94 protein-coding genes and 3 pseudogenes are annotated in these 82,772 nt (G+C 47.8%); 69 read left to right on the top strand and 28 right to left on the bottom strand.

All coding sequences use genetic code 11. From position 1 onward, the window contains the following. Positions 1-1,561, top strand: a pseudogene (locus AACX38_RS01945) (hypothetical protein); the annotation flags it as partial. Between the two features lie 96 nt (positions 1,562-1,657). After that, on the top strand, positions 1,658-2,170 hold the full coding sequence (locus AACX38_RS01940; protein WP_228863460.1) for a tail fiber assembly protein: 513 nt from the start codon (positions 1,658-1,660) through the stop codon (positions 2,168-2,170). Positions 2,171-2,236: 66 nt separating this feature from the next. Here AACX38_RS01940 and AACX38_RS01935 read toward each other — a convergent pair whose 3' ends face one another. Next, entirely contained in the window at positions 2,237-2,482 is a 246-nt protein-coding gene (locus AACX38_RS01935; RefSeq protein ID WP_228863459.1) for a hypothetical protein, read from the bottom strand. Between the two features lie 42 nt (positions 2,483-2,524). Between AACX38_RS01935 and AACX38_RS01930 the strand changes: the two genes are divergently transcribed. The 9 genes from AACX38_RS01930 to AACX38_RS01890 all read left to right on the top strand — a co-directional run bounded on the left by AACX38_RS01930 (position 2,525) and on the right by AACX38_RS01890 (position 9,449). After that, positions 2,525-2,743, top strand: coding sequence for a hypothetical protein (locus AACX38_RS01930; RefSeq protein ID WP_228863458.1), 219 nt, complete (start codon positions 2,525-2,527; stop codon positions 2,741-2,743). A 680-nt stretch (positions 2,744-3,423) separates the two neighbouring features. Further along, positions 3,424-3,729: a holin gene (locus AACX38_RS01925; protein WP_228863457.1), complete on the top strand. Its 306-nt coding sequence runs from the start codon at positions 3,424-3,426 to the stop codon at positions 3,727-3,729. Further along, the gene (locus AACX38_RS01920; RefSeq protein WP_228863456.1) at positions 3,726-4,166 is read left to right on the top strand and encodes a lysis protein; all 441 of its coding nucleotides are present in this window, start codon (positions 3,726-3,728) and stop codon (positions 4,164-4,166) included. Before AACX38_RS01925 ends, AACX38_RS01920 begins: the two co-directional genes overlap by 4 nt. Beyond that, on the top strand, positions 4,157-4,789 hold the full coding sequence (locus AACX38_RS01915) for a defense against restriction DarA-related protein (protein ID WP_228863455.1): 633 nt from the start codon (positions 4,157-4,159) through the stop codon (positions 4,787-4,789). The genes AACX38_RS01920 and AACX38_RS01915 overlap by 10 nt, the downstream gene beginning before the upstream one ends. Then, the gene (gene darA, locus AACX38_RS01910; protein WP_228863454.1) at positions 4,786-5,943 is read left to right on the top strand and encodes an antirestriction phage head protein DarA; all 1,158 of its coding nucleotides are present in this window, start codon (positions 4,786-4,788) and stop codon (positions 5,941-5,943) included. The genes AACX38_RS01915 and darA overlap by 4 nt, the downstream gene beginning before the upstream one ends. 1 nt (position 5,944) lies before the next feature. Beyond that, positions 5,945-6,328, top strand: a complete 384-nt coding sequence (locus AACX38_RS01905; protein WP_228863453.1) for a hypothetical protein — start codon at positions 5,945-5,947, stop codon at positions 6,326-6,328. Positions 6,329-6,381: 53 nt separating this feature from the next. Further along, entirely contained in the window at positions 6,382-8,505 is a 2,124-nt protein-coding gene (locus tag AACX38_RS01900; protein ID WP_228863452.1) for a hypothetical protein, read from the top strand. After that, entirely contained in the window at positions 8,492-8,815 is a 324-nt protein-coding gene (locus AACX38_RS01895) for a hypothetical protein (RefSeq protein ID WP_228863451.1), read from the top strand. The genes AACX38_RS01900 and AACX38_RS01895 overlap by 14 nt, the downstream gene beginning before the upstream one ends. A gap of 130 nt (positions 8,816-8,945) precedes the next feature. Then, on the top strand, positions 8,946-9,449 hold the full coding sequence (locus AACX38_RS01890) for a TIGR02594 family protein (protein WP_228863450.1): 504 nt from the start codon (positions 8,946-8,948) through the stop codon (positions 9,447-9,449). A 683-nt stretch (positions 9,450-10,132) separates the two neighbouring features. Here the strand turns inward: AACX38_RS01890 and AACX38_RS01885 are convergent. Genes AACX38_RS01885 through AACX38_RS01870 form a run of 4 tightly spaced genes read right to left on the bottom strand, consistent with a single transcriptional unit; the run spans position 10,133 to position 12,742 of the window. Then, positions 10,133-11,167, bottom strand: coding sequence for a plasmid replication protein (locus AACX38_RS01885; protein WP_228863449.1), 1,035 nt, complete (start codon positions 11,165-11,167; stop codon positions 10,133-10,135). Positions 11,168-11,214: 47 nt separating this feature from the next. Further along, complete coding sequence (locus AACX38_RS01880) at positions 11,215-11,502, bottom strand: type II toxin-antitoxin system RelE family toxin (protein ID WP_228863448.1); 288 nt, start codon at positions 11,500-11,502, stop codon at positions 11,215-11,217. Then, a complete protein-coding gene (locus AACX38_RS01875; RefSeq protein WP_228863447.1) occupies positions 11,499-11,750 on the bottom strand; it encodes a type II toxin-antitoxin system Phd/YefM family antitoxin in 252 nt (83 codons plus the stop codon). The genes AACX38_RS01880 and AACX38_RS01875 overlap by 4 nt, the downstream gene beginning before the upstream one ends. A gap of 56 nt (positions 11,751-11,806) precedes the next feature. Beyond that, the gene (locus AACX38_RS01870) at positions 11,807-12,742 is read right to left on the bottom strand and encodes a hypothetical protein (protein ID WP_228863446.1); all 936 of its coding nucleotides are present in this window, start codon (positions 12,740-12,742) and stop codon (positions 11,807-11,809) included. 461 nt (positions 12,743-13,203) lie between these two features. Here AACX38_RS01870 and AACX38_RS01865 point away from each other — a divergent pair, with 461 nt between their 5' ends. Continuing rightward, positions 13,204-13,365, top strand: a complete 162-nt coding sequence (locus AACX38_RS01865) for a hypothetical protein (protein ID WP_228863445.1) — start codon at positions 13,204-13,206, stop codon at positions 13,363-13,365. Next, positions 13,362-13,559, top strand: a complete 198-nt coding sequence (locus AACX38_RS01860; RefSeq protein WP_228863444.1) for a host cell division inhibitor Icd-like protein — start codon at positions 13,362-13,364, stop codon at positions 13,557-13,559. The genes AACX38_RS01865 and AACX38_RS01860 overlap by 4 nt, the downstream gene beginning before the upstream one ends. A gap of 168 nt (positions 13,560-13,727) precedes the next feature. On the opposite strand, the gene AACX38_RS01855 is transcribed toward AACX38_RS01860, so the two are convergent. Further along, positions 13,728-14,759 carry a head processing protein gene (locus AACX38_RS01855; protein ID WP_228863443.1) on the bottom strand — a complete coding sequence of 344 codons (1,032 nt, stop codon included), beginning with the start codon at positions 14,757-14,759 and terminating at the stop codon, positions 13,728-13,730. 31 nt (positions 14,760-14,790) lie between these two features. Beyond that, positions 14,791-16,479 carry a phage portal protein gene (locus AACX38_RS01850; protein ID WP_228863442.1) on the bottom strand — a complete coding sequence of 563 codons (1,689 nt, stop codon included), beginning with the start codon at positions 16,477-16,479 and terminating at the stop codon, positions 14,791-14,793. A 78-nt stretch (positions 16,480-16,557) separates the two neighbouring features. On the opposite strand from AACX38_RS01850, the gene AACX38_RS01845 reads away from it, so the two are divergent. The 9 genes from AACX38_RS01845 to AACX38_RS01805 all read left to right on the top strand — a co-directional run bounded on the left by AACX38_RS01845 (position 16,558) and on the right by AACX38_RS01805 (position 27,085). Beyond that, positions 16,558-23,277: an SNF2-related protein gene (locus tag AACX38_RS01845; RefSeq protein ID WP_228863441.1), complete on the top strand. Its 6,720-nt coding sequence runs from the start codon at positions 16,558-16,560 to the stop codon at positions 23,275-23,277. Next, positions 23,277-23,765 (top strand): olxA, encoded by a 489-nt coding sequence (locus AACX38_RS01840; RefSeq protein ID WP_339385648.1) that lies wholly within the window; start codon positions 23,277-23,279, stop codon positions 23,763-23,765. The genes AACX38_RS01845 and AACX38_RS01840 overlap by 1 nt, the downstream gene beginning before the upstream one ends. Next, positions 23,765-24,037 (top strand): hypothetical protein, encoded by a 273-nt coding sequence (locus AACX38_RS01835; protein WP_228863440.1) that lies wholly within the window; start codon positions 23,765-23,767, stop codon positions 24,035-24,037. The genes AACX38_RS01840 and AACX38_RS01835 overlap by 1 nt, the downstream gene beginning before the upstream one ends. A 331-nt stretch (positions 24,038-24,368) precedes the next feature. Beyond that, entirely contained in the window at positions 24,369-24,956 is a 588-nt protein-coding gene (locus AACX38_RS01830) for a VRR-NUC domain-containing protein (RefSeq protein WP_228863439.1), read from the top strand. A gap of 3 nt (positions 24,957-24,959) precedes the next feature. After that, positions 24,960-25,520 (top strand): Thoeris anti-defense Tad2 family protein, encoded by a 561-nt coding sequence (locus tag AACX38_RS01825; protein WP_228863438.1) that lies wholly within the window; start codon positions 24,960-24,962, stop codon positions 25,518-25,520. Beyond that, complete coding sequence (locus AACX38_RS01820; RefSeq protein WP_228863437.1) at positions 25,513-25,812, top strand: hypothetical protein; 300 nt, start codon at positions 25,513-25,515, stop codon at positions 25,810-25,812. The genes AACX38_RS01825 and AACX38_RS01820 overlap by 8 nt, the downstream gene beginning before the upstream one ends. A 45-nt stretch (positions 25,813-25,857) precedes the next feature. Beyond that, complete coding sequence (locus tag AACX38_RS01815; protein ID WP_228863436.1) at positions 25,858-26,067, top strand: hypothetical protein; 210 nt, start codon at positions 25,858-25,860, stop codon at positions 26,065-26,067. 418 nt (positions 26,068-26,485) lie between these two features. After that, a complete protein-coding gene (locus AACX38_RS01810; RefSeq protein WP_228863435.1) occupies positions 26,486-26,743 on the top strand; it encodes a hypothetical protein in 258 nt (85 codons plus the stop codon). A gap of 78 nt (positions 26,744-26,821) precedes the next feature. After that, positions 26,822-27,085, top strand: a complete 264-nt coding sequence (locus AACX38_RS01805) for a hypothetical protein (RefSeq protein WP_228863434.1) — start codon at positions 26,822-26,824, stop codon at positions 27,083-27,085. A 47-nt stretch (positions 27,086-27,132) separates the two neighbouring features. Here AACX38_RS01805 and AACX38_RS01800 read toward each other — a convergent pair whose 3' ends face one another. Beyond that, positions 27,133-27,702 carry a DNA-binding protein gene (locus AACX38_RS01800; protein ID WP_228863433.1) on the bottom strand — a complete coding sequence of 190 codons (570 nt, stop codon included), beginning with the start codon at positions 27,700-27,702 and terminating at the stop codon, positions 27,133-27,135. Positions 27,703-28,235: 533 nt separating this feature from the next. On the opposite strand from AACX38_RS01800, the gene AACX38_RS01795 reads away from it, so the two are divergent. Further along, a complete protein-coding gene (locus AACX38_RS01795) occupies positions 28,236-28,625 on the top strand; it encodes a hypothetical protein (protein WP_228863432.1) in 390 nt (129 codons plus the stop codon). Here AACX38_RS01795 and AACX38_RS01790 read toward each other — a convergent pair. Both AACX38_RS01790 and parM read right to left on the bottom strand, forming a co-directional pair. Beyond that, on the bottom strand, positions 28,622-29,131 hold the full coding sequence (locus AACX38_RS01790; protein ID WP_228863431.1) for a hypothetical protein: 510 nt from the start codon (positions 29,129-29,131) through the stop codon (positions 28,622-28,624). The genes AACX38_RS01795 and AACX38_RS01790 overlap by 4 nt on opposite strands. Then, entirely contained in the window at positions 29,132-30,307 is a 1,176-nt protein-coding gene (gene parM / locus AACX38_RS01785; RefSeq protein WP_228863430.1) for a plasmid segregation protein ParM domain-containing protein, read from the bottom strand. 331 nt (positions 30,308-30,638) lie between these two features. Here parM and AACX38_RS01780 point away from each other — a divergent pair, with 331 nt between their 5' ends. Both AACX38_RS01780 and AACX38_RS01775 read left to right on the top strand, forming a co-directional pair. Continuing rightward, positions 30,639-31,814 (top strand): hypothetical protein, encoded by a 1,176-nt coding sequence (locus AACX38_RS01780; protein ID WP_228863429.1) that lies wholly within the window; start codon positions 30,639-30,641, stop codon positions 31,812-31,814. After that, positions 31,814-33,328, top strand: a complete 1,515-nt coding sequence (locus AACX38_RS01775; protein WP_339385647.1) for a terminase — start codon at positions 31,814-31,816, stop codon at positions 33,326-33,328. The genes AACX38_RS01780 and AACX38_RS01775 overlap by 1 nt, the downstream gene beginning before the upstream one ends. A gap of 149 nt (positions 33,329-33,477) precedes the next feature. Here the strand turns inward: AACX38_RS01775 and AACX38_RS01770 are convergent, their stop codons facing one another. The 3 genes from AACX38_RS01770 to AACX38_RS01760 form a co-directional block, all read right to left on the bottom strand. After that, complete coding sequence (locus AACX38_RS01770; protein WP_228863428.1) at positions 33,478-34,389, bottom strand: hypothetical protein; 912 nt, start codon at positions 34,387-34,389, stop codon at positions 33,478-33,480. 117 nt (positions 34,390-34,506) lie between these two features. Continuing rightward, the gene (locus AACX38_RS01765) at positions 34,507-34,698 is read right to left on the bottom strand and encodes a hypothetical protein (RefSeq protein ID WP_228863427.1); all 192 of its coding nucleotides are present in this window, start codon (positions 34,696-34,698) and stop codon (positions 34,507-34,509) included. Positions 34,699-34,881: 183 nt separating this feature from the next. Further along, on the bottom strand, positions 34,882-35,031 hold the full coding sequence (locus AACX38_RS01760) for a hypothetical protein (RefSeq protein WP_228863426.1): 150 nt from the start codon (positions 35,029-35,031) through the stop codon (positions 34,882-34,884). Between the two features lie 107 nt (positions 35,032-35,138). On the opposite strand from AACX38_RS01760, the gene AACX38_RS01755 reads away from it, so the two are divergent. Beyond that, positions 35,139-36,188, top strand: coding sequence for a tyrosine-type recombinase/integrase (locus tag AACX38_RS01755; protein ID WP_228863425.1), 1,050 nt, complete (start codon positions 35,139-35,141; stop codon positions 36,186-36,188). 118 nt (positions 36,189-36,306) lie between these two features. Here the strand turns inward: AACX38_RS01755 and AACX38_RS01750 are convergent, their stop codons facing one another. The 3 genes from AACX38_RS01750 to AACX38_RS01740 all read right to left on the bottom strand — a co-directional run bounded on the left by AACX38_RS01750 (position 36,307) and on the right by AACX38_RS01740 (position 37,708). Then, positions 36,307-36,870 (bottom strand): hypothetical protein, encoded by a 564-nt coding sequence (locus AACX38_RS01750; protein WP_228863424.1) that lies wholly within the window; start codon positions 36,868-36,870, stop codon positions 36,307-36,309. A 219-nt stretch (positions 36,871-37,089) separates the two neighbouring features. Beyond that, complete coding sequence (nadS, locus tag AACX38_RS01745; RefSeq protein ID WP_228863423.1) at positions 37,090-37,374, bottom strand: NadS family protein; 285 nt, start codon at positions 37,372-37,374, stop codon at positions 37,090-37,092. A gap of 1 nt (position 37,375) precedes the next feature. Then, a complete protein-coding gene (locus AACX38_RS01740; RefSeq protein ID WP_228863422.1) occupies positions 37,376-37,708 on the bottom strand; it encodes a type II toxin-antitoxin system RelE/ParE family toxin in 333 nt (110 codons plus the stop codon). Positions 37,709-37,862: 154 nt separating this feature from the next. Between AACX38_RS01740 and AACX38_RS01735 the strand changes: the two genes are divergently transcribed. Continuing rightward, positions 37,863-38,105 carry a HigA family addiction module antitoxin gene (locus tag AACX38_RS01735; RefSeq protein WP_228863421.1) on the top strand — a complete coding sequence of 81 codons (243 nt, stop codon included), beginning with the start codon at positions 37,863-37,865 and terminating at the stop codon, positions 38,103-38,105. Between the two features lie 179 nt (positions 38,106-38,284). Here AACX38_RS01735 and AACX38_RS01730 read toward each other — a convergent pair whose 3' ends face one another. Continuing rightward, positions 38,285-38,695 (bottom strand): helix-turn-helix domain-containing protein, encoded by a 411-nt coding sequence (locus tag AACX38_RS01730; protein ID WP_228863420.1) that lies wholly within the window; start codon positions 38,693-38,695, stop codon positions 38,285-38,287. Positions 38,696-38,967: 272 nt separating this feature from the next. On the opposite strand from AACX38_RS01730, the gene AACX38_RS01725 reads away from it, so the two are divergent. The 6 genes from AACX38_RS01725 to AACX38_RS01700 all read left to right on the top strand — a co-directional run bounded on the left by AACX38_RS01725 (position 38,968) and on the right by AACX38_RS01700 (position 41,958). After that, positions 38,968-39,444, top strand: coding sequence for a hypothetical protein (locus AACX38_RS01725; protein WP_228863419.1), 477 nt, complete (start codon positions 38,968-38,970; stop codon positions 39,442-39,444). Further along, the gene (locus tag AACX38_RS01720) at positions 39,437-39,775 is read left to right on the top strand and encodes a hypothetical protein (protein ID WP_228863418.1); all 339 of its coding nucleotides are present in this window, start codon (positions 39,437-39,439) and stop codon (positions 39,773-39,775) included. The genes AACX38_RS01725 and AACX38_RS01720 overlap by 8 nt, the downstream gene beginning before the upstream one ends. A gap of 110 nt (positions 39,776-39,885) precedes the next feature. Then, on the top strand, positions 39,886-40,197 hold the full coding sequence (locus AACX38_RS01715) for a helix-turn-helix domain-containing protein (RefSeq protein WP_255711993.1): 312 nt from the start codon (positions 39,886-39,888) through the stop codon (positions 40,195-40,197). A 74-nt stretch (positions 40,198-40,271) separates the two neighbouring features. Further along, positions 40,272-40,523 carry a helix-turn-helix domain-containing protein gene (locus tag AACX38_RS01710; RefSeq protein ID WP_228863416.1) on the top strand — a complete coding sequence of 84 codons (252 nt, stop codon included), beginning with the start codon at positions 40,272-40,274 and terminating at the stop codon, positions 40,521-40,523. Between the two features lie 118 nt (positions 40,524-40,641). Next, complete coding sequence (locus tag AACX38_RS01705) at positions 40,642-41,181, top strand: dUTP diphosphatase (protein ID WP_228863415.1); 540 nt, start codon at positions 40,642-40,644, stop codon at positions 41,179-41,181. 12 nt (positions 41,182-41,193) lie between these two features. After that, complete coding sequence (locus tag AACX38_RS01700) at positions 41,194-41,958, top strand: hypothetical protein (RefSeq protein WP_228863414.1); 765 nt, start codon at positions 41,194-41,196, stop codon at positions 41,956-41,958. Between the two features lie 98 nt (positions 41,959-42,056). Here AACX38_RS01700 and AACX38_RS01695 read toward each other — a convergent pair whose 3' ends face one another. From AACX38_RS01695 to AACX38_RS01680, 4 genes are all read right to left on the bottom strand, one after another. Continuing rightward, on the bottom strand, positions 42,057-42,371 hold the full coding sequence (locus tag AACX38_RS01695) for a HigA family addiction module antitoxin (protein ID WP_228863413.1): 315 nt from the start codon (positions 42,369-42,371) through the stop codon (positions 42,057-42,059). Beyond that, positions 42,371-42,649: a type II toxin-antitoxin system RelE/ParE family toxin gene (locus AACX38_RS01690; protein WP_228863412.1), complete on the bottom strand. Its 279-nt coding sequence runs from the start codon at positions 42,647-42,649 to the stop codon at positions 42,371-42,373. The genes AACX38_RS01695 and AACX38_RS01690 overlap by 1 nt, the downstream gene beginning before the upstream one ends. Before the next feature lie 188 nt (positions 42,650-42,837). After that, positions 42,838-43,143, bottom strand: a complete 306-nt coding sequence (locus AACX38_RS01685) for a HigA family addiction module antitoxin (protein WP_228863411.1) — start codon at positions 43,141-43,143, stop codon at positions 42,838-42,840. 93 nt (positions 43,144-43,236) lie between these two features. Further along, positions 43,237-44,016: a DNA-binding protein gene (locus AACX38_RS01680; RefSeq protein WP_228863410.1), complete on the bottom strand. Its 780-nt coding sequence runs from the start codon at positions 44,014-44,016 to the stop codon at positions 43,237-43,239. Between the two features lie 295 nt (positions 44,017-44,311). Here AACX38_RS01680 and AACX38_RS01675 point away from each other — a divergent pair, with 295 nt between their 5' ends. From AACX38_RS01675 to AACX38_RS01605, 15 genes are all read left to right on the top strand, one after another. Then, the gene (locus AACX38_RS01675) at positions 44,312-46,069 is read left to right on the top strand and encodes a type VI secretion system baseplate subunit TssF (RefSeq protein ID WP_228863409.1); all 1,758 of its coding nucleotides are present in this window, start codon (positions 44,312-44,314) and stop codon (positions 46,067-46,069) included. A 46-nt stretch (positions 46,070-46,115) separates the two neighbouring features. Then, on the top strand, positions 46,116-48,134 hold the full coding sequence (locus AACX38_RS01670) for a type VI secretion system Vgr family protein (protein WP_228863408.1): 2,019 nt from the start codon (positions 46,116-46,118) through the stop codon (positions 48,132-48,134). Next, a complete protein-coding gene (locus tag AACX38_RS01665; RefSeq protein ID WP_228863407.1) occupies positions 48,131-48,625 on the top strand; it encodes a DUF4123 domain-containing protein in 495 nt (164 codons plus the stop codon). Before AACX38_RS01670 ends, AACX38_RS01665 begins: the two co-directional genes overlap by 4 nt. Further along, entirely contained in the window at positions 48,622-48,969 is a 348-nt protein-coding gene (locus AACX38_RS01660; protein ID WP_339385645.1) for a hypothetical protein, read from the top strand. The genes AACX38_RS01665 and AACX38_RS01660 overlap by 4 nt, the downstream gene beginning before the upstream one ends. A gap of 1 nt (position 48,970) precedes the next feature. After that, a complete protein-coding gene (locus AACX38_RS01655; protein WP_228863405.1) occupies positions 48,971-49,633 on the top strand; it encodes a Tox-REase-5 domain-containing protein in 663 nt (220 codons plus the stop codon). An 11-nt stretch (positions 49,634-49,644) separates the two neighbouring features. Next, positions 49,645-50,331 (top strand): Imm52 family immunity protein, encoded by a 687-nt coding sequence (locus AACX38_RS01650; RefSeq protein WP_228863404.1) that lies wholly within the window; start codon positions 49,645-49,647, stop codon positions 50,329-50,331. 35 nt (positions 50,332-50,366) lie between these two features. Continuing rightward, entirely contained in the window at positions 50,367-50,630 is a 264-nt protein-coding gene (locus AACX38_RS01645; protein WP_228863403.1) for a PAAR domain-containing protein, read from the top strand. A gap of 283 nt (positions 50,631-50,913) precedes the next feature. After that, positions 50,914-51,171 (top strand): hypothetical protein, encoded by a 258-nt coding sequence (locus AACX38_RS01640; protein WP_228863402.1) that lies wholly within the window; start codon positions 50,914-50,916, stop codon positions 51,169-51,171. Between the two features lie 281 nt (positions 51,172-51,452). After that, positions 51,453-52,106 carry a maturation control protein gene (locus AACX38_RS01635; protein WP_228863401.1) on the top strand — a complete coding sequence of 218 codons (654 nt, stop codon included), beginning with the start codon at positions 51,453-51,455 and terminating at the stop codon, positions 52,104-52,106. After that, complete coding sequence (locus AACX38_RS01630; RefSeq protein ID WP_228863400.1) at positions 52,103-52,432, top strand: baseplate protein; 330 nt, start codon at positions 52,103-52,105, stop codon at positions 52,430-52,432. Before AACX38_RS01635 ends, AACX38_RS01630 begins: the two co-directional genes overlap by 4 nt. After that, entirely contained in the window at positions 52,378-53,643 is a 1,266-nt protein-coding gene (locus AACX38_RS01625) for a phage tail protein (protein WP_228863399.1), read from the top strand. The genes AACX38_RS01630 and AACX38_RS01625 overlap by 55 nt, the downstream gene beginning before the upstream one ends. Further along, the gene (locus tag AACX38_RS01620) at positions 53,640-54,383 is read left to right on the top strand and encodes a phage tail protein (protein ID WP_228863398.1); all 744 of its coding nucleotides are present in this window, start codon (positions 53,640-53,642) and stop codon (positions 54,381-54,383) included. Before AACX38_RS01625 ends, AACX38_RS01620 begins: the two co-directional genes overlap by 4 nt. Then, a complete protein-coding gene (locus AACX38_RS01615) occupies positions 54,370-55,167 on the top strand; it encodes a hypothetical protein (RefSeq protein WP_228863397.1) in 798 nt (265 codons plus the stop codon). The genes AACX38_RS01620 and AACX38_RS01615 overlap by 14 nt, the downstream gene beginning before the upstream one ends. Beyond that, positions 55,151-56,131, top strand: coding sequence for a tail length tape measure protein (locus AACX38_RS01610; RefSeq protein WP_228863396.1), 981 nt, complete (start codon positions 55,151-55,153; stop codon positions 56,129-56,131). The genes AACX38_RS01615 and AACX38_RS01610 overlap by 17 nt, the downstream gene beginning before the upstream one ends. Next, on the top strand, positions 56,124-56,831 hold the full coding sequence (locus AACX38_RS01605; RefSeq protein WP_228863395.1) for a phage baseplate assembly protein V: 708 nt from the start codon (positions 56,124-56,126) through the stop codon (positions 56,829-56,831). Before AACX38_RS01610 ends, AACX38_RS01605 begins: the two co-directional genes overlap by 8 nt. Positions 56,832-56,892: 61 nt before the next feature. On the opposite strand, the gene AACX38_RS01600 is transcribed toward AACX38_RS01605, so the two are convergent. From AACX38_RS01600 to AACX38_RS01585, 4 genes are read right to left on the bottom strand one after another with little or no spacing between them, the layout of a single operon-like run. Continuing rightward, positions 56,893-57,087, bottom strand: a complete 195-nt coding sequence (locus AACX38_RS01600) for a hypothetical protein (protein ID WP_228863394.1) — start codon at positions 57,085-57,087, stop codon at positions 56,893-56,895. Next, on the bottom strand, positions 57,084-57,980 hold the full coding sequence (locus tag AACX38_RS01595) for an Rpn family recombination-promoting nuclease/putative transposase (RefSeq protein ID WP_228863393.1): 897 nt from the start codon (positions 57,978-57,980) through the stop codon (positions 57,084-57,086). Before AACX38_RS01595 ends, AACX38_RS01600 begins: the two co-directional genes overlap by 4 nt. Before the next feature lie 5 nt (positions 57,981-57,985). Further along, complete coding sequence (locus AACX38_RS01590) at positions 57,986-58,402, bottom strand: helix-turn-helix domain-containing protein (protein ID WP_228863392.1); 417 nt, start codon at positions 58,400-58,402, stop codon at positions 57,986-57,988. Then, entirely contained in the window at positions 58,399-58,710 is a 312-nt protein-coding gene (locus tag AACX38_RS01585; protein ID WP_228863461.1) for a type II toxin-antitoxin system HigB family toxin, read from the bottom strand. The genes AACX38_RS01590 and AACX38_RS01585 overlap by 4 nt, the downstream gene beginning before the upstream one ends. Positions 58,711-59,014: 304 nt before the next feature. On the opposite strand from AACX38_RS01585, the pseudogene AACX38_RS01580 reads away from it, so the two are divergent. The 7 genes and pseudogenes from AACX38_RS01580 to lysC form a co-directional block, all read left to right on the top strand. Continuing rightward, a pseudogene (locus tag AACX38_RS01580) lies at positions 59,015-60,316 on the top strand (DNA cytosine methyltransferase); the annotation flags it as partial. A gap of 119 nt (positions 60,317-60,435) precedes the next feature. Continuing rightward, positions 60,436-61,383 carry a recombination-associated protein RdgC gene (locus tag AACX38_RS01575; protein ID WP_228863391.1) on the top strand — a complete coding sequence of 316 codons (948 nt, stop codon included), beginning with the start codon at positions 60,436-60,438 and terminating at the stop codon, positions 61,381-61,383. Then, positions 61,373-62,197 (top strand): DNA adenine methylase, encoded by an 825-nt coding sequence (locus AACX38_RS01570; RefSeq protein WP_228863390.1) that lies wholly within the window; start codon positions 61,373-61,375, stop codon positions 62,195-62,197. The genes AACX38_RS01575 and AACX38_RS01570 overlap by 11 nt, the downstream gene beginning before the upstream one ends. A 13-nt stretch (positions 62,198-62,210) precedes the next feature. Next, on the top strand, positions 62,211-62,501 hold the full coding sequence (locus tag AACX38_RS01565) for a PAAR domain-containing protein (protein WP_228863389.1): 291 nt from the start codon (positions 62,211-62,213) through the stop codon (positions 62,499-62,501). Positions 62,502-62,503: 2 nt separating this feature from the next. Then, entirely contained in the window at positions 62,504-63,250 is a 747-nt protein-coding gene (locus tag AACX38_RS01560) for a hypothetical protein (protein WP_228863388.1), read from the top strand. Positions 63,251-63,258: 8 nt separating this feature from the next. Further along, positions 63,259-63,711 carry a hypothetical protein gene (locus tag AACX38_RS01555; RefSeq protein ID WP_228863387.1) on the top strand — a complete coding sequence of 151 codons (453 nt, stop codon included), beginning with the start codon at positions 63,259-63,261 and terminating at the stop codon, positions 63,709-63,711. Then, positions 63,620-63,886, top strand: a complete 267-nt coding sequence (gene lysC, locus AACX38_RS20690; protein ID WP_445327108.1) for an Rz1-like lysis system protein LysC — start codon at positions 63,620-63,622, stop codon at positions 63,884-63,886. The genes AACX38_RS01555 and lysC overlap by 92 nt, the downstream gene beginning before the upstream one ends. A gap of 55 nt (positions 63,887-63,941) precedes the next feature. Here lysC and AACX38_RS01550 read toward each other — a convergent pair whose 3' ends face one another. The 3 genes from AACX38_RS01550 to AACX38_RS01540 all read right to left on the bottom strand — a co-directional run bounded on the left by AACX38_RS01550 (position 63,942) and on the right by AACX38_RS01540 (position 65,117). Then, positions 63,942-64,358: a type II toxin-antitoxin system HicB family antitoxin gene (locus tag AACX38_RS01550; protein WP_228863386.1), complete on the bottom strand. Its 417-nt coding sequence runs from the start codon at positions 64,356-64,358 to the stop codon at positions 63,942-63,944. 54 nt (positions 64,359-64,412) lie between these two features. Beyond that, positions 64,413-64,586: a type II toxin-antitoxin system HicA family toxin gene (locus AACX38_RS01545; protein WP_228863385.1), complete on the bottom strand. Its 174-nt coding sequence runs from the start codon at positions 64,584-64,586 to the stop codon at positions 64,413-64,415. A 114-nt stretch (positions 64,587-64,700) separates the two neighbouring features. Further along, positions 64,701-65,117, bottom strand: coding sequence for a hypothetical protein (locus AACX38_RS01540; RefSeq protein WP_228863384.1), 417 nt, complete (start codon positions 65,115-65,117; stop codon positions 64,701-64,703). Positions 65,118-65,295: 178 nt separating this feature from the next. On the opposite strand from AACX38_RS01540, the gene AACX38_RS01535 reads away from it, so the two are divergent. The 14 genes and pseudogenes from AACX38_RS01535 to AACX38_RS01470 form a co-directional block, all read left to right on the top strand. Then, complete coding sequence (locus AACX38_RS01535) at positions 65,296-67,083, top strand: capsid protein (RefSeq protein ID WP_228863383.1); 1,788 nt, start codon at positions 65,296-65,298, stop codon at positions 67,081-67,083. A 47-nt stretch (positions 67,084-67,130) separates the two neighbouring features. Then, a complete protein-coding gene (locus AACX38_RS01530; RefSeq protein WP_228863382.1) occupies positions 67,131-68,726 on the top strand; it encodes a phage tail protein in 1,596 nt (531 codons plus the stop codon). A 19-nt stretch (positions 68,727-68,745) separates the two neighbouring features. Further along, the gene (locus AACX38_RS01525) at positions 68,746-69,459 is read left to right on the top strand and encodes a hypothetical protein (protein ID WP_228863381.1); all 714 of its coding nucleotides are present in this window, start codon (positions 68,746-68,748) and stop codon (positions 69,457-69,459) included. A 45-nt stretch (positions 69,460-69,504) separates the two neighbouring features. After that, entirely contained in the window at positions 69,505-70,080 is a 576-nt protein-coding gene (locus AACX38_RS01520; RefSeq protein ID WP_228863380.1) for a hypothetical protein, read from the top strand. A 12-nt stretch (positions 70,081-70,092) separates the two neighbouring features. Beyond that, positions 70,093-70,584, top strand: coding sequence for a baseplate protein (locus AACX38_RS01515; protein WP_228863379.1), 492 nt, complete (start codon positions 70,093-70,095; stop codon positions 70,582-70,584). Positions 70,585-70,596: 12 nt separating this feature from the next. After that, positions 70,597-71,142 carry a hypothetical protein gene (locus AACX38_RS01510; RefSeq protein WP_228863378.1) on the top strand — a complete coding sequence of 182 codons (546 nt, stop codon included), beginning with the start codon at positions 70,597-70,599 and terminating at the stop codon, positions 71,140-71,142. 10 nt (positions 71,143-71,152) lie between these two features. Beyond that, positions 71,153-71,884: a phage tail protein gene (locus AACX38_RS01505; protein ID WP_228863377.1), complete on the top strand. Its 732-nt coding sequence runs from the start codon at positions 71,153-71,155 to the stop codon at positions 71,882-71,884. Between the two features lie 68 nt (positions 71,885-71,952). Further along, the gene (locus tag AACX38_RS01500; protein WP_339385644.1) at positions 71,953-72,726 is read left to right on the top strand and encodes a hypothetical protein; all 774 of its coding nucleotides are present in this window, start codon (positions 71,953-71,955) and stop codon (positions 72,724-72,726) included. A gap of 122 nt (positions 72,727-72,848) precedes the next feature. Continuing rightward, the gene (locus AACX38_RS01495; protein WP_228863375.1) at positions 72,849-77,381 is read left to right on the top strand and encodes a hypothetical protein; all 4,533 of its coding nucleotides are present in this window, start codon (positions 72,849-72,851) and stop codon (positions 77,379-77,381) included. 2 nt (positions 77,382-77,383) lie between these two features. After that, positions 77,384-77,737 (top strand): hypothetical protein, encoded by a 354-nt coding sequence (locus AACX38_RS01490; protein WP_228863374.1) that lies wholly within the window; start codon positions 77,384-77,386, stop codon positions 77,735-77,737. Further along, positions 77,737-79,149, top strand: coding sequence for a baseplate protein (locus tag AACX38_RS01485; protein WP_228863373.1), 1,413 nt, complete (start codon positions 77,737-77,739; stop codon positions 79,147-79,149). The genes AACX38_RS01490 and AACX38_RS01485 overlap by 1 nt, the downstream gene beginning before the upstream one ends. Positions 79,150-79,157: 8 nt before the next feature. Then, entirely contained in the window at positions 79,158-81,374 is a 2,217-nt protein-coding gene (locus AACX38_RS01480) for a hypothetical protein (RefSeq protein ID WP_228863372.1), read from the top strand. A gap of 73 nt (positions 81,375-81,447) precedes the next feature. After that, positions 81,448-81,897, top strand: a complete 450-nt coding sequence (locus AACX38_RS01475; RefSeq protein ID WP_228863371.1) for a phage tail protein — start codon at positions 81,448-81,450, stop codon at positions 81,895-81,897. Then, a pseudogene (locus AACX38_RS01470) lies at positions 81,897-82,772 on the top strand (hypothetical protein); the annotation flags it as partial. The gene AACX38_RS01475 and the pseudogene AACX38_RS01470, both read left to right, overlap by 1 nt.

Here is an 82,772-nt window from a genome sequence, read left to right as displayed (position 1 = left end):
TGCCGCGAACAATGCCAATAATAACGCCAATGGCCGTGTACCGTCTGGCCGCACTGTTAACGGTAAACCCCTGTCTGGCGACATTGCATTAAATTCTGCCGATGTCGGGGCCTACAGCAAAGGCGAAACAGACAAGCACGTCAATGACGCCAAGGCACTGGCAAATGCAGCGCAGACTGCCGCGAACAATGCCAATAATAACGCCAATGGCCGTGTACCGTCTGGCCGCACTGTTAACGGTAAACCCCTGTCTGGCGACATTGCATTAAATTCTGCCGATGTCGGGGCTTACAGCAAGGGTGAGACATACAGCAGAGGCGAAGTCGATAGTCGTGTAAATGATATCCGAAACGTCGCCAACACCGCACAAACCGCCGCGAACAACGCTAATAATAATGCCAACGGCCGTGTTCCGGCTGGTCGTAAAGTAAATGGCAAACCGTTGTCGAGCGATATCGCATTAAGCGCTACCGATGTTGGGGCCTACAGCAAGGGCGAGACAGACAAGCATGTCAATGATGCTAAGGCACTGGCAAATGCGGCGCAGACTGCCGCTAATAATGCCAATAATAACGCCAATGGCCGCGTACCCTCCGGTCGCACCGTCAACGGTAAACCGTTGGCAGGCGATATTGCATTAAATGCCGCCGATGTCGGGGCTTACAGCAAGGGGGAAACATACAGCCGTGGCGAAATCGATAGTCGTGTAACGGATGTCAGGAACGTTGCCAATGCAGCACAAGCTACCGCCAACAACGCTAATAATAACGCCAATGGCCGCGTGCCCTCCGGCCGTAAGGTGAATGGTAAATCGTTGACAGGGGATATTGCACTGAATGCCGCCGATATCGGTGCGTACAGCAAAGGGGAAACGTACAGTCGGGGGGAAACTGATAGCCGTGTAACGGATGTCAGGAACGTCGCCAATAATGCACAAGCCGCCGCTAACAACGCTAATAATAACGCCAGCAACCGTCTCGAAAAATCACAGAACGGAGCTGACATTCCAAATAAAGAAGCCTTTATTAATAACCTTGGTTTAGCAGAAGCCCGTAACCGGGCACTGGATGCCGTCCCCGGCGGGCGTACCGTCAACGGCAAACCGCTGACCGGCAATGTCTGGCTGGGTGCCGCCGATGTCGGCGCGTACAGCAAAGGCGAAACCTACAGTCGCGGTGAAGTCGATGCCCGTGTTAATGACGTCAGGAACGTTGCTAATAATGTTAACAAGTTAGTTGTGAATACTGTAGGGGGAATGAGATTATCAGAAACGCGAGTACACAATAAAGGAAGTGATAGGATCGGGCCTGATGGTAAATACAGTTGGCGAGTACGTAACAGAGACGCAATTGATGATAGTGGTAGATTGAAAGGGGAAGTGCTTTTAAATGTCTATTTTAGAGGTGGTCTGTATGGCAATGATGCGTGGGAGAAAAAGAGATTTGCAGCAATTCAATATTTCATGAACGGTCAGTGGGTTAATATCGCAGATGATGGACATACACCAACCGCATGGGATATTGAAAGACGTGAAGTTCGTGGTGGTGGTGATGGTCGGTAGTGAACAAAATATTTAATCATGATAAATAGTTTTTACTATTTAAAATTATGAAAAATATAACATTGGATATCCAAATATTTGTAATGAGATTTATTAATGCTAAAAATGAAAAATTTCAAAGAATATAAACCGGATAATATTAAATTCGGTAATAATGTGATTTACCTGATTTCCGATGATGGTCAAGATTGGTATGAATGTCAGAAAAAATATCGGGAAGATACGCTAAAAGTAGAATATTACTCGGACGGAACGATAGTGAGAACATCAAAAGATGTTTCGCGTTTGTGTCCCTATAATGCCAGTGTGCTGGAGACTGAATTTAATGAAGATTTTGATATCAGTCAGTATCATGTTGTCAATGATGAGTTAGTTAAAAAAAGTGAAGAAATTTTATTAAAAGAAGCTCAGTTAGACGCTGAAAAATTTAAAAAATCATTAATTTCAGATGCGCAGAAGAATATGCAACTATTGCAAACCAAATTGCTAATGGGGCGAATTTCTGAAACTGAGCGAAAAAAATTAAATCAGTGGTTGGATTATGTAGAAGCGGTTGAGGTTTTGGATATATCAGCTGTATCTGATATTCAATGGCCTGAGCATCCCTAATAAAACAGGGCATAATGCCCTGTTTTAGATATATTCAATATATAATTAATATTTTTTGATTGTTTGTTACAAGTCTATAATATATACATCTAATGGTCGATTACCTGATGGGGTTCCTATACCAACAGGTACAGATAATGTCTTCCCATCCGAATGGATTTTACATAGAAAAGCTTCTGGTAATGTTATCCAAATTTCTGGAACAGGAGGAATTAACATTCCCTGACAATAAGAATTGTCACGATTATTATACTTCCAAGCATATCCATGAAAAAATAAATACTTACCTAGGCAATTTTCACTGAATGTCATAATGTAACATTCCTTCTCCATTGACCACCGAAAACTGTCAGAATGAATAGTACCAATTTTTCTCCAACCCGGAACTCTGCTTTTTGCAACGTTCCTGACGTCATTAACACGGGCATCGACTTCACCGCGACTGTAGGTTTCGCCTTTGCTGTACGCGCCGACATCGGCGGCACCCAGCCAGACATTGCCGGTCAGCGGTTTGCCGTTGACGGTGCGCCCGCCGGGGACGGCGTTCAGGGCTTTGTGACGGGTTTCCGCTAAACCAAGGTTTTATAGAAAATTATTAACTTCGTTTTTTGACGCTAATTCACAGGCATATTTCAAAATAAACAAAAAAAAGCTGATTATTTTTTGTTTTTATTATTGATCGCAATGAGCAATAAATAATCAAATATTGATTTAATGTGAATAAACACCCGCAAGAATGTAATTTAACCTTTTTATACGGGAATTATCTGAAATGAATAACGGGAATAGAGAGAAAAGAAGCAAGCAAAAAAGCCAATGGACAAGATTGGCTTTCGTGCCCGTGTCCCTGATGAAAACAGGACTCGCTTAACGCAATAAAGGTTCTAACGTGACCACAACATTTTTCCAGTTAACAACAAACCAAGCGAAAGTTAACAGAAAGAAACGCCGCCAGCTTATCCGTTATTTTTAACCAAATCAATTAAATATTACCGCATCATGTCATTATCAAAAGTTAATAATTTATTTATCATGAAAAAACGCACCGAATATAAAAAAACACCCTCAACATTAAAGTCATATTCATAAAAACAGTGAGTTGTATCTTATTAAAATAATGCTCACTTTATATTTAACGCTAATTACCAAAACCATTCGTAACCCACTAAAAAATTAGCGATTCTCAATTTAAATCCCAAAGAAAAGGTTTGTTATTCTGCCGCCATCATATTTCCAATAGGGGAGCGTGCTAAGTGCAACCAGAAACAGAGGCTTTAGCACTGGCAATGGCCTTTTCTGTGTTCAGTGGCATTGGCGTCTATCTGCAAGGCGTGCGTGAAAAACGTATTTCCGGTGATGTTATGGATTTGCTGACGGAGCTGATCATGTCAGTGAGTGCCGGACTCGTCGCGTATTTTCTCGCACTGCATCAACAATGGGATGAACCGCTGATGTTCATTGCCGTCATCGGGGCCAGCAATAACGGACAAGAGCTGCTGACTGGCATTAAAAATAAATTAGTTCAACTATTTGATCACACATTCGGGAGTAAAAAATGATGTTATCGCCGTCGGTCATTACAACGGCTGCACTGACTTTGGCTGTGATTGACCGGATCGTCTTTCAACGCAAACAAGTCATTATCCTCAATCTGGGCGAGGCCATTGATCGCGGTCGCGCCATTGCGTTTCCGGTGATGTTTAAGAACAAAGTGAATCACTTAAAAGGGGCGTTAATCGAATATTGGCTGCGAGACACCAATAACCCCACCACGGTGATCAATGGCAAACCCCGTACCTTAGACATTTCCAAAAAAGGCGTGAATGAAGAATACCTGCTGATCGATAAAAAATACCTCACCTCTGGCGCGTGGGAACTCCACGTTCGTATCACACACGGTAACTGTCGCTGGAATCCGTTGTATCGCCTTTTCCCTGTCCAAAGCCAGCGACAAAAATCGTGTTTAATCCAATTAGGAGAGCAATCATGGCTCTAAATATGATGTCCCAGAATGGGAAAAAATATACCGTCCTTGACTACGACCAGCTGAATGAGAAAGGATTAAAAAAACTGACGACCGCCCTTGCCAGCGCGGATTGTCGCATCGTCAAACTGGAAGGCGCAGACACCGCCCGAAAGAAAGACGGTATTCCGACAAAAATCTTTTCCCTGCACACCGAAGACGGGCAGGAAATGGCGATTCAGGTCAACAATACCGGCGACATTTCCGCCGTGAAATTAAACGGAAAAGTGATCCCGTTCACCTCCCCCAGCAACCTCCCCGATCTCACCCGCCAGATAGCCGCCGCCTTCAAAGCCGCAGCACCGGCCTTCGCCAGTTCATTAGCCAAAAAGTTAGCCAATGCAAACCGGGACGACGCCAAGAAAAGCCGAACACCGGCAGTGAAATCCAACGCGCAACGCTTGCAGGAAGCCAAAGACAAGGCCAGCAACATGGAAGCGGACATTACCACGTTAAATAACACCCTGTCCCAGCGCCAAGACACCCTGTCAAAAGCCGAGTCCGCATTAGAAAGCACCCGTACTGCGCTGAATTCAGAGCAAGCCACGACCCGACAACTTAAAGAAGAAATTGCCCACCTGGAGGAAGCGCTATGATCGCTGACTATTCGGTTAAAAATGCCCTTCGTGTTATCGATAAAATTGATTTCATGCTCAGTACGCCGACAGAAAACCAGTTCAATGCGCTTTTCCAAGGCAGCGGGGCAGACTTAATGCTGGAAAGCGTGTCGCTGGATGAAATCGAGCACGGTTATTTAGGGCAGGAGTGCATCGCCAGTGATACCGCCATGTTCGAGAGCATTACCACTACCCGAATGCGTTTATCCCAGACCATGCGCGCGTTTATCCGCAAACTGAATCAGGGCTTGTCAGGCACCGGTATTACGGCGGGAACCAACGATAACGGCGATACCGAGGGCGGAATGCCCGCGATTGGCGGGGCTGAAATTGGTCGTGTCCGTCGCGTCGGCACGATCCCGGTGATGGCGGCGAAAATCCCCCTGTCAGACGGCCAAAGCGTTTCCATCATTTTCCACAGCCCCACCAGCGGCAACGGACGCATTCAGAATGAGGATGTGCTCACCGCCTTTCGTTTTTTGCTGAACAAACGGGATGTGTCTCACGTCGTCGCACCAATGAACGGCCGGGATATTTCACTGCCTCAAGTGTGCCAGTCCCTGTCAAACCTGATCGAACGCAATTCCGCTAAGTTTCAGCGACAGGTAGCCAACGCCGCGAAGATAAAAGCGGATATTGATGCAGAATTAGCGCGTACTGATGCACTGGAACAGCAAAAAGTGGCCCTGATTGAAAAAGGGGATCAGTTACAGCAAGGCACCGAAACAAAAAACGCTGAACTGACTAAACTCCAGACCCGTTTGAATCGACAGATTGAGATCAACGACACCTTACGCCGTCAGCTGGCCCAATTGCAAAGCCAAGCGGCGCAGAAACAGACGCCAACAGAGACCGGCTCCACCAGCACCCCAACCCACGAGACGGAAAACGAAACCCGCGAAGTAGACAAAGCCGCGTCCGAGGCGATCACATTCCTGACATCCCTCCTGCATCTTGAGAGTAACAACATCCAAGAGCTGGCAGCAATCCGGACGCAAACCCGCGCCGCCATTGCTGCCCTGAATGCCGCCACAGTTTACGACGAAAATTCAGGACTGGTCACTGATGCGGTGAACCATCTGTCAGGGCTGCTGGCGGCGATAGCCAAATCCGCAATGGCAGGGGGGCAGTAACATGAATTTATCCCCGCTTGAGATATTAGACCTTCAGGATCAGCTGTCGGACTTGTTAGGCCAGCTGGTGACGGCTGACCCGTTAACCCAGCTGGATATTCAGGATGAAATCACCGCTATCATGGCGAAGTTAGGCTATGGCGTATCTCCCGTGCCTGCGACACCCGCAGATGAGACATTCCCCGATCCGACACAGACCACGCCAGAGATCCCCCGGATTGTGACGGACTATCTGTCCGGTCAGTTCGTGAAACAAAATACCGATGAATTTATTGCCACCCTTGAACAGCTTGAACCCTACGTGACGACTTTCATCACCATGCCGCAAGTGTGCGACGGGGCAAATAGCTGGTGGGAAAAAACCGGCAAGCAGTTAGCGGCCTGATAACACCATGAGAGAGAGCCACCCACACCAAACCATTTGAGGAAGGGATACCCATGACACACGCAACAGCCCCAGTTCAGCCACCGAGCATGTCGGAGGCAAATGCCGTTAACCATGCCGAGTATGGCCGCGTATCCTACGTGAACACCCTTAACGGGGATAAGGTCAGAACCGCCTTTCACATCGTGGAAGCCGCAGACCTCATCATTTCCCATCATCTGGATGGCCGGATCAACACCGCGTACCCACAGGCACTACAACCACGGGATCGGACGCGCTTCGCCAGTCAACTACAGGTGAACACGATTGCAAAAAATTTACGGCCCGAACAGCTGGCGGATTCAGTGTTATCCGGTGAGGGTGCGCCCATCACTGGCCGTGACCATATTGTTGAGTCCGGCAACGGCCGCAGTATGGGGATCGTCAAAGCGTATGCCAGCGGGAATGCAGACGCTTATAAAAATTACCTGCTTGAGAATGCTAATACATACGGCTTAAACCGTACCCTGATTGCAGACATGGCACGTCCCGTGCTGATCCGCGTTCGCCTCGATGCAGTGGATCGCGCCCAGTTCGCCAAAGACAGCAACGGGCCGGACACTCAGAACACGGATAAAGACAGATTGACCGGATTCTTTGAAAGTGTCCCCACCGGACATATCGGCGTTTTCAGTCAGGCCAAATCGATTGGTGAATTGATCCGAAACATCCGGGGCTTCACCGAGCGCAACAGCGGTACGCTGGGTAAATGGGTTGGTCAGCAGCTCAAAGGAATGATTGCAGGGCGTGTGCCCGTCAATACCGGTCTTCAGGCTATCAAATCTGTGATCGGAAAATCGAAAACGGAATTTCAGAGCAATATCCCTCACATGGAGTTGTTTAGCATCGGTATTGCGGATGCCTTTCACGTCAAAAACATGTATGCGTTTGGGGAAGATTTCATCAAAAAGGTCGTTTTTGATAGCAAGGGCTTTGATATCAAAGCTCATCTTTCGGCTTATCAGTCTGCCAATACCCCGATTGAACGCTATGAATCCGCGAATGCGTTGTACAACGCAATAGAACCTTTCTTGGAGAAGAAACAAAAACGTGTCTTTTGTGGCTGGGTAAGCAGTGCAAGGATAGAGGTTTTATCGGACGCTGATGATTTTCCTGCATTGTTGCCCCTTTACCGGGATGCAAACACCCGCCCTAATGAATTAACCCTCTCGCCAGATGCAGCGAAATCCGCCCACGAACAAATCATCGCGACAGGTCAGGCTTTTATGCCGAATTTTGATAAAGCGCTTGATGCTGAACGGACTGCTATCAAAAACATAGCCATGTCCCAAGAATTCAAAGCACAATTGGCAGGAACGGGTTTATATGATCGCGGTATTGACCGTATCATCACTGCCCTGAAAAATTCGCGCATGAAGTATGGAAGCTGCAACGGCGATGGGTATCAGCAAGTGTTGAACACCGTCTATGGGGGAATGCGTGATGAGATATCGAAATTAATTAACCCCTTGCTTGAGTCAACCCGCCTGCGTCTCAATCAGGCTGTGATCCGGTTAACTGAACTGAGTCCGACAACAAATGCCGAGGCGGAAACGTGGATTGCAGGTATTAAAATCTCAAAGACCCTGATCAATCGTTATGACGCAAACTATGGGCTGGGGGCATTCAACGCTGACCTGAGTTGGGCTTATCGATTGGCGGGCGGCCGCATTTCGACGTTAAAAGAGATCAAGCTGAAAAGTTCTGGCCGGTCATTTGCCAGCCGCTCAGGGACTATCGCACTGAATCCCCAGTCACGAAGGGCAACGTTTGCTCATGAGCTGGGACATCACTTTGAATATTCGAACCCAAAGCTATTGGAAGTCGTTAAAGTCTTTCTGGAAAATCATAAACTGGATGATGGTAGGCCGCCACTGATACGATTGAGTGATGCTACGGGGAACGATGGGTATCGGAAAGATGAAATTGCCGTTCGTGATAGTCTGTCTTCACCCTACATTGGCAAAGTTTATGGTCGTAACGGTAAGGTTGAAAGCATTGACTCTTCAGAAGTGTTATCAAGTGCGTTTGAATATCTCTTTGACAAAAATAATGGTGCAGCATCGATGCTGAACAATGACGGGTTAATTGAGTTTGCGATAGGCGCAATAAAAGGAGTTTACGATGAGATTTATTAAATTTTCCAAAGATGATATTTCAGTGAAAATCACCTTTGAGACGGATGTTTTTGATGAGATGAGTGCTTACACAGTAGAAGGAAGTTGGGACAAATTCCGGTTGTTGGTGGAAATCAACAGTCTGGTGTCTTCTTTGCCTGCTCACTCAGGATTGGCAAATTGTTCAGCAGGGCAGGCCAGTCCGGAAGATATTTATTCCGCACTAAATGTCATGGGATTTAATCTCGATCTACCGCTTGAATGGGAAGAACACTTGGAGGAAATCGCACGGGAAGAAGAACAGGCTGAGCATTTCGGCGTGTGTTTTTAACCGAAGTGCTGGATTAACGCATCAAAAATAAAAAGGGCGATTAACGCCCTTTTTAACCCACATGAGAGTAGCCACCCAATAGGTAACTGATATTCAGAATATTAACGCATCATTATCTGTGGTGGAAGGTATGACAATAGAAAATATCAGGCAAGAAGACACCCCAAAATGGATCGAAGAAGGATACAAATATATTGGGGTACATGAAATTAAAGGTGATCACCATCATCCCCATATTTTGCAATGGTGGAAAGAGATTAAGCGCGGCGGCATTCGGGATGATGAAACGCCGTGGTGTGCGGCTTATGTTGGGGCCATGTTCGAGCGAGTGGGTATCCGATCCAGCCGATTTGAATCAGCAAAATCCTATCTTGCGTGGGGAATACCCTTAAAAGCGCCTTATTATGGCTGTGTAGCCGTTTTTACCCGTCAGGGAGGGGGGCACGTAGGCTTTGTGGTTGGCGTGGCTGAGAACGGCGATTTGATGATTTTAGGCGGCAATCAGTCCGATGAAGTGAATATTCGATCTTTCCCGCGATCCAGAGTGTCGGGTTATCGCTGGCCTGTGGGTGAACCTATTAGCTGTGGATTGCTTTCTGTCATGATCGCTAATAGATCAGAAAGTGAAGTGTAATTCTCACTTCATGTTTTGTAATTACGTAACATCTAATAAGGTTGCGTAATTATTTTTATAAAAAATAAAATGAACATTTATTAATCTAATTTAATTAGTAAAGTTTAAGATCTGTATAAAGGATAACAAAGGCTAAAAACAGGTTAGACATAAAATAAATACATCTAATTAATTGTATTTATTTATTTATTTATGTTTTTATCGTGCAGCATACCTACATATTACCGTGCAGTATACCTACATATTACCGTGCAGCATACCTACATATAGCATGAATTTATACATTTTAATCCACAGATTTTCTGATTTCATCCACATTTTATGTTGAGAATGAAGTATCCGTGCAGCATACCTACATATTTTGATTTCGATTATGTGCGAAATTTTTATTTCGGACTCTATGCGGTAACAATTTCCATATGTTTATGGAACCGTGCAGCATACCTACATATCTCTATTTGGTTTATTTTTATACCGTGCAGTATACCTACATATTACCGTGCAGCATACCTACATACTAAATTGCACTTATCCACATATTATGTGGATAAGTTTCAGGCTTTATTGAGTCACCATTGGAAAATCGTGTCATTTTGACTAGATTTATTGAGTCTATTTTCGCTTATACGTCTTGTTAACCGTGCAACGTTCCTACATATCGTGATACATACTAGCTCAGGTATTTAAGCTGAATTAATATCTTTGATTTTGTTGGAAGTTACTTTTAATTCGGTTTGCTTTTTGCGCTTGTTGGATGCCATTACTTGTTTTACAAACTCTTCGTGTGGCCTAATTGTATAACGAACATCAATTACCTTTCGACCTTCTAAGAGTTGGTTGGTATCGTAATCTTTGATGACCTCTTGCTTTATTAGTACATCAAGAGCATTTTTCATGGCTCTTACGTTCTCAGGCATCCGTGGGCTTAATTCACGGGGGCTTTGACTTAAAAAGCTAATTAATGATGGCGTATAAGGGGAATCTACATGTGCTTGAGTCCAGTAGTGACTCATACGTTTATAGATATATCGAGCTAAGGGGGAACGAATTTGCATTCCTATTTTATAATTGTACTGGCGAAATGACAAATTCATGATTGATTCATTCACTAAAATATGAAATTGGACATAGCATTTAGCATTGCCTCCTTTCTTCCTGAATTCACCTCTAGTAGTCAAACCCACCATAGGAAAGAAACTGGAACTCATGAATGCCTCACCATCACTGCTTATACATTCGAGAGTTGCACCACGGCAAATTTGAATTGCTTCTTTAATTTCAGTTAGGCTGTATGTATGCCCCATTTTTGACAGCTCTTTCTTGAGTTCGTACAGGGTGAACATTACACCTGCTTTCCCCTCAATAATGTGTCCGTTACCATTTACAGCTAGTTTTCTAAGAGCATCTTCAAGAATTTCTTCCCGTTGTCCAGCATAGATCAGTACAGTGCGACCATCATCCTTCTCTATAATTGCTGGTTTGATTTTTATAGTGAACTGTTGTCCTCGGATGTTGCATTCTCTAGTAACAATAGCGTTAGAAAGATCTTCGTGTATTCGTTGATCCCAAATATATTTGGGTAGAGCATCATAAAGTTCGATGGTGTTGGAGTAATCGTCTTTCTTAACTGGAGATTCTAATATTTCAAAAAGGCTCATCTGTACAGATGTGGTTACGTTGAGTGTTTCTATATCCTTATCTTTGTTTTTTCTAGCCATATCTGTACCTTTTAGATGCTCTAAATTAGTCGAATATTAAAAATTAACTATCGTAAACGCTCACTAGCCAAGTTATAAACATCACTACGTTCACGTTTTCCTACGGCAACTACTACAATTATCAGCTGCCCGTCTATGACTTGATAAACCAAGCGAAAGCCAGATGTTCGGAGTTTGATCTTATAACAATCTGGCATACTTCGTAGTTTTGCGGATGGAATACGTGGGTTTTCGCAGCATTTTTTCAGTTTCTTAGCGAACTGTTTCTGAATCGTTTGATCTAGCTTATTCCATTCTTTTAGCGCATCTTCCCTGAATTTTATCTTATAGCTCACAGATAGTTATCCAAATCAAAATCAATTAACGGTTGGTTTTCGCGCTCTTTTACTAATCTGGTAAGTTCTTGATCATCAATCAAATCAAGCATCATTTCATAGAGTTCAGCGGGTATACAATAAAATGCGGGTTGATTTCGATTCAGAATAGCGACTGGATGACCGGCACCCGCATTCACTGTAGCCATTGGGTTTTTCTTTAGTTCGCTAATACTTGCGGTAGTATCACTCAAAATTTGGTTTGGCATAAACCCCTCACAATAAGACCAGTTAATAAGTCTTATCTTAGTTCTTTTAAGACCTGTTAACAAGTCTCTTTTTGGTGAGTGAAATACGTATTCATGATATTACGCACGGTACTTAGTGGATCAAATCCTCTTTCTTTTGCCGCTGCAAGGCGTGATTCCGTTTCCTGCCTCGCTTGTTCCGCTTCTTGGTCAATCCGGTGACGATAGGAAACACTTACCCCAGTGTGATTGCTGGTGGATCGTGATTGAGAACGGCATGATAAAAACGTTTGACGTTTAACTAGATTAGTTAGTTTTTCCCGTAATGCACTGCGTTCGGCATGTTTGATATTCTCACTTTCTGCATGGTCGAGCGCTTTCGTTTTTGCTCGTTCGGCTAAAACGGTTTGACTTGTTTTTATATTGACAGAAGATTGTTCCGGTTTAACCGGCATACTCTTTTGTTTTTCTTCTTGGTCTAAAGTTCTTACTTTTCTTTGTCGCTCATTTTGATCGGGGGTGCCCTGTGCATTTTGATCGGGGGGGAGGGGGGATAACAGCGACTTAAATTTGTCCTGAAAGACGTCACCAATGCAGCGGATAATTTTTCGAATATCCTTACGTACAAACCCTTTTATTGCTTGTATACAATCAAGGGCAACACTCAGAAATGAATCTGTAAATTTGTATTCTGTGGCTTGTTGACCGGCGTCAGGATCAAACACATAGGTTTTCGTTAAGATCCCTGCGGATACCGCTTTATTCAGGTTACGGCGGACTGTCGCAATGGAAGTCCCGCACTCCATGCTCAGGTTGCGTTTCGTTTTGTAGATCTTGTATTCGGATGTCGATGAAGCGACGCCGGAGACAACCGATAAAATTTGTTTGGCCGGACGGGAAAGAATTTCAATCGGTAAATAATTGATAACCAGGTTCAGGCCATAGCCCGAAATCTGCCCGTTTTTCTTGATGTATGGGTTGCGTGAGTTTATACTGTCCTTAGTAACTTGCATATTTTGTTTCCGATAAAATATTCATGGGTTTTCTTGCTGCAAACAAGAAAGCATCACCTTAAAGGTGAAAAGAAGAGCGTCAGCGTAGTGAGCTGGCGCTTTTTTTTGCCTATCTATTTTTTACTGGCTTTTAATACAGTGTTGTGATAGGCAAAGCCTGCAACGCGGGGCGATCCTACACGCGATCTCATGATTAAATCAATATAGAAATAATTTAATAGTTAGATTATTTTTATTTTTTGGTTTTATTTTATTGTTTTTAATGTTTTTTTTAATTTTTTATTTGTTTTTTATTTAGAATCTAATTTCTAGATCATTGTAAAATACTAACGAAATGTTGACATGAACCTTTGGAAAGGATTATTTTAATAAAGCAGTAGTCAATCCTACTGTCGAGATTGGAGCCTCGAAGATCATTGTAGAGACACAGACGCGTCCGCGTCTTTTTTGTGTCAGTGCCTTTGCGTACCAAAATTATGGTGGGCGGGACGGAGCAGCCGAAAGGCTGGCCGGGTTCTACAATGTCCGGTAGCTCCAAACTCCGTTCAGCTCACCGCCAATTCAGAGATTGGAGCCTCTATGGTGGTGATGTCTTTACCATTGTAGAGAATTTTCCATCATGATTAATCGTCATTGCACACATCTGCGCCCAAAGTCCTATAAATTTCTTTTTTGTGCCCAACCGCGTACTGTCAGGATATCTTGTCCAGAGCGAGTCAGTGTTATCGCGGCATCATTGGATGATGCCCGACGTATCATTGCACCGCACTATATTGCGGCCTATGCGGGGCACGTTCCTATCTGGCACGATGCTTAATCCTGCCTGAAAGAAGAAAGCCCAAAAAACCTCGGTAAAGTTGGTTTTTTGGGCTTTTGTACAAAACGGATGGAAATATCTTGAATTGGCTCATTCAGTGTATGAGCAAAATCGATAAGATCAAGTTTTGTCACAATAATATATAATTACCCACCAGTATCAGACGATTTAGCTAAATTTTGGCGGCTTTTCAGTCTTTAATGAAAAAATAGGGGTTTGGCTGAGTGAGGAAGCCGCGCGCTTATGTGGTGCGGGCTGATAGCCTGTCCGCTGGCCTAATGGCAGCCGGTCAAAATCCACCTGCCCGACAGATTCGAAAATGGCTTCCACCGTCTGTAAATCGCCTTCCGTTTCCATGCTTAACATCGCCTGTTTTTGTGCCGCAGACAGAAACACCGGCAATTTATCGATGGCGGATTGCAGGTAATGCTGACGCAGGGTTTCTTTGCGCTGGACGGCTTCCAGCATCGCCTCTTGCGACTGGATTTTCTGATTGAGTGCCAGGACATGACCGGATAGCATTAATAACTCACCTTCCGCAGTCTGAGCGCGGTTGACAGATTCGATCATCATGTCGCGTTCACGCATTTTTTCAAAATGCTCACAGAGGTCAATGGCGGCATTTTCGGTAAATCCGGCGTTCACGAAGACCTGAACAATATGGTTTTGTCGGACTGCAACCGATTCCGACATCATGATTTCACGGTCAAGGCTGATATAGTTAGGGGTCGTCACATAATCAAAGCCATAAAAACGGCGTACCACCGATTTCCACGGGCTGTCTGAGCCACCTGTTACCCAACTCCAGCCCCCGGCGCGTGAGCGATCCATCCCTTGAACGATGCGCCCGGTGTCCGTGTCTAAAATTTCCTGAGAGTGACTGACTATCCCGGCATCATCAATGCTGACCGCGACCGTGCGGTTAGAGGGCACGTTATCTAACGCCACCGGCTTACCCTCAACCATGATAATACTGGTTTCGGGCAATCGCAGCTCGCCGGTGCGCTTATAGTATTCCTCACGGCGACCGTGACCATAAAAGCCGAACAGTTCCCCTAATGCTATCCGCTCTTTCACTTCCTGGCTCTCCAGCGAGGCTTTAACAGAGCTGAGCACATAGTTTCGGGCGTTCTGGGGGGTATGTTTTCGAATGTTGTCAATCACCGAAAAACGGTCGGTGACGGTTAATAGCTTATTCATCTTTTTCCTTACACATTGGCATGAAGGTGATTTAATGGGTCATAAATTTAACAAGGGTTTTCAGTTCGTCATGGCTCATGGCGTCGATATCGAGTCCGGTTCTGGCTCCGGTGGCCGGGGCGGATTCCATCATGTCGTTGTCCGCTTTTTCGTCCGGCGTGGCGTTGAATTCTTTTATCATGGCCTGCGCGGTATCGGGATCAATCTCCATCGTGTCGGCTAAGGTGTACTGCATGAAGGTGTCCGAACCACTCATTTTCGGATTGTTAAGCAGGGCATCGACCACCGTCACGACTTGTGCGGAGTAGTTGGCGCGGCTATCCAGTTCGCGGTTGCGCTGCTCCTGAATGGCGGTATTCAGGGAATTAAAGGTGATCTGATAGGGACGGTCATGGGGCGGAAACACCTTGCCGTATTTGTAGGCACAGTGAATATCAATAATGCGATAGATGGCCTCGGTACACCCGTGTCGTATCCAGTCGCTGCGCTCGGCCGCGCTGCTTGAGGTTTGTTGCCAGCCCCCTTCCCCCAGTCCGCCACTCATCTGATCTGCCCAGCCCAGCATGGTGGCATCGATACCCAGTGCGGCGGCCAGCTGGCGCAAGTGAAACATGACATCTTCTATGCCGTTGATGTCGGCCGGGATGGTTTGAGTATCAATCACGATGCCGCCTTTCCCGTCACTCATCACGGGGATCACATGGTTCATGACGGTCGGCAGGGCGTTGCCGTTCATCATGCGGCGCTGGATTTCGACTGCGTTGCGTTTTAATCCCTGTGTCACGGCGCGGGTGTAACTGGCCGCCTGTACCGGATCAAGGGTATTGGTGGTTAAGGCAACCAGGCGGTCAACTTTGGCCGCATTGTTTCGGGTGGCTTTCAGCGCTTTCAGGGCATCACACAGATTCACAAAGGCTTCATAGGCGTGTTCAAGAAAACTGCTCCCGTAATTTTGGGTTTCTCTTAACGGTGATTCACCGATGGACGCCAGCAGGCTAAATCCCTTGCTGCCATAAATCATCGGTCGATGGTCATAACTGGGCACCCACGTTGGGAGTTTCATGGCGATGAGATCCCACGGTTGCGCCATGACGCGTTGATACGTCTCCGGATGCAGTAAAAACTCGCCGGTAAATCCGGCCAGCTGACCGCCGCGCACAAATTCCTGCACAAAATGGGGCAGGGTGTGGTAATCGCTTTCCAGCGCAATGATGCCTTTCCCTTTTTCCGCATAGGGGCGGATATAGGCCGTGCCAAACACCGTCATGATACGTGCCCAGTTGGGCAGGTTGGCATTGATTAACGTCCCCAGATCGCCTTGCAGGGCTTTACACTGCGCACTGAGGGCTTTATCCGCGATGTCTTTCGGCTCAATGGTAATGATGGATCGGGATTGTTTATCCATGCTCAGGGCATTGGCGATATGAATGTTCAGCGCTGCGGCCACGGTGGGCGATTTTGCCATCATGCTTAAAATGGCGTATCTGGACAGCCGTTCTTCCGGCAGTTGCGCACTGGCCTTGATCTCGTCACCGGTGGCGGTGAACACCTCGGTATCGTCCTGTTTATTGGGCGTGGGATAGAGCGCCATTCCCGAACGGGAAACGATAGCGCCATTGCTGCCTGCGATAGGGACGCCGTGCAAATCATCCTGCTCAGAATGTGCGGGCAGTAATTTGCGCAGAATGTCTATTGGTGACCACGACGTTTTGGATTTCACTGTTATTACCGCCAGTCATTAATTAAAGGTTTACTAGAATCGCCAATTCTAATAAACCTTTATTTACGGACGTGAACCTTGGGCGAGAAATTAACCTCTACACACAACGGCACCTCGTTGTTTCTGGGTGTGACCAGCATTGCTGAACTGATTAGCGTGATCCGTTCGGCCTCATTGACACGATCACCGGCTGTCTTTGGCGTGACCAAAACAGCGGGGGTCAGCCTGGAAAGAACCCGCAAACAGGCCAATGCCGATGCCATTGCGTTGCTGGATTCACTGCCACCGGATGTTGACGGCTACAAACTGACGGAAGCGCAGCGCCAGACGCTGGCGGGCTACACGGGGCAGGGGGGGATCGGCGGTTCGGAGTATGAGTATTATACCCCCCAGCATGTGGCGGCGGGCATGTGGGAGATGATGAAAGCCTATGGTGCCGATACCGGCAATATGCTGGAACCTTCAGCGGCCACCGGCGTTTTTCAGGAAACCAAACCCAAAGGCGTAATTTGTACCGCGACAGAAATCAGTGAGGTATCCGGTCGTATCAACCAGCTGTTGCACCCGGAAGATCAGGTGTCTGTTTCCCCATTTGAAAAACTGGCCGCCAATACCCCCGATGATTACTTTGATAGCTGCTTGGGTAACGTGCCCTTCGGGGCCAGCCGGGGGGGATTTGCCAATCTCGATCCGGCGTATGCCGACGTCAAAAACGTGGGCGTGTATTTTGTGCTGCGTATTCTGGACAAAATTAAGCCGAACGGACTGGCCTGTATTGTGGTGCCTTACGGGATGACCAGCGGCAAAACGTACACCAAATTACGGGAACAAGTTTCGCGTAAAGCCGAATTTCTGGGGGCGCACCGTCTGCCGTCAGGCACCTTTGAAGAGAACGGCACCGCCACCGCCGTGGATGTCTGGGTATTGAGAAAGCACCCCGTCGATCTGGCCGAAAAAATCCTGATGGCTGATGAGTCTGCGCTGAAATCCGCAAATGTGTTATGGGAAACGTATCTTGCCGGGAAATGGTTTGAGCGGGAAGGCCGGAAATTCCAACACGGCGAGTCCAGCATAGAAGGCAGCGGGAAATTTAAACGGCTGGTGGTGAAAAATGACCAGATCACTGCCAGCGAAATGAAGCGCAATCTGGCTCATAAGTTTGATTCCCGCATTGATTGGGACGCGCTGAACCTGATCGCGCCGGCATTCTCCCCGATGGCGGAGGGCGAAAAACGGTTTATCAACGGCCGCTGGTATCAGATGGAGTCGGGCCGTCTGGTATACGATGCGGGCGCAAAGACCACGAAACTGAATCCGGATCGTTACGGTGTCACCAGTTATAACGAGTTGTCGGATCGCCTTTCGACACCGGAAGGGTTACTGAGCCTTACGTTTGAGCAGGTGTCGGCGATTGCCACCGACTACCCTGAAACCCTGTCCCCCGAATACCGCAGTATTATCACCTTTTCCCGGACACAATCGCCTTCCGTGCGCGAAAAGACCTATCGCGGCTCTATCATTGGGAAACGCATTGCGGTGATGCAGGATCTGATCGCATCCGGTACAGCGGGCGAACAGCTGGAAACGGTGCGGACTCAGGTCGAACAGCTCATCAAAAGTGAGTTGGATCGGGGGGCGAATCCCCACAGTGGGCGGCGTGTCACGGTATCCGGTGCGGGGGCAGCAGACTGGCTCAAATTCAAGGCCAGTGTGACCAAAGACGGGCAGTTGTCTGATCTGATACAAGGAACGTTAGATGTCGGTGTTCAGGATGCGCACGACAGCACCGATCCGGAAGCGGTCATTCGTCACCTGTTTAACCAGATTGATTTAGATCCGGTGACGTTAGCTGAATTTCGTGCCCATTACACGGGGGCGTTACCGCCGGATGATGACGCATTGCTGGACTGGCTTGCCGGTAAAGACGGGGTAGCGATTTCCGCTGACGGTAACGTCTTACCGCTGGACAGAGCCACCAGCGGGGATATCGGGTTGATGAACCGCCAGATTCTGGCCGTTTTACCTCATACCCGTGAGGGGGCCGTGAAAGAAAATTATCTGCGTCAACTGGTGGAAATCAAAAATAAACGAAAATGGACGGCAGTCGATAACATCTCGTTTTCGTTAAATGCACGTTGGATGGATCGCCGCCTAATTCTGGAATTTTTACAGGAGCAAGGCTATGACGCGCTGAAGTACATTGAAAAAGTCGAGGTTGAGGACGGTCAGCTAGTGTCCGATCTGGCTTATCGCGGCAAACATGGGGTTTTCACGGGCTACCGTTATAAAACCGTGATAACCACAGACAAAGAAACCGGCGCAAAAACCCCCCAATACAAACGCGTCAGAGGCAAAGACGGGTTTGCTGACCAGCTGGAAAATTACCTCAACGGCATCAAGCCACGCGGACAGAACGAGGCCGTGTATCTGGAACGGATCAAACGACTGGAAGAGGATTTCAATGTCTGGATTAAACAGCATGATGAAGTCGATAATCTGGTTCAGCAGTACAACGATGCGTTCAATGCCTATATCCCGTATGAGCATTCGGCGGCCAGCCTGAATCTCAGTGGAATTTCAGGCAAACGCACGCCCTTCGGTTATCAGAATGCGGAAGTCAGACGGCTGTCAGAAGATGGCCGGGGCGTACTGGGCTTTGGGACGGGATTAGGGAAGACCACCACCGGTCTGGCTTTGGAAGCCTATAACTTCGAGAATGGCCGCAGCAAACGCACACCGATTGTGGTGCCGAAAGCGGTGCTGGAAAACTGGTATCATGAAGCCCAGTCGTTCTACAGCAAAGAAGCCTTAAAAGGCTTTCTGTTTGTCGGCCTCGATGAGCTGTTTGATGATGAGGGCAATCACCGTCTGGTGCCGGTACTGAATGAGAAAGGTCAGCCGGTGGTGGATAAGAAAACCGGTAAACAGCTTTACCGTAACGGTATCAAAATCGCCAGCAACGAAACCATTAAAGAGCGAATGAACCAGATCCCGCAATCGAACTATCGTGCGGTGGTCATGACCAAAGAGCAGTATGCGGCTATTCCGTTGAGGGAAGAGACGATCAGGGACAATGCCTATGATTTGCTTTTTGCTCATGCCGAAGCCGGTCGCGTCAATCTGGATGGGCAAAAACACAAGGATGCGCAAAAGAAAAACCGCATTCTCGCCGATGGCAGTAACACCGGCAGTCAGAAAAAGCAGGATTATCCCTATTTTGAAGATATGGGATTTGATAATGCGATCATTGACGAAGGTCATAACTATCGCAACAGTTATTCTGCCGGGCGCGAGGCATCGATGCTGGCCTATTTACCCACGTCGGCACTGGCTAAATCGGCCCGCGATATGGCGGTCAAAAATGCGTATCTGATGAAAAATAATAATGGCCGTGGTTCGGTCATGCTGACGGCCACGCCGCTGGTTAACAGTCCGATTGATGCCTTCAATATGCTGTCTCATGTTATCCCGATGGACGAATGGCAGCGCATGGGGATTTATACGCCGGACGACTTCGTGAAGGTGTTCGGCATGACCGAATCCGTGCAGGTGCAAAAAATATCGGGGGAGATTGAAACCAAATTAGGCTTGGTCGGCTTTCAGAATCTGGACGGATTACGCGGCCTCTTTCATCGATGGGCGACATTGAAAGATGCGAAGGATGTGTCCAACGAAGTCGCCATCCCAACGGTAGATCCCCGCACTGAATCGGTGCCGATGACGGCCTATCAGCAGGCCGTTTATGAAGAACTGCGCCAGCGGGCTGATGCGTTATCCAAAGGCAAAGAAGCAGGCAGCGAGGAAGAAGACAAGCCCGCTGATTCTATCTTTGCGATTATCCGGGATATGGACAGGGTATGTACCGATCCGGATTTATATAATCGCACCATCACCTTCCGCTTTGATCATGCTCACCTGAATGCTGTGAAAGCGTTGCGCGATGATTTGCCGCTCAGTGTCACCGAGACGGATGAAGATGAAGATGAAGACGAAACCCTCACGGCCAGTTCAGAGGCCATCGTGCGCTCAGAGGGGAAATTTGTTTCTCTGGTTGTCTCTGAACTCTATGAAAAGGACGTGATTAGTCGTTTATCCCTGTTTGGGTTGAATGAAGATGATATTACGCACCCTATTCCGCCAAAATACTCCAAGTTAATTGCTAACCTGAAAAAATGTATGGTGGGCGGCGGTAAGCAAATCATCTTTTCGGATGAAAAAACCCAGCATGAAAAACTGCGCCGCATCATTGCTCAGGCGCTAGGCATGAAGCGGGAAGAAATCGGTATTCTGAACGCCACGACGGTGACTCAGGCGGCAAAATCCAACACGAAAAAGCTGAAAAAGGTCAAACGTCCGGCCGAGCCGAGAGAAGACGCGACACCCGACCAGTTGGATAAATATTATACGCAAAAAGCGGCGTTCGATGAGTATGTGGCCGCCCAGAACGAAATTTCATTGGGGGGGATAGAAAAAATCGCCGCCGATTACAACGAAGGCCGAACCCCGATCATCATTTGTAATAAGAAGGCGGAAGTGGGGATTAACCTGCATATTGGCACGACAGCGATGCACCATTTAACGTTACCTTGGACACCCGCTTCACTGAATCAACGCAACGGGCGTGGGGCGCGCGTGGGTTCCAGTGCGGCCCGTGTGGAAGCGTATTACTATTGTGGGCAGGGGTCATTTGATGAGTTTCGTCTGGATACGCTGGAGCGCAAGGCCAACTGGATCAAGGAGATTCTGACATCGGATGCCGCAATCATGGCAAATGCCGATGCCAACAGTGCGGAGGAAATGCGCTTACTGTTAGCCGCCGATCCGGAAGAGCGTGAACGGGTTCGCCGTGAGCAAATCGAAAAAGCGGAAGCCCTCGCCAAGGCCAAGGCCAAACAACGCGCCGAGATTGATTTGGCTAATTATCTGAAGGCGAAACACGCCAGTAAAGGGGATTCTCAGTCGGTTGAAAAGACCATCAAGGATTATCAGGCAGAAATCGAGAAAGCAAAAACAGATCTGAAGGGGGAATATTATCAATCACCGGAATTGCAAAAACACCTCAGAGAAAAGATAGCCCAATATACGGATGCCATCGCCAAGCTGGAACGTATGTTAATTCGTATACGTAAATCAGAGAGTTTAATTAAACGATTACGGCCAGAGATTAAACACGCCATTGATGCCGGTTATCTGGATGTGGAGCCAGATATTCTGGAGCATGGGGCTGAATATTATATCGCTAAAGATAAGCGCGTGTTCCGCACGGGTCGGGTTTATCATTGCCGGATGCCATATCGTCATGGTTCTCTTTACTTTGCGCAGTTTTTGGTGCGGGTGAAGGCCATCAACATTGATACTGGTATCGCCACCGTCGATCAGTTATGGAGTGAGCGCAATGATGCTGAATTTAATAATGCTGTGCCTCTTAAAGTCACGTCTTTAAGAGCTGAAGCTGATTTTTCCGAAAGTGAGCTGGAATTAAAAATATGGATGTTTGGTGGGGTAAAGATAAGAGAGGTAGCATCACGCCTTAACCAACAGCAATTTTATGCTTACCTTAAATCTGGCGAATTAATCTTTAATGATTATGACGTGTTTTACCGAGGTAGTAAGGGCTTTGACGCCTTTAAGGTGTCGCAATTGCCTGTAAACTGGTTGAGCGAGAATGCGGATAAGATCGTTTATCCTGATTCCAACGATGATGTGTTGAAAACCAACGTGGCAGAGCATTACCGAAAGGCGTTCTCTGGTGCTGTGTCTAAAAATTTCTTAATCGCCTTGTTTGGTTCTGACTATAGAACAGCAATCGACAGTTATGGCGAAACGGCCAGCCCGTCATTGGTTACTGAACGGGTTGCTGAATATCTCTCCCGCAAAGTAGAAGAATATCGTAACAAAAACGCCAATCTGTCAGGCACAGGTCTATCTCAGGTATCGGCTTTTCTGATGAATGGTTATTACGATGCTGCGTTTTTTTTACAGCGAGAGCTGCCGAGTTATTCATTCCGTGCGCCTCCCCAGTACCGAAATAAGGCTGATTTTGAGAGGGAATTTACTCAGCAATGTCAGGTAATGGCAACGCGCATAAACGATACGGTGGCAGCTCAGGGCAAAGTGGAAGCGCATAACGCCTATCGGGTGTTTAAATCCGCGTTAAACGCGAATCTGGCAACCGTGGTAGAGCGTGTTCAAGGTTTTACGAGCTATCATGGTTTTGATGGTAATTACTTTCAATCTAGTGGGGTATTTACAACGGATTTCGCCAATCTTTTTGCTGATGCGGTTGCTTTGGGGTTTGTTGAAGAACATGACATTACGGAATCCCATTTCTTGGACGTTCAGCAACGTAAAGAACTGGTGGCGGCGATTGATAAGCATTACAACCGAGCACGTTATGAAGACGGATTATGGGATAACATCAAGGTTAAAGCGGGCCTGATTTCTCAGGAGGATGCTGATAAAGCCCACGCCGAAAAAGCCCAAATCGAAAAAGAAGCGCAAGAAATGCGAGCAGCGCAGTTGGAAAACAATCTTGTAGTGAAAACTAACAGCACTGCGATTAAGGGTGGCAAAGGCGCGAACCGCTATGACTATGCGCCTGATGGCTGTTACTGTTTTAATGATATGCGAGGCAAAGACGGCGCACTGTTTGCGGCAAAAGACGATCTGAAAGCGGATTTCAGCGCAAAATACTACAATGGCCGTAATCCGAGTGAGGAGCTGGCCGGTAGCTGGTGGCTGATTTCGAAAATCCATGCACTTGATGATATCCTATCGGTGATTCAACGGTATGAATAATGACGACTTTACTAGGAGCTGCGCCCTGCGAGGGCGCTTTAAAATCAATGACGACATTAATTGACACAATTCAGCCCTCAGAAGCCTATCTGGAAACCGTACTGGCCGAGGCTATCGGGACAAAAACAGAAAAAGAGTATGTTGCGTTCTATATTAAAAACCTGATTACCCGATTACAGGCAGAACCCCGGTTGTATCGTTCTTTTGGGGCGTGGTGGCCGAGTATGAAATCACTGATTATCGCCCAGGGAGAGAAGGCATTGGGGGTGCTAGTTGACACGGATGTGGCCGCGATTTACACCATGAGCCGCCCGGCGTTGATTGTGGTGGCAGCGCATCTCTATTCGTATGAGCGCTTTGAAAGGGGATTAATTTATTCAGCGGATCATCTGCTTGATGTGAATGATGACGCTGAGGATACGGAGCCGTATTGGTGGTTCAGCAACGATGAGGATGTGGAAGCATTGATCCTGTCTAGGGGGAGATGATGAATAACGTTCAGAAGACGGTTAAAAAAAGGCACTACACACGGGATGAGTTAGTGAGCCTTGCTGATAAGCGAGGGTATCTCCTGAATTTTAGTTATTCTCTGAAAGTATTTGAACTCAGGAATAAGAAACACCCCGATAACTGGGGTTGGATTATCCGGCCGTCGAATGGCGTTAAGGTGGGGCTGGTGAGGGAGTGCGAAATGCAGGAATGGGATGATATCCTAAATTATAATATAAAAAGATTAGAATCAATTTATAACAATGTTTAGTATCTATATGAAAAAGTTGTATATATTGTTTGATGTTTTTAAAAAAATGTTTAGAATCTAATTAATGAAAGGCGTTTGTAATCTATTTTATGCACTGAGTTAAAACCCGTCTTTGAGGCGGGTTTTGTGCGTATAGGCATTACCATAAAACGGAACGCGAACAATTAAGATTTTAAATTGCTGAATACGATACTGTCATTTTTAGGTCGATATTTATTCTGTAAAAAAACAAGATGAACCTTTCAAGAAAGCATCCGTTTTCTATCTTGTTCGATGGGTATGCCACTTCACTGTTAACTGATTTGAATTAGAAAATGTTTTTGGAGTGAGAATGCTAAGGGCTTCCGAGGAATGGTATAGCGACTATTGCGCAAGGACGAAGAAGAAAAGACAACCCATAAAGGGCAAAAAAAACCTCACCACTGATGCCTCTGTTCGTTGGGATAAACTCAATAACAGTGTGCGTTCCCCACATGCAGTAGCTTTAGAACGATTGTCAAAAAAACCGGAATTGCTGAAAGGCAACCATGAACATTACGCGCAAGTGCGTTTTTTCCATCATTGCGAGATGAATGCACCAGATATTTATAAACGTTTGCATTCGACGCCGAACGGCGGATTACGCCATAAAAAAACCGGTGAGCATCTGAGAGCGGAAGGTCAACGAAAGGGATATCCCGATGTGTCGTTAGATTTAGCCAGGGGGTGTTACCACGGAATGCGTCTTGAGTTCAAACACGGGGCTAACAAACCGTCTGAAGAGCAAAAACAATGGTTGAATACGTTATCTGAGGATGGTTTTTACTGTGTCGTTGTCTATGGCGAGCATGAAGCCATTGAGGTGGTAATGCAGTATTGGTGTTTAGCGGCTGGGGCAACGCTATCAGCGCATAAAAATGATCATTTGTGGAAGGGGTAAACAATGAAATTTAATGAAGAATTATTTTACGAATGGTTACTGGATAATCCTTCTGTTAAGCGTGATGCAACTAAACGAAAAATAGCGCACTGTATGGCTTGTCTGATTGAGTTATCGATTGAGAATAAAGGTAAAAAAGTTAAATCCGACAGCTTATTCAAACGTGCTAATATCAAAAAAGCCGCATTGCATTATGCTGTAGGCGGGGTGAAAAATTTGTGGAAAATGATCTACAAGGCAACGTCTGATTACGCCTATTGCTTATCTAAAGAACAAAAGTCAATTATCGCTACGCTTTTTGCGGATAATGTACATAAAAATCAGGCGAATATTCCTGATATCAGATTAATGAATTATCCGTCGGCATTGAACCTCATGATCCAGCGTGACTACAGTATCTATCGTGTGAATTGGGCGGGGGGATGTGTGAAATTGCACTGTGATAAACATCAACCTGATGAACATGCCGAATTCTTATTTACGACGCCGGATGGCATCTCTATTTCTTGGAATCCGTCGGTGCAGGATCAGCTGGCAGATAATTGGGCGGTCTATCGTGCCTAACAGGGTGTATCTTTCCGTTCCGCTGAATATGACCACTCATGAAAGTATTTTAATGCTGATTGAAAAGGGCTATAAAAACGCTGGGTATACCGTCAGCAATCCACACCATTTTAACCACGAAGGAACAAGCCTTGAATCGTTGGTCACACGGGTATGTATGCTGGTGCTCGCCAGTGAGGTGTGGTTTCCGAAAGATTTTGAGCATGATCCGGTATGTGTAGCCGAATATCACTACGCTTACGCATTAGGTAAAAAAATCAGGCTTGATAAGCATCGGTTGTTATTGGGTTAATTTTTTCTTTTAAAATAAATTATTAGTTAGAATCTAATTCTAAAAATGGCAAAAAAATTCTACTACTTCAATATCTCATTCAGTCAATCAGGGCTGGAGGCGCAATCGGTGATCGTGAAGCATTCCACACCACGTCTCACTCATCTTCGCTTACTGGAGGCTCAAGCGAGTCTGGGTGTTAGTGCTAATTCAGTGATTACGGGCGTAAGTTTTTTAGGGAAGATGACAGAAAAACAATGGAATGAAGAGGTATAACTATGACTGAACGTTCAGCAACGAATCAAAACAGTTTATCGTCATTACCCGAATCTTTACAGGGAGGTCATGGCGTCTGCGGTTGGTCTGGTTCAATTCATTAAACAGTATGTGCCAGCGGAGACGCAAGTTAATGATCGAGGAACCCAATAAATATTTTGAAGGCAATCCCTGTAAAAAATCAGGTCATACATTACGGTACGTTAGGAATAAATGCTGCGTTGAATGTCATAAGGAATCAGGCAGGAAAAACAGGAAGAACCTTCAAAATAGCGAAAGAATATCAAAGGGGAGGGTTTACCTCCTTACCGACTTCCAACACCGAGTATTTGTGCTTGGTAATCCGCCAGTCATTTAACGAGCATTTCAATTTCTGGCAATCTGCCTGATTTGTTGGAAAAGTGAGGGAACATAGATAATGTTGATCAGCAAAGCAAGCCAGCGGCAATCGTCATCGTATGTGGCAGGCTATCAGGATGGATACAAAGGAAATTGTTATTGCTTAGATATCGGCACACCGGCTTGTTGTTCGTTGTACTACAAAGGCTATGTGAAAGGCTCCCGCGATGCGTTAAAACGGATGGTAGAATCCAGAGACATACACAGGTATCACGGTAAAGTCATTGTACGCCGTTTATGGGGTTCATTTTGGCGGATCATCAAACGAGGGTTTTAATTGTGATGAACGGGTGTATGAATACTGTTCTATTTGTCGCTAGAACGCCATATTATTTAAAATTCAAGGCAGAATGTGATGCACGAATATGAAATTGAGCGCATAAAAGAAGGGATTTCTGAAAGAATGGAAGCCTTATTATTTTTACGAGATAGTATTGGCTGTTTCCCAGATAGTATAGATCCCACGCTGACAGGCTTGCTTTTCAAACAATGGCGTTTTATCAAATCCTCTGAAAACGAAATACGGTTCGCTAACGGTTTGCAGCCTGCTATCACGAGAAGTGAATTTGATTTGAATCATATCTATTGGAATGACAGCGTAAAAAAAGGCCATCATTGAGATGGCCAAAAATGTGAGACTGCTTTTTTTAAAGGAATAGTTGTTAACTACAGGGCGCTTGCCGTGCGGTTATGAGTGGATTTTAAGGCATACAGAAACTGGAAGACAGTATCCATTGAATTGTTGTTTCGGATGGATAAGGCGACGTTCATCGCTCCGGTAATACGAGCCTGTTCCACCAGCTCATTATCAACGAGATTATTTTGCGCAAGCCACTCAGCAATATCCGTCCAAGACCATAACGGGCGGCTACTGTCTACACGTTGAACTGGCGTCGGAAAGTCACCCGCTCCACGGCTCCCTTTGCTATAGCGAGATAAAGTCGCCTTTGTTGTTCCTGACAGTTCAGCGGCATCACTTAAACTGACAACATCCCCCATATCTACCGATAAACACTTTAAACCAGAGATTGATTCAATATTCGCTATAGCAGATGCCACAGCTTGAGCATAACTGTCGCTTTTCCGTGTGAAATTAATGTACAAGGTGCCATTATATGAAGCAGGATGCGAGTCACTGCATCCTGCCTCATACAGTGCGTCGGATATATCAAATAAATCATCATCGGTTGTAATTTTCTTTCCGCCTACCACGATACTAAAATCGTATTCTCTCATTCTACTTTCCTATCATTGAGAGGTGAGACTTATAAAAGGCCGCCGATTGACGGCCTTGATATTATTTGCACTTATCTACCAATGAGATAATGTCTTTTGCGTGGTTTTGGGGGCTATCAGGTGTCCCCCAAACTGATTTTTGGTGGCATTTATCCTCACTACCACAGCGTAATATCCCCACCGCATGGCCTTTTCCAGTACGTTTGATATAGATCCAGCCTTGAGACACGGCATATGAAACTGCCGCATTAATCTCTTTGTTTTTGTGATACGAGATACAAAATACTCCTTTTAAGTCTCACGTTGTTAAAGAACACGGTTGACTAACTCCATCAACCAACTGGTAACAATAGTAACCGAAGGGATTGATAGTGTCAACTATTGTTACCGATTTTTAATGTTTATTCCTTTTTTATCTTCATATAATCACTGCATATTTTATTATTAACTTATTGTAATTTATAGATATTTATTTCTCTTTCTGGCTTTTTAGGTAAGATAAAAAACCATTTAAAATCTTCTTGGAAAAGAGCGTGAAAGAGAAAATCTCCAATATCCATTTGGCAGATGTGCTTCTGAGAGAAAACCGTCCTCTGACCGCGAGAGAGGTCATGGATGCCATTCGCCGCTATCATCCACAGGTTGAAATAGACAAAGATTTTGTCTATGCCCGCCTGAATGTATTTTGTTCCTCCAAAAATATCATTTGCCTCATGGACACCAGTGTCCGGCCAAGAACGTTTGAAATGAGACACATCACACAGGCGCACTTTAAGCCTCGTCATGGTATGACCATTGATTTCTCAAAAACAGTTATTCCCGCTGGTGGGATGAGAGAAGATGAAAAAAAGGCTGCAAAGAATGCAGCCTTATTACGCCAGATGTGGGATGACCTTATCCGCAGAAGGGGGAATCGATGCTAACTCTTAGTTTGCATGGGAATGTTTAATGCCGCCAGCGCAGCGGGGGCGGTACCTTTTTTAGGGCTGACTTTTTCAAAGATGGTTGTTGATCCATCTTCGTTTTCGATTTTGCGAGTGGTTTTTATCGGTGGTGTCACCGTGCTATGCTTTACAGGTGTTTCCGCTTCCGCTTTTTTTTCCGCTGGTGGGACGTCTCTTTTTTCTGTTTCTTTTAACGTCACAGGAGCAGAGACAACGTGACCCACATTATTTAATGACAGGACATTCTTTACCATCTCTTTGCGGGAGTTTTCATCAGCCGCGAAAAATTCTTCGTTATCGAGAATTGACAGTAAGTTAGTCAGTCCTGCTGCTTCAATAATCTGGCCGCAACGGATCACTTTTGTGATTTTCATGCGCTTGCTGGTGTGACCAGTTAGGCTCTGGTATTCCTCCCGAAATTGGGAGGTTGCTTTGCCGTGCTCGTCCAGCGTTGCTGCGCGAACCACCACGTTTGGTGTTGCCATTTATGCCTCTCTCAAATTGGCTAATATTTGCTCTTTATTTCCAATGAGCGCCATATAAACACCACGAACAGTGGCATATTCAGGTTGTTCAGAAATGTAAACAGGGCAGCCCCAGTCCGTCGTGCAATCGGTCAGGTAATCCAGTTTGCCGCCGATGGTATAGCTGCCTCCGCCACCCATAACCATCACATCCAGATCATCAAGGCTACGACGCACGTTACGGATATCCTCTCGAATGATATTTGAATGTTCGATTGCGGCTTGCTGGACGACGGAATCAATTCTAATTCGTCTGTCTTCTGCTGATTTTAGGCTGGAGCCGATATACCCTCGACGAATAAACATATCAATCGATTCAAGATGAATTTCTTTGGCTTCAGCAATTCCCAGCTCTTCGGCGTGCTCCTGAAGTAACGCATGGACACGGTTTAACTGAATATGTACACCATGTTCAAAGGTGCTCCATCTCACTATCTGGTAATGTTCATCCAATTCCACAACATTGGTAGTAAAGCGTCCGATGTCAACAACCAGAATTTTTTTTGCGCCTTCCAGTGCGGGATTAGGACTCATATCCGCAAGCACTGAGGCTGACACATAGATAGGAACGGCTTCTGGATAGACGATAACGTCCAGAATGCGAGGGGCTTTTCTCTGACCGGAGACATTTTCGACCGGTGTCATTAAACTCTCTCGTTTGGCCTGAATACGCTTTTGGTCAATCTTACCGGAGTCATTGTAAAATTGGTTAACTGGCAGCGTCTCGCCCAAGATGATATCGCGTCCACCTAATCCTACTTGAGCCAACGCATTGATAACCAGAACACGATGCGCAGGACTGATCTGATAACGGGGATCGCAGGTATTGACCAGTTCGTCACCGCCAGTGACGACTGAAAATGTGACGTCTTCGCCGTGATACCCTTTGGTTTGCCATGCGGTTACTGCGTCTAATGCCATTGAATGGGCATGGCCCTGTTGTACTCGTGAAGGAATGATGTAATTTTCAAATTCTCCGTCACGTTCAAAACGCACGGCAATATTGCCGGAACCTGCATCGACGGCCACGAAGATGGGTTCTTGCATGGTGGTTTCACCTGAATCCGCATCAACGACCGCTAAAGCCGGTTTTTGCACAGCTGCATTATCAGAAACTGAATCGGTAGACTTCTTCATGATATTTCCCTGTTTTAGATATTAATGATTAAGACATTAGTCAGATTTGCGCATGAGTAATTTTGGTAGATTGTGGGAAAAACATCAACTATTTTTATTCTGTTTTTATTCCATTTTTATTCTATTTTTATTCTGTTTTTCGTGTTTGGGTAATTTATTTTTATTTAATGCATTGTTTTATAATTAATTTTTTAAAATTAAAGAGGTTTGAACTTTGGCGGGGGAAAGCCCTTATCCTTGGCAAAAAAATGGCTTAAAAAATTACCTTCATCAAACATATTAATGCTTGTGTATTATCAGCAGTATTGGGCATTTACTTGGGTTGATAAGGATGAACTGGCAGGAACACGTCTCTAATTTCAATAGACTACGCGCTGAAAAGGGGATCAGCATCCGTGAATATGCCGAACATTATCACCTGAATCCAAATACCGCCCGGCGCTATCTCCGTTCGGCTAATCCCTCCTTGTCAGATGATCAAAGCAATGATCACATTGCAAAAGATGATCATCATTCTGCCAAAATCGCTGCCAATCAAGAACCGAAAAAAAGCCGGAAAAGCCGCGCCAACACTGGTGTGAGGCCGAACAAGACAAAGGCGGACACAGACGCCGGTGATCATCGTCAGCAGGCCCATCACGCCGAAACCCAAAACGCGAAAATGATCATGCCACCGGCGAAAAACATCACGCACCAAAAATTACCACGGGGCACCGGTCGCCGATTAACGACGGGTAATGAAACGTCGATGAAACATGGTCGATATGCCTATCCCCGAAGTATCGATTTTGATAAGGCCGAAACCTTGCTGGATACCGGTTATCTGGATGTCTTGGAAGTGGATTTGATGCGACGGGCATTAGCCCATTTTGAACTCGTGGAACGGGTACGGGATCGCTCTATCGAAGAGTTAGAAAAACAGGAAGCCGACTTTGACACCGGCGATGAAGGTGCCCTACATCCGGTGTTTAAGCAGCTCAAGATGCTGAACGACTGTTCGTATGCCATGACTGATTTCATGCGCACCATGACATCAATCAAACAGGGGTTACTGAAAGATCGCCGTGAAGAGGAAAAGCACACGGCCAAGATGGGGGAGACGACCGTGATTGCCAATGCTTATCACCTCCAGCAGGAACAGGACTGGGATGCGATGCAAACGGCGATGTATATTGAGTCCAACGGGGGGAAAGTGCCTCCCGCTTTGTTGGATAGAGTACGCCACGACCTGAAACAATCGCAGGGCGAAGAGGTTGATAACGAAATCATTGATCAGGACGAACTGGACAGGCAAGCCAGAGCGTATCGGGCGCAGCAAGCCGGGCGTGATGCCTATATTGCAGACAAACGCCAACAGGTTAATCACATTGTCGATAAAGGCGGTTACGGGGATGTCAATAGCCTGGGCGAAGGGCGTGAAGGTGAATGGCTGGATGCGTTGGATGAAGCGCCGGATTATGATTACGAGGCCACAGAGGATATTTACGAGGATGAGGACTTACGGTAGTGGCTTCAGGACGAAAGAAACCCCGCAGCGTGGTCAGCGATCCCCGCTGGCGGGAGATGGTCATCAAATACCGGTACGACTGGGGACTAGCCGCTGTCCATCTTTTCGGTAAAACCCCCACTTGGCAGCAAGACCTGATCCTGGAGTCCGTACAGGAGTGCGGCAGTAAAACCAGTGTTACGTCCGGTCACGGCACGGGTAAATCCGACATGACCAGTATCATGATCCTGTGTTTCATCCTGTTTCATCCTAATGCCCGTGTGATCATCATTGCGAACAAAATTCAGCAGGTCATGACAGGGATATTTAAATACCTGAAGGTGAACTGGCATGAATGTATCCGGCGTTTTCCGTGGCTGCAAAATTACTTTATCCTGACAGATACCGCCTTTTACGCGGTTGGGGGTAAGGGCGTCTGGACAGTCATTCCCAAAGGCTTCCGTTTGGGGAATGAAGAGGCGTTGGCCGGTGAACATGCCGAATACCTGTTTTACATTATAGATGAAGCATCCGGGGTATCCGATAAAGCCTTTGGTATCATTACCGGTGCGCTGACACAGAAAGATAACCGGATTCTGTTACTGTCGCAGCCGACGCGCCCCAGCGGGTATTTCTACGATACCCATCACAGCCTCGCCAAACATTCCGATAACCCCAATGGCCTGTATGTGGCAATAACGCTGAATTCGGAAGAGTCCCCGCTGGTTGAACCGGAGTTTATCAAAATGAAGCTGGCGGAATACGGTGGCCGCGACAGCGTGGAATACCAAATCAAGGTATTAGGCCAGTTTCCGAAGTCGGTCACGGGATATTTATTGGGGCGGGATGAATGCGACAGGGCAGCAAGGCGTCAGATTTTCCTTGAAAAAGGCTGGGGCTGGGTCGCCTTGTGTGACGTCGGTAACGGGCGGGATAAGTCCATCCTGAATATCTGTAAGGTATCGGGGGCCCGTGGCGACAAGCGCCGGTTGGTTAATTATAAATTAGTCGAAATGGACGGGGCATGTGATCCGGTGGAGTTTGGTGAATTTATCCATCTGGAGTGTGATCCGGCCGTGTATCCCAATATCAGCCTCGTGGTGGACAGTGATGGAGTGGGGTCGGATACGGCGAGTATCTTGGAGCGTCGTGGCCGCGATGTACAGCGTATCCGGTGGGGGAAACCGATGTTCAGCAAATATGATCGTAACCGGTACATCAATCAGCGCGCTTACGCCAATATTGCCGCACAACGGGCGATCCGCAGTGGCCGAATGCGACTGGATAAAAGCAGCAAGACCGCAGAGCAGGCGTCAAAAATTCCGGTCAAGATTGATGAGAACGGGCGCTGGGTGATCATGAAAAAAGAAATGATGAGAGCGAAATTGAATATTCGCTCTCCGGATAGGTGGGATACATTTTGTTTTGGCATGTTATGTGATTATGTCCCGGCTTATGAAGAGGTAGGTTTTGAAGAGATGGCGACCCGTTCTGAAGCGATGCAATATCTTGATGATTACGATGGTGAAGACTAACGGTCAGTGTCTATCGTCAGTTCAGGAAACTGACGAACGTAAAGGACGTATTAACGTGAAAAGTATCGCATTTTAGGCGCTGTCGTTATAGCTATTCGTTGAATTTGATACAGGGCATTCAATCCCTCCTGGGCGGACAGGATAAAAAATCAATCGTGTGTGTTTTCTTGCACATACTGTTGTGCTTTCTGTTTTTCTTTGGTGATTCTATCAAGGCGTTGTGATTCTTTTTCAGCCAGACTGCCTCCGTCGTCTTTACGGGTAAGGGCTTTGAGTTTGCTGTTTTTTTTGGCTTTTTGGTGTGCATTTTTATGCGCGGTTTTCGCTTTTTCTATATCCGTCGTGAGATACAGGTTGCCACCGGCAAACAAAGAACAACGTATTGGTGATACCTTGTCATAATAGCTTTTTTGGACTAATTTCTCGCCCCGGTTGATGTCATAGGCATCGGGTGAATGCAGGCTGTTACCGTCAATGACGGTGCCATACGTTCCGACGCGATGCAGGGGAGTGTGATTGTCGTCTTCCGTCTTTTTACGAAGATCGATGATGATATCTCTGTAGCCACTTAAACGGCGACGAAACTTGGTGCCGGCGGGATAACTCTCAATCAGCTCTTTATCTAATTCCAGATCGATAATACTCAGTTTATGTTTGATTGTCGCGCGGTACAATTGGTTGAGTTTTTTATCTATTTTTCTGAGAATATCTTCACGGGTAATATTCTGGGTACTGGTTGCCTCGAATTCGCCAATAGAAAAGTGATCTCCGTCCCTCAAGATTTCAGGCACTGGGGAGTAAATCAGTGATGAGATGGGAGATAACCCCAGGGCACGGCGTTGCTCCGCGAAATCAGCAAACTGTTGCCAGGCTAATAACAGGTCTTCCACTTTATTCAGTGTTTTTTTATCGGTCATGATCGCTACAGGGCGGCGAGCCTCGCCCTGCGCATTGATATCGGTATACACCGCGTGTTTGAAGATTATCTTCATCCATGAATTGCGTACTTTTAGAAAGTTTTTATACCTTTCCTCAAAAATACTGTCATTGAAAGCATCCATTGACCACTCCTAACGGGTTTTATCTTGAACATATGTATTTATAACTTTATCAGGTTTGCGAAAAGTAATAAAAATTTAGTTAGAATTTAACTTTCATCAGAGTGGCAAAGGAGCGCGTTATTTCAGGTTATTTAACACATGACGCGCAATTGTTTTGTAGTCACACGGCGTACCGTCAACATGGGTGACATCACGCAGTCCATACAAGTGACGCGCAAGAATATGCGACAATGCACAGTCATGCAGATCCAGTTTCAATTCCTTTGCCATCGTGATAAGTGTTTGTGTGGTATAGCGTGTAATTTCCATTGTATTCATTTTCCGTGGTGTGAAGAAAATCTCGCCTAGCGGTAAAATTATCATCTGTAATAAAAACCAATGCGATTATATCTATGTGAAATTAAAATTCTCTCGCCTCGTATTGATTCCACTCATCCTTCCCCCCACTTTGGGCGGAATTGACCTTCATTATCTAAGGTGACATAATTAGCTTTATGTCACCTTAGACAGCATAAAAACGGGCAGGGCGTGACCGTCAGCATGAGGATGGTCACTCATAACAATCATTGCGACGGGTATCATGTCGGCCGGATGTGGATTGCGACCGGTTGAAATGGTCACGGTCAGTGAGAAATCGCTCACGCTTTTAATTAACAGTCAATGACGCGTCTCCGTGAAATCTGACAAAAGGCGGCGGTTATTCGCCGTGCTTTTCACGCAGCGCCACCGAACGAAAAAAGGGGATAGTGATGGCAGGAGAATTGCAGACAACGAGCCGTGATGGGGCACTGATCGCGGAGAGTCCGGATCTGAATGAGGAGGTGCTACGCAACCTCAATGCCTTTATCAAAGATAAGGAGGCGTTTGCCGACAATACGTGGCGTCAGTTTATGAGCGCAGTGCGTCAGTGGTGCCAGTGGTGTCTTGCCAAGGGGCGCTCTTATCTGCCGGTGGAAGCGGATTATCTGCGCGATTACCTGTGGGAGTTGCATGAACGCGGGCTGGCCCCAGCCACGATCCGCAGTTGTGCTGCCATGCTGAATTTGTTGCACCGGCAGGCGGGACTCATTCCCCCCGGTGACAGTCAGCAAGTCAAACGGGTACTGAAAAAAATTCACCGGCTGGCGGTGGTGCGCGGGGAGCAGACCGGGCAGGCGATCCCCTTTCGCATCGCGGACTTAAACCGGCTGGATACCGCGTGGCAGGACTCCCCCCGGTTGAAAGACCGCCGCAATCTGGCCTTTTTGTTTGTGGCCTATAATACCTTACTGCGCGTGTCCAATCTGGGCCGCCTGAAGGTCAGCGATGTGATGTACCAGCGCGACGGCAGTATCCTGTTGAATGTCGGTTACACCAAAACAAGGGTGGACGGACAGGGACTGGTGAAATCGCTCAGCCCCCGCGCCGCCGCCCGTTTGCGGGCATGGCTTCAGGTGTCCGGCCTGAGCGATCACCCCGACGCCTATGTGTTCTGTCCGGTGCATCGCTCGAATCAGGCGGTGGTCACGACCACCCACCCGCTGGACAGGCGCAAGTTGTCGCCGATTTTTGCGGCGGCGTGGGACGTGGTCCACGGGGAAGACCAACAGCCCAAAAACAAAGGCCGCTATGCCACCTGGACAGGCCACAGCGCCCGCGTGGGGGCGGCACAGGACATGACGGAATCGGGTTACAGCCTCGCCCAGATCATGCACGAAGGCACCTGGACAAAACCGGAGACGGTGCTGGGCTATATCCGTCATCTGGACGCGAAAAAGAGCGTCATGCATGAGCTGGTGGAGGGGCGTACTGAGGAATGACGGAACTCTTGCACTAATTTATCTTATAGCCAGCCCGTGATGGGGCTGGTGCCTGCCATTAAAAAATGGCAGGGATAACACGAGTGATGGTACGCTTTTCTACTTTTCATCCTGTACTTTATTTTTTTCCAAAATCTGTGTGCGTTGGAGCAGGTATATATGAATTAATGCCGCTTATATAATTATTTTCTGGGCAATTATTAGCTGTTTTTGTAAGGTCTGGGCAATAATTCAAACATGGTTTACTTTTTCCATTGGGTTCTGGATCTGTACATATAGCCTCTTTAACAAAATCACAGTTAGTTAAAAATGCTGTTTGCCAAGAATTAGAAATGCCGTAATATAATGTGTTTGCCCATATCAGTAGGCAGGCATTATGATCTAATCTTGCGGGTGCTATTGTTTTACTGATTTTTAATGTTACCCTCTTCTGTTTCAAGAAACAGCTAAAAAGGCCAGAATTAATATCCCGTATAGACCACGAATGCGTATTGTGTGGAGGAAATGGATAAAGAGGTACATCAACTAGGCCATCTATAGGTTCTACACACTGTGTGTCGTACACAGACATATTAATAGGTACAAGATCTTTATTTTCAAAATTAAGTATAAAATCTTGATAAGTTGACGCTGGTTTCGAAATGAAAATTAACATTATAATAACACTCAATAATATTTTCATATCGCCTCCTTTTTCGGAAACAATAAAAATCATGATAATGACGTCATTATTAATGTTGTAATGAAATCATAATGTTCCTATGAATGCTGTTTTTCTCCTGTCCAGTGTTATTTTAACGCCAATCCCCCGGCTAATACTTACTCAAAATTTATCTTCCTCTTGTTGCGATTTAATCAGCATGCTATAACGCCAGCATTAACATACTGGCGTTATAGCATGCTAATGTGTTGCCAGCGCCTGATAGAAATGCGGATTTTCCTGTATTACGGCTAACACTTTTGCGGCCAGTCCGGTAGGGTTCCGACGCTTTTGCTCCCAGCTTTTGATGGTATCGAGGCTAGTGCCTAACGCTTCCGCCATCTCTGCCTGTGAAATGTTAAGCTGAGCACGGATCGCCTTCACGTCAGCAACGTCGTATCGAGTAATACGTGCGGCGGCTTTATTGCCCTGTTTAATTTCAACGGCTTCTTCTAGGGATGCTTTCAATTCGTCAAAAAAAGTCATATCACACCTCGTCTTTTAGTAATTTTGTGAGTTTTTTCATTTCTGCTTTTTCGGCATCCGTTAAACTATCTTTTTTACTTTTCGGATAAGCCATCACCAGATAGATAATTTCTTCGGTTGCCAGAAAATAAATCACTCTGGCGCTGCCGCTTTTTCCCTGTGAGCCTATAGCCATTCTTATTTTACGCAATCCCCCTGTGCCACGTATTAGATCGCCCTTTTCCGGCGATTCGATCAGCTCTCGTTGAAGTTCTTTAAGCTCTTCATCAGTGGCAATTTCTTTGATCTGTCGGGTAAACAAACTGGTTTCAATGAACTCTATGGCATGACTCACGGGTAAATCTCCTTTTCCTTGGAGTACATAGTACGCCTTTTGTGTCGAAATTACCAGCATGACGTATGATTTTTCCATCAGCATGGTGTTGTGTGATACTTCTCATTTCTCATAAAAACTAGAAGCATCAAGATTAATTAAGGAAATCATTTAAATGGCTAGACATATTCGGCCCCATATAGGGCAATATATTTCTGAGGAGATGGCACATTTAAATATGAGCCTAAGAGAACTTGCGCAGGCATTGGATGTTTCCCCGTCAACGATTGGGCGTGTAATGGAAGGTTGTGCAGCAGTTACGCCAGCAATGGCGGAACGTTTAGCCTGCGTGCTGGGTAGTACGCCGGAAATGTGGCTGAGGCTTCAGGAAGTGCACAGCTTAGCGCGCAATAAATAGGGGATTTTATCCGTTCCACCAGCCTGAGTAACCATTTACAAATGGCACTACACAGAAAAAGAAAAGCCGATGTATACACATCGGCCCTCTAAGCGCACAAATCCAACCAAAACAGGGTGTTTTTGCTGAATTATGCGATAAGAATATCAGGAAAAAGGCACTTTGCACCAGCAATATACTTAATCTTCCTGATGTTTAGTGGGAAGTTCTCTCCCTTTAGTCGATTTAATCGCCTCCATTGCATTTTTGAATTCCTCAAAGGCTTTTTCGTATTCTTTTGTCTTCGTGGTCAGCGTAGTGATTAGTTCGTCTTCGAATGTATGGTCATGACAAAGATTCTTTTTGTACAGGATCAAAACTTGTTCTGCGAAGATATCATCATCATCATCGATATAAAAATAGCAGGTCGGAACACTTAAAATTGTGGCGAGCTGGCAAGCCACGCTGTATGGCGGCGATAACACCCCTCTTTCATATCGGCTTATTTTTAACTTTGCTTGTTCTTTACTACTTGCCCCTAATGCTTCTCCTACCTCGCGTTGTGAGAGGTTTTTGGCTTTTCTGGCGTCTATTAATCTTCGTGGGTTCATGTATTAAAAATATTAACCTTATTTAGAATTGCACCTTGATTCTTTTTTACCACTGTTAGAGAATGCGTGATAGTAGGCGAAAAGAGATACCAGTCATCTCCTATTGCATACTTATGGAGTAAGGATTTCCCTTAAAATCAAGTTACTCACCAGGGAATTTTTAAAAAAACAAATAACTATAACAAATGTAACTATTTAATACTTAATATTTAAGCTAAATCGAGAGGTTTGTTTTGGTTCAGAAGCCCCCGTATTTTCAGGAAGTTGAGTTTTTGAAGGGATTACCTTGGTCATCTGCAAATGTTCCGATGTTATCCAGTAAAATTGCTGCACGTATTTCCATTGATCAAAATCCCGTATTAGTGGGAACTTCTTGTATTTTTATTCTGCTAAAGGTGTTTCGGGATGAAAACCATGAAGGTGGTTTGTTACATAAATACACCTTAGTAGCCTTAGATGTTATTGATGGGTTTTATTCTCGTTCTTCCTTTCATGAAATTGAGTTTTTGAGCACATTACCTTGGTCAACTGAAAGTGTTTCTAGGTTATCTAGTGACATTGTTGATCGTATTTCCGTTGCTCAAAATCCCGTTTGGGTAGGAGCTTCATGTATTTATCTTTTGCTCAAGAAATTTCCTGATACAGAGAATAAAGAGTATTTACATAGAAAATACGGTCTGGTGGCTTTAAGCATCATAAAGGGATTTTACCCTGATTGTTTCAATGAATTAGGGGGAGTATATGAATAAAGAATGGAATGAATATACAGATACGACACTTCTTGAAGAAACCGTTGGCGATATTCTGAGTAAATTACCGTGGGAAAATTTAAAGCGTGACGAATTAAAAGATAACGTGTTAGCAATTATTGATAGTTATGAGGGGCGTCAGGAGGAAATTAGACTGATATGTATTTATTGGTTATTAAGTAGTGGCCTTCTTGATTATAAGGTACATAAAAAATTTCGAGATGATTCAAGGATTTTTTATAAAATGATAACGATTTCGCGCTCTATCATGAACGGAATGATAAAAAAAGAAAATATTCATGCTTCACTGCCACCAGCTACAAAGCATTAAGATATAACTATAACTATATGTTTTTATACTCCTCGTTTTGTTATCTATTCTTTCCGCCCTAATTAAAGGATAGATAACCCTTTTTTAGATTATCACTGAGATACCGTCTTATGAGTAATAATATATCAATTTCCATCGGGCATCGCATTCAAATACGGAGGAAAAAATTTCATATGAGTATGGAAACCCTCGCTGAAATAATTGGTGTGTCACAAGCCCAGTTATCACGGTATGAAACGGGTGAGCGTCATATATCGGCGGAACAACTTTTTCATATTTCTGTCATATTACGAACCCCAATTGAATGGTTTTATATTGATTGTCGGTTAATAGATATAGTCCCCAAAAAATCACCGATAAAAGGCGAAAATGACCTTCTTGTTTTAGATCTTGTCTCCAAGCGAAACAAGCGAAAAAAATAACCAAATTTAATTATTCCCCACTATCTATTTTTATGCCGAAAGAAATTGAAAAACTCGTTGGACGACGCATCCAAATGCGGCGAAAAGAATTGGCATTGAGTGCAACTCAGTTGGCGCAACTCGTTGGAATATCCCAACAACAGCAATCCAGAATTGAGAGAGCGACGTGTAAAATCACGGTGTCGCTACTTTTTGATATTGCGGTCATGACGGATACCCCGATTGATTGGTTTTTTCAGGACTGCTATCCCTATATTCAGCAATCGATGAAAGATCGAAAAACTCGATTTGCTGTCGATGTTCATGCAAGGCGTAGAAGAAAATAATGCCCTGAAATCGCTTATCAGCCTGATACGGATGTATCCACCCGCAAAAGCCTCTAGCCCTTTCAATTGAAGCTCCATTCTAATAGAGACTCAATGTCTCATACAGGAGTTGCACATCATGGCTCAACCAGTGCCTGTCGTTATTTGCCGTACACATCCCAAAGCCGTTATCCCTACCTATCACACTGAAGGTTCAGCAGGATTTGACCTGAACGCCGTCGATTACCAGTTATATACGAATATCGACGAGGGCAATTCACACCTTGCCTATTACATCAGAACGGGGATTAAAGTCGCTATCCCTGAAGGGTATTGCATGAAGATATACGCGCGTAAAGACCTGGGACAAGAGCACCATGCCCGCCCTGCCGAGTGTGTCGGTATTATCGATTCTGATTATCGTGATGAAATCGTCATTAAGCTGGTTGTTGAATCAGGAGCGAACCGTCTGACCTTCAGAGAGGGCATGTGTGTTGCTCAGGGCTTGATTGAAGCCGTGACCAAGGCATCATTTGAAGATGTCACCGAGGAGAAATTCGCTGAACTGAAAAAAACAGCACAGGCAGCGGATCAGGCCACCAGCACCGATAACCCGGCTGAGAGTGAACCCCGTTCAGCAGAGAAAGACAAAACGTCAAAATCAAAGGCTGATAAATAAGGGTAGATTGTGATGACAGGGTATATTCTGGCGGATAATTTCACGCTGAACCGGAGTGAAGCAGGCCACTACGCAACTTTTGATCTCAACATCGCCACCGCGTTACTGGCAGGCTCAACGCTGGAAGGCATGACCGATGAAGGGGATGCCATAATGAAAGCCCCCAACGGGCTTGATTGGATCATTGTCAAAGAACAGGACTGGGAACGGGAAAAAGCCTTAATGCAGCAGTACAGCTGCCCTTGCTACAACCCCATGAACAACGAGCTATTTACGCGCGTTATCATGCGCCAGTACCCGATGACGATTGACCCGATTGTCACGGCTAACGGGGCGCTGGTGGGGCAATGGCGTGTCTCTTCCAATGGTGCATCTACCGGTATTCCTGTCACCACGGCTTTCCAGCACAAATTACCTGAATTCTGTGTCACTCAGTCTGAAAATATGTCAGAAGCCATCGTACATAACGGCTTAATGCAGGCCGGAATTGGCCGTATGGCCTATTTGTACTTTCAACATGATATGGATAGCTACGATGTGGTTTTCATCTCACCGCAAATAGCGGACGTCATTAAACAAGAACCGGCTTTCTGGGCGTACTGTGTCCGCGCCGCTGAACTGGATCAATATGCGGTGATTGGCGTTCCTGACGAACAAAAGCGATTGGCCGTTGAAAAGGCGAAGTTAATGCTGGTGGCTCAGGTGGCTGAATATAAGCGTGACAGTGTGTCAGAGACAGATGGTGAGGTTTTACCGGAAGAAAGCATTGAAAAGTAACTAAGTAACTCATGAGGGGGCTTGCATGTGCCCCCTATGTGGGTGAACCAATTAATTCAGGTGATGAGCTGTAATCAAACCCCGTAATTGATTACTGTTTAATGTTCAGAGGTGACATTAAATGTTTCGTCCTGATCGCCGTATAACACGATCTCCGATGTGTCTATTTGATTTTCCAATTGGCGTAAGTCATAAGCACTTTGGAGGCGTAACCAAAACTCAGGGGTACTTCCTAATGCAGCAGCAATACGAATTGCCAACGATGGTGTTAACGCCGTTTTACCGGCAAGAAAACGCGATACAGTCGCGGGTGTTACTCCAATGTTGAGTGCAAAACGACGACCACTAATTCCCATATCCGCCAAATCTCTGGCAATAATCTCTCCGGGGTGGGAAATTTTAAACTGTCTCATTAGTGATAATCCTCATAATTCAAAATGTAAGCATCACCGTTTACGAACTGAAAAGTAATACGCCAGTTAGCGCGGACTGTGATAGACCAGTAACCTTCGCGATCTCCTTTCAGCGGGTGAAGTTTGTAGATTTGGCGGTTTAATTCGCCTATTTCATTTGCCGCATCGATAGCCTGTAAACGGTCATTAATCCTATCGGCATCTTGCGCCGGTACACCAGAAGTAATTCCTTTTTCAAAAAGTTGCTTCAACCCTTTGTGCTTGAATGATTTAATCATTGTCCGATCCATATTACATGATGTGTAACATTATACTGCAATGTTACACGACGTGCAACATTCACTATGTTTTTTTGGAAAATAAGTAAACAGTGCGTCAGAGTCAGATAGTGAGGTGTTGTCGGAAGAGAATATTGAAAAATAACTCATGAGGGGGCACTCATGCGCCCCATTCATTACCGGCATTATTACCGCGCCAATAATGCCGTAAAAGGTTTAACACCGGTTTTCTGTGCCATCAGTTGCCGTGCTTCCCAGCGATCATGATTAGCCTGCACGTTGATCCAGAAATCAGCGTCAGTCTCAAACAAAGCAGCTAACATGACGGCTTCGTCGATGCTGATACGACGCTTTCCACTGATAATTTCAGCAATGCGCATACGGGAAAGATTCAGCGCTTCCCCTAATTTGGCCTGAGTGACATTCAGTGGTTTTAAATACTCTTCTGACAACATTTCACCGACAGTCGTCGGCTCTCTTAACATTATATCCATTACGTCCCCTGTTAATCTCTTTAGTTGTTTTTTTGCTTTTGGCGGTATGGGCTAGGGCATAGGCAGGCGAAATACATCTAATTTTAATGGAGCCTATCCTTTTTTTGCAGCATATGCAGTGATAGTCGCTTCCATCTGAGCCATCAATTTGTCATTGCCCGCAAGCGTCGCTTCAAAACGGGCCAACTGCTTATTCAGATCCGTGATGTGACTGTTAAGGGCTTTATTCTCACTGAGCAAAGCGGTGTTCTGCGCTTTCACTTCTCCGACATATTCCTGATTTCCTTCCAACCGTAACTCTGCTTTCGCTATTTCCGTGCGTAAGGATTCATTACTGGCTGCCAGACTTCGATTTTCTTCAGATTGTGTGTCCAGTTGCTGGCGCAGTTCTTGAACAATTACCCGGTGAGATCCCTGCTCTTGCACTAATTGTGATTTGTTTTGTTCCTGCACTTTGCGTAACTCGGACTGAAGCTCCCTGATTTCCTTATCACGCTGTTCAATCAGGGCCGTTTGTTTATACAAACGCTCTTCGTTGCGTTCCAGTTCTTCTAAGGCAATGTCGCGCTGCTCATTCGCGTCTAATGCTTGCTCTTTGTAGCGCTGCTCGGCCTCCACACTGAATCGCGTGATCTCTTTCATGAAAGATTGAGTGAATTCCGATGAAAAACCCAATTTATCATAGAGCGATTGTTGATTTGCCTCGACCTCTTTCCGCCAGTTCGCAAAATATTTATGGACAGTGCTCGTACTCTTCACGTCCGGTAACATAGATAGCACCATCCTCACGGTAGGTTTCATCCCTTTGGCATACAATTCATTGCAAATGGTGTGTACTTTCTCTTGGATCGAATTGGTATCAGATGTAGTCATTATTTTTTTCCTTCGCTCGGTGTGATGAAAGTATAACCACCATAAAGAACGAACACAAAAAAAGAACGAACATTGTTCGTTCTTATCATAGAACATACCCATTCTGTATTCATCGAGCCAAGAACCCGATTTTTTGTCGCTATCATCGTGTCAAAAAATATCAATCACATTTGAAAAATTAATCAATAGCACCGTAAAATAGTGTATAAAATCTCAACACATTGTAATTAGTCATAAATTTTTCCTACTCAATGCCGATTAATTATTCATCGGAACATCAGAGAAAGATGAAGAAATGAAAAACAACAAGGAATCGCTGTACCTGCGAGAACGCGCCTATTTGCGGGAGCTGGCACAGCGGGTGGCGAAAGACTCGCCGCATCTGGCCGATTTTCTGGTGACATCCCGTGATCCCGATATTGAACGTGTTTTTGAAGCCTTTGCGTTGTTAATTGCCGGTGTGAGGGATAAGCTGGAAGATGAACTGCCCGAAATCACGCACGGTATTCTCTCGCGTATCTGGCCGCTGGCATTGTGTCCCATCCCGCCGACCACGATACTCCAATTCTATCCGGCAAAGGGCGAACATCAGGGCAGTGCAGATATCCTCGCGGGCACAGCCGTTTCAGCCCCCAGCAACGGGCAGTTACTCACCTTTAAAACGTGCCGTCCGCTGCATCTTGAGCCGTTACTCGTCCAGCAACGCACGGTGAGAAAAACCGGCACCCACAGTGAAATCATCCTGACCCTGTGTCAAACGGGCACCCCCTCCCCGGTCTGGCAAAGTGGCGCATTAACGTTTTTTCTGGGAACTGATACAGAAAAAGCGGCACAACTCAGCCTATGGCTGGATCAACATTTGTGTGATATCAGCCTGACCACACAGGGAACGCGGCGAAAACTGGGTTGTTCTCCTTATGGCTGGCATAACCTGTTTGATAGCCCGGTGCTACCCGTGCCCAAAAATACGTATTCCGGCCTACAACCGCTGGTGGAGTATTACGCCCTGCCTCAGCTGTATAACTTTGTGACGCTCGATATCCGCCGCCACTGCGTGAAGGTGCCACTGAATGCAGACGGTACGTTTGATCTGATTTTTCGTTTCGAGGGCGAATTGCCGCTGGATGATGTCGATGAGGCGTTTTTGCTGGGGTGTGTCCCGGCCATTCATCTGGAAAACCGCGCCAGCCCCCCCATTGCATTAAACGCGGACAATCACCGTTATTCTCTGCCGCTGGGGGGATCAATGCGATTGTACCGGCTGCGTGATATTGCGGTCATACAGCAACCCGGTGACAGTACGCAACGCGGTACGCCTTATCACTGGCTACCGATTGAACAGTTTACCCCGGCCGGGCATTGGCGGGATGAGGAAAGCCAGCCTGATACATTTTACTACCAGCCTCAGACAGAATGCGATTTTCTGGGCAAGATACAACATCGGTTACATTTTTTTGATGTGACAGGCAAGCCGGCAAATACCTTGCCTGCCCTGTCGGTATCGGGCCATTTCACGGGCTACCATGTTCAGGCGTGTGCGTTGGCGAAAGGCGCGATTAACGTGGCACAGGAAGACGTCCCGTCTCATCTCTGCGTACACAATATCACGCCGGTAACACCCGATTACCCGCCGTTGTTACAGGATAATAGCGGCTGGCCGTTGCTGTCCTGCCTTTCCAGTCCGCCGATGATGCTGTTTGCCACTGACAGCCTGAAACAGTTTCTCCGGCTGTTTGATCCGTATGCTGACACGCACCGCCCGCTAAGCCGTCTCTACCACCAGCATATTGACGGCATTGTGCTGGTGGTAGAGCGTCTGACTGATCGCGTGCGGCTGGGGCGTCCCATTCGCGGGTATTTACTCTCGCTCACCCTGAACCCGGATTATTACTGTAATCCGGGGGTGATGTACCGCTTTTGCCGGTTAATCAATCAGGCGATGGCGTGTTTTATCAGTCAGTCTTCATTTGTCATGCTGGAAATCTTCACCCCGGACAGCCGAAAAGTACGGTGGCAGTTCTGGCATGTCGATGGATTACGCCCGGATATGTAATGGATTCAGGAAGTATGACATCAACCCGAAGGAGTAAAAAAACAACATGAAAAGTGGATTACGCTTTGTCTGCCACATTGCCGATCTACCGGCAGACACATTTGCGGTGGGAGAGTTTTCCCTACAGGAAGGGTTATCCGAATTGTTTACCCTGAGCATGACGTTAGTCAGAGCCGGTAATGCTAACCCGTTTAAACCGCAGACGGAGATTGATTTGGCCGCATTGCTTATGCAGGATGCCGTGCTGCAAATTTTTCACGGTGAAACCGAACAGCGCAAAATCACGGGGATTATTTCCCATGCGGACTGGGTAGGCACCGATGGCAATAAGACGCTGTATACCGTGACCGTGCGACCAGCCCTCTGGCGGCTGACACTCAATCAGGACAGCCGGATTTACCACCAGCAAAATATCCCGGCCATTTTAAACAGTCTGCTTAAAAAACACCGGGTAAAGGCGGATTCTAAGCTCTATGATGCGCATCAGGACAGGGAGTATGTGACTCAGAAACGTGAATCCGATTATGCGTTTTTCTGCCGGTTAGCGGCGGAAGAAGGGATCAGCTTCTGGTTTGAGGATGAAACCCTGTTTTTCAGCGACAGTCATTTAGGGATGACAGCCGGACTCCCGCTGCAATACCAGCCGCAGCCGGAAACCGCCCACGGCATCGATACGATTTATCAGGTGCGGCTGGGTGTCGGTATGAGTCCACAGCGGAGCCTGCATAAAGACTTTAACCCGGAAAACCCGCGCTATCACCTCTCGCATATGCACAGCAGCGAAGGCTTTCGTGACTTCGGCAGCCAGACCCCCTACACCGTGTTTGAAAGTTACGGCCGTTTTCAGAAAGATGCGGCGGCCATTCCGTTTTTAAAATACCGACAGGACGCACTGGATAACCAGAAACAGACCGGCAGCGGCAACAGTAACTGCATCAAACTCATGCCGGGCAAAATCTTTGAAATAAAAAATCATCCACACCCGCCCCTCAATGCCCGCTGGCAGGTTATCGGTATCAGCCATCACGGACGCAGCCCACAGGCATTGGGCGACAGTGGCGGAGAAGGCACCACCCTCAGTAATCATGTCAGTTTTATCGATGGCCTTGCCGACTGGCGTCCGCCTTTCCACTATAAACCACAGGCAGACGGGGATGAAACCGCCCTCGTGGTTGGCCCGGAAGGGGAAGAAATCTTCGTCAATAAAGACGGGGCGATTAAAGTCCATTTCCACTGGAACCGCTACGACAAGCCGGATGATAGCGCATCGTGCTGGGTACGCGTGGCGCAGGGCTGGAATGGTCACGGCTATGGCTTTATGGCGATACCGCGCATCGGGCAGGAAGTCATTATCTCTTACCTGAACGGCGATATCGACCGTCCTATCGTCACTGGCTGTGTGTATAACGGCCTGAACCGTCCGCCGCTGGATTTACCGGCCGAAAAAACCCGTACCACGTTTAAAACCAAAACCCACAAGGGCAAAGGCTTTAACGAACTGCGTTTTGAGGATGCCAAAGGCAGTGAAGAGGTGTTTATTCATGCACAGAAAGACATGAACACGCACATTCTCAATGATGAAACCGACAATATCGGCCATAACCGGACACACCACATTAAAAATGACGCGCATTTGCGGATCGATAATGAATACCGGGTACAGGCCGGTAATGATATTTCGCTGGCTACCGGTCAGAAACTGCATATTAAGGCCGACGATGCGCTGTTAACGCAAAGCGGTAATGAAATTCACCTGAGTTCGGGTGCGAAAGTGGTCATTGATGCGGGCGCTGAACTGACCATTCAGGCAGCAGGGCATTTTCTGAAAATTGATGCAGGCGGGATCACCAGCAGCGCGGTCGTGAATATGGGCAGTGGCGCACCGGGTAACGGCTCTGGCTGGGCCGGTAAGTTACCGGATATGCTGGACAAGCTCAAACAAATCAACGTCGCAGAGGCGGCGACCGAAGCTGTTCTGACCGCCCCCCTTGAGAAGATTTGTATCAGCTGCTTAATGAAAGCGGCATCAAACGGTTCAGCAATGGTTATCAGAGGGCAATCATGATCTCAGTCTCATCAGAAGATTGGCAGGAATATCAGAAAACACACCCCGATATCAGACGGTATGCGCTGGTGGATGGCCTCCAGTATGAGCGCCTTTTCGACGAGGAATTCACTTATCGGGCAGGGCGGAATAATCCGCTGTTCAGGCGATTCCCGGATTCAGAAATCGCGTTTGCGGGCCCGTGGTTGTTTGATATCACACATCACACTGACTTTCTGGAACAATTTTTAACACTGGAAAAAGCGTATCCGGCGGTGTCTTGGCTGTATACCCCGTTGTCACTGGATGCCCTCACCCGTCATTTTGAACCTTATCTGAATGTTCAGCTGGAAAGTGGGGAAACCGCGCTGTTGCGCTTTTACGATCCGCGCGTTCTGCATCAAATCCCGGCGATTTTCGACCAGACGCAGTTAACCGCATTCACCCAACCGATAGATGAATGGCATTACTGGCTGGCGGGCCAGTTTTATGCTGTAAAAGGAGCGCAATGATGATCACACTCAGTCAGGAACAGGTTGGTAAGTTCATTGATGCGGAAGATGAAGCCTATCTCACTCAAATCCGGCAACAGATCCAGACAGAACACGCTGAATTAGTCAGACACGAAAGCGAGCACAGTTTGCATCAGCGGCTTAAAGCCGCGTATCTGGATTTGATCGCAATGGGGTTCAAAGAGGAAAAGCTCATACGTTCTTACCTCTATTTTGTTGCCTTTAACCGTGATTATCACGATTCACCGGAAATTAAAAATATGCTGAACGCAGGGGATAACCCCGAACAACAATACCGGGATTACCTGCGGGTAATGAATCATTTAATGAAAAGGAGACATTAAGATGCCAGCCCCCTTAGTTATTGGCGCACCCGCTGCGGGCGCGGCTCTTTTAGCCGCTGCGGAATGGACGCTTGCTGCCTGCGTAGCCGGATTAGCTGCTGTGGGTATTATAGATAGTATTGATGATGCTCCAGATAATTCTAAGAATAAAGAACGTGATGAAGAAAAGGATATTAAAGATGGAGAAACGTCAGCTGATGCTCGTCTTGCAAAAATTGAGGCTTCTGGCTCTTTAGCCCGTTCACGGGAAGAATGTAAATCATGTCCTGCCAGTACCGGTGTGACTGAGATTAGAAAAGCAAAATACGATATAAATTTTCAATACCAAATATTTATTACAAAACACCCTTGTGGCGACAATTGGGTTAAAGAATGGAATTATGCTTCTGTTTCATTTGATGGATTTCAAATTTCATCTTGTTTATTACAAGAAACCAAAGCGAAATATGATAATTTTTTTATAGAAGATAGGGCTATTCTTAAATTTTGGAGTGGAGCTATAGGTATAATAGCTCAAGCTAAAGTACAAAGTTCCGTTGTTTCTGCTACTCCGCCCAATAAATTATCTTGGTATTTTATGCAACCAAAAAGTTTTGCATATTATAAACGATTGTTTGCGGGGAGAGGTTACGTAATGACCGTTCACCATGTTCCGATGGCATAAGGTAAATAGAAATGAGTGAAATTAATTTAAATATAGCATTCAAAGAAAACACGACTGAGCAATTTGATGTTTTATTGGATACTCTTTATTTTTTTCTTAATGAATTGAATAAATGTGATGAAAAAATAAATGCTTTTTATGCACAGGCTGAATCTTTAGAAGAGGCTTTGGAAAACAAAATCATTACAATTGATAGAGAAATAAACCCTGAAGCCCAAGAATTAATTGGTGAATATTTACCTTACGCTACTGGTGTATGGGATGGAAAAGACGATAAACCAATGTCACTCACTGTGAGTGAACAGAATGAAACTTTTATTGCTATCTCTGCTGAAAATCATATAGGCATTTACAATAAATCAAAGTTAGTTAATTTCATCAAGGCAACTTCAGAAAAATACACATTGCAACTTTTTAGTGTGGCTTTCAACGTAGGAGATCCGATTTTTCCTGATCGCCCTGCTATTGGTTGGATGTTATATCTTCCACAAAAAATAGAAATGCACCCTATGTTAATGAAGTTTGGTGTTGAACTTATTTCTATATCCACACCATTAAGTACGGGGACAATTATAATTAGTAAAGATAATTATAATTGCATGAGTAAATCAGATCAGCAGCTATCTAATGATATCGAAATTGCATTACGTGATTTAAACCTTTTGCCTTTGTACTCTGATGTTTACAAAGATAAATAACGTATTTATAGACTACTCATGTCAGAGGTATAACTATGGCAGGTCAAGCCGTTATCCGATTAAACGACGCAACTGATCATGGCGGTAAAGTTATTACAGCTATTGACGGGTATGTTTATCAGGGAGTTCCGATTGCCGCCAAAGGTGATTTAGTGGCTTGTCCCCAGTGCAAAGGGGTTTTTCCTATTGTGGAAGGCAGTGATGACTTAAAACATCAGGGAAAACCCATCGCATTAAATGGGATGCGCACGGCCTGTGGTGCAAAATTGATTGCCAGTCAAGGCGGGTTTTGCGCTTGATGTCGTACTTTTAATGAAACAATCAGCTTTGAGTATATCATTTCTTAGCTGATTATTTTTATATTAGCCATTAAAAAGAGAAGTCCTACTAAAACGTTTGGCAACATATATAGTGATTTCAGGCCGCTATTCCTTTTAGATAGTATCTGCGATTGGACGCCTGACCGAGAGAGGTATTGGCACTGGCTACACCAGACAACTTATTTAGTTAGCCGCGAGGAAAGAGTGATAAGCCCGGATTAATCAAAAACACCTTTTTAGACACCGTTAAGAGAGCCAAACAATGAAAACAGAATGGACATACGAAGAATTAACGCAGGCAGTTAAAAAGTATATTACGCCTAGCTCATCATGTAACAGCGTAGAGATAGCCGAATTCCGCCAAATTAGCTCTTTTGGCGTGTTTAACTTCTGGAACATGTTAACTGAGGATATACAAAAAGAGGACGACAATATCCAAATACAGGCCATGTTGAACACACTGATTGACAACACACTAATCCTGCGCAGTTCTCGTTCTGATGATGATGAGCGTGATTAATCGTGTAACGAAAAGCACTGAACCTGCAATAAACAGATGCATTTTTCATTAATAATGAAATTTACACTAACCAATTGAATAATAGCGTTTAATTTTAAATGAAATCGCGTTTTTTTGTTGCTGATTATCATAGCGTTCAGCTACGATCCTTTCCGCTTTAGGCGGTTCTGGAAGGTGAGGTTAGCTTTTTCGACGATTGCTTAACTTTGATATCAGCGCGAAACCAGAGACCTGAAAGCCAAGAGGCCGCCTAGTGCGGTCTTTTTACTTTCGGGAGGACTATGATCCAGAGAATCGCAGTTATCAGCACCATGAAAAAACCGGTCATGCTCCGCGCGGTTTTTAACGACGGGGATTTGATTTTAGAAGACAGAAAACTGCTTCCGCCAAAACGCAGGGCAATGCTGGCCGAATTATCAAAAGATATCCCAAAAATGGTCAGGGCAGGCTTTAAGGTGCTGGTGGATGAGGTCAGCGGCGACATCGCGCAGCAGATTGGCGCGCTCAGCGTCCGGTTGAGTGACCGACATCATGACGGCCGTCCCGTGATTGTGGTGGCAGTGAGCCGCTATGAGGAGCTGAAACGGCAAGGGAGCATCATCTATCCCCCAAAAGGCAAAAACCTCTATGAGATATCTTCTTCCCTCATCGATGTTGAATTCAATCCCGCCGGTGAACCAATCTACCGGATCGACTGGGAGTCACTAACGTCAGAGCATATTCTCATCTTGCTGGTGGTGTACAGCACCCGGTTTAACCATGTGGCCTCTGATGCGTATATCAAAGCCATGCAATCCGCTGTCACCCCTGAATCACCGTCCCTGTTAACGTCCTTTCTGAACATGGTCAGGGCCTATGACAAAAAAGTGGAAAAAGCTACGGTGAAATCGCCGTTAACCGGCACACGCCAAGATAAAAACACGGTGATTTTATGAATGACTATTCACGCCTGGATGACCGCTGCATTGCCGATCCGATTATTCGCGCCTATTTACACCGCGAAATTATCGCGCAGTCGCTTTTACATGACCACGCGAGCAATATTGCCTACACCCTCAAGCCCGATGAGGAATTCAGGGCGGATCTGGTGGCCTATCGGGTGTATAAAAATTCCGTGTTACGGTGGGTGGTCAGGCTGGTGGCCGGTCATGAAAGTGAGTTAGAGTCACTGCCCATCGGGGATACCCTGTCTTTGCCGTCTGCCGCGTGGATACGCGACAGAGTCAGGCACTATGCAGACACGCCAGAGGTGACAGGATGATTGGCCTGCCGCGCACCGAAACAGGCCGGTATGAAACAGCGGGCTTAATCCCCAAAGAATTTAACCGGCTGTTTAACCAGATTGCCAAAGACCAGCAAGCCAAGCGCCGTCGCCGTAAGAAAGGCCGGTTGCTGACCCCTGCGCTGTTAAAAAATAAAAACTTTGATGATGTCATTGCGCTGGGCAATAAGCGTGACGGGACGTTATTCACGCAAGACGATCTGAGGGCATTTGAAAAAAACCGGCAAAAAGTCCGCGCCGGATTCAATACCGATACCGCCGGGATCACCTACACCCAGTTAATAGCCAATTGCGCCCGGATTGATGTCAAACGCGCCAATAACGCGGTCGATGATGGCTCCGGCATCAAAACCGCGTCATTTATCGGCATGGAGCACAATACCGCTATTATCCGTGTCACGGCGTCCGATAAATCGGTAGACAAGCACCATCGCGTTAAAATTCGCTTTGAGGAATGGGAGACGGCGATGAACGACCTGTCAGAGAAAGAAAACAACACGTCTCGTGTCGTGCGTCAGCTGTGTGCCGGACGCCTGTCATTGGATTGTGATTGTGGCCGACACAAATACTGGTATCGCTATATTGCCACGGCGGGCAATTTTGCGATTAGCCCCCCGAAAGAATATATCTACCCCAAAATCAGAAACCCGAACTTAAAAGGCGTGGCCTGTAAGCATGTCATTCATGCCATGACCCGAATGCAGGCGGGCACATGGCAAATGCAGGTCGGCCGGTTGCTACAGAAAAATGCCCGTGCCACCAGCTTTGGGGATGACAAGCGAAAGACCACCGAGTTTTTTGGCGACGAGCAGTTAAAGCGCCTGAACCGGAACCGAAAAAGCCAGACCAACCACAACGCGATAAAAGGTGAATACCAACGGTATCAGCAACGGATGGCCGCACTGGAAAAGAAGCTGAAGCAAGATCCAAAGAAACTGAACGCGTTACGCGCACAGTTAAACAAAGCCAAAAAGCTGACCGACGCGCAGCGCCTCAAGCTGAGAAAAAAACAGGAACAGATTGCTCAGATGAAAGCGCAGGAACAGGTACTGAAACAGCAACTCAAAGATGCTTTCACGATGAAAAAACACGCCTTCATCGATGCGTTGATGATGGCCGGACAAGACAGGCAACACGCTGAAGCTGCCTTCAGTGAGTACATGAAGAAACAAGTTAAGGGTAACGTATGAGCCGCTACGACGAATGGCTGGACGAAATGCCAGACAGTGAAATAACCGGAATAGGCACTGCCGGAACCCCGTCAGACGCGCCTTTATCCGGTCAGCGTGCCGAGCTGGTGGATCTGGATGACGTGAAACCGTCCCCCGCCAGCATGACACTGACCGTGCAAGAGGCAATAGCACCGGACAAAGCCGCCCTGCCCTTACATCTGTCCAACAAAGAGCCGGATGTTAACCTGAAGCCGCGATATCAAGGCCATTCTCCCCTCAATGATCTCGTCCGTCTGGATTGGGTTAAAGTGATTGAAGAAGACCCCGACAATTTTGATGCGTTGTTATATCGCCCTGTCGAGCCGATACCGGCGAAAGTGCATGAAGACGGATTCGAGCTGGCCGCGTTTACGGAATTCAACAACCATCAACGGGAGCTGGCCTACACTGACCCACAAAAAGTCATTGTGCTGGACTGTCCGGATGAACGGGAATCCTTTTCGGCGATGGATGCGGACGGGGATCAGGATGGCAGCACTGATGATTTTTTGGTGATCCGGGCGGCCACAACGGGTGTTTCCGTCGGCTCCATCTTTGAATGGAATGAAGAACTGTCCGACGGCCAATTAGCCCGCCGGTTCTGGTATGTATTACGTATTTTTACCTATGGCACGGCGTCTGTCGGTTCACTCTATTACTGCATACCGGCCAGAAATTTCACCCAGTCAGCATTGAGGGCAGACCATGAGCAACCATGACGAAAACGACGTATTAATGCGCATTAAAGCGCTAAAACTCAAGCCCATCGGGGAGCGGGAAGTCAGTGGCTTCCGGGGCATTGATATTGCGGTCGGGAACCATATTGCTTCAAGCCTCAAAGGGCTGACGGTCAATCAGCCGGATTTACACAATCAGGGATTTGTTGACTTTCTCCAGCGGCCATCCAGTGATCAGGTGTTGCTGGGCCGTTTCGACGATATCAAAGCGTTTATGCGCACCCTGCGACAGGCGAAAGCCGGGAGAAAAAGCCAGTCAGAGAACCCTTACGCGAATCCGGACGCCCTGCCTGTTATCAACCTTGCCAGAACGATGGATTATGACATGATGCCGAACGATAGGCAGATAAAACGGGACAGATACGGCGAGGTGTTTGAAGGTGACGCGATCATTGCCGTGCTGGATGCTCACCCCGTCAACCTGGTTTACGATATTTTTGTGTTGTCAGCGGATAAAGAGCCGTTATCCCTGTTATGCAATGCGATTGCTGTTCATTTTGTCAGTCTGATTTCCACCAGCTTTCAGGCGCAGGTACAGATTGCCAATGCCGACGTGAGCATTGAATGCGCGTTCAATGCGGCCAGAGAGATAGCTTTTTCAGATGTGTCATTGCCACTCATGGAAGATCGGGTGTTTGCGGCCAAGGCCAGTATCAACGTACAGGCCGATATCCTCATGGCTCATGCCGTGGTGCCACAGATTGAGAAAACCGTGGTCACGACACCCCAACCCACCCGCAGAGGCCAGCATGGTTCAGCAAGGTAATCAGTATTTTTTACAGTCTGTTGAAATTAACGGGCAGGTGTTACCGCGAGAATCCATCACGTCCGTGGCGTATATCGAAATAACCCGACTGGAAGCCCCGCTTTTGCTCCTGAATATCCGTGATGTGACCGGCTACATCCTGGATAATATGGCCGTCAGAGAAGGCGCGGTGATGACGGTGGTACTGGGCGATCCGGAAGGACAACAAGCCTTATTTAAAGATACCTTTTTTATCGTGTCTGCCCCGCTGAACAAGGATACCGTCACCATCACCGGCATAGCAACCGCTATGCGAACACTCCTTATTCCGACCGGCGTCCCGCGTTTTTTTGTCGATGCTGAACCCGATAACATCATTCGCACCTTAACCCAGGGCTTAAAACCGATATCTGATCCGTTTAACCGTCTTGGCACTTATCATCTCAATATGGGGCAAAAGCCCGCCACCCTACTTAGACAAGTTGCCAAAGATCATGGCGCACTGGCATGGACGGCCAGAGGAAAACTGTATTTAAAATCGATGGCTGACCTTATCAGGGTAAAACCCGCGTTCCGCTATGAGTTCAACAATCCCCAGGCTAAATACCGCATTACCAAGCTGAGCAATATCAATGCTGATTTTGCGGTCACCGCCTCAAAGCGGCATCGCTATGTCGGTTATTCCATGACGGAAGGGTATCGGGCAGCGGGGGAGACATCATTACCGGTGAAGATGGTTGCTGATCCGGAATTGGGCACATTACAAAACAGGCGGCGTGTCCTGATCCCGAAATTAGATATCGAATGCGCGGGTAATCCGGCGATTCAGGCCGGAGACGTGATACAGATCATTATCCATCGTTATGACAGGGAGAACCGGATTGATGAATCCGTGCCAAAAAATATGATTGTCGAGCGAGTCACCCAGTTTGAAGAACGTGCTGCCTACAGCACCCGAATGATTTTAGGAGTGCCGAATGAGTAACGCACTCTATGGCAGCCACAGAGCCAGAATTGTGGCGACAGAGCATCCTGCGGGGCTGATGAAAGCCCGGATACGGTTAATTCCCCTCTGGGACGGGATACCGGATGACGCCCTGCCGTGGGCGGAGTATCGGCTGTCCATCGGGGGCGCGTTTACCCCTGCCATTAAAGGGGATTTGGTGTGGGTGGAGTTTCCTTATGGCGGCGACAGCCGTTATCCCATGATCACCGGTGCGGCACAAGATGCCCCGAAGGGTATCCCGAACGTGGCACCGGAAGCCTCCGGACAGGGGGGAGCCTATGAACCGGCCAATGTGGGGGGCGCACCTCCCCTCCCCGCGTTATCACCCACGAAAGATTTCGTGTATCGGCGCAATAACTTACTCGTTATCCATTCCGCGGGTGGCGGTGTCTCGATCACCAATATGGCGAGTGGTTCCTGTATCGCCATGAATGAAGCCGGGGATATTTTTCATCATGCGGCTGGTGATTTTTTCCTGAATGTCAGTGGCAGCACCACCATAAAATCACAGGGAGCCATCACCTTTGAGAGTGCGGCCGGATTCAACGCCAAATCGCAGGCAGGCATGACTTTTGAAAGTGCAGCGGGATTCAAAACAAAATCACAGGCAGGCATGACCTTTGAAAGTCTGGCGGGATTCAACGCAAAGGCCCCCTTGTTTGGCTTTTCGCAATTCTAATGTCTCTTTTCGCTTACCCGCCCTGAAAAGCGGGTAAGCAAACAATAAAGAAAGACGCATATTATTGCTGGGTAATAAGTTCTTCGCGGCTCAGGCCGGTAATTTCCATAACCATTTCAATTCTTTCACCGCGTTCTAAAAGGATACGAGCAATATTGAGTGATGCCTTTTTAAAGCCTTCTTTAAACCCTTGCTCAAAGCCTTCCTTAAATCCTTCTTTCCAGCCTTTTTCATACAATCGTTGTGCAATATTCATGATTGCAGGGAAATCAGTTTTTCACGGCTCAGGCCGGTACTTTTCATGACCAATTCAATACTGACACCATTTTTCAAAAGGGTACGGGCAATATTCATTGATGCCTGTTGAATGCCTTCCTCCCGGCCTTTGTCCTGTAATCGTTGTGCAATATTCACAATTACCTCCTGATGACTTTCTGTTTGTTCAATCAGTTGCTGGATCACCTGTTCAAAATCCGGCGAGTCCATTGTAACAAATAAGTAGTTCATGATAGTCACAACATCGTTGTCGCTATTATAGTTCTGTTGAAGTGCGCGGGCCAATAGCGTGGTCACGGCTTTAAATCCCTCACGCAAATTCTTGTGTTTCATTGCCAGTTCCATCACGGCAATTTTGCGATGATTGACCAGTTCATTATCATCAATCACCGTCACATCCACCAGCGGAAACGGATTGAAATACATCTCTTCAGCCAGTTCCGGCAATGAAAAACATTGTGTCCATGTTTGCTGGAACGGGTAAGGGCTGGTATCGCCATGATAAAACAACACCGGCACCACCAGCGGTAATTCCTTGTTTCCCTGCTGCAAATGCTGATTCATTGCCATAAAAGCATAGAAAATCATGCGCCACGCCATCATTTTATCGGGACTGGACTGATGCTCAACCAATACGTATATATAACCGTCACCCTGCTGGGTTTCCACCGAATAGAGCACGTCAGACATGCGTGAACGCAACTGGCTGTCAATGAATGACGAGTTGGTCAGTTTTAACGTATCAAAATCGCATAGCTTCTTAATGTTTTCCGGCAGATGAATGTCAAAAAAATCACGCGCATTCTCAATCCGCGCCATAAATCCCTTGAACGCAGAATCATGCGGCGTGGGAGTTGTCTTTTTGTTTTTCATATTGTCTAATCAATAAAAACGCTAACCGGTATCCCAAAACGAACGGAGAGTTTACGCATAGCGTCGAGCGTTAACGAACGTTCCCCTTTCAAGATACGACTGACAAGGGAGCGCTTTCCTATTTCGTCCTCAAAATCCGTCTGATTCAGGCCGTACTGATCCATCAGCACACGCAGAATAGCGACCCCCCCGTGTATGTTAGCAAGACGCTCATTAAATTCAGCAAATTCGGGTGCCTGATTTTCGTAATTGTCGATTTTATCTGTCAGCATATCAACCAGCGGACTGTCCGGCTCGTGCTCGATCAGATATTCCACCAGCTTAATAGCCTCCTCATAATCTTTACGGGAAGTGCTGCCCCCCAACAGGGGGACAATGCTTACCAAATTATCGACTGCCTGAATGACTTCGTTGATCATCATTCTTTATTCCTCCGGTAATAATCCGTCAATTTGTCATATTCAGCATGGGTTACTATATGTTTGATAAAAATTTTACCCCGCTCAAAATCAGCAAAAAACATCACTCTTAAATTATTGCCGCTCACATCAATAACCCACCATTTCTCCCGGTATTTCATTCTGTCCAAACTGGGAAAGGCTGATTTCATTTCATCCGGCGATTGGAATGTTAAGCGCCGTAATGATTTATACAGATAATCAAGTGCAGCGGTGCTGTTTGGGTAGCGGCGTGTCGCCAAATCAAACGGCTCCCTTGAGATAACATGCATGTCCATTACTCATAGTTTCCAATATGGAAACATATTACATCAGATGCCCCATGTTGACAACAAGGAAACGACATTATTATGAAGATAACTCATTTATCAGCGGGGTAAGTGTTTATTTTGGCCTAATCCGCAATAGGTTCCTGATCAAGTAGTCCCTTATGCTCCCGGAAAGAGTTTCCTCATGATTTTCTGATTGATAAACAAATAAAAGGTTTGGTAAACCAGAGCCAAATGACGAAATACAACAAAATGCAGCCCTGACACAGCATCAACCATCAGGATTGCAGGGAGAAAGTCAACAATGATGTCTTTTGGCTCGGTTTGTTCCGGCATTGAAGCGGCAAGCGTGGCATGGGAACCCCTCGGTATGTCTCCAGCCTGGTTCAGTGAAATTGAAAAATTCCCCGGCGCGGTGCTGAAGCATCACTGGCCTTCTGTCCGGAATCTGGGTGATATGACCCGGATAGCGGACAGAGTTGCTCACAATCAGGAAAATGCCCCCGATATTCTGGTGGGTGGTACACCCTGCCAGGCATTCAGTGTTGCGGGATTACGCAATGGCCTGAAGGATGAACGCGGACAATTAACCTTATCATTCGTGGAGTTGGCCAATGCCATTGATGCAGTCAGAACAGCAAACGGAAAACACCCCTCAGTTATCGTCTGGGAAAATGTGCCCGGCGTCCTGTCCAGCAAGGATAACGCCTTCGGCTGTTTTCTGGCCGGACTCACTGGAGAAGATGAACCCTTACAGCCGACAGGGAAAAAATGGACAAACGCGGGTTATGTGTCTGGACCCAAAAGAGCGGTTGCCTGGCGGGTGCTTGATGCTCAATATTTCGGAGTGGCCCAACGCCGCCGACGTGTGTTTGTTATCGCAAGTGCTCGAACGGACTTCTGTCCCGCAACGGTACTTTTTGAGCCGGAAAGCGTGCGAAGGGATAATCCGCCGGGCAGAAAGACGGGGAAAACCCCTGCCGGACAGGTTACGCCGTGCCCTGGAAGCAGGTGCGGAACAATAGAGACGTCGTTTGCACGTTGTGGCAAAAACCTGTTTCCGGTAAATCCGGGCACCAGCTTACAATCAGAAAACGGCAGTCACTGGGATGCCGATGATAATCCGCACCCCACATTAAACCAGAGTCACAATAGCGGTGGTATCGGCATGAGTAATCAGGAGCTGTTTTCACAGCGAGGCAGCGGGTTAATATCAACGTACCGCATGTTATCGTTCGGGGAATACCGGACGGATAATGTCTCATCGACGCTGAAATCACGGGATGCGAAAGATGCCACTGATTTGGTTGCCATCTCATTGGCTGGCAACATCATTAACCGAAAACCGGAAAATGGCGGTAACGGTATGGGGTATCAGCCTGAAATTTCCTACACGCTGACCACCTCCGATATTCATGGCGTGAACTATGGGTATGCCGTGCGCCGTCTGACGCCGGTTGAATGTGAACGGTTGCAAGGCTTCCCCGATAATCACACCCGCATTCCCTGGAACGGGAAAACCGCCGAAAACTGCCCCGACGGGCATCGCTACCGGGCTATCGGTAATTCAATGGCCGTGCCGGTCATGTCATGGATTGGAAAGCGGATTTTAGGGCAGGCAGATGCCGGTAGCTGAAATAAGCCGTATGTAATAAATGAATAAGATTCTAAATGATTTTTTAGTTTTGTTATACTCGATACCTTACTGTCTGAATAGGTATCACTTTGATGTTCAAGGTATTTAAAAACGCACTCATCTACCAGTTATCACGCAAGGTGCCCAATCTTACAGAAGAGGAATTACGCGACCGGATACCATCTTTCGCGTTTTCCCCTTGTGGTGAGCATGACGCTTCCTGCATAGGCTGGTTGATGAACGATGACAAGCCTGCAATATTCGTTCACGGTAATAACCTGTTGCTGGTGGCCGTGAAGGAGCAGAAAGATATCCCTGCCGCCATTATCAAAGCGCAGCTGAACGCCAAACGCGAGAATTTGGAGGCAATACACAACCGCAAACTCCGCCGTTCTGAAATTGCGCAAATCAAAGATGACGTGATTCAGGAGCTGTTGCCCCGTGCCTTTGCGAAACGAAGCACCGTTCAACTCTGGATTGATACCGATAACGGCTTAATCTCGATTGATACCACGTCACCCCGGACAGCGGAGCAGGTTCTGGCGCTCTTACGTCGTACCATTGATTCATTGCCCGTGATACCGATGGCAACGGTGAACCCGTTTGCAATGGCAATGACCGACTGGCTCAAAGACTCGCATACCCTTCCGGCCAGACTCCGTCTGAGCGATAAAATTCAGAAAGCCGATCTGATCTACGAAGAAGGCGAGGTGCGTTTTAGCAAAGAAGACAGGCTGACCCATGATGAAGCGGTTTCTATCCTGTTAGATCAAGGGCGTCAGGTTTGCACACTGGGTGTCTATATTGACACGCAATACGGGCTTGATCTGGAACTCACTGACGCCTGCAAACTAAAAAAACTCCGGTTTGGCGTTGAATTTTCCCACCTTCATAGTGAAGGCGACGACGCATTAGCCCGTGAATACGCCGATTTTATTTTAATGGTGGAAGAGCTACGCGCCGCCTATGACATCATTTTTCATGCAATGGGCGGCTTACTGAGTGCCGTAGAAAGCGATGTGTCAGCCGGTGGTAAATGAATACAACCGCCCGTTCCTGAAATGGGCAGGCGGAAAATACGCGGTACTCCCACAAATCCTGCCGTATTTGTCTGGCCGGAAGCGCCTGATAGAACCTTTTGTCGGGGGTGGCGCGGTGTTCATGAATGCGGGGGATTTTGAGCATTACATGCTGGCAGATATTAACCCTGATCTGATTAATCTCTATCAAATCGCCGCCACGCGCAATACGGCGCTGATCGATAAAGCCGCGTCTTTCTTTCAACAAAAAAACAGCCAGGAAGCCTTTCTGGATGTCCGAACCAAATTCAATGCGCTGAGTTATTCCTCACTGGAACGGGCAGCGGCGTTTTTATACCTGAACCGATACGGATTTAATGGGTTGATCCGCTACAACCGTTGCGGGAAATATAACGTCAGTTTTGGTCGTCACGCGCAGCCGCCTTACTTCCCGAAAGCGGAGCTGGCGAACTTTGCCGCCCTTGCGCCCCGTTGTGAATTCAGCCATGCCCACTACCGTGACACGATCCGCCGTGCCCGTTCCGGTGACGTGATATTTTGCGATCCGCCCTATGAACCCTTACCCGATAAAGCCGGATTTACCCACTATGCCGCCGGGGGATTCACCTTTCAGGATCAATGTACGCTTGCCAACGAACTGGTTTACGCACATCAACGGGGGGCACATGTTGTTATCACCAATAGTTCAGCGCCCAAAATCCGTGACATGTACACCGCGTTGAAATTCACCCTCCATACGCTTTATGCCCGCCGCACCATGAGTTGCAAAGGTGACACACGCGGGGCAGTCAGCGATCTCATTGCCGTTTTATAAGAAGGAAAAAACAATGCCCGCCGTAGGTATTCTGGGTTCGGTTTGTTCGGGTCACAAGGGATTTCCGCCGCGCCCTGCCGCTGAAGGAGAGCCGTTATTAACCGTCAATGGCATTCCCGTGCTGGTGGCAGGAAATCTGTTTCCTGAGCACATCGATATTTATAGTTATGAAAAGCATGGTGGCGTCGCTATCAGCACCCGCCCGTGGTTTACCGTGAACGGCAAGCCTATCTGTTGTATGGGTGATCCGGTTTCATGTGGTTCCGTCATTGTGTCCGGAAATCCGTTTTTTCAGGTGACTTAATCATGCTCGACAATGAAAAACAAATCGCCGCATTCAGGGCATTGGGTGCCGAAGGATTACACCCACCAGCCGCACTGAGCATCACCCAACTGACCGCTGATCACGCTATCGAAAAAGCCGCTTATCTGCATAAACTGGTAAAGCAAGAAACAGCCTACCCCGATCCCGTGACCGCCGCCGTGCGCACGATCAACGAGGCCAGCGGGAAATTAACGATTGCAGCAAATGCGGCCAATGCGTTCCATCATGCCATCAAGGATTACCAAAGCCCGTCCCAGTTGATCCAAATGCGTCTGGGCTGGACATGTTATTTAAAAGGCAACCTGTTAGCTGACAGTACCCCGTTTCATCTGATTGAGGCAATTGCGGACAGCCAGATAACCACCACGCAAAATCAGCTCGTCACCCGCCTCAAAACTGAGGATATCAAGGCCGCAATGGATGAGATTAATGCCGTTTTAGCCAAAAACAGGGGGGCGGGTGGTGTGGCGTCACGACTGACGGACAAACAAATTTTACGGCTGAATAACGCCGCTGAAGCATTAACAGGCTCACTCAGCGATCTGGATAGAGCCACGGAAGCCGTGAATCGTTTAGCAACACAGGCGAATGATTCCGCCAGTCACGCGCAAAAATCATTCAGTGATGCGGTCAGCATTTCGATCATCTCAGGCTTGCTTGAAAGTACAGTTATGGCCGATGCGCTAAAAGCCATTACGCCGACGTCAGTCATGTCGGCGTTGTCATAGGAGAACCCATGTTACTTGGTGGATTGATCCCCCTGCCTATCGGCAATGCTTTCAAATTCGTCGCTATTGGCGCTGTGATGGGCGTTATCTGTTTGGGGGTTAACTTTGTACATCACCAATACAAAAGCCTCACAGAGCGCGTTACAGCGCTCAATACGGCTAATTCAGCATTATCCGGTGAAAATACCCAACTAAAAACAGCGATCAGTGTTCAGGACGAGAATATCCGCCTTTTGCAGCATGACATCGCTGAACGTGATAGCCGGTTAATTGCATTAGTCGAATCGCAGCACAAATTAGAAAAAGAGACAAAACAGCAACAAGAGGAAAGTGACAATGCTATCAGACAATTTAAAGAGATGCTGGCTCATGCCCGGTGTGCTAACCAGCGTATGCCTGATGACATTATCCGGTTGCAACACCAGCGCACCGCTGAATTCAACCGGCGTTATGGTGGTTGAAAAGCGAATAGAAACGAAACGGCCACCCGCGATCAAAGCGGTGATGTGTCTTCTTCCCGACGACAATACAACACGCTGGGGGGATAACGTGCTCTATAAGGAAAAAATTAGACAATCGCTGGCAGAGTGCAACGATAAGAATCAGAGGGTGAATGAGATAAATACAAGAATATAAATTAGAAACGAAACGGCCACACACAAATAATGTGGCCGATTGTGGACAGTCATTGTTATTCAATTAACAATGTCAAGTTATACCCAAGACTTTCTATCACTTTGCCAATCGTATCGATCTTGGTTGCGTGCTTTAAATCAAAAATGCGGGTAATTTCCTGCCTTTTTACCCCCATACGACGAGCCAACTCAGTTTGCGTTAATTTGGAATCAACGAACGCATTAAGCATAAGCACCTTCGAGGCCACACTTAAAGGCACATCAACATAATCGCCCTGCTCGTCAACCGGACTAGGCAGAGGAATATTTTCACTCCCTTCAAAGTAAAATTCGAAAGACGTTATTAACGCATCAAGCGCCATTTCCAGCGCTTCTTCCCGTGTCTCACCTTGTGTTAAGGCTTCAGGGATATCAGGGAACGAGACAAAATATCCGCCTTCTTCTACTGGCTCTAGTGTCACTGGATATCGCATAATATTTATAGTAAAGCTGCGCGAGAACCAGCCCGTCAGGGGGCTGGTTTTTTATCACAATCCTAATTGCTTGATGATTGCTTTTCTTAATGGCTCTTTGATTTCATGGCTGGGGTGCCTCGGCATTATACTTCGTTTCCCCTGATAGGTTAGTTTCAGATGATTTGTACCATTTGAAACACCAACACCATGCGCTTCTAACCATCGTCTAAACTCGCTTTGCTTCACCTTTCCTCCATTCTGTTGAACATGCAAACATAGTAAGCATTTTTGCTTACACTGTCAACATTTTTGTTTACATGGAGTATTCTTTTTTTAAATGCGAAATTATCGCTTGTTTGCCTACAATGAACTATTGCGCCAATCGTAAAACATGGCCTCCATCGGGGCGTTGTCCCCCATTTTTTCGAGACACATCGCCTGAATGCCCTTGCTGGCACTCCCATCCCCAACGGACTGTAAGAACTCATACATCTGGACAGGCATCGACAGTGACGCGATTTTCGGCGTTTTCAGGGTGCGTTTCTTGCCCACTTTCGGCCACGGGATCAGGGTTATCGTTTTTTCGTTCACCTCACCCATATGACACAGGAATAACGGCGCGTGATTGTATTCCAGCACCATCTCTTTGGCCGTTTCGCGCAAATCCGCATCGGTTAGCAAGGCTTCTATATGCTGGTGGATCGCTTTTCTGTCACGGGTAAAGCACACATGACTCTGGCGACCGTTTTCATAGGTCAGGTAAGCGCGATAACTCATAATTTCCTTATTTATTAATTAATAAACTGGCGTAATTACGCAGATTCTAAATGATTTTTTTTGGAAAAAATATCAAAAACACCGCGTCAGAATTAGGGGGGCATATTGTAGTTAACTTATTCTAAGCCCGTCGAAAAGCTAACTCCCGTATCTTCGCACTCTGAAAAGGGAAATTACGGTGAGTAATAATATTAAAGAATTCAAAGAACGTCAGAAAGACGTTAATGAGCGCGCTGCACAAGTCCTTTCGTTTGCAGCTCATGCACAGTTCAGGGACGGGGCGTTTATTGACGATCCGCAAGAGCGTTACGCCAGTATCTTAGAGTCCGCGAAAACCGTTCCGATGTTTGAAGGTGTAAACCCGGAATATGTCGGCCAAGTTGCCAGCGCGTGGGCGGATAGTCTGGCGGAATACAGTGATCGCAACGGGCATTACCCTTCGTCGGAAATTCTGGCTAACGCCCATCATGCGTGTGAACGCCTGATTCTGGAAGCGGCAGCGGAAAAACACGAAGGTGTCGGTGCGGCGATGTTCGAAAGTGTCAAATCGGATATGTCCACCAGCGACGGTGTGATGCGTCAGGCGCTGTTTGCCGCCCTGATCCTGCCAACGGCGTTAGGCGCAGCCACGGGTGATGCCTGTACGTTCGTGCCGTGTGAACGTGACGAATCCAACGTGTACGAGGTCTTCAACGTCGCAGGCTCGAAATTCGGCTCTTATGATATCGGTGATGAACTGAATATGCAGTCGGCCGGTGTGTACTCACAAATGAGCCGTACCTACATTTTCCCGGATGACCAGCAACCGGACGGCGCGAAAAAATCCTTTAAATTTAAGCTGGCGGATTCTCAGGAAGGTCAGGAAATGCCTATCCGTGCCGGTCGCACGGTGCTGATGGTCAACCGTAAACGCTCTGATCGTGATAACAAATCCGGCAAGGTCTATTTTGACGGTCAGGATCATGCCGGCGTCACGTATTCCGTCACCGGCACGATTGATTATGCCAAAGGCGAAATCACGGTGGAGTTTAACGGGGAGGCGGTTCCGGCCAAAGGCACCGAATTAGCCGTCGCGCTTGAAATTGATATTGAGAAAAAAGCCGACCTGATCCCCCTGGTGAACCACGGTATGCGTAAATGGGAAGTTGTCCCGTCTCAGTACGTACTGGCAGCGGAGCACACCATTCAATCCCTGATGGATGCGCGTCGTGAGTTTGGTCTGGACTTAGCTTCTATGCAATTCTCTACCGTGCGCAGCTGGTTATCCCATGAAATTGACATGATGCGCCTGCGCAAAATTGTCTTTCATACGATCCACGGCAGCGAATTTGATATTGCCCTGCCAACAACCCAGCAATGGGACTCCTACGTTGCGTTACTGAAATCAGCCATTACGCACGAATCCACCAAAATGACCAACCGCACCAAAAAAACCGGTATCCGTGGTGGTTTTGCGGGGGGTGCAGCGGCTAACTTCATTAAATCCATGCCGGAAACCTACTTTAAACCCGCTGAAGGTTATGTTCAGTCCCCGCGCATTCAGTTCATCGGCACGTTGTTCGGCATCTACCGTATTTTTGAAGTCCCTGAAACGGTGTGTGAACAACTGTCTGACGAAGGTTGCCAGTTCTCGGCCAACGACATTTTCTTCTATGGCCGTGGGGATAATATCGGCGATGCCGGTTTAGTGGCCGGGGATGCCGTGCCTGCGATCCCGTTCGTGCATCCAACGACCACCGCACTCATCAACCGTACTACCTTATGGGGTTCCGCGATTAATGAGATCCACCCGCGCAATGGCGAAAAGTATTTCACCAAACTCACGCTGACCAACACCAAAATCGGTGCTATCGACATGCTTACCGGCAAGCTCATAGCTGACGGCCCGCGCGAAGACAAAGCAAACGCTGCGTCTACCGACGTCGATACCGGCAAAAAAAGCAATCACAAAAAAACCACTGAGTAAGTTTTATTAATGACGGTGCCAGCAATGGCACCAGTAAGGGATCAAACATGAATAAAATTCCTTTCGCAATTGGTCAGGCACCCGGTGTCGCCATTATGCCGCCCAATGCGGACGCCACGTTTACCCATGCCACCGGCGGCTCCTCCGTCTTTGCCGGTGTGGTGGTGGCAAAACGCGGTAAACCCAACACCGTATTACACGTCACACCAGACACCCTGCAAAAAGTATTAGGCGAGCCGATCCATCCTCATTCAAGCGAGCATTTTGAGCCGTATCGCCATGTCTATCAGGCGTTAAACGGGGGAAATGGCTATGTCGTGCGTATTGCGCCAAGCGGCATGAAAATTCCCGTCATGAAAGTCGTTTCGTCTGACAAGAGTAGCCCCGGCCTTGGAATGCCATCGATTATCGCTACCGATATTGATTTTGGTGAAGAAATCAATATGAATGATGAATCGACTTTATTCCAGATCTATGTAGATGATGGTGATGCCTCTAAAAACCGCACCTTATCGCTGATCCCCAATCCAGACAGCAAAGGGATGTATACCCTCATTCTCAAAGAAGTCGATGATTTAGGCCGGAAAAAAACACTGGATACTATTCAGGTGTCATTTAAGCGGGAAGCCCGTGATGACATGGGGCAGCCCGCTTACCTGCCTGTGGCATTAGAAAACAACACGCATCGTTTACGCGCCATCATGGGGAGTCGTCCCAACCATTGGCTGGTCACAGGCACTTATCACGGGTTTGAAGACAAAGAATTTGAGGGCGGCTCAGACGGTGATATTCGCAACCTTATCAGTGCAGATTATGCGCCTGCTATTCGCGCACTGGCTGCATCAAAGGTGAATTATACCGCGATCCTGTCATTAGGGTGTTACAACCCCGCCACGTTGTCTGAACTGGCAGAATTAGCGAATGATGTCCGTGTCGATATGTTCTGTGACTTACCCCCAATGGATAATCAGACCAAAGCGATTGAAACCGCGAAGGCACAAGGGTTTGGCAGTTACGCCCATGTTTGTCGCTATCATTTCCCTTATCAGAGCCGTGATCCCTTCTCAGGGGCACAGGTGGTATGTGGCCTGTCGGGAGATGCGTTTACCGCGAAGGCTAAAGGCGTGGCGATGGTGTCTGATGTCGGCGGTTATCATCTCTCCCCTGCCGGACAGTCACGCGGCGTCTTACTGCGCCAAAACATTAAACCGCTGCCTGCCGCTGCTGAAATTAACCTCGAAGACTATGCCGCTAACGGGATCAACACCGTGGGCTTTGCCTCCGATGGCTCCGTCATGATTGATGACGCCCTCACCACGTATGCCAAGAAAAACTATCTCCGCTTCCAGCATGTCAACAGTACGTTCAACGCGATTGCCCGCCTTGTGTATGACATCGGCAATGCGTTGAAACATGAGCCGGATGGTGTGACCCGCCGTGGTCTGGAAAGGGAAATTCCGAAGTTACTCGACCGTTTTGTTGCGTCGGGGGCGTTGGTTTCTCCCCGTAACGCGGCAGACGGTACAGCGCCTTATGTCGTGAAGGTGACACAGAATGAGTTTGATATGTGGCATATCCAGTATTCCGCCTGTCCAACCGGTGTCTCACGCCGTATCGTGGCTGAACCGGTGTTAATCCCGTAATGCAAGGAGGGAAACAAAAATGAGTAAAGGTCTGTTCACACGCGGGGGGCTGCTGAGTTCCCGTTTACGGGCGTTCGCTACCCCCGCCGGGCAGGTGGCGATGATGGAATCCAATCAGGCGCAACCCGTGGATAAACAACCCGGTGACGGTAAAAACGCGTCGGAAGATATGCTGCTGGAAGCCGTGTACAAAAAGGCCGAACAGGATTCACGCGGGATTGCCGCTGCTGCGGTCATTGACTGGGTGCAAAACGGCGAAGGCACGTTTGATGCGTTTGACGAATTTGCGTTGGGACTGGCCGACCTGCTTCAGGACAGCGACGACCTGCTGACCGATGAGCAAATCGATGATTACAACATGTGGCTCGGCTTTATGGCTGATGCGGCGGTGTCAATGGGGGCCGATCAGAGCGATGTCACGGCCATGATCGACAATGCCGATGATGATGCCGCTGATGCGGTGCTGTCGGCAATTGACGTTTCCCCCGACGATGAAGACGACATTATTGCTGAATTCGCGGTCACAGGCGGCGATGACGGCGCGATGATGGAAGCCAGCATCAAAGTCGTCCGCGATGGCGTCGTGAAGCTGATCCGCAAGCAACCCCGTCCGCGTCGGCTGAGTGCCGCGCAGAAAAGCGCGCTGAAAAAAGCCCGGATGAAAGCGCAAACGGCGTCGGCCAAGAAAGCCCGCAAAAAATCCAATCTGATACGGAAAAAACGCGGATTGTAATCAAAAAACCACCAGCCATTAAGCTGGTGGCATAAGGGGAATTTCATGATTTGTGGTGCAGTCATGCCGGATGGGATCAGCCCGTTTCTGAAAGCCTATATCACGAACACGGAGTCAATGGTGGTGGGCTATATCGGGGATGGAGCGACAGCGACGCTCCAGTCGCTGTGGGAATCGCCTTTTGAAAATGATTCCATTGGCTCGGTGGCGGGGATATCCACCCTCGCCAATGGTGTACAGGCGGCGACAGACAGTACATCCGTGACCCGCATTAACTCCTTGATGGTGTGGCAGGGGCAAAAACCCCCGCAAATCACCCTGCCCTTGCATTTTATGGCAAAGCAGGATGCGCAGGTTGAAGTCCAGTCCGCCATCATGACGTTATTGCAAATGGCCTCACCGGAATTAGGGGAAGTTATGCCCGGCGGAAGACGGCCAGAGCCGGTCGTGATCGATATCGGCCGCCGGTTAAAACTCACGGATGTGGTCATTCAGGAAGTGAGTTTCGAACTGGATGCGCCCAGAACAGCGGAAGGTTACTACACCCATAACACGGTGACACTTTCCCTGTCCGGTATGCAGGTGCAAAACCGATCTGAAATTCCTTACCTCTTTATTTAATGGAGTTAATTAATGGCTGGTTTCAGTAACAGTAAAGCAAATAAGGCGTTTTTAAAAAAACGCTTTAACCAATCCAAGGCCGCCGGTGAACGGCTGATCGGTGCGGATTATTGGATGGTGATTAAAGGCTATGAGCATTTATCCATTCTTATCCGTACCACGCAGCTGGGCGAATTTACCCGCGAAGATGTGGAAGACTATGCGCCCTCTGGTGTGAAAATCAATCAGCACGGGGTATTCCGGAATCAGGGCGAATTCCAGTTTCAGTGTGCGGAAACCATTGAAGGCGTGGTATTAGCGGCCGTCAAAGAATGGGTATTGGAAAAAGCATATATCGATATTGATATTTACCTTGCCAGTGAATCGAAAGACGGCGAATGGGGTAATCCTATCCGTTCCTACGAAATGGTGAAACTGTACTGCGACGCGGTGGATTTGGCCTCGGAAGATGTCACGGCGGTGGTACGTCCTTCGATGCGGGCCGTGTACAACTGGCAGGAATAATCCATGACACCGATGCAGCTCTTAGACACGGTAAAAACGCGATTCAGGCCGCTGCTGGTGGTGGAGGAAGACACGTTAAAAAGCATGTTGGTTAAGGCGCTGACAGAATATCAGGATCGCGCAGGCTTCATTAAACGGGTGCGTATAGAGAAAGCGGCAGGGGTTTCCCTGCCCTATCCCGATGATTATCTTGAGCTGGTGCATGTCATTGATCAACGGAGTTCGCTTGTTTTCGCTGAACCGTATGCGGACGTCCTCCAGCTGGATCTGATGGGCAATGAGCGCTACCCCTTTACGCTGGTGTATCTCGCCAATCTGCGCGATACCGATTTAGATAACGGCGTGATCCCCCCCAGCCTGTGTGGGGTACTGGAAAACTACCTTGAATGCCTGATCGATATTCAGAACACAGAACGGAAGCGACGTGTCTCGGCGTCAGGCAAACTGGATATCAGTCACCTGCCCGATGAAGCCACCCTGTACCAGCGTAAAATCGATCTGGAAGATAAAATGGCCGCGAACCGCGCCATTATCACCGGTGCCACTTTAATGCCGTAAGGAGACATCAATGGGGATCTTCAGCGGCGCAGGCAAGTCGCTTGGTTATAACAGCCTGTCCAGTTTTGGTAAAGCGGCGGGCAACCAGTTTATCAGCAAGGTATTAGAGCGTTCCACCTCGATGATCTCAGGGCGCACGGGGGGCACAGGTGGCCTCAATGCGGAACTGAGCAACGCCAAATCGGTGGTGCATTCGGCCCTGCGTATTCGTTATGCACAGGGCTGGCAATGGGCGATTGAGGCGGACGGACTCAATGGCTTAGACATGTTCGCCAAAGACATCACTTACGATTCTGTCACCATCGAAACGGAAGCCAAGCAGATTGGCGCGGTGGTATTCAATAAGCCCACCCATCGGGCAGCAGGTTCTATCACCATTACCGTGCGGGACTCTGATGAAGGGGCCATTGCGCGCTGGTTTGATGAGCGGGCCAACCGTGTCACCAATAATGACGGCACCGTTAACCTGCCTCCGGCATATTCAATCGGGATACGGCTCTATCGTGTCCTGCAAAACGGCGGCCTTGAGTTAGACAGTGAATTTGACGTGTTTCCCATCTCTCGTGGCGAAACCACCCGTTCCCGTGATCAGGTGACTGAATTTCTCTCTTATCCGCTGACTTTCATCAAAATTTCCTCCATTGAATCCTCGGTGGTGTCAATGGCGGGGGGCGCTTTACGTGATGCCGGATTGAGCGCGGTCAGTGCTCACACCCCCAACAGCAATATTATTAAATTTTAAATGGGTTATGTATGCAAATTCCTGATTTTCCCCTTCCCTCAAATCCCAGTGTTGAAATTCGCTTCCGGATGCCGGAGGTGTCCGATGCAATGGCCTACAGCGGCGCTGATCCGGAACAGGAAGAGGCCCTGACTACGCGCTATCTGAACGACATGCAGCACGGAGAAAACCAACAGGATGCCGCTTACTGGACAGCCCAAGACCGCCGCACGGCCTTATGGTGGATTTTCTGTAATTCCCGCATCGACACGACTCTTACCGTGTCCTATGAGTGCGCTCATTGCCATAAAGAGCACTATTACGACTACGATGCCAGAGCACTGGATATCAGCGCCGGAGTCCTGACCGTGGAAGCCTTTGAAACCGTCGCAATTCCCGTCAAAGGCCAATCCCATGACTGGGTATTAAAGCCCTTAGATGGTCGCGCAATGGAACATCTGGAAAACGCCCGTCATAGCCTGCCTGCTCCTTCCGATCCGGCGTATAACCATGAACGGATGAATCTCAGGATGATGGAACTGGCCCACCAAGCCCATTTACCCACCCAGCCGGACGATTTCATGGTTGCGGCCAACAGCCGTTACGACCTGATAACGCAGATGGCACTGGACACAGAATTTGCACCGCTGGTGGCCCGTATTGAACTGATGAACCGCCGTCTTGCGCACGGGTTAGCGATGAAAATAGAAAAAGGCACGGCTCACTTACTGTTACCCCAACACCGTTGCCCTGAGTCCGGTAAGGAGGGTACGGCCAACTATACGCAACTGTACACGCCCTTTCGGAATCACCACTTCTTTCCAGACTTTAGATCTGAATGGATGGCTGATCTTAACCACTAATCTGGCGCTCTACGGGAATCAACCCATTGGCGATATCGACCGGCTACCGGAGTGGCGCGCCTTCAAAATGAACGAAGCCTTAGAAGAAAAGTTCAAGAAAAATACGTGATGGTAATAGAGAGATGGTCAACACAGCATTAGATCTCCAAGAACAGGAACGCATCATTAATGCGATTGAAAAAGCCAGTGATGCCGAATTATCCGCACTGGCGGCGATACGGACGGATATTCGCACTCTGTTCAAGCAAAACAGACCGGTCAATGCGGATAACAATGGCTTAATGATCAGCCGGCCCACTCGCCGTGTCTCAACCGCAACCCAGCCTAATGCGCTGGGTTTAAAACTCATTGAGGCGGAAAAAGCATCGCCGAAAAACCCTCCTTCAATTGACAGCATTCAGCATAAAAACGGAATAAAAACACACACTGTTTCTATTCCAAATACACCTGAAACGGAAAACGGTGCTAAACAAACATCCCTCAGCACCCAAACAGAACAAAAACAGCATAAAAACAGAATAAAAATACACACTGTTTCTATTCCAAATACACCTGAAACGGAAAACGGTGCTAAACAGACATCCTTCAGCACCCAAACAGAACAAAAACAGAATAAAAACAGAATAAAAACACGCACTGTTTCTATTCCAAATACACCTGAAACGGAAAACGGTGCTAAACAGACATCCCTCAGCACCCAAACAGAACAAAAACAGAATAAAAATAGAATAAAAACACGCACTGTTTCTATTCCAAATGAAAACCAAACCGCAAAAACCTTAAAACGGGCCCCCCACGTTAATCCCCTTAACGACATTCATCCTGTCAGCGATGCGCAGATAAAAAACCGGGAAAAAGAGACGATCCCGAACGTCGTGTCATTGAAATCCTATCTGGCAAACAAACAGGCGTTAAATAGCGATCAAAAAACACGGGCGTCAATCGCGGCCAAAAATATCAAAGCCGGGCATGAAACCGCGCCCGCCACCGCGCGCGAACCCCATAACGGGCATAACCCGGCCCAACCCCGTACCGCATCGGGGCGCTTTGCATCCAAAGAGAAAAGCGAATCCCTCAAAGCCCACCAACAGGAAACTCAGGACACAGCCAAAATGCAGGCCGGTTTTCTGCGCAAGCTCGGCGGCCTCATTGGGCATTCAGGTAAGGCATTAGCGGACACAAAAGCGGGGAGCACCCTAGATGTGGTCGGCTCGGCGGGTGGCTCGTTCTGGAAAGCCGGAAAAGAAGCTGCCACCCTCACGAAAAACGCTGCCAATAACGTGGTTTCGCTGCATGACTGGGTGAATGGGAAACGCAAAAAAAAGCAACCGGCCACCCAGCAGGCGGCCGTTTCCCGTCCGACCCTGCCTGCGCCGACAATGGGGGGAGGGAAACAAACCCAATCCGCCCAAGCCTTTGCGACCCAACACCAAAACGACCAGACCAAAGCGATTCAGGCACAAACCCAGCTAGCCCGGACGAATGATGAAAAAGTCATTAGTCTGCTGGAAGATCTCGTTGATAAGGGGAAGGCGAAAAACGGGGACGGGATTCTGGGGACGATTTTCAGTGCGCTGGCGGTTAAAGCCATCGGGAAGAAAATCGGCCGGAAACTGGGCGCGGCGATTCTGTCTGCGCTGGCACTGGGTAAGCTCAAATCCCTGTTTTCTAAATCCGGCGCGGGCGGGGCTGAGGGCAACGGCATAGATATTGACGTCACCGGACACGACAAAAAGAAACCCAAAAAAACCAAAGCAAAAAACAAAAAAGGGCTGAAAAACCTCGGCAGAGGAGCCGCAAAAACCACGGCCGCCGTTGCCGGGACAGCGGGCGCTATCACCGCAGGCGAAGCGATCCTCGGACAGGCAGAAGGCAAAGCCGCTGAAAAAGCCACACAAACAACCGCCACAAAAGGGGCAGAAAAAGCCACGGAAAGCGGGGCAACCAAAGTGGCTAAATCCGGCACCGGAAAAGGCGCGGCCATCGCCGCAGGAAAAATGGCAGGCAAAACTGCCCTTAAAGCCGTGCCGCTGGTGGGGACAGCCATCGGTGTCGGCTGGGATGCGTATGATGGTTTTACCGATACGGACGCCCAGCGTGAGACGTTTGGTCTGGCAGACGATCAGGACGTGTCCACGCGCCAGCAAACCGAATATGCCTTAGCTAATGTGGCTGATCTGGGCGGGTTAGTCTCCGGCGGCGCCGGATTATTGGCTGACGGGGCGCAATGGCTGGGGATGGACAGTGTTTCTGAGGCGCTGACCTTTGATACCGGTGATATCGCCAAGACCATTGACAACGGTGTCACGGCCATCGATAAAAAAGTGACAGCCGTCCTTGATTTTTTCTCATTTGGCGACGACAAAGACGACCCGAAGAAAGAAAACGAGATACAGCAAGTCAGGCAGAGTCAGGCAGAAAATGCCGCGCTGGTGCAGGCCGTCACGGAAGGCGCAGACCAGACCACGCAGGCGGTCAACAAATTAACTAATCAAATGCCCCCATTGGGTACGGAGATGGGGCACGATGGCAAAAGCGTGCCCGTCAATGTGTTTTCACCGACCACCCCAGCGCAAAATCAGTTCAGTGATGGCCTGAATATTGGCGGGAAAAACGCCCAGAACCGCAACTTTCGCAATAATAACTTCGGCAATCTGGTGTATGTCGGGCAAAAGGGTGCCCGTCTTGAGGATGCCAACGCCAAAGGCGAACAACGCTTTGCGAAATTCGATACCCCTGAAGAAGGGATGCGGGCACTGGCTAACCAAATTACGTCATACGCGAACGGCACCTCAAAAGCGGTGGGTTATCAGAAGCTCAATACCGTTGAATCTATCATCACAAAATACGCGCCGAAAAACGAAAACCACACCGAAGGCTATATTGCGAATTTATCCAAAGCGCTGGGGGTGAACGCCGATCAACAATTAGATTTGTCCAACCCTGACATCATGACAAAAATGATCAGGGCCATTTCGACCATTGAAGGGGGAAACCCCCAAGTCACTGATGATTTTATCCGGAATGCCATCGGCACCCGGAGCGACTCCGCCCAGTCATGGATCGGGCAGTTCAGCCCCGAAACACTGGCCCATGTGAATAAATCACGGGCAGAAAAGGGACTGAACGCCCTGAGCGCCGCCGATCAGTTCAGCGCACCGGAACAGCTCAGCGCCACAGCAAAAGCGCAAAAAAACATTACACCGGTCACGCAACCCGCTGCGGCCACCCCCGAAGAGAATAAGACGGGGATTTGGAGCAATATCAAAAACGCCCGCCAAATGGCCGATGAAAAGCTCACCCGTGTCCTGGCCGGTAATGTGACCGGTATCCGCCAGAACCGACCCGATGCCGGACTCACTCTCCCCGCGAATATGCAGGCGGATAATCTGCCGGTCGGCTTACGCGCGGCCATGCTGCCCGCCGACCAGATAGCACGGGCAAATAAAAACCGCCCGCCTGTACCGGTAAACCCACATACCGAAACCAAAACGGGCAAGACAGCCCCCCAAAATGGCTCTGCCGACACCCAAAAGTACCCGGATACGCCGTCCGCTGACCCAATCAGCCCCGGCGGGATACCGGTTGTTCCTGTCAGTGCCGTGAATCAGGCGCGACCGGTGTCTGTCCTGCCTGAACCTGAACAGGCACCGGATAAACCGCCTGTCGCGGGCGCAGGTTCATCGACATGGCAAACGCTGGCGGATATTGTCCTGCCCAGTATGGCCGATACCGCCAAAAACCTGACGCAGGGATTTTCCAGCAGCGGCCTGCTAGCGGATCTGTTAGGCCAGACCGGGCTGGATCAGGGGACAACTCAAGCACTGACACCCCTCACCGGTTTTGTCTCCGGCCAGATTGATGGCGGTGTCCACGGCATGATAGACAGCGTGACCGACACGGTGCGTCAACCGGTCAGTCGGACTCATGGCCGGCTCCCCCAGACAACGCTCCCCGATCCGGCAAACCCTCAAGACCGTGTAGCGATAGCACAGGCAAAGCCAACGGCACCAACACCGACAGCACCAACTGAGCCGCCGTCGGGCGGTTTTTTACAAACCGTGGCGGACATTGCCTTACCGAGTTTAGCCGACACCGCAAAGAGCCTGACACAAGGCTTTTCCAGTGGGGGCCTGTTAGGTGATCTGTTAAACCAGACCGGACTGGATCAGGGGACAATCCGCGCACTGAACCCCCTCACCGGTTTTGTCTCCGGTCAGATTGATGGCGGTATCCACGGCATGATAGACAGCATGACCGACACCCTGCGCCAGCCGGTGGATATGGCTAACTTGCTGCCCACCGGCACAAATTCACCTGACCGGACAAACACACTGGCGAATACGGTTCGCCAACCGGCAGGGATCACCCTGCCCAGTCGTTTGCCGACCGTCACGAATTTGGCGGCCAGTGGCATCAAAACGCCCGTGACCCGCGATAAATCATCCAGCAATGACGACAAAGCCATGCTGACCCAGCTGCAAAAAATAGCGGCATCGCTCGACAAACTGATCAGCGTTCAGCAAGACGCCAACAGCAACGGGAAAGATCCCAATACCACCACCCATTCCGCGCAGCCCGCCCCCCGAAGTGATATTCCGCTGGGGGCCGCCAGCAACGCACTATCCGAAATGCTCAGAGACAGGGATGATTAAACATGAATGAGATTGACTGCTTACTCCGCATCGATGCCGGCGGCTTAACCCTGAAATCAGGGATCAATGAAGCCTTGCCCGCCCGATTGGAGGAATGGTTACGTACCCCCCTTGGCAGTATTTATGGCCTGCCGGAGTGGGGCAATCCTTTAGTCGAGTTCAAACACGAACCCACCAATCAGCTGGTGGCGGTCTTCATTGAGAATCGTTTGATTTCAAAATTACGCACTGACGTCCCTGATATCAGCCTGTCAGGGATACGCTGTACACCGGTTCAGGATGCTATCGATATGTACAGCATCACTTTTCAGATACAAACCGGCACCATCACCATCGGACTTCAAAAGGGGGATTAATGACAACGCAGGGTTTACTCGACAAATTTAACGAAGCGCTCCAGAAAAACAGCTGGTGGGCACGGTTCACCAACAGCCAGTTTGTGAAAATGATGGCGATTTTCGGGGCGCAGGTGATTTACTACGCGCAGACGTTCGCAGAACGGGCGTTAGCCGAGGGATTTATTTCCACCGCCACCAAGCGTTCCTCCATTCTGGCCGCCGCTGAAGATAAAGGCTACGTCGGCCGCCTGATCCTGCCCAGCAGCGGGTTAGCGTCGGTGCGCAATAAGACCGATCAGCGTATTCAGTTACCGGCGTTCTCCACGTACTTATCTGATCAGCAATATCCTTACATGATTGTAGAGGCACTGGATATTCCGGCCGGGGAAACAGTGAAAAACGTCAATATCAGGCAAATGGAGATCGTGAAAGTCACCAAGATAGTGCAGCTGGAAGAGGACTTTCTGTCCGTGACACTGCCCAAGGATCTGACCGCCGAATGCGTCAAAGTTGATGTTTACGTCACGGTGGCGGGCGTAGAAGAACGCTGGGAGGAAAACCCGCAATTCCGTCTTGCCAATGAAACCAGTCAGAACTACGTTCTGTTTTACAAACCAACCGAGCAGCTAGGTATCCGGTTCGGGGATGGCTCTATCGGCAAAAAACCGCCGGAAGGCAGCATCATTGATATTCACGTCTGGTGCAGTGCCGGAGATATTACGCTGGTGGAAGGGCAAAAGCTGATCCCGTCTAATGCGTTTTCCCCTTACACCAACAGTCTAGAGATTATCACCACCACACCTATTACGGGGGGCGCGGGGAGTGAAACAACGGAAGAAATCCGAAACCGCGCCCAATACTATATCGCCTACGATGATCAGGTCGTGTGGGGCGGGGACTACAAATTTTATCTGAAGTCCAAAATTGTCGGGACATCCTGGATTAACGTCTGGGGTGAGCAACAGCAGGAGAAATCCACCGGCATCAAGGATCTGAATAACATTAACGCGATTTTCATTTGCGGCCACAAACCCCAATCCACGCAAGAAGCCCTGAAAAAAGAAATTTTAGGTGCTTTAGAATCCATTCCGAATGCGCTGAATAAAAAATTTGTTTATGTCGATTCGCACGAATTGCCCTTTACCGTCAAACTGACGGGCATTGCGGTTAAAAACGTCATTATCTCCGAGGCAAAAACCCAAATCCGTGATCGGCTCAATCACCAGTTCGGGCGGGATGCCGCGAGTTTTGACTCGAACAGCGCCGGTGATTTTGAGCAGATACGGGTAAATAACCTGTGGGCATGTGTTGAATCACTGGGGATACTGACGGAATTCAGGATTGAGGTGATCGGCATGACAGAAGCCAAACAGCTGAATGATTTTATCTATCTCGATACTGAACGTTCAGTGTTCGAAATCTCTTATTAAGGCCGGACATGATTAAAGATTGGTTGAAACACAGGCTGACCCCCGAAAAGCAGAAATCAACCCTGTGGTGTGAGTTTACAGACAGCTTACAAGCCGTTTTGGAAGACACGGTGGAACCTTTGCTGGAACGTATTTCCAATCGGAAATCGATCTTTACCATGCACCCCGAAGATCTGGATAAGCGTATCGCAGAGCTGGGCAAATTTTTTATTATCCGGACAGCGCGCGAGAAGAGTAAACCGGTGTTGCTCTCTCAGCGTCTGGATGAGATCCATTTTAAAGGCACCGAGCGACCGATTTCCTCCACCTTCTGGCGGGAATTTAATAACCTGCCCGCTAAATGGTCGCCGTTATGGGCCCCCGTGGATCAGACGCATTTTCCCTACGGCACCGTCTTCCTGCCGCATGAGCTGGTGGAAACGGCGAAATCCCGCTACGGCGAGTTTTTTCTGACCTCTCGCGGTGTCATCCAGTTATCGCTGAACACGCTGTATGAAAAATACGGCTACAAAGAACAGGCCAAACTGTTCAGCAGGCTGACAAAACAGTTTGATCAGGTCATTGCCCCCTTGATACCGTTAGAAATCGTCTATAACGGCTTTCACTTCTTTTTCTACTTCACCATCACGGAAGAAGCCGAATTACTGATCCTGAAACAAGCCCGTCTTTTCATCGATGCCCAGTTTACACTTCAGGATGTCGAAAATACCTTATCAGGGGCGACCCGCCAGTTACAGCTGCCCAATCAGGTTATCCGTGCCATTCTCCGGCCGCTGAAACAGCACACTTACCGTTTTGACGAAATGCCCCTTGATGCGTGGGCGCTGGATTTACACCACACCCCGCCCATTATTCCGGTGCCTTTTGGCACGCAAACGGACACCCGGTTTAACGTGGTGGATAATCAAATCTGGATCGCAACGGAAGGCCATTACGGATGTTTGGTATCCCTGAAAGGGGAGGGCATCAAACGCTATTCCTTCCCGTCATGGGCGAAAAAAGCCTTTTTACCTATTCCGGTTGAAAAAATCCCCCTGATAGAAAAAATCACCTATTGTGTGATGCCGGAATTTATTCTGTATGACGTTCCCTTAGAGGAGCACGCCGACGCGCTTCAGCTGAAACGCACAACAGAGCAGGTCAGTCTTAGCGCGATACCGGAAAAAGCCGACACACTGAACAGCCAACGCACTGACATCCGGCTCGATGCGAATATTCAGCTGACCGATAACCGCGATATCACGCGGCTGAAACAGTTGGCTGAACAGGTACGTATCAGCGCCATCGCAGAAAAACACGCCGATACTGTCCGACTGAAGCGGACAACAGAGCAGGTCAGTCTCCGCGCGATACCAGACAACGCCGACACGCTGAAAAGCCAACGCGCTGACATCCGGCTTGATGCGCATATTCAGCTGACCGATAAGCGCGATATCACACGACTGGATCAGCTGGCTGAACAGGTACATCTCAGGGCAATATTGGAAAAGCAGGAGGCCGTTGAACGCATCCGTTTTAGCACAGGGCTGGCCGCGCATCTTGCGCCCGTCGAATTTAAAGCATTGACCCGCCTGAATATGACGGAAATCCGCCTTTTTTACACCGCCCAGCTACAGGATAAACGGGCGTCGGTTCACCTTGAACAGACCACGGAACGCGTCCGCATCAGTGCCCTGCCGGAAAAACGGGAAACCGTTGAACGTGTCCGTTTCAGCTCAGCGTTTTCATCCCGACTCGCGCCCGTCGAATTTAAAGCATTGACCCGCCTGAATATGGCGGAAATCCGCCTGTTCTATACCGCTCAGCTGCATGATAGCGGCAACCAGCTGCGTGTTGAATCGACCACGGAACAAGTCCGAGTCAGTGCGCTGCCGGAAAAACGCGATACCGTGAATCACATGCAAGTCGGCGCAGAGCTTTCATCCCGCATGGCCCCTGTCGAGTTCAAACCCCACACCACGTATCTGAACATGGATGAAGTGCCACTGGATATGTGGGCACTGGATGTAAACGTGCTTGCATCGCCGATCTTGAGGGGTGATCCCCGTCTTCGGGAAGACGCCGGTCGGATTATGCTTGAAACCACCGGACAGCGAGGCTGTCTGGTGCGTTATGCCGACGGAAAAATGAATCGCTATGAATTCCCGTTAGGGGCAACGGAAGTGCAGCTGCCGGATGATGGTCTGCATTCATTTCATGACATCCTGAAAATCGTCTTCATCTAGCCCACAACAGGAGTTTATAGCGAAATTGTAGTTCGCATACACTGCCATAAAATACACAGAATGAGGTTGTTTTATGGCAGATGCTCTCGCTTCCGTATCAAACGGAAAACTCTACAAAGGTCAATTACTGAATTATTACTACTGTCGCCGGGCAGAATCCGCCATCGGGGTGAACGGCCAGTTTCTGATAACCAAAGGCTGGTTTGGGATGTCATCCCTTGTCACCGCCAACCCGACCGGTGGCTGGGACATTGCCGATATTCCACTGGATTTCGCCAATACAGATCTGTTAAAGAAATTCGCGGAATGCTCACTGATTTGTACCGTCTCCGGCAGCACCATCTCAATCAATGCCACGCTCCCGGAATCCGATCTGCCTGAAGATACCGCGTTTGACTTCAACACACTGGCGCTGGTGGATAATAAGGGCAATATCTTCGGCGTATTGTGTTGCCAGCAAGACACGCTGCATAAGGGCAAATTATTTACCGCACTCATGACTATTGAGCAGAAGGTGGCCTAATGTCTCAGGTGATCAACGAAGCGGCCGTGCTGTCCAGTAACAGGGATGCGCTAGCGCTGTTAGCCGATATTCAATATTTGGAACCCTACACTTCAAGCGCCTTAAACCGGAAGTTTAAGGGGATCTTAAGAGCAGGCATTTATACCGGTTTTCAGCCGAAAGCAGGCACCGGCCTGTCAGTGCTGATCACCTCCTCCTCAGAGCAAGACGGGCAGGGCGCAGCGTCCATCAACGTCGGGAAAAATCAGATTTCCATTCAACAGGTGAAAGAGGTCATTGTGCCGGTGCCGGCCAGTAAAACCAGCATCATTGCCCTTGAAGCCAATTTTGAGTTTGGCAAAGTCACCAATCAGGTGGATTCAGCCTCCACCATTAAAGCGGCGCATATCGTCGTTGTAGACGTTTCTCAGGGCATCTCCGGCAATCAGCTGGAATTATGCCGCGTTAACGTGCCGATGGATGCCAAGGCCGTTACAGAGGCCATGATTGACACCTCGCATCGGGTTGTCCAAACCGTGGGGATCACGTTAAGCGAAAAGATAGACAGCGATGAAGAAAACCTTGCCGCCAACGCCAAGGCGGTCAATCTTCTCAGGAAGACATTACTTGACAACACCAATACACGGGCAAATGACGCACTGACCGCCGCCAATAACGCTAACACTAACGCCAATGGCCGCGTCCCCTCTGGCCGTAAGGTGAACGGTAAGCCGCTGTCTGGCGATATTGCATTAAACGCAGCCGATGTCGGGGCCTACAGCAAGGGCGAAACAGACAAGCACGTCAATGACGCCAAGGCACTGGCAAATGCAGCGCAGACTGCCGCGAACAATGCCAATAATAACGCCAATGGCCGTGTACCGTCTGGCCGCACT

The organism is Xenorhabdus sp. PB30.3 (genome assembly GCF_963895965.1).
Lineage (GTDB): Bacteria > Pseudomonadota > Gammaproteobacteria > Enterobacterales > Enterobacteriaceae > Xenorhabdus > Xenorhabdus stockiae.
This window is presented reverse-complemented; position numbering and strand designations above follow the sequence as displayed.

What these genes read in the sequence shown, in the direction of transcription:
- AACX38_RS01940 (WP_228863460.1), top strand. Translation starts at nt 1,658, where the DNA reads ATGCTAAAAATGAAAAATTTCAAAGAATATAAACCGGATAATATTAAA.
- AACX38_RS01935 (WP_228863459.1), bottom strand. Translation starts at nt 2,482, where the DNA reads ATGACATTCAGTGAAAATTGCCTAGGTAAGTATTTATTTTTTCATGGA.
- AACX38_RS01930 (WP_228863458.1), top strand. Translation starts at nt 2,525, where the DNA reads ATGAATAGTACCAATTTTTCTCCAACCCGGAACTCTGCTTTTTGCAAC.
- AACX38_RS01920 (WP_228863456.1), top strand. Translation starts at nt 3,726, where the DNA reads ATGATGTTATCGCCGTCGGTCATTACAACGGCTGCACTGACTTTGGCT.
- AACX38_RS01915 (WP_228863455.1), top strand. Translation starts at nt 4,157, where the DNA reads ATGGCTCTAAATATGATGTCCCAGAATGGGAAAAAATATACCGTCCTT.
- darA (WP_228863454.1), top strand. Translation starts at nt 4,786, where the DNA reads ATGATCGCTGACTATTCGGTTAAAAATGCCCTTCGTGTTATCGATAAA.
- AACX38_RS01905 (WP_228863453.1), top strand. Translation starts at nt 5,945, where the DNA reads ATGAATTTATCCCCGCTTGAGATATTAGACCTTCAGGATCAGCTGTCG.
- AACX38_RS01900 (WP_228863452.1), top strand. Translation starts at nt 6,382, where the DNA reads ATGACACACGCAACAGCCCCAGTTCAGCCACCGAGCATGTCGGAGGCA.
- AACX38_RS01895 (WP_228863451.1), top strand. Translation starts at nt 8,492, where the DNA reads ATGAGATTTATTAAATTTTCCAAAGATGATATTTCAGTGAAAATCACC.
- AACX38_RS01890 (WP_228863450.1), top strand. Translation starts at nt 8,946, where the DNA reads ATGACAATAGAAAATATCAGGCAAGAAGACACCCCAAAATGGATCGAA.
- AACX38_RS01885 (WP_228863449.1), bottom strand. Translation starts at nt 11,167, where the DNA reads ATGGCTAGAAAAAACAAAGATAAGGATATAGAAACACTCAACGTAACC.
- AACX38_RS01875 (WP_228863447.1), bottom strand. Translation starts at nt 11,750, where the DNA reads ATGCCAAACCAAATTTTGAGTGATACTACCGCAAGTATTAGCGAACTA.
- AACX38_RS01870 (WP_228863446.1), bottom strand. Translation starts at nt 12,742, where the DNA reads ATGCAAGTTACTAAGGACAGTATAAACTCACGCAACCCATACATCAAG.
- AACX38_RS01860 (WP_228863444.1), top strand. Translation starts at nt 13,362, where the DNA reads ATGATTAATCGTCATTGCACACATCTGCGCCCAAAGTCCTATAAATTT.
- AACX38_RS01855 (WP_228863443.1), bottom strand. Translation starts at nt 14,759, where the DNA reads ATGAATAAGCTATTAACCGTCACCGACCGTTTTTCGGTGATTGACAAC.
- AACX38_RS01840 (WP_339385648.1), top strand. Translation starts at nt 23,277, where the DNA reads ATGACGACTTTACTAGGAGCTGCGCCCTGCGAGGGCGCTTTAAAATCA.
- AACX38_RS01835 (WP_228863440.1), top strand. Translation starts at nt 23,765, where the DNA reads ATGAATAACGTTCAGAAGACGGTTAAAAAAAGGCACTACACACGGGAT.
- AACX38_RS01830 (WP_228863439.1), top strand. Translation starts at nt 24,369, where the DNA reads ATGCTAAGGGCTTCCGAGGAATGGTATAGCGACTATTGCGCAAGGACG.
- AACX38_RS01825 (WP_228863438.1), top strand. Translation starts at nt 24,960, where the DNA reads ATGAAATTTAATGAAGAATTATTTTACGAATGGTTACTGGATAATCCT.
- AACX38_RS01815 (WP_228863436.1), top strand. Translation starts at nt 25,858, where the DNA reads ATGGCAAAAAAATTCTACTACTTCAATATCTCATTCAGTCAATCAGGG.
- AACX38_RS01810 (WP_228863435.1), top strand. Translation starts at nt 26,486, where the DNA reads ATGTTGATCAGCAAAGCAAGCCAGCGGCAATCGTCATCGTATGTGGCA.
- AACX38_RS01805 (WP_228863434.1), top strand. Translation starts at nt 26,822, where the DNA reads ATGCACGAATATGAAATTGAGCGCATAAAAGAAGGGATTTCTGAAAGA.
- AACX38_RS01800 (WP_228863433.1), bottom strand. Translation starts at nt 27,702, where the DNA reads ATGAGAGAATACGATTTTAGTATCGTGGTAGGCGGAAAGAAAATTACA.
- AACX38_RS01790 (WP_228863431.1), bottom strand. Translation starts at nt 29,131, where the DNA reads ATGGCAACACCAAACGTGGTGGTTCGCGCAGCAACGCTGGACGAGCAC.
- parM (WP_228863430.1), bottom strand. Translation starts at nt 30,307, where the DNA reads ATGAAGAAGTCTACCGATTCAGTTTCTGATAATGCAGCTGTGCAAAAA.
- AACX38_RS01780 (WP_228863429.1), top strand. Translation starts at nt 30,639, where the DNA reads ATGAACTGGCAGGAACACGTCTCTAATTTCAATAGACTACGCGCTGAA.
- AACX38_RS01770 (WP_228863428.1), bottom strand. Translation starts at nt 34,389, where the DNA reads ATGGATGCTTTCAATGACAGTATTTTTGAGGAAAGGTATAAAAACTTT.
- AACX38_RS01765 (WP_228863427.1), bottom strand. Translation starts at nt 34,698, where the DNA reads ATGGAAATTACACGCTATACCACACAAACACTTATCACGATGGCAAAG.
- AACX38_RS01755 (WP_228863425.1), top strand. Translation starts at nt 35,139, where the DNA reads ATGGCAGGAGAATTGCAGACAACGAGCCGTGATGGGGCACTGATCGCG.
- AACX38_RS01750 (WP_228863424.1), bottom strand. Translation starts at nt 36,870, where the DNA reads ATGAAAATATTATTGAGTGTTATTATAATGTTAATTTTCATTTCGAAA.
- nadS (WP_228863423.1), bottom strand. Translation starts at nt 37,374, where the DNA reads ATGACTTTTTTTGACGAATTGAAAGCATCCCTAGAAGAAGCCGTTGAA.
- AACX38_RS01735 (WP_228863421.1), top strand. Translation starts at nt 37,863, where the DNA reads ATGGCTAGACATATTCGGCCCCATATAGGGCAATATATTTCTGAGGAG.
- AACX38_RS01730 (WP_228863420.1), bottom strand. Translation starts at nt 38,695, where the DNA reads ATGAACCCACGAAGATTAATAGACGCCAGAAAAGCCAAAAACCTCTCA.
- AACX38_RS01720 (WP_228863418.1), top strand. Translation starts at nt 39,437, where the DNA reads ATGAATAAAGAATGGAATGAATATACAGATACGACACTTCTTGAAGAA.
- AACX38_RS01715 (WP_255711993.1), top strand. Translation starts at nt 39,886, where the DNA reads ATGAGTAATAATATATCAATTTCCATCGGGCATCGCATTCAAATACGG.
- AACX38_RS01710 (WP_228863416.1), top strand. Translation starts at nt 40,272, where the DNA reads ATGCGGCGAAAAGAATTGGCATTGAGTGCAACTCAGTTGGCGCAACTC.
- AACX38_RS01705 (WP_228863415.1), top strand. Translation starts at nt 40,642, where the DNA reads ATGGCTCAACCAGTGCCTGTCGTTATTTGCCGTACACATCCCAAAGCC.
- AACX38_RS01700 (WP_228863414.1), top strand. Translation starts at nt 41,194, where the DNA reads ATGACAGGGTATATTCTGGCGGATAATTTCACGCTGAACCGGAGTGAA.
- AACX38_RS01695 (WP_228863413.1), bottom strand. Translation starts at nt 42,371, where the DNA reads ATGAGACAGTTTAAAATTTCCCACCCCGGAGAGATTATTGCCAGAGAT.
- AACX38_RS01690 (WP_228863412.1), bottom strand. Translation starts at nt 42,649, where the DNA reads ATGATTAAATCATTCAAGCACAAAGGGTTGAAGCAACTTTTTGAAAAA.
- AACX38_RS01685 (WP_228863411.1), bottom strand. Translation starts at nt 43,143, where the DNA reads ATGGATATAATGTTAAGAGAGCCGACGACTGTCGGTGAAATGTTGTCA.
- AACX38_RS01680 (WP_228863410.1), bottom strand. Translation starts at nt 44,016, where the DNA reads ATGACTACATCTGATACCAATTCGATCCAAGAGAAAGTACACACCATT.
- AACX38_RS01675 (WP_228863409.1), top strand. Translation starts at nt 44,312, where the DNA reads ATGAAAAACAACAAGGAATCGCTGTACCTGCGAGAACGCGCCTATTTG.
- AACX38_RS01670 (WP_228863408.1), top strand. Translation starts at nt 46,116, where the DNA reads ATGAAAAGTGGATTACGCTTTGTCTGCCACATTGCCGATCTACCGGCA.
- AACX38_RS01665 (WP_228863407.1), top strand. Translation starts at nt 48,131, where the DNA reads ATGATCTCAGTCTCATCAGAAGATTGGCAGGAATATCAGAAAACACAC.
- AACX38_RS01660 (WP_339385645.1), top strand. Translation starts at nt 48,622, where the DNA reads ATGATGATCACACTCAGTCAGGAACAGGTTGGTAAGTTCATTGATGCG.
- AACX38_RS01655 (WP_228863405.1), top strand. Translation starts at nt 48,971, where the DNA reads ATGCCAGCCCCCTTAGTTATTGGCGCACCCGCTGCGGGCGCGGCTCTT.
- AACX38_RS01650 (WP_228863404.1), top strand. Translation starts at nt 49,645, where the DNA reads ATGAGTGAAATTAATTTAAATATAGCATTCAAAGAAAACACGACTGAG.
- AACX38_RS01645 (WP_228863403.1), top strand. Translation starts at nt 50,367, where the DNA reads ATGGCAGGTCAAGCCGTTATCCGATTAAACGACGCAACTGATCATGGC.
- AACX38_RS01640 (WP_228863402.1), top strand. Translation starts at nt 50,914, where the DNA reads ATGAAAACAGAATGGACATACGAAGAATTAACGCAGGCAGTTAAAAAG.
- AACX38_RS01635 (WP_228863401.1), top strand. Translation starts at nt 51,453, where the DNA reads ATGATCCAGAGAATCGCAGTTATCAGCACCATGAAAAAACCGGTCATG.
- AACX38_RS01630 (WP_228863400.1), top strand. Translation starts at nt 52,103, where the DNA reads ATGAATGACTATTCACGCCTGGATGACCGCTGCATTGCCGATCCGATT.
- AACX38_RS01620 (WP_228863398.1), top strand. Translation starts at nt 53,640, where the DNA reads ATGAGCCGCTACGACGAATGGCTGGACGAAATGCCAGACAGTGAAATA.
- AACX38_RS01615 (WP_228863397.1), top strand. Translation starts at nt 54,370, where the DNA reads ATGAGCAACCATGACGAAAACGACGTATTAATGCGCATTAAAGCGCTA.
- AACX38_RS01610 (WP_228863396.1), top strand. Translation starts at nt 55,151, where the DNA reads ATGGTTCAGCAAGGTAATCAGTATTTTTTACAGTCTGTTGAAATTAAC.
- AACX38_RS01605 (WP_228863395.1), top strand. Translation starts at nt 56,124, where the DNA reads ATGAGTAACGCACTCTATGGCAGCCACAGAGCCAGAATTGTGGCGACA.
- AACX38_RS01600 (WP_228863394.1), bottom strand. Translation starts at nt 57,087, where the DNA reads ATGAATATTGCACAACGATTGTATGAAAAAGGCTGGAAAGAAGGATTT.
- AACX38_RS01595 (WP_228863393.1), bottom strand. Translation starts at nt 57,980, where the DNA reads ATGAAAAACAAAAAGACAACTCCCACGCCGCATGATTCTGCGTTCAAG.
- AACX38_RS01590 (WP_228863392.1), bottom strand. Translation starts at nt 58,402, where the DNA reads ATGATGATCAACGAAGTCATTCAGGCAGTCGATAATTTGGTAAGCATT.
- AACX38_RS01585 (WP_228863461.1), bottom strand. Translation starts at nt 58,710, where the DNA reads ATGCATGTTATCTCAAGGGAGCCGTTTGATTTGGCGACACGCCGCTAC.
- AACX38_RS01575 (WP_228863391.1), top strand. Translation starts at nt 60,436, where the DNA reads ATGTTCAAGGTATTTAAAAACGCACTCATCTACCAGTTATCACGCAAG.
- AACX38_RS01565 (WP_228863389.1), top strand. Translation starts at nt 62,211, where the DNA reads ATGCCCGCCGTAGGTATTCTGGGTTCGGTTTGTTCGGGTCACAAGGGA.
- AACX38_RS01560 (WP_228863388.1), top strand. Translation starts at nt 62,504, where the DNA reads ATGCTCGACAATGAAAAACAAATCGCCGCATTCAGGGCATTGGGTGCC.
- AACX38_RS01555 (WP_228863387.1), top strand. Translation starts at nt 63,259, where the DNA reads ATGTTACTTGGTGGATTGATCCCCCTGCCTATCGGCAATGCTTTCAAA.
- lysC (WP_445327108.1), top strand. Translation starts at nt 63,620, where the DNA reads ATGCCCGGTGTGCTAACCAGCGTATGCCTGATGACATTATCCGGTTGC.
- AACX38_RS01550 (WP_228863386.1), bottom strand. Translation starts at nt 64,358, where the DNA reads ATGCGATATCCAGTGACACTAGAGCCAGTAGAAGAAGGCGGATATTTT.
- AACX38_RS01540 (WP_228863384.1), bottom strand. Translation starts at nt 65,117, where the DNA reads ATGAGTTATCGCGCTTACCTGACCTATGAAAACGGTCGCCAGAGTCAT.
- AACX38_RS01530 (WP_228863382.1), top strand. Translation starts at nt 67,131, where the DNA reads ATGAATAAAATTCCTTTCGCAATTGGTCAGGCACCCGGTGTCGCCATT.
- AACX38_RS01525 (WP_228863381.1), top strand. Translation starts at nt 68,746, where the DNA reads ATGAGTAAAGGTCTGTTCACACGCGGGGGGCTGCTGAGTTCCCGTTTA.
- AACX38_RS01520 (WP_228863380.1), top strand. Translation starts at nt 69,505, where the DNA reads ATGATTTGTGGTGCAGTCATGCCGGATGGGATCAGCCCGTTTCTGAAA.
- AACX38_RS01515 (WP_228863379.1), top strand. Translation starts at nt 70,093, where the DNA reads ATGGCTGGTTTCAGTAACAGTAAAGCAAATAAGGCGTTTTTAAAAAAA.
- AACX38_RS01510 (WP_228863378.1), top strand. Translation starts at nt 70,597, where the DNA reads ATGCAGCTCTTAGACACGGTAAAAACGCGATTCAGGCCGCTGCTGGTG.
- AACX38_RS01505 (WP_228863377.1), top strand. Translation starts at nt 71,153, where the DNA reads ATGGGGATCTTCAGCGGCGCAGGCAAGTCGCTTGGTTATAACAGCCTG.
- AACX38_RS01500 (WP_339385644.1), top strand. Translation starts at nt 71,953, where the DNA reads ATGCCGGAGGTGTCCGATGCAATGGCCTACAGCGGCGCTGATCCGGAA.
- AACX38_RS01495 (WP_228863375.1), top strand. Translation starts at nt 72,849, where the DNA reads ATGGTCAACACAGCATTAGATCTCCAAGAACAGGAACGCATCATTAAT.
- AACX38_RS01490 (WP_228863374.1), top strand. Translation starts at nt 77,384, where the DNA reads ATGAATGAGATTGACTGCTTACTCCGCATCGATGCCGGCGGCTTAACC.
- AACX38_RS01485 (WP_228863373.1), top strand. Translation starts at nt 77,737, where the DNA reads ATGACAACGCAGGGTTTACTCGACAAATTTAACGAAGCGCTCCAGAAA.
- AACX38_RS01480 (WP_228863372.1), top strand. Translation starts at nt 79,158, where the DNA reads ATGATTAAAGATTGGTTGAAACACAGGCTGACCCCCGAAAAGCAGAAA.
- AACX38_RS01475 (WP_228863371.1), top strand. Translation starts at nt 81,448, where the DNA reads ATGGCAGATGCTCTCGCTTCCGTATCAAACGGAAAACTCTACAAAGGT.